We start from the raw sequence: 112,444 nt of genomic DNA, 5'->3' as shown, positions 1-112,444 counted from the left end.
CCACACGACCGGACGGCCCGTTTCCCAGCCATTCTGCTTCAGGTAATTTGCGACGCTGCCGATCGCATCCGCCTGGCTCGTACGCAGATCGATCTGCTTGTTGCCCTCGAAGTCAACGGCGTATTGCACGATGCTGCTCGGCAGAAACTGCGGAATGCCGATCGCGCCTGTGTACGAGCCGAGGACTGAGTTCGGATCGATCTGCGCGCCGCGCGTCCAGACCAGGTAGTCTTCGAGATTCTTGCGGAACGTCGCCTGACGGTCCGCGCGATTCGGCGTGTTCGGATAATCGAAGGTCAGCGTGGTGAGCGCGTCGAGCACACGGAAGTTGCCCATGTAGCGCCCGTAAATCGTCTCGACGCCAATGATGCCGACGATCACTTCCGGCGGCACGCCGAACTGCTCATACGCGCGTTGCAGCGTGGCCTGGTTCGCGCGCCAGAAGCGCACGCCTGCGTTGATGCGCACCGTATCGAGGAAGCGCGACTGATACACGCGCCAGTTTTTCACCGACGGCGTAGGCGACGGCGTCACGAGTTTCACGGCAGTTGCCGAATAGCTCGTATGGGCGAATAGCGTGTGCAGGGTGGCCGGATCGAAATCGTAACGGGCGACCATGTCGTTGATGAACGCATCGACGTTTGGATTGTTCGCGTAGCGTTGCGGAATGATCTCTTCTTCGAAAGTTTGCCCCTGCGGCACCGGCTGTTGCGGTGAATCCTGCGCCACCAGCATCGGTGCTTTTGCCCGCGTGGTCTGCGCGAGCGCCGCGGGCATCGCGATGAACGCGCATGCGACGGACAGCGCGGTGGCAACGGTCGTTACGCGAAGCCGGTTTCGTGCAGACAGGGCAAGCTTGACGGTCATAGGGCAGGGATTGTTTCGGTGCGAAGGGGTTCGGCGCAGTATACCCGACGGCATTCGCAAAACCATGGCCAGAGCGCGTTGCGGCGACCCGTTGTGGTAACTTGATACCTGTACGCGCGCCATCTGTGGCGCGCGCAAACGGAAGGAGACATGCCGTGCACGCGTCGGACGCGGTGCGGCAGAAGAACCCACTCATGGCAACAGGCTTCTATTCTCACAACGACTGTCTGCTGCACGAAATGGGGCAATGGCATCCCGAATGTCCGGCGCGCCTGCAGGCAATCGAAGATCAACTGATCGCAAGCCGTATCGACACGGCGATCGAGCGCGAATCGCCGCCGCTCGCCGACGATGCCGCGTTGTTGCGCGTGCATACGCAGGCGCATATCGACTACATCCGCGGCCGCTCGCCCGCTTCGGGTTACGCGGAGATCGATCCGGACACATCGATGAATCCGCATACGTTGCAGGCCGCGTTACGCGCGGCCGGTGCAGCGGTCGCCGCCACGGATGCCGTTATCGAAGGCCGCTACGACAACGCGTTCTGCAGCGTGCGCCCGCCGGGCCATCATGCGGAGCCCGCGCGTGCGATGGGCTTCTGCTTCTTCAACAACGTCGCGATTGCCGCGCGGCATGCGCTCGAAGTGCATGGCCTTGAGCGCGTCGCGATCATCGACTTCGACGTGCATCACGGCAACGGCACCGAAGCCGCGTTCGCCGGCGACTCGCGCGTGTTGATGTGCAGCTTCTTCCAGCACCCGTTCTATCCGTTCACAGGCGCCGACAATCAGGCGTCGAATATGGTCAACGTGCCGCTTTCTGCGCGCACGAACGGCATGGTCATGCGTGAAGCCGTCGACCTGATGTGGCTGCCGCGCCTGCATGCGTTCAAACCGGAGATGCTGTTCGTGTCGGCCGGGTTCGATGCGCATCGCGAGGACGACCTCGGCAACATGGGCCTCGTCGAGGACGACTACGCGTGGCTGACCCAGCAGATCCGGGATATCGCCGGGCGTTACGCGAAAGGGCGCATCGTGAGCACGCTGGAAGGTGGGTACAACCTGTCGGCGCTGGGTCGCAGCGTGGTGGCGCACGTGCGCGCGCTGGCTGATATCTGAGACGGGCGTCAGGCGCTAACCCGCGCGCGCCAGAATCCACTCGATCAACGCGCCGATCACCCGCTCGCGGTCGAGATCGTTCATCGTCTCGTGATAGCTGTCGTCATAGAAAGTGAGCGTTTTGTCGGGCGAGCCGGCATGTGTGCCGAAATCGCGGCTGCCGTGCGGTTCGGTGAGTTTGTCAGCGGTACCGTGCCAGACGAGTAGCGGCAGACGCAACGACGCGCGGCCGCGTTCGATTCGCGCCATCGCATCCAGAATCTCCGCGCCCGTGCGCGCCGGCACCGCAGCGTGATGCACGAGTGGATCGTTCCGGTTTGCCTCGACGATCGCCGGATCGCGCGACAGCAGCGATGCATCGATCTTCATCGCTGGAAAGCGCGGCCAGACGCGACTGATGACGTGACTCAGCGTGATCATCCAGCGCGGCACGTCGCGGCCGGCGGCAAGCGCCGGGCTCGACAGGATCAAACCGCGCAGTTTCGGGCCGTTACCCGCCGCGCGTTCGATCGTGTGAAGCGCGGCGATTGCACCGCCCATGCTGTGGCCCATCAGAAAGAGCGGCGTGCCATTTCTGGATGCGGCGTGAAGCAGCGCATCGGTGTCATCCAGATAGTCGTCGAAGCGGTTGACCCAGACGCGTGCGCCCGGTGCGATACCGTGTCCGCGCAGATCGATTGCGACCAGTTCGATGTTCGCGGCGTTCAGCGCCCGGGCAAGCGCGGCGTACCGTCCGGCATGTTCGGCGAGCCCGTGGACCAGCGCCACGGTGGCACGCGGCGCGCCGTCGGACGCCCACCATCGATAAACCGGAAGTTCAACGCCACTACCTGTCTTCAGACGCGACAGGGCGGCTGCCGGCGCCGCTTGCGGGATGTCGGCCTGAGCGCCGAAAGAGGGCTTCGCGTGCGTCCTGGTCTCTGTCGCCATTGTCTCCGCCGTCATTATTTTGATCCGACCGATCATAGTCGCACGCGTCTGGTGCACGCGAGCATCGTACGCGGGGTGGCCCTCTAATGCTCTCAGGTTATGAAAAGATCGGAATTGATTATTAAAGGGAATGTCGTCGATGCGGTAAAATTGCGGTCCAAATCCCAATAAAAGCAACGGCGGCCCGGTGTCGGAGCGCAAAACGCTCGTCGGACAGAACCGCCGTTTCGTTTTTCTACATGATCGAACTACGCAATATTTCGCAGCGTTTCGCGGGGCCCAGAGGCTGGGTCGAAGCACTGCACAACGTCAATCTGATGATTCCGCCAGGCGAAGTGTTCGGCATTATCGGCCGCAGCGGTGCCGGTAAGAGCACGCTGGTGCGCACCATCAACCTGCTGACACGCCCGACCGAAGGCAATATCGTCGTCAACGGCCGTGACCTCACGACGCTGCCCGCCGCGCAACTGCGCGAGGCGCGTCGCGAGATCGGCATGATCTTCCAGCATTTCAACCTGCTGTCGTCGCGCACGGTCTACGAGAACGTCGCGCTGCCGCTCGAACTCGCCGGCATGAAGCGCGCGGAGATCGAGCTGACCGTGTTGCCGCTGCTGGAGCTCGTCGGGCTGTCGGCGCAGAAGGACCGTTATCCGGCACAGATCAGCGGCGGACAGAAGCAGCGCGTCGGCATTGCGCGCGCACTCGCGAGCAAGCCGAAGGTGCTGCTCTCCGACGAAGCCACGTCTGCGCTCGATCCCGAAACCACGCGCGCGATTCTCGATCTGCTGAAGCGCATCAACCGCGAACTTGGCCTCACCGTCGTGCTGATCACGCACCAGATGGACGTGATCAAGCAGGTCTGCGATCGCGTCGCCGTGCTGGATGCGGGGCGCGTCGTCGAACAGGGCAAGGTCATCGATGTCTTCCTGCAGCCGCATCACGAGGTCACGCGCGCGTTGATCGGGGATGTGATCGCGCAGGAACTGCCGCCCGCGATGAAGGCGCGCGTCGCCGAGCGTCTGAAGACGGGCAGCGGTCATCTGCTGCGCCTCGCGTTCACGGGCTCGGGCGTCGATCAACCGATCCTGTCGGAGACGATTCGTCGCTACGAACTGGACTTCAACATCCTGCATGGCCAGATCGACGAGATCCAGGGGCAGGCGTTCGGCTCGCTCGCGGTGCTCGCGGGTGGCGAACCGGTGAAGGTGGCAGAGGCAATCGCGTTTCTGCGCGAACAGAGTGTGGTGGTCGAGGAGCTGTCGTATGTTGAGTGAAATGTTCGATATGTTCGTGCAGTCGTTCTGGGAAACGCTCGTGATGGTGGGCATTTCCGGACTCGTCGGCGCACTGGCCGGTTTGCCGCTCGGCGTGCTGCTCTATCTGACGGACCGCAACGGCGTGCTGCAGAATATCGGCTTCAATCGCGTGATGGGCGTCGTCGTCAACGCCGTGCGTTCGACGCCGTTCATCATCCTGCTGGTCGCGGTGATTCCGTTCACGCGGCTGATTGTCGGTTCGTCGATCGGGACGGCCGCGGCTGTGGTGCCGCTGACGATCGCCGCGGCGCCGTTCATCGCGCGACTCGTCGAAACCGCGCTGCGCGAAGTGGACCGCGGCTTGATCGAAGCCGCTCAGGCGATGGGCGCGACGACCAGCCAGATCGTCTTCAAGGTGCTGTTGCCGGAATCGCTGCCGGGCGTCGTCGCCGGGTTGACGATCACGTTCGTGTCGCTGGTCGGCTATTCGGCGATGGCCGGTGCGATCGGCGGCGGCGGCCTCGGCGATCTGGGCATCCGTTATGGGTATCAACGCTTTTTGCCGGAAGTCATGGTGACGGTCGTCGTGATCCTCATCGTCTTCGTGCAACTGGTGCAGTCGTTCGGGGATTGGCTCGTGCGTCGGTTGAGCCATAAATAACAAAGGCTTCCCCATCACGGGAGGCCGCTCATACAGATAAGAGAAAGGTCAGTCATGCAACGTCGTTTTGTTCTCAGGCTCGCGGCCGTCCTCGGCGCCGCATCGCTGTTTGCTTCTTTGGCTTCCGTCGCGCAGGCCGACGAAACCATCAAGGTCGGTGTGACCGGTGGTCCGCACGCACAGATCATGGAAGTCGTGAAAACCGTTGCTGCGAAGAACGGCCTGAACATCAAGATCGTCGAGTTCTCGGATTACGTGCAGCCGAACGCGGCGCTCGCCGGTGGCGACCTCGACGCGAACAGCTACCAGCACGACCCGTATCTGCAGGCGCAGGTGAAGGACCGCGGCTACAAGCTGATCCGCGTCGCCGACACGGTCACGTACCCGATGGGAATTTACTCCACGAAGATCAAGGCGCTGGCTGAACTGCAACCGGGCGCGAAGATCGCGGTGCCGAACGATCCGACCAACGGCGGCCGTGCATTGCTGCTGCTGCAGAAGCAGGGTCTGCTGAAGCTGCGCGCCGACGCGGGCCTGAAGGCGACACCGCTCGACATCGTCGAGAATCCGAAGAAGCTGAAGATCGTCGAACTCGACGCCGCGCAGATCCCGCGTTCGCTTGGCGACGTCGACGCAGCCGCGATCAACACGAACTTCGCGATGGAAGCCGGCCTGAAGCCGAAGCAGGACGCGATCGCGATCGAAGACTCGAAGGGTCCGTACGTGAACATCATCGCGATCCGCGAAGCCGACAAAAACAAGCCGTGGGTCGCGAAGCTGGTCGCCGCGTACCACTCGGCGGAAGTGAAGCAGTTCGTCGACAGCAGGTTCGGCGGCGCGGTCATCACCGCCTGGTAAGGCGTGGTGAGGGGTGGCGCGTTGCTGGCGTGGTGGGCGCTACAAACCCGGCAAGCGGTTAAGGCAAGTGCCGATCCTGTGCAACCTCGGAATTAGAGACATAGGTCATAACCCGGGCTTGTCGCCCGGGTTTTTTCGGGATTAAAATAGAACGATCGTTCGCTATTCCTGTCGTGCCGTGAAGGAGCGATATTCTCGATGCAAGCAGCCCGCGGGCGGGTGCCGCGAAGGCAGTCGCTATAATGACCGTTGGGTTGACGTATTCGTAACTTTGGAGCGTGTGCATGAAAATCCTGGTGCCAGTCAAGAGAGTGGTCGATTACAACGTGAAGGTCCGTGTGAAGTCGGATGGCACGGGCGTCGACATTGCCAACGTCAAGATGTCGATGAATCCGTTCGACGAGATCGCGGTGGAAGAAGCGGTGCGTCTGCGCGAAGCAGGCGTGGCGACGGAAGTGATCGCGGTGTCGTGCGGCGTGACGCAATGTCAGGAAACGCTGCGCACGGCGCTCGCGATCGGCGCGGATCGCGCGATCCTGATCGAGTCGAACGAAGACCTGCAGCCGCTGGCGGTGGCCAAGCTGTTGAAGGCACTGGTCGACAAGGAACAGCCTTCGCTGGTGATCCTCGGCAAGCAGGCGATCGACGACGACTCGAACCAGACCGGCCAGATGCTCGCCGCGCTGGCGGGTCTGCCGCAGGCCACGTTCGCGTCGAAGGTGACGGTGGCCGACGGCAAGGCGACGGTGTCGCGCGAAGTGGATGGCGGTGCGGAAACGCTGTCGCTCACGCTGCCCGCTGTTGTGACCACCGACCTGCGCCTGAACGAGCCGCGTTACGTGACGCTGCCGAACATCATGAAGGCGAAGAAGAAGCCGCTGGAGACGCTCAAGCCCGAGGACCTCGGTGTCGACGTCACACCGCGCCTGAAGACGCTGAAAGTGGTCGAGCCGCCCAAGCGCAGCGCCGGCGTGAAGGTCGCCGACGTGAAGACGCTGGTCGAGAAGCTGAAGACCGAAGCCAAGGTGCTTTGAAGAATACGCGGAGACGGACGAAATGACGAATCTGGTTAATCTGGTAATAGCAGAACACGACAGTGCATCGATCAAGGCGGCGACGCTGAACACGATCGCAGCCGCACAGAAGATTGGCGGTGACATTCACGTGCTGGTCGCGGGCCACAACGCGCAGGCTGCTGCTGAAGCCGCAGCGAAGATCGCCGGCGTGAACAAGGTCTTGCTGGCCGATGCTGCACAACTCGAAGCGGGTCTGGCAGAAAACGTCGAAGCGACGGTGCTGAACATCGCGAAGGACTATACGCACATCCTCGCGCCGGCCACCGCCTACGGCAAGAACATCGCACCGCGTATCGCCGCGAAGCTGGACGTCGCGCAGATCAGCGACATCACCGCAGTGGACAGCGCCGACACGTTCGAACGCCCGATCTACGCAGGCAACGCCATCGCCACCGTCCAGTCACAAGATGCGATCAAGGTGATCACGGTGCGCACGACCGGCTTCGACCCGGTGGCGGCAGAAGGCGGCAGCGCAACGGTCGAGAAGATCGAAGCGGCGGCAGACAGCGGCCTGTCGCAATTCGTGAGCCGTGAAGTGACGAAGCTGGACCGTCCGGAACTGACCTCGGCGAAGATCATCGTCTCGGGTGGCCGCGGTCTCGGCAACGGCGAGAACTACACGAAGGTGCTGGAGCCGCTCGCGGACAAGCTGAACGCCGCACTGGGCGCCTCGCGCGCGGCGGTCGATGCGGGCTTCGTGCCGAACGACTACCAGGTCGGCCAGACCGGCAAGATCGTCGCGCCGCAACTGTACGTCGCGGTGGGCATCTCGGGCGCGATCCAGCATCTGGCCGGGATGAAGGACTCGAAGGTGATCGTGGCGATCAACAAGGATCCGGAAGCGCCGATTTTTAGCGTCGCTGATTACGGTCTGGTGGGTGACCTGTTCACGGTCGTGCCGGAACTCGTGAGCGAGCTTGGCTGACGACGTATGAACAGCGTCTTTTAACAAGGCGTCTGGCAGTACACGAAAGGGGCGAGGACCTGTGGTCCGGCGCCCCTTTTTCACACAGCAGACAGGAGGAGACAGACATGTATAACGCGCCTATCAAAGACATGCTGTTCGTGATGAAGGAACTGGCCGGTCTCGACGACATCACCGCGTTGCCCGGCTTCGAAGACGCCAATCTGGAAACAGCACAGGCCATCCTCGAAGAATCGGCGAAGCTGTGCGGCGAAGTGCTCGCGCCGCTGAACGTCGAAGGCGATCGCAACCCGAGCGCCTGGAAGGACGGCAATGTCACCGCGACGCCTGGCTTCAGGGACGCCTTCCGCCAGTTCAGCGAAGGCGGCTGGCAGGGCGTGCAGCATCCGCTCGACTACGAAGGCCAGGGCTTGCCCAAGCTGATCGCGACGCCGTGCGTCGAGATGCTCAACGCGTCGAACCTGTCGTTTGCGCTGTGTCCGCTGCTGACCGACGGCGCAATCGAGGCATTGCTCACCGCCGGCACCGAAGCGCAGAAACAGACCTACGTGCCGAAGCTGATCTCCGGCGAGTGGACGGGCACGATGAACCTCACCGAGCCGCAGGCGGGCTCCGATCTGGCGCTGGTGCGCACGCGCGCCGAACCGCAGGGCGACGGCTCGTTCAAGCTGTTCGGCACGAAGATCTTCATCACGTGGGGCGAACATGACATGGCGAAGAACATCGCCCATCTCGTGCTGGCGCGCACGCCGGACGCGCCCGAAGGCGTGAAGGGCATTTCACTCTTCATCGTGCCGAAGTTCCTCGTCAATGAAGACGGCTCACTGGGCGAGCGCAACGACGTGCATTGCGTGTCGATCGAGCACAAGCTCGGCATCAAGGCGAGCCCGACGGCGGTGCTGCAGTTCGGCGATCACGGCGGCGCGACCGGTCACCTGATCGGCGAGGAGAATCGCGGCCTCGAGTACATGTTCATCATGATGAACGCGGCGCGCTTTGCGGTCGGCATGCAGGGCGTGGGCGTGTCGGATCGCGCGTACCAGAAGGCGGTCGCGTATGCGAAGGATCGCGTGCAGAGCCGCCCGGTGGACGGCAGCGCGAAGCAGCCGGTGTCGATCATCCATCATCCGGACGTGCGCCGGATGCTCTCGACGATGCGCGCGCTCACCGAAGGCGCGCGCGCACTCGCCTATGTGGCGGCCGCGCATTGCGACATCGCGCATCGTCATCCGGATGCCGCGCAGCGTGCGGAGCATCAGGCGATCTACGAATACCTCGTGCCGGTCGTGAAGGGCTGGAGCACGGAGCTCTCGATCGAGGTGACGAGCCTCGGCGTGCAGGTGCACGGCGGCATGGGCTTCATCGAGGAAACGGGCGCCGCGCAGTATTACCGCGACGCGCGCATCCTGCCGATCTACGAAGGCACGACGGCAATCCAGGCGAATGACCTGATCGGCCGCAAGACGGTGCGCGATGGCGGCGCGGTGGCAAAGGCGCTGCTCGCGGGCGTGGCGCAGACGATCGAAGCGCTGGGTCAGCACGACGCGCCTGCGTTCCGTTCGATGAAGCGGTATCTGGAGCAGGGTCATCGCTCGCTGGCGGCGGTGGTCGGGTTTGTCGTCGCGAACACGAAGACCGATCCGAATGCGGTGTTTGCCGGCAGCGTGCCGTATCTGAAGCTTGCGGGCATTGTGCTGGGCGGCTGGCAGATGGCGCGTGCGCTGCTCGTCGCCGCGGAAAAACGCGGCGAAGATCCGGCGTTCTATGGCGCGAAGATCGCGACCGCGCAGTTCTTTGCCGAGCATGTGCTGCCGCTGGCATCGGCGCTGGAAGCGTCGATCGTGACGGCGAAGGGCGGTGAGGGTGTGCTGGGGCTGTCGGAGGATCAGTTCTGATTGCGCCTGGCGATTCTGCCGCGGTGATAGCGACGCGACTCTGCCCGCGTGACCTGGGTTGAACGTCCGCAAAAGCAAAACGGCGCCTCATCTGAGGCGCCGTTTTGCTGTCGACGCTTCGAACCGCGTCAATCGTTGCCGGCGGGCCGCCGGCAATCACGCGAAACCGTTATGCGTAGGCCGGACGAGGCGTGCCGCCCGTCTCGCCGAGATAGCGATGCACGGACAGATCGCCCGACTGGATCGCCGGCTGCTTGCCGGAGATCAGGTCGGCGAGCAGTTGACCCGAGCCGCATGACATCGTCCAGCCGAGCGTGCCGTGTCCCGTGTTCAGAAACAGGTTCGGCACCGGCGTGCGGCCAACAATCGGCGTGCCGTCCGGTGTCATCGGGCGCAGGCCGGTCCAGAAGGTCGCCTTCGACGTATCGCCGCCGCCGGGGAACAGATCGTTCACACACGTTTCGAGCGTTTCGCGACGCGCCTGACGCAGTGATCTGTCGAAGCCCGCGATTTCGGCCATGCCACCGACACGGATGCGGTCGTCAAAGCGCGTAATCGCGATCTTGTAGGTTTCGTCGAGCACAGTCGACACGGGTGCAGCCGCCGCATCGACGATCGGTGCGGTGATCGAATAACCCTTGAGCGGATAGACCGGAATCTTCACGACCTCGGCGAGGAAGCGCGTTGAGTACGAGCCGAGCGCAACGACGTAGCTGTCAGCGAGCACCAGTTCGTCGCCACATTTCACGCCGGCGATGCGGCCGCTGGCCATCGCGAGCGCATCGATGGGCGTGTTGTAGCGGAATTTGACGCCGAGTTCTTCGGCCATCGCGGCGAGACGCGTGGTGAACAACTGGCAGTCGCCGGTTTCGTCGCCAGGCAGACGCAGACCGCCGGTCAGCTTGTGCGATGTAGCGGCCAGAGCCGGTTCGACGCGTGCCAGTTCGGCCGGCGTCAGCAGTTCGTACGGCACGTTCGCATCCTTCAGCACGGCGATGTCTTTCGCGGCGCCGTCGAGTTGCTGTTGCGTGCGGAATAGTTGCAGCGTGCCGCCGGTACGGCCTTCGTACTGGATGCCGGTGTCGGCGCGAAGCGCCTGCAGACAGTCGCGGCTGTATTCGGCGAGGCGAACCATACGCCCCTTGTTGGCGGCGTAGCGCTCAGTCGTGCAGTTCTGCAGCATTTGCCACATCCACTTCAACTGGAACTGCGTGCCGTCGAGACGGATAGCGAGCGGCGCGTGCTTCTGGAACATCCATTTGACAGCCTTCAGCGGCACGCCAGGCGCCGCCCACGGCGCAGCGTAACCGGGAGAAATCTGCCCCGCATTCGCGAAACTCGTCTCGAGCGCAGGACCGGGCTCACGATCGATCACGGTCACTTCGTGACCCGCGCGCGCAAGGTAATACGCGCTCGTGACGCCAACGACACCACTGCCCAGAACGACGACTCGCATAACTACTCCAGTAAGGTCGAGAGGCTGACGGCATCGAAATGTTCGATTAATGACGGATTACGCAGTCAACCCAGTGTTAACCGCTATACTATTGGGCATCTAGTAGGTTTTGTTATTGTATTTTTCGGATTTTCAGTAGAAAAACCATGCGAACACAACGTCAACCGATCCGCGCCCTCGACAAGCTCGATCACCGCATCCTGAAACTGCTTCAACAGGACGGGCGGATGGCGATGAAAGACCTGGCGGAGCAGGTCGGGCTGTCGGTGACGCCGTGCATCGAACGCGTCAAGCGCATGGAGCGTGATCGCGTCATCATGGGTTACTACGCGCGCGTGAACCCGGCCGAACTGGGCGCGGCGCTGCTGGTGTTCGTCGAGATCACACTCGATCACAAGAGCGGCAACATGTTCGACCAGTTCCGCCGCGAAGTGCAGAAGATTCCGGAGGTGCTCGAATGCCATCTGGTGTCGGGCGACTTCGACTATCTGATCAAGGCGCGGATCGGCGAAATGGCCGACTACCGGAAGCTGCTCGGCGACATCCTGCTGCAACTGCCGGGTGCGGTTCAGTCGAAGAGCTATGTCGTCATGGAAGAAATCAAGGAAACGCTGACGATCCCCGTCGGCGAATAGGTTTTACCTGGCCGTTCGGTCAGCCTCGACAAACGTCGCAGATACTGTATATTTATACAGTATCTGCGACGTTTTGCTTTCTGTGCCGTGACCGATTCCGCCGACGAATATCCGATCGCCCCACCGGCACCCCGCAAGGGGCGCGGCGCGGTGTCGAACCTGCAGGGCCGCTATGAAGTCGACCAGCGCGAAGCGTTCGATGACGGCTGGGTGCTGTCCCCCGCAGATGAGGAAAGCGGCACGCCCGCATTGCGCACGCAGGTCTTCGAGGAGCGGGCGAAATCGATCCTGACGCGCAATGCTTCGCCGGACATTCCATTCAGCGTGTCGCTCAATCCCTATCGGGGCTGTGAACACGGATGCATTTATTGCTTCGCGCGCCCCACGCATAGCTATCTGGGGCTTTCGCCCGGGCTGGATTTCGAGAGCCGCATCTACGCCAAGATCAACGCGCCGGAACTGCTTGAGCGGGAGATATCGAAAAAGTCGTACGTTCCGGAGCCGATCGCATTGGGCGTGAATACCGATGCGTGGCAACCGGTGGAGCGTGACCTGCGCTTGACCCGTGGTGTCATCCAGGTGCTACACGATCGTGGACATCCGTTTGCGGCGATCACGAAGTCGTCGCTGATCGAGCGCGATCTCGACCTGCTCGCGCCAATGGCCGCGCGTGGTCAGGTGATGGCCGCCATTACGATCACGACGCTCGATGCCGACATCGCCCGCACGCTGGAGCCGCGCGCCGCGACGCCCGCGCGACGGTTACGCACAGTCAAAACGTTGAGCGAGGCGGGGGTGCCGGTGGGCGTCAGCATCGCGCCGGTGATTCCGTTCATCACCGAGCCGGATATGGAGCGCGTGCTGGAAGCGTGCGCGGAGGCGGGCGCGTCGTCCGCCAGCTTCATTGTGCTGCGGTTGCCATGGGAAGTCGCGCCGCTATTTAAAGACTGGCTCGCCGCGCATTTTCCGGATCGCGCCGATCGCGTGATGAGTCGTGTGCGCGACATGCGCGGCGGCAAGGATTACGACGCGTCGTTCGCGACGCGGATGAAAGGCGAAGGGCTGTGGGCGGATCTGCTCAAGCAGCGCTTTCACAAGGCTGCCCGGAAGCTGGGTCTGAACGAGCGGCAACGCGGCATTCTGGATATGTCGCTGTTTCGTCCCGCTGGGTCTCGTTCTGCTGAGCCGCTCGCGCGGCCGGCCGCCCCGGAAAATCCCCAGCTCGATCTGTTTTAGGTCGTTTGGAAGGGGCCAGACGCGTCATTGCGAAAGCGTTTTCGCCGCCTGGACCTGCGACTCGAAGTATGTCTGGAACGAAAGCGCGAGTCCCGTCATCAGCAGAAACGCGCCGATCAGCAGCGAGAAGATGACGATGAAGATCACGGTCCAGCCCGAGCGGCTTTGTTTCCCGGTCTGTGCATTGAACTGCGCGTCCCATTTTTCATCGGGGCGCAATCCGTAGACGATCGCCGCGAGGAACGCTGCGAGAAGGGAGATTGCGCCGGGAAACACGAGGATCCAGCCGAGGGTCGACGCGCGTTCGGTGGCGGCGAGCAGCATGTAGCCCGGAATGCCGATCAGCGTGCCGAGCAGATGCGCCCAGCCGTACACGTCGCGCATGCCATACAGATAGAAGCGATGCGCGCCCAGACTGCCGAAAAAGAAGGCGAGCGCTGCGGTAATCGTCTTGGATCTGAAGCGTGGGGAAAGCGAGGCGACAGTGGACATAGGCGAAGGCTGGGTTTCACAAACAACAGGATGGACGCGTCAGGCGCGCATGCCGCGGCGGGTGCGCGGGCCGACGCGCATTCTACGCCCCACGCGCGTCGCAGGTCACGTTGGCCTTATCGCCCCTGGCGCCCCTGGCGCCGGCGGGTGTCTGCGCGTTCGGCTCAAGGCGTCGACCAGGTCACGCGATAGATCGCGCCGGCGTAGTCGTCGCTGATCAGGAGCGAGCCGTCGGGGAGCGGCAGCACGTCGGCGGGGCGGCCCCAGACGCTTTCGTCCGGCATCAGCCAGCCCTGGGCGAACACTTCCTGGCGCGGGTTGCTGCCGTCCGCGTTCACAATCACGCGCACGACGCGGTAGCCGATCTTCCTGCTGCGATTCCACGAGCCGTGTTCGGCGATGAAGATGTTGTTTCGGTAGTCGGCGGGGAACATCGCGCCTGTATAGAAGCGCATACCGAGCGCCGCGACGTGCGCGCCGAGCTTCGCGACCGGCGGCGTGAAGCCGCTGCACGGATGATCCTTGCCGAATTCCGGGTCGGCGATATCGCCTGCGTGACAGAAGGGGTAGCCGAAGTCCATCCCGGCGCGCGGGGCGCGATTGAGCTCGTCGTCGGGGCGATCGTCACCGAGCATGTCGCGGCCGTTATCGGTGAACCACAATTCGTGCGTTGCTGGATGCCAGGCGAATCCGACCGTGTTGCGGACGCCGCGTGCGATCGTTTCATAGTGGCTGCCATCCGCATCCATGCGGCCGAGCATGGCGTAGTGGTCGCGGTCGGGAAGGCAGATGTTGCAGGGCGCGCCCTGCGGCACATACAGTTTGCCGTCCGGGCCGAACGCGATGAATTTCCAGCCGTGGTGGTGCTCGGTGGGCAACTTGTCCGTGACGACGACTGGCTTCGGCGGATCGGCCAGATGGTCGTCGATCGCATCGAAACGCAGGATTTTCGACACCGCTGATACGTAGAGCACGCCGTCGCGCCACGCAACGCCCGCCGGCGTGTCCAGTCCGGACGCGATCACGTGACGGGCGGCGACTCGCCCATCATGCAGTTCGAGGGCATAAACGTAGCCGTCGAAGCTGCCCGCGTACAGAATGCCTTTTGGTGAAAAAGCCATTTCGCGCGCGGAAGGCACGTTGTCGGCCAGAATCTCGATGTGAAATCCCGGTGGCAACCTGATCCGGTCGACTGGCGGAGGCGCGGCGATCGCATCCATAACGGCCATGCTGCCTAGCAGAAATGAAACTGCCAGCAGCAGGCCATATCGCCCGCAGGCGTGCATCGACCGGGTCGCGAACATCGGACGAAAAGCAGTTTTCATGCGCCTCCCGCATGGATAATCGGGCGATTTCCCTGCCACTGCGTTGCAGACGATGTCCGCCCGTCGCAACCGCGCTTTGCAGTTTATCCTCGTAAGTGTTTGTTATGGCGTTGCTTTCCGGCTATAATCTCGCGTTTCAGTGGTTCCGAACCCCGGATTTCAAGGATTCCAGTATGGTCATCATCCGCTTGGCTCGTGGCGGCTCCAAGAAGCGCCCGTTCTACAACATCGTCGCAACCGATTCGCGTAACCGTCGTGACGGCCGCTTCATCGAACGCGTTGGCTTCTACAACCCGGTCGCAACGAAGGGTGAGTCGCTGCGTATCGCTCAAGACCGCCTGACGTACTGGCAAGGTGTTGGCGCGCAACTGTCGCCGACCGTCCAGCGTCTCGTGAAGGAAGCGCAAAAGGCGCAGCCGGCTGCTTAATGGTAGCTAGCATGCGCATCGCGGGCGTGTCGCGCGAACTGTGCGGCGTGCCGGATGCGCACGTATTTTCTGAAGTTGGCTTGAAGCTGGCTGTGAGGTTTGCTGATGTCCGCGCGTGATTCCGACGGCTCAGGCCGTACTAAAGCCGCGAACCGTGGCGAGGCTTCATTTGGCGCCTTCGTTCGCAAGCCGGTAGAGCGGGCTGCGCCGGCAGCGGCGGGTTCGGGTGCGGCAGAAATGCGCGCTGAATCGGCGGAGAGCTGGCCCGACGACGCTGTTGAAGTTGGCGCGATCGTCGACGCATACGGCCTCAAGGGTTGGGTGAAGGTGGCCGCGCATGCGGACGCCGGACGAGGCGGCGACGCCTTGCTGAGCGCAAAACGCTGGTGGCTGATGAAAGGCCGCGAACGTCGCTCGGCACCTGTGCTGCAGTCGAAGATACATAGTGACAGCATCGTTGCCCATCTGGGCGGCACGACTGACCGTGACGTGGCGTTGTCGCTGCGCGGTCACAGCGTGTACGTGCGTCGCAGCGACTTCCCGGCGCTCGAAGCCGACGAATTCTACTGGGTCGACCTGCTCGGCCTGGATGTCGTCAACGAAGCCGGCGTCGCGCTCGGCAAAGTAGCCGACATGATCGACAACGGTGCGCATTCGGTACTGCGCATCGAGTACCCGACTACCGGGAAAGACAGCCAGCCGGTTACCGGCGAGCGTCTGATTCCGTTTGTCGGCGTCTACGTCAAAACGGTGGATCAGGCGGCGAAGAAGATTGTCGTCGACTGGGAAGCTGATTATTAAACGCGGTACCGGCAATCATGGTGCCGGGCACGATTCGCTGAATGGGGGGAGCGGTGCAGTTCGATGTCGTCACGCTCTTTCCTGACATGTTTCGCGCATTGACCGAATGGGGTATCACCAGTCGGGCAGCGAAGCAGCAGCGATACGGTTTGCGTACGTGGAATCCGCGCGATTTCACGACCGACAACTACCGTACCATCGACGATCGGCCCTATGGTGGCGGTCCCGGGATGGTCATGCTCGCAAAGCCGCTCGAAGATGCGATTGGCGCAGCGAAAGCCGCGCAGGCGGAGCAGGGTGTGACCCGTGCGCGCGTCGTGATGATGTCGCCGCAGGGTGCAACGCTCAATCACGATCGCGTGATGCAGTTCGCGCAGCAACCAGGTTTGATCCTGCTGTGCGGTCGCTATGAAGCGATCGACCAGCGTTTGATTGATCGGGTTGTCGATGAAGAAGTGAGTCTTGGCGATTTCGTACTGTCCGGCGGTGAATTGCCGGCGATGGCGTTGATGGATGCCGTCGTGCGTCAGTTGCCGGGCGTGCTGAACGACTCGCAATCGGCTGTGCAGGACAGTTTCGTCGATGTACTGCTGGATTGCCCGCACTACACGCGTCCCGAAGAATACGACGGCGTGCGTGTTCCCGATGTGCTGCTCGGCGGCCATCATGCGGAAATCGAACTGTGGCGTCGGCGTGAAGCGTTGCGCAATACGATGCACAAGCGTCCCGATCTGATCGATCGCGCCAGAAAGAACAAGATGTTGAGCCGTGCCGATGAGGCATGGCTTGCAAGTCTCGCGAAAGAAGCCTCGAAGGCGTAAGCCTTCGTGATTCCGAGTGAGCACCAGGCGGTGTCGCGCATGCGTGTGCGGCACCAGATGTGAACCCATCCTCTATCGGGGCCGTAGCCGCGCGCACAAGGCAACCCCTACGCAAGGCAGGTACGAACGCCGACAAGATGGACTTAGGAGTCAGTGATGAATCTGATTGCAAAACTCGAGCAGGAAGAAATCGAGCGCGCGCTCGCAGGCAAGACCATCCCCGAATTCGCCCCTGGCGATACGGTGATCGTGAGCGTGAACGTGGTTGAAGGCACGCGTAAGCGTGTGCAGGCTTACGAAGGCGTCGTGATTGCCAAGCGCAATCGTGGCCTCAATTCGGCGTTCATCGTCCGCAAGATTTCGTCGGGCGAAGGCGTTGAGCGTACGTTCCAGACGTACTCGCCGCTTTTGGCAAGCATCGTCGTGAAGCGGCGTGGCGATGTCCGTCGCGCGAAGCTGTACTACCTGCGCGATCGTTCGGGCAAGTCGGCCCGGATCAAGGAAAAGCTGGTCTCGAAAGACCGTGCTGCTTCCCAGGCCTAAAACCTGTAAGAGCTGTAAGAAAAAGCACCCTTCGCGGGTGCTTTTTTCTTTGGTACGTCAGAATAGCGATATGTCCAATCCATTCGCCCGTTTTCGGGAATCCCGTTGACCCGCCCCGTATTTGAACCCGAAGCCCTGCCTGTCGAATCGACCGGTGTCCATCTGCCTGCGGTTGCGCCTGAACGTCTGACGCCCGATGGTCTGCGCATGCGTTTTGAGGAAAGCCTGGAGTGGGCGCCGGAGCCGGTAGTGGAAACGCGTCTGCGAGAAGGCGATCCGCGGCTCGCTGCGGTACTGGTGCCGCTCGTCGTGCGCGACCAGGGGCTCACTGTGCTGTTGACGCAGCGCGCTGACCATCTCAACGATCACGCTGGCCAGGTCAGTTTTCCGGGCGGCCGACAGGAAACATACGACGCGAACGCGACGGCCACTGCATTGCGCGAAGCTCAGGAAGAGGTCGCGCTCGACCCGAAGCGCGTCGAGGTGCTCGGTTCGCTGCCGGACTACCTGACGGGCACGGGTTTTCGCGTGACACCGGTGGTCGGTCTCGTGCATCCGCCATTCACGGTCGAAGCAGATACGCTCGAAGTTGCAGAAATCTTCGAAGTGCCGCTCGCCTTTCTGATGGACCCGGCGCGTCACGAGGTCCGCGTGTTTCGTTGGGAGGGCGGTGAGCGTCGTTTTTTTGCGATGCCTTATCCGCGCAGCGAATCGGACGGTCATCACTTCATCTGGGGTGCAACGGCGGGCATGTTGCGCAATTTCTATCGCTTCCTCGCGGCCTGACCCAATAGACCGGCTCACGCGGCAAGCGTTTGCGCCCTTTGCACGCTCAGGCTCATCCGACCCTGTGCTATCGTTACAAAACAACCGCATAAACCCGAATAGCACGGCGCACCGCATGACATTTTTCTCCGTATTGCTGGCTCTCATCATCGAACAGTTACGCGCGCTGTCGCCCAACAATCCGGTGTCGGCGCTGCTTCAGTACCATGCGGAGTCTGCCGCGCATGGTTTCGATGCCGGCAAGCAGAAGCACGGAATCCTCGCCTGGCTTGTCGTCGTGCTGCCCTGGACGCTCTTCGTTGGCGTTGTCTACTACGTGCTGTACGAGATCAACTTCGTGCTCGCGTTCCTGTGGAACGTCGTGATCGTGTACTTCACGCTCGGTTTCCGGCAGTTCAGCCACTATTTCACCGACATTCATCTCGCGCTCAATAACGACGACGTGCCGCGCGCCCGCGAAATTCTCAATGAATGGACGGGCCTGGAGACGGTCGATATGCCGGTCAGCGAAATTGTGCGTCACACGCTGATTTACGCGGTGATCGCATCGCACCGGCATGTGTTCGGCGTGTTCTTCTGGTTCCTCGTGCCGGTCGGGCCTGCAGGCGCGGTGCTGTACCGCATCGCCGAGTATCTGGCGCGGACGTGGTCGAAGCCGGCCGACGACCGCACACCGGCGTTTTCCACCTTCGCGCAGCGCGCGTTCTTCGTGATCGACTGGGTACCGGCGCGGCTGACGTCACTGGGCTTTGCGATCGTCGGCAACTTCGAGGATGCGATTTATGCGTGGCGCAATCATGCGCGTCAGTGGCCCGATGCCAACGATGGCGTGCTGCTCGCAGCCGGTAGCGGGGCGCTCGGTGCACGTCTGAGCGGACCGCTTGCCGAACCGTCGAGCCTCGACGCACTTTCCACCGGCGACGGCGGCCCGATGCAGGTCGGTGACGACTGCACGCCCCGCACGCTGCAATCGGCGGTTGGGCTTGTGTGGCGGGCGGTCATCCTGTGGATGATCATTCTGCTCATGCTGACAATCGCGGTCTGGCTTGCCTGAGTTTCGCGGCGTACCCACCATTTTGCAAAGCAAAAGAGGCCGGAATCTGAACTGATCCCGCGGCGCAGCGCAGCGAGGATCAGCCGTTCAGCGGATCCCGAGCCGTCCCGCATTGCCAGCACACCGTGAACTGCGCCTCGAGTGTCTCGCCGCACTGGCCGCAACGCCATGTCGGTGCGCCGTCAGCGGGTCCGCGGGACGCCGCTTCGATCAATCTACGTGCAAGCGCTTCGTCGCGTTCATCGACAAGCCACAACTCCGGCGCGCACTGGTCCGCCGGAATTTCGCCGAGCGCGCCATTCAGATAGCGGTTATGCAGCTGGCATGTAATGCCCGCCGCCGACAGCACGTTGATCCAGTGCTGTCCGATCAACACGTTCGGTGCGCGCATCAGTTTCATCATGGCGGGTCGGGCGTCGGCTGTCAGCGAACGATCTGACTGGCTTCGTGGACGAGTTGCGCGTAAAGCGCATGACGTTCACGCGCGATGCGGTCATCGGCGACGGCTTCGAGGATCGCGCAGCCGGGTTCGTGCAGATGGTGACAGTTGTAGAAGCGGCAATCCGCGAGCAGCGGACGGAATTCCGGAAACGCGCGCTCGAGACGCCCCTCGGTCAGATGATGCAGACCAAATTCCTGGAAGCCCGGCGAGTCGGTGAGCGACCCGCCGTCGGGCAGCGGATAGAGGCGAGTGTACGTCGTCGTATGGCGGCCGCTGTTGAGTGCCGTCGAAATTTCACGCGTCGCGACTTCGGCGTTCGGTACGAGCAGATTCACGAGCGTCGATTTGCCCATGCCGGACTGGCCGAGCAGCAGCGTCGAATGGCCGTTCAGATGCTTACCGAGCGCCGCACGGGCTTGATCGGGTTGCGTCCTGATCGACACTTCCACCACCGGATAGCCAAGTTCGCGATAGCGCGCGAGCCGCGCACGGGCGCCGGGCAACGCCGCCTCGACATCGGTCTTGTTCAGCATGATCAGGGGCTTCAGTTCGTTCGCCTCGGCGGCAACCAGCGCGCGGCCAAGCAGGTCCTCGCTGAAATGCGGCTCGGTCGCCAGCACGATCAGCAGCTGATCGAGGTTTGCGGCGAAGAGCTTCGACTTGTACTGATCCGACCGGTAGAGCAGGTTGCGCCGCTCGTCGATGGCGACGATCACGCCCTGGTCTGCTGATGCGGCTTCGTAAGTCACGCGATCGCCAACGGCGACCTCGCTTTTCTTGCCGCGCGGGAAGCATTGCAGCGGCGCGCCGCCGTCGTCCGGCACGACGAGGTAGTGGCGGCCATGCGCCGCGACGACGAGTCCGTGTACTTGCTTCTGCGCGCTGGCCGCGGCGCGGGCCGCTTTCGGCGAACGGTCGCTCATGCGTGTCGCAGCAGGCGGTCGATCCGCTGCGACGCCGGCGGATGCGAGTAGTAGAAAGCGGTGTAGAGCGGGTCGGGCGTGAGCGTGGACGCGTTATCCTCGTACAGCTTGACGAGCGCGTTGACGAGGTCTTTGGCATCCGTCTGCGTGGCGGCAAATGCGTCGGCCTCGAACTCATGCTTGCGCGAACTGAGGCTGCCAAGCGGCGTCACGAAGAACAGGAACACGGGCACGGCGAGGAAGAACAGCACGAGCGCAAGGCCGCTATTGCCGCCCGTCAGCGAAGGCCGCACGCCGAGCCCTTCGTAGAACCACACACGTTGCGACAGCCAGCCGAGGAGCGCGAGCATCACGAGGCTGATCGCGAACGTGACCACCATCCGCTTGATCACGTGGCGACGCTTGAAGTGGCCCAGTTCATGCGCGAGCACGGCTTCGATCTCGTTACCCGAGAGGCGCGCAAGCAGCGTGTCGAAGAATACGATGCGCTTGGCTGCGCCGAAGCCCGTGAAATACGCGTTCCCGTGTGCCGAACGACGGCTGCCGTCCATGACGAAGAGACCCTTGGCGGCGAAGCCACAACGCTTCATCAGGGCCTCGATGCGGCTTTTCAGCGCTTCGTCCTTCAGCGGTTCGAACTTGTTGAAGAGCGGCGCGATGAACGTCGGATACAGGATCAGCACGAGCATCTGGAACGCGACCCACACGATCCACGTCCACAGCCACCACAGGCTGCCCGCCTGGTTCATCAGCCACAGCACGACGAACAGCAATGGCAGACCGAACGCGACGCCCAGCAGTGCGCTCTTGATACGATCGGCGAAGAAGATGCGCCGGCTCATCCGGTTGAAGCCGAAACGGTCTTCGATGACGAACTGACGGTAATAGTCGAACGGTAGATCGATCACGCCCGTGATCGCGACCACCGCCGCGACCAGCGCAATCTGCCCGCCGTAGCCACGACCGAGCCAGTCGGTCATACCAAGATCCAGCGCCTGGACGCCGCCAAGCAGCGTCAGCCCGATCAGCACCGCGGCGCTAACGACGACTTCGACCATCGTCAGGCGCGTGCGCTCGACGGTGTAATCGGCGGCACGCTGGTGCGCCGGCAGTGGAATGGTCGTGGAAAACTGCGGCGGCACCTGATTGCGGTGCGCCGCCACGAAGCGGGTTTGCCGCGACGCGAGCCAGAGTTTGGTTCCGACCATCGCCACAACGGCGATCACGAACAGAACGGTGAAGTACAGGGTAGGCATCCGGGGATCCGTGGTATCTATGCGAGAATTATATGTTTCTTCCCGCCGGCTGGCGGGTTGTGCTTATACGAACTGTTTCAACGGCGTTCGGGCGTGCCGGGCGAAGTGCACGCAGCAACGTCAACTCACCTCCACCCGCGTCCAACGCCTGACAACCAAGGTTGCCTTCATGACTGACACCCTCGACGCCGCTGGCCAGACTCCGCTCGTTCGCAGCGACATGAATCTCATCTGGCTCGACATGGAAATGACAGGCCTCGAGCCGGACACCGACCGCATCATCGAGATCGCCGTCGTGGTGACCAATTCCACGCTCGACAAGTTGATCGAAGGCCCGGTGATCGCCATCCATCAGAGCGACGAAACGCTCGCAAAAATGGACCAGTGGAACCAGAACACGCACGGCCGCTCGGGCCTGATCGACCGTGTGCGCGCGTCGACGGTCAGCGAAGCCGAAGCGACCGAACAGATCCGCGCGTTCCTCGGCGAGTTCGCACCGCCGGGCAAATCGCCGATGTGCGGCAACTCGATCTGCCAGGACCGCCGTTTCATGGCGCGCTGGATGCCCGACCTCGAGCGCTTTTTCCACTACCGCAACCTTGACGTCAGCACGCTGAAGGAACTGTGCCGCCGCTGGCAGCCTACGATCTACAAAGGCTTCCAGAAGCGCGCGATGCACACGGCGCTCGCCGACATCCATGAATCGATCGACGAGCTGAAGTATTACCGCGAGCACTTCCTGATTCCAGAGGCCAGCGCGCCCGGCGCTGCCGCCGTCGCGATCTGACTTTCCGTCCCGCGGTCTAAAAGCCTACCGGGGAGCGCGCTGTGCGCTCTTCGGGCGGAACGCCTTCACCACGTCCGGGTTCGTCTCCACATACGGGCCGCCGATCAGATCGATGCAGTAGGGCACCGCAGCAAAAATGCCCGGCACGGTCACGGCACCCGCCTCGTCGCGCAGACCTTCCAGCGTTTCCCTGATCGATTTCGGCTGACCGGGCAGATTGACGATCAGCGCGGCGTGCTCCGCTGTTTCGCGGACCACCGCGACCTGCCGCGACAGGATCGCGGTCGGCACGAAATTCAGGCTGATCTGCCGCATCTGCTCGCCGAATCCCGGCATTTCCTTCGTTCCCACCGCCAGCGTCGCTTCCGGCGTGACGTCGCGCCGCGACGGGCCGGTGCCGCCCGTTGTCAGCACCAGATCGCAGCCCGTTTCATCGACCAGCGCAACGAGCGTTGCCGAAATGGTGGCGGCGTCGTCCTGAATCAGCCGGGTTTCGACGCGCCACGGTGAGGCGAGCGCAGTGCCCAGCCACGCCTGTAACGCCGGAATGCCCTTGTCTTCGTAGACGCCCGTGCTCGCGCGGTCGCTGATCGACACGAGGCCGATCAGGATTTCGTCAGGGTGGTTACGCTTCGGTGTCGTCATCGTCGTCGTCCTCGCGGGCGCCGTCGGCTTCATCGTCGTCGTCGCCGGTTTTGCTCGCATCCTTGATCCACTGGAACAGTTCGCGGAAATAGCGCGGCGGCCTCGCCTGCTGCTGCTCTTTACGTGCGTTGCGGATCAGCGTGCGGCCTTCCTGCGGGTCGGCGGCCGGGTGCTGGCGGATGAATTCGGTCAGCGCCGCGTCGTCGGCAAGCAGCTTTTCGCGCGTGCGTTCGATCCAGTGCAGGCGGGCCGTTTCAGCCTTGTTGACACCACGGTAGCTATCCAGTGCGGTGCGCAGCGCGGCGGTTTCGGTATCCAGCAGCCCGCGCATCACGCGGCCGACGTACTGCACCTGCCGGCGCTTGCCTTCGTGATCGGTAATGCGGCGAGCTTCGCGGACTGCGTCGTTCAGCGCTTCTGGCATCGGCATGCGCTTGAGCGCGTCTTTCGGCAGCGCGATCAGTGCTTCGCCCAGTTCCTGCAGCGCGTGCATGTCACGCTTGAGCTGCGATTTGCTGGGACGGTCATACCCGTTCTCGTCGACTTCCGGAGCGGGTTGCATGGGTTGAGTGCGGGTTTTGCGTGTCATGCCCATATTGTAACGTGCCGTGCCGCGCAAACCCCTATGCCGGATGGCTGACGCCTGGGCGCAAAGGCATCTGAAGGTCAGGTGCAGCGGCGCGGACCTTGCTATGATCGCGGGATGCAGAATTTCACCGATGCGATCAACCTGTGGGCCGGTTTCCGGCCCCGAACCGGACGGTAACGACGATGGCAGCAGACACCGACATGGACGTCAAACAGCGCTTTTTCCCGCACACGCAAGATGAACTGAAGCAGATCGCCGAAGACATCCTGCGCCACGCCAGGGCAATCGGCGGCAGCGACGCGGCCACCGAAATCTCCGAGGGCGACGGCCTGTCGGTCTCTGTGCGGCGCGGCGAAGTCGAAACGATCGAGCACAACCGCGACAAGATGGTCGGCGTGACGGTTTTTATCGGCAACAAGCGCGGCAACGCGAGCACGTCGGATTTTTCATCCCAGGCACTGAAGGATACCGTCGCGGCGGCGTACAACATCGCGCGCTTCACTGCGGAAGACGACTGCGCCGGCCTCGCCGAGCAGGAACTGCTGGAATCGAATCCGCGCGATCTCGATCTCTACCATCCGTGGAATCTCTCCGCCGACGAAGCGGTCGAAATCGCCCGTCGCGCTGAAGACGCCGCGTTCGCCGTCAGCCCGCAGATCCGCAACTCGGAAGGCGCGAGCGTCTCGGCGCAGCATTCGCAGTTCGTGCTGGCAACCTCACGCGGCTTCCTTGGCGGCTATCCGTATTCGCGGCATTACGTTGCGTGCGCACCGATCGCGGGCAGCGGCCGCAACATGCAGCGCGACGACTGGTACACGTCGAAGCGCAGCGCCGGCGAACTGGCCGATCCGGAAGCCGTCGGCCGCTATGCCGCCCAGCGCGCGCTGGCGCGCACCGGTGCGCGCGGTCTCGACACGCGCAAGGTGCCGGTGCTGTTCGAAGCCCCGCTCGCCGCCGGTCTCCTTGGCGCGTTCGTGCAGGCAACGAGCGGCGGCGCGCTGTACCGCAAGACAACGTTCCTCGTCGACAGTCTGGGCAAGCCGGTGTTTGCGCCGCACGTTCAGGTGGTTGAAGATCCGCACACGCCGCGCGCCATGGGCAGCGCGCCGTTCGACGAAGAAGGCGTGCGCACGCAGCGTCGTTCGGTGGTGAAAGATGGCGTCGTCGAGGGCTATTTCCTGTCGACGTATTCGGCGCGCAAGCTCGGCATGAAGACGACGGGCAACGCGGGCGGCTCGCACAATCTGTCGCTGCTGAGTTCGAAGACACGTCCGGAAGACGACTTCGAGGCCATGTTGAAGAAGCTCGGCACAGGTCTGTTGCTGACCGAACTGATGGGGCAGGGCGTCAATTACGTGACGGGCGACTATTCGCGCGGCGCGTCGGGCTTCTGGGTCGAGAACGGCAAGATCCAGTATCCGGTCGAGGAAATCACCGTGGCGGGCACGCTGCAGGAGATGTTCCACCACATCGTCGCGATCGGCGCGGATACGATCGTGCGCGGCACCAAGCAGACCGGCTCGGTGCTGATCGAACGGATGACGATCGCGGGGCAGTAAGCGTTCGTCAGCGCGGCCTTGTGCGCGCAAAGCGCACGGGGCGCAAGGCGCACAAGGTAAAACGCCACGGGCGGCCAGGCAGCCCGTGGCGTTTTTTCATGCATTCATTCACACGTGGCGTTCAGCCACGGCGTTCATCAAACCCTGCGCCGATACGTCACAAACGCATAGTCGAACTCATTCGGCGCGTGCGCGCGATGCGTCTCGCGCGTGAGTTCTTCCCAGTGTTCCGGATCAGGCGCGGGAAACGTCGCGTCGCCTTCGAAATCGGCGGAAATCTCGGTCATCACCAGTTTGTCGGCGTGACGGAAGCCTTCGTCGTAAAGTTGCGCGCCGCCGATCAGAAACGCCTCGGGCGCCTGATCCTGTTGAGCCAGTGTGAGCGCCTCGTCCAGATTCGTCACGGTGTCGCAGCCGTTGAAGCGGCGTGTGGCATCGCGGGTGACGACGATATTGCGCCGTCCGGGCAGCGCGCGGCCGATCGACTCGTGGGTCTTGCGGCCCATGATGATGGGCGCGCCCATCGTCGTGCGCTTGAAGAAGGCGAGGTCTTCGGGTAGCCGCCAGGGCAGTTGGTTGTCTCGGCCGATCACGCCGTTGCGGGCGCGAGCGACGATCAGGGTGAGCGTCGTCATCGAGGGGTCAGTGAACGTAATCGTGCTGATTCTACCTGACGCCCGCGCAGCCTCCCTTCGCGGAATCCACAGAAAGGAGGCGCGCTACTCGTGATGCTCGCTGTCGCCGTGCAGGGCGGCCTTGTCCTCGGGCGCGATGCCTTCGCGCAGGCCGTGCGCGCCCATCAGCCGGTATAGCGTGACGCGCGAAATGCCGAGATCGGCCGCCGCTTCGTTCAAACGATGGCGATGGCGCAGCAGCGCCGACTCGATCGCGCGCTTTTCCGCGGCTTCGCGCGCCTGCGAGAGGCTCATCGTCTGCTGCTCGGTGAAGTGCGAGAGGTCGAGATCGTCGGCGGAAATCAGCTTGTTTTCGGCCATCACGATCGCGCGGCGGATCCGGTTGATCAGTTCGCGCACGTTGCCCGGCCAGTTGTAGTTGTACATCGCCTCGATCGCCGAAGGCGTGAAGCCGCGGATCTTCCGCCCGCTGTCCGCCTTGAACTTGTGCAGGATGTGATGGGCGAGGATTTCGATGTCCTTGCCGCGCGAGCGCAGCGGCGGTTCGTCGACGCGCAGCACGCACAGACGGTGGAACAGGTCGGCGCGGAAGCGTCCGTCGCGCATCGCGGCTTCGAGGTCGATGTGGGTCGCCGAAATGATACGCACGTCGACCGCGATCGATTCGCGGCCGCCGAGCCGTTCGATCCTGCCTTCCTGCAGGAAGCGCAGCAGGCTCGCCTGGCTTTCCATCGGCAGATCGCCGATCTCATCGAGCAGCAGCGTGCCGCCATCAGCCGCTTCGACGCGGCCGATCTTGCGCTGGTTCGCGCCAGTGAACGCGCCGCGCTCGTAGCCGAACAGCTCGGATTGCAGCAGATGATGCGGGATCGAGCCGCAGTTGATTGCGACAAACGGCGCCTTGCGGCGCGGCGAGCGTTCGTGAATCGCGAGTGCGGTCAGCTCCTTGCCGGTGCCGGATTCGCCGGAGATGAACACGCTTGCGTCGGTGTTGGCGACCTTGCGGATCGTGCGAAAGAGCTGTTGCATTGCTTCGCACGTGCCGACCATTTCGTCGTCGCCGGAAACGGTGACGCTCGCGGTCAGATCCGGATCGTACAGCGTGACCATGCCGAACGCGTGGCCGACCAGATAGTCGATCGTCGCGCTGGCAACCGGCGTTTTCACGTAGTCGAAGCAGTAGTGCCGGATGAGGCGACGCGCTTCCGGATCATTGAGCCGTTCAGCCGTGGCAAGCGCGATCCAGCCGACCTGCTGCTGGCGCAGGCTCGATTCCAGACCCGGCAGGTCGCGCAGCGCGAAGCTCGTCAGATCGACGATGCCGGCGCACGCGATGTCCGGCTTCAGGAGCCGGCCGAGTTCGTGCGCCGAATGCGCCACCGCGACTGTCCAGCCGCGGCTCTTCAGATGGGCGATCAGCGTTTCGTCGGGGACGCGGGCCACGTACAGCAACGTGCGCGCGGCATGCGCATCGAGATTCATCGTGTCCGGCGCGCGCCCGGCGGCGCCTTCCTGCGCGCGGGCGTCGGGCAGCTCCTCCTTGTGGGGCAGCGCAAGGCGCCCCGTCTCCGGCTCGCCTTGCGCGGCGGCTTCCTTGCTGTCGGCAAGCGAAAGCCGCGTGCCGGCGCCAGCGAGCGGAGTGACGGTAGTCAGGTGGGGGGATTCGCGCACGATCGACCTCGTATCGGTGGCACGTCAGAAAGTGTAGGGAAATCGCACGCCGACCACAAAGTTCGGCGCGTCGGGCGTGAGGCCCACCGACACCGCGCCGTTGATCGTCAAATGCCTGTTCACTACGTGATTCAAGCCAAAATTCAGTACCGACGCGGTGGTTTCGCTGCCCGGCACCTTGACGTAGTCCGAACCCGGCGACTTCGTCTTCGATGACGGCTCGATGGCCATCGTGTAGGAAATGCTTGCGGAATCCTTGTCCGAGAACGCGAGCGCGACACCGCCACCGAACTGGACGATGTCGCCGAGCTTGACGGTCGCGGGCTGGGTCTGGCCGGACACCGACGAGATATCCGCAAACGAGCGGGCGATGTTGTACGTGTAGGACACACTGCCGAACAGCACGACCGGGTCGTAGGTTTTCAATACTGACATGCCCGCCGTGATATTCCAGAAGCCCGTGCCCGTGGGCAGCTTGCTCGGCGCGACGAGATTCGTGTTGTCGGGTGTCAGCTGGACGACCTTGATGCCGAACGGCGACGTGCCCGTGGGCGCTTTCACGCGCAGACTGCCGACCACGTCGGGGAAGTTGTTGGTTTCCTTCAGGAACTGGTAGTAGATCCCGAAATTGACGTCGCCGATCGCGTTCGAGTTGACCGACGCGTCCGACAGCGTATTGGCCGCGCCACCCGCGCCCCCGACGATGAAGTCGCTGTGACGGTAGATGTACGGCACGTCGACGTCGACACTGATGCGGTCGGTGAGACCGTAGCGCGTGTCGAGGTCGGCGATCACCTGATGCGATTTCGTCTGGCCGAGGTTGATGTTGCCGAGGAAAATCGCGTCGAGCGCGAGGAACCCGGACAGCTGCAGCTGGCGACGGTCGTAATAGGTATCGCTAATGCCCCAGTCGAGGGTCAGCTTGTGGTCGAACAGCGGCGCGTGTTCGCGCTGCATGACGGCTTCTTCGGCCGGGGTGCGCACCGGCTCGGCCGCTTTCTGCGTCTGGCCGATCGTGCCATCCGTGCCGGCGGTGCCCGCGGGTCCCGAGGTCCCTGCCGTGGCCGGTGTCGTGCCCGTACCCGCGGGCGCGCCGGATGAGCCGCTGTCGGGTGCCGGCGGATTGACGGGCACGCCGGTCGCCGTGCCCGTGGAGCCGCCCGGCGCCGGTGCGCCCGGTGTCACCTGCGCGAGCGGCGGCAGCGGCACGGGCAGGCCATCCGCGCCCGGCTGTTCGGCCACCGCTTCAGAACCGGCCGGGCCGCCGTAACCCGGCGCACCGCGTCCGCGCTGCGCCATTTCGAGGTTCGTGACCTGCCGTTCCAGCGAGTGAATCTGTCTTTGCTGTTCGTCGACGACACGCATCAGTGTATTGAGCCGCTCTTCTACCGACTGCCCCGCGAGCGCCTGCGCGCCCGCCCCCTGCGAGAGCGCGAGCAGCAGCACGGCGGCCGGAATGGCCGCCAGTGCGCTGCGGGGCGCCCTGGCCCCTGAATCGTTCTTCATTCTTCTTTCCCCCGGGAAAACAGCCGCGCGCTGCAGGTCTCCTTGTTGCAACGCGTAGCCGCTGATACTGCCTGAGTCTCTTTTTCCTACGGTCCCTTGTGGCGGGTGGCAGCCCGCATCATCTCCTTGAGTTCTGCAGTGCCTGCAGGACGCCGAGTTGCCGCTGCATCGCCGGTGTCATCTGCTGGGTCTGAAGGTGCAACTGCAACTGGTTCGCGACCTGCTGGTTATTGCCGGCAATCTGCAGCAACTGCGCGATCGAACTGGCCTGCTGCGCGGGACCCGGCGCGATGGTCTGCGTCGCGAGTCCGGCGGGGGTCTGCAGCGCGACGGTGACGCCGCCCGTACCGAACGAGATTCCGGCCTTGACGGTGCCGGTTGCGTTCGATGCGCTCGAAGTCGCCGAATTCGTGCCGCCCGGCAGATTCGCCACTTGTGCCACGTTATTGTTGAAATCGATCGTTGCTGCGTTCACGCCGATGTTACGGTCGCCTGCTACCTGCGTTACCTGCGACACGCCGTTTACCGAGACGCCCTGTCCGCCGCTGGTCGTTGCGTTCGGATTGGCATCGCTGCTGGCGGCGGTGGTCGCGTTGTGTTCGATGACTTTCGTCATCGTGCTCACCCTGGCGTTGATGTCGTTGGTCAGATTCCTCGAGACGGTAAGAGCGCCCTGGGCGATCGCTGCTGCGCCATTAGGCAACTGCCATTGTGAAAGGATACTCAGCACGAACCCGGAAATCATCGGTGCGCCAGCGTACCTGCCGGTCTGATGTTCCAGGACGTCGTCGTCCACCATTTGCCACTTGAGTTGTTGAGGGGCAACATCGTGCGCCGACAGAAAGTCGGGAACGGGCGAAGCGCCCATCCCGTCGGCGGCAAAAGCCCCGCTCGCGAAGACGCAACCCGATGCGCACAACGCAAAGCCGAACCGGGTGAATGTATGCTTCATGGTCGGGTCAGAACAGGTCTGCCTTGGTCAAGCCAAATTCGACAAAAGGAGTCGCCGCCGTCCCGTTTGCCAGCGCATGGGTGCGCAGCTTCAGCGCCAGCGACTCGTTGTCCTGCAACAGCGGTGAATCCTCCAGAAATGGTTTTCCGAGGACGGCGAACACGAGACCGTTCCAGGTCTGCGCGAAGTCCTCTTCGAGCACGATGCGATTGCCGAGGGCAGGATCCGCAATGAAGATGCGGCTGTCCTGCGCGTGCTTGACGATCACGAAATGCTCGTACCCTCCGATATTCATCAGAACCATGACGGGGATCTGCAGGTGATACAACGCGTCGACATTGACCCGATACCCTCTGCCGCGCAGCCCGATCGTCTCGACGAACTTCTTCATGTCGAGCATCGAAAAACCGTTCTTCACGACGACTTCGGGCGTTGAAAACACCATCATGCGACGGATGAGTTCCGTCTCCGGGATGTCGATGCCGTAGCCATACTTGAGAAGGGTGGCGAGCGCAGCTGCTCCGCAGCTGTAATCGAACTGCTGGCTGACGATGTGGCCGTAACGAATGTCTTTCATCGAACGAACCGTTTTGGTGAGCGGAACGCCCGTCAGGGTAGACGTATCGATGACTGCCTGTGCGTGGCCTGCCGCACACATCGTGCAACTTGCCAGCGCAGCGGCGTACCTGACAGCGCGCCGCAACACGAGAGGTGGGACAAGCCCGGACATGCTGGTCTCCTGCTGATTCACGCCGGCCGCTTCGGTGGCGGCCGGCGCGTTCCCCACTGTGGTTCGATCAGTGACCGCTGTTGAGAGCAGCGATCGCCAGACCGTTGTGCTGCAGGTTGCCCGCGCCACCGGCGATGTTCACGCCGATGTTGCCGCTTGCGCCGGCAAGCGCACCTGCGCCCAGCATTGCCGTACCCTGGAACTGACCCTTTACCGACATCGACGCGTTTTGCGAGCTTTCTTCCGTGGCGACCATCGCCGTGGTCTTCGCAGCGCCCGGCGACGTCGTCGTGACCGCGCCGGCAAGGCTGTTGTTCTGCGCATTGCCGATACCGGACGCGACGTTCACACCCACGTTGCCCGAGACGCCTTGCAACGAGTTATCGCCGATCGAGGCATTCAGGTTGAAGTTGTTGATTTTCGCGTGGCCGGAAGACGACTGTTTGTTGAAGATCTGCGCATTGCCGAACACGTTGCCGACGTCGACCGAAGCGAGCGACGTATCGTTGCTCTGGGCGTTGTCGATGCCTTCTGCGATGTTGATACCGAGGTTGCCCGACACACCCGATCCCGCGCCCGTGCCCGTCGTGGCGGTCAGCGTGCCGGCGACGCGCGTGTCATAGACCTGCGTGACATGGCCGGTCGTCTTCACGTCCGTGCTGGTCAGCGTGTCGTTCACGCTATAGCCCCATGCGTGCGAAGCTTCCGACGACTTGCTGAACGACTCCGAGCTCGCGCTTGTGTGCGTATGCGTGTCCGAGTCGTTGTGCGCCCAGGTCGACGTCGAGTTCTTCTGCTTGAAGCCCGAGCCGCTGTCCGTTGCGGTTGCGGCATAGCTTTCGGTTGCGTCGGCGTAGGCTCCGTGATTGGCATCGGCAGATTTCGACGAGGTCGACGTGTCGTGCGAGTTGTAGCCGTGCGAGGCGGTCGTCGCGCTGCCTTCGTTGTGGTCCTTGCTGTAGCCGGCCGACGTGCCTTCCGAGCCCGAGAGCGTCACGCTCGCGTAGCCGTTGTCGACGTTGCCGCCGCTGGAGGTGGAGATGCCGACCGTTACCGAGCCGGATGCGCCTTGCGACTTGTTGCCGTTGGCGTAGCTGGAGTGCGCGCTGTTCGCCGAATAGCCGTCGTTGTGCGTCTTCGTCTTGTCGCTTGCCGAGGCGCTGTTGCTGGCCCAGCCGGAGTCGCTCGTGCTATGCGCCTGGCTGGCTTCCGCGACGCTTGCCGTGTTGCCGTAGGCGTAGTTGCTCGATGAACTCTTCGTCGTGGTCGAGTTGGCTGCGTTCGTCGTGGTCGTCGTGTACATGTGCGACGAGTCTTCGTTCGACTGATACGACTTGTTGTTGTACGTGCTGTTCGTGCCGGTGCCGACGAGGCTGGTCGAACGGTTGTTATAGGTCGTCGTCACAGCGCCCTTGATATAGCTCTGTGCCTGCGGATCGAGCGAAGCGTAGACGCTGGTGCTCTGGTTGTTGTTCACGACGGCGCCGGCGGTGCTGGACACGTGCACGCAACCGAACAGGGTGACCCAGCCCTCGATGCCGACCTGTTCGCCGATCAGCGTGGCATTGAACAGGTAGGGGTTCGAGGGCGATGCGAAGGCGGAACCCGTAGCTGCCGCAAACACCGCCGCTGCAATAATTGTGCGTTTCATTTTTTCGCTCCGATACGAGTGTGGCTATTTAGAAAAGAGTGCCCGCCGGGGGACGGAGCACAAAACTGTTTGCCGTTGCATTACCCGCTCCGGCAGTCTGGTTGATCTGGACGATCCCGCTGACGTTCTTGAAGGCCTCTCCTGAAATGTTGGCCTCCCTGACGCTTTGAACCCCGATGGATTGACCCGAACCACCGTTTTTCGCGGCCGCCGCGGATAGCACCCCATCCGCGACGGTCTCGACTCCGAGCGCCGCAGTGCCGAGCTGCACACTGTTTTGCTGGAGATTCCCTGCGCCCGCAGACTGGTTCAACATCACCGCTCCGGAGGTACTGGAAAACGCGTTGCCTTCGATCGAGGCGCGCGCGGCCTTGACCTTCGCGGCTACCGTCGAACTCTGGGCGCTGGCGTTGTCGTTCGCCACTGCGCCGCCCGTCGTGATCGTCAACTGGTTGGCCTGTACGTTGTCGAGGCCGGCCGTTTCGTTCATCGCGATCGCGCCGTGTACGCCGGTCGCTGCGCCGTTCGCGATCGTCGCGTCGGCGGTGACGCGCGGAACGGACTGCGCGTGTGCGGTCTCCGGGAGGAAGCCGCCGAACGCCGCGGCGCCAGACAGGGCGCACACGACGAGCGATGCGCGCAGGCTCAGGTGGCTGATGCGGCGCGGGCTCATTTCAGGCCTCCCAGCGCCCCGCCGAGGGCGGTCGACAGCGGTGCCAGTGCGCCCGATACCGATGAGGAAATCGTGCCGCCGATGCCCGGTGCCGGCGTACCGATGTTGCCGTTGTTCAGCGCGACGTTACTGCCGGTCGTGTTGCCGCTCAGGATGCGCGTGACCGCCTGCAGGCCGGCTGCGCCGACGCCGCCTTCAGCGAGTCCGGTCGAGCCGTGCGCGGACGTCAGGTCTGCGTCGGACACCATCGTCGCCATCATCGGATTGAAGCTGTTGGCCGGGAACGTCGTGGCCCGCACCAGCACCGGGTCCTGGCTCTTCGGCACGTGGTCGTAGGCGATGCGCGGGGTGATCTGGCGTTCGACGATGATGTCGCCCGGATTCGTGACCTGCTGGGCGTTCGCGAGCGTCGCGGCGCCGGCGGCCAGCGCGCCGAGCAGCAGGGCTGCAAGGCGCGGCGCATGCAGGCTGCGGGCATGCGTCGTCTGGGTTGGAGCGGTCATGTCTGTGTCCCCGATATCGAACCGAAATGCCGGCGCAGTGCAGCGGCGATCGCGTCCGTTGTTACATTCGCGTTACTTTCTCGTGTAGCTCGCCACGTTGCTTTGCGCTGCCCGGGCCGCATCCACTGGAACCGGCAGTGGAGTGGGCGGTGCGATCTCATCCCACAGCGTCACCGAACCGCCGCGCATCTGCGGCGTTGCCGCGACCATCACCATGCCGACGGCGCCGCCGCGCTGCCGCGACAACATCTGATCGTCGAGCATCAGATCGTTCGAGGCGGCAACGTCGGGCGTGTCGGCAGGAATGGTCGGCGACTGCGCGGTCACGGCGCCGCCGTCAGCCGGGGTGTCCGCTGCGGCGGACGACGGGTTCACTGCGATTTCGGTCGGACTGAGGGGTGCCACGGATGCAACGGGTGTCGTGCTGCTGTCGGATGTGGGAGCAACCACCTGGGCGATGACGTCGAGCGGCAGCGTCATCGACGCCAGCGAGACGCAGACTGCGGCGCCTAGCGTGGTCAACTTCATGTCGATGCGGAAAACAGGTCGCATGGTGTGTCTCCTTGATGCAAGACATTTAGCGAAACGTGTGCCATCCGCCGCAATCCGTTGACAGGGCTGGACAGCTTCTAATTGGTGTGACGGCTGAATTAAGAAAACGCGCGAAAACGTTTCAGACCTGAAACGGGCGGAAGAAAATGCCGGGGATTTCCGAAAGTCGGGATGAGAAGTGAAACGGGGTGGAAACGTTTAATCGTGTGAGGGAAACGGTTTATTAGCAGGTTGCAGACAAGCTGAATCGGCCGCCCAGCCTTGCCTGTGGCGGAAAAGAGATTTAATTTGCATAAATGTTTTCTGGGCGGCGCGCGTATAGTAAGCTCTCGAAAACAGATACACACTTTAAAAAAAGTCCGGACCACGGACGTCTCATAACACACGCGCCGCTTTTCGGGGATCCGCTGTCCGCACGGAATGGAATGGCCGTTCGGTTTTTGCCAACGCGAAATCCCGACGTGAACCAGCGTGTCTGAAAACAACTGTTCAGGTACGTGCCGTCATCCTTAACGTTCGTTGACGAGAGGATCTGAATAATGGAATCCGCACCGCGGCAATTGATTTACGTGACTCGCGATCCAAGCGCGGACCTGAACACGCGCTTTCATCAGCGCGGCTGGCATGTGGAAGTAGTCAATTCGGCTCGGGACGTTCGTCGCGCAGTGCGCGCTGGTACGGCAGCCGGTGGCCTGCTCGATCTGTCGAGCCGCTTTCAGCCGCATGAAATTGTCGGCTTCGAGTCGTGCCTCACGATGCCCAATGTCGGCTGGGTTGCCGCCACCACACCCGGCCAGTTGCAGGACGCGGCACTGCGCCGCCTCGTGCGCGACTACTGTTTCGATTACGTAACGGTCCCGTATGCGGGCGACCGCATTGTCGATTCGGTCGGTCACGCTTATGGAATGATCTCGCTGGGCGAGCCCGCCTCGAACGATTCTTCGACCGCCGGCACTGAAGGCGAAATGGTCGGCTCGTGCGACGCGATGCTGGCGCTCTTCCGCTCGATCCGCAAGGTTTCGATGACCGATGCGCCGGTGTTCATCTCCGGCGAATCGGGCACGGGCAAGGAACTGACGGCGATTGCGATTCACGAACGCTCGGGCCGCCGCGCGGCGCCATTTGTACCGATCAACTGCGGCGCGATTCCACCGCATCTGCTGCAATCCGAACTGTTTGGCTACGAGCGCGGTGCCTTTACCGGTGCGAACCAGCGCAAGATCGGCCGCGTTGAAGCGGCCAACGGCGGCACGCTGTTCCTCGATGAAATCGGCGATCTGCCGATGGAAAGCCAGGCGAGCCTGCTGCGCTTCCTGCAGGAAGGGAAGGTCGAACGGCTGGGTGGCCATGCGTCGACGTCCGTCGATGTACGGATCATTTCGGCGACGCACGTCGACATGCATACCGCGATGATCGAAGGACGCTTCCGCGCCGACCTCTACCACCGTCTGTGCGTGCTGCAGATCGACGAACCGCCGCTGCGTGCGCGCGGCAAGGACATCGAACTGCTCGCGCGCCACATGCTCGAGCGTTTCAGGAAGGATGCGAGCCGGCGTCTGCGCGGTTTTTCGCCGGATGCGATCGCGGCGCTGCATAACTACAGCTGGCCGGGCAATGTGCGCGAACTGATCAATCGGGTGCGCCGCGCGATCGTGATGTCCGAAGGGCGCGCGATCACGGCGCGCGATCTCGAACTCGCGGACTACGTGGAAATTGTGCCGGTGTCGCTCGCGCAGGCACGCGAAGCGGCCGAACGGCAGGCCATCGAACTCGCGCTGTTGCGACACCGCGGGCGTCTCGGCGATGCGGCGCAGGAACTCGGCATCTCGCGTGTGACGCTGTACCGTTTGCTGTGCTCGCACGGCATGCGGCATATCGACGGCGAACCCCTCACGCAGAATCCCGATCTGCCCGTGACTATTCCGCATCTTTGAAGCGCGTTCGACGTTTCTTTCAACTTCATCCAGGGACTCGCCGGCTGGCTCCGGTGGTCGCTGGATCGACGGCAAAACGGCGCGGCCGGACGGGAGTCCGCCGCGCTTGCTAAAATCAGGGATTCTCCGCCAAAAACGGGTGCGTCCGCGCCCGGCCGAAGGAACCCGAATGAAACAATACCTCGACCTCGTCCGCCAGATCCTCGACACCGGTACGTGGCAGGAAAACCGCACGGGCATCCGCACGATCAGCATGCCCGGCGCGATGATGCGCTTCGATCTGCAGCAGGGTTTCCCGGCTGTCACCACGAAGAAACTGGCGTTCAAGTCGGCCGTGGGCGAACTGGTCGGATTCCTGCGCGCCTCTCGTAGCGCGGCGGAGTTTCGCGCGCTCGGCTGCAAGGTCTGGGACGCGAACGCCAACGATAATCCGCAATGGCTCGCGAACCCGTATCGCGAAGGCCCGGACGACCTCGGCGACGTGTACGGCGTGCAGTGGCGCAAATGGCCGGCCTACAAGGTGCTGGACGCGGGCGCCACCGCGCAGATCGCCGACGCGACCTCGCGCGGCTTTAGCGTCGTTACCCGGTTCGACGAAGCGGGCACGCCGAAAGTGCTGCTTTACAAGGCGGTCGACCAATTGCGGCAGTGTCTCGACACGATCATGCGCAATCCGTCGGACCGCCGCATTCTGTTTCACGCCTGGAACCCGGCGGTGCTCGACGAAATCGCGCTGCCCGCGTGTCACCTGCTGTACCAGTTTCTGCCGAACGCGGCGAAGCGCGAGATTTCGCTGTGTCTATACATTCGCAGCAACGATGTCGGTCTCGGCACGCCGTTCAATCTGACCGAGGGTGCGGCGTTGCTACATCTGGTCGGACGGCTGACGGGTTACACGCCGCGCTGGTTCACGTATTTCATCGGCGACGCACACATCTACGAGAACCAGCTCGACATGCTGCAGCAGCAACTGACGCGCGAGCCGTTCGAAAGCCCGTCGTTCGCGATTGCCGACCGCGTGCCGGCTTATGCGCAGACCGGGGTCTACGAGCCGGAATGGCTCGAGAAAATCGAGCCGTCGGATTTCTCGCTGGTCGGTTACCGGCATCACGAGCCGCTGACTGCGCCGATGGCCGTGTAGGCTTCGTTTCGTTTTTTTATGTCGCTTCGTTTGGCGTCGCGTCAAAAAAAGCCCGCAGCGATGCGGGCTTTTTTGCGTCTGATTGCGATCGGAAAAGACTTTAAGCTTTGTGACGCTCCTCATGTCCGCCGCTCGTGGCGTGCTGGTCCGGGTGCGGCTGAGGCTGCGGATGCGGCTGCGGTTGCTGGACCTGCTGCGGCGGACGCGGCTGCGGCTGGGGTTGTGGCGCCGGCTGGGGATGCGGCTGCTGCGCCTGCTGCGGGTGAAATTCCTGGCGCGGCTGAGGCTGGGGTTGTGGCTGCGGACGCGGTTCCGGACGCGGCTGTTGGGCCTGCGGCTGTGGCTGCGGGCGCGGCTGCTGGACCTGTGGCTGAGGTTGCGGGCGCGGCAGCTGGGCCTGCGGCTGGGGTTGCGGCTGGGGTTGCGGCTGCGGACGCGGTAGCTGGACCTGTGGCTGTGGCTGAGGTTGCGGGCGCGGCTGCTGGACCTGCGGCTGGGGTTGTGGCTGCGCGTGCATTTCCGGCGCCCGCGGTGCCTGTTGCGCCGGCTGAGGCTGCGGACGTGGCATCTGTTGCGCCTGCTGTTGCGGTTGCGGCTGCTGCGGATGGATTTCCGGACGCGGCTGCTGGGCGACAGCCGCGTTCTCCGGACGGTTCGGTGCAGGCGGCGCGCCATGTTCCGCCTGTACCGGACGACCCTGCATCGCGCCGCCGGGCTGTTGCGGCTGAGGCTGCGGCTGTCCATGGGACTGCTGCGCCATCGGCACGTGCGGCTGCGTCCACGCTGGCTCGTGGCGCGGCTGACCGGCTGCGGCGCCTTGTTCCGGATGCGGCTGCCCGCCATTCGGAGCATTGCCCCAGACCTGTGGCGGACGAGGCACGCCATTACCCGGCTGCGGATGTTCGTTAGCCATCTGCGTGGGCGCGCCCGGCCGTGGTTGCGCTCCCTGAACGGGCTGTCCGGGCTGACTGGGCCGTCCCGCCTGTTCTAACTGTCCAGGCTGACTGGGCCGTCCCGCCTGTTCTAACTGACCAGGCTGCCCTGGCCCCCGCGGCCCGCCTTGCATCCCAGGCGCGCCCTCAACGGCCGGACGTCCCACGTTTGCAGCAGGCTCACCCGGACGCTGCGCAACCTGACCTTCACGACCCGGCATCGCGCCCGGCCCGTGTGACTGCACAACACGCACGTTCTGCTGCGGCACACCCGGTTCACCGCGTCCCGGCCCGTTACCCAGATGCGCCGGCACGGAAGTGCGCACGACCGGACTACCCGCGTTCGGCACCCGGCCGCCGCTTTGCGCAAAATGTTGCGCAAGGTTGTCGCGATACGCCGCCGGCATCGCCGGACTACGCGTTGCGATTACCGGCCGTTCCGACACGTTCGACGGCGGGCGGTAGTTCGCGTTGCGCATTCCCGGGTTGAAGCTCTCGCGCACCGGCGCGATGCCGGGACCGCCCGGATTGATCTGCACGTTTTTCCACTGACGCGGATCAACCTTCTGCGCAAAGCGTCCCACTGGCTGACCGTGGACGAATGCCGTCGCCGGGACGGCCGTCACGCCACCTGGCGCGCGATAGTTGATGTAGGTGTTGTGGACGTTGATGTTCGTCACGTTCACTTCCCGGTTGTAGTTGTTCACCACCACCGAGTTGTTGACGCGATCGTAATAGTGCGGACTCCAGCCCCCCCAACGCGGATGCCAGGGCTCGCCCGGTCCTAGCGGGAACCACGCGCAACCCGCCGCCACCGCGCCGCCGATCGCCAGATTCACGCCCCAGTTGAAGTGGCTGTCGCCGCCGCCCACAAACGCGACGAGCGCCGGCGCATACACCGGCGGCTCGCTGACGACAACCGGTCCCGGCGCCCACGCCCATGAATTGTCGACGTAAGCCCAGCGGCCGTAGTGATACGGCGCGAAGCCCCACGGTGCGTCGTCGATCCATGTCCAGCCCCACGGCGCCTGCCAGACCCAGTGGCCGTCGTGATACGGCGCCCAGTCCGTCGGCACCGAATTCGGCACCCACATTTCGCCGTATTGCGGGTCGTTGCGCCACGTGCCGTTCGCATCGAGATCCTGGTAGCCAGGGATGTCGCGCGACACATAGCGCGCCGAGACCGAGCGGTCCTCAGCGGCGTCGCGGCTCAATGCCCATCGATCGAAAGCGTCAGGGCCCGGTGCGCCGTTATCGGCAACCTGCTGCAGGTTCGTGCCGGAGAACGTCACCTGCTGGCCAGCCTGAACGGGCACCTGTCCGCCGTCGCCATAGACCGTCGCGGCGCCATTGCGCACCGTCACGGTCGTGCTGCTGCCATCGGGTGCGACGTCGACGCGATAGTCGCCCGCCGCTGTCACGCCGAGTGCGAGATTCGGTGTGTCGATTTCGTACGTCGAGCCGGGCGGCAACGAACGCACGCGCGTCGAGAGCGTGCCCTGCGCGACCTTGAGTTGCGCATTGTTGTCGTCGAGATTGAGGACGTCGAGGCTCGTCGATTCACCGAGGCGAACCGCCGTCGAACCAAGGTGCATTTCCGAGCGCGCGCCCTTGTCGTTCCAGAGCTGGTCGCCGGTCGTCAGCGGACGGTTGATCTGCGCGTACGACCAGTCGGTCGCGCCGGCGGGTTCCGTCGTGACCGCGCCTGAGGTGTAGTTCAGACGCGCGACGCGTCCCGGCGGATCGACATTCTGTCCTGTTGCCGCCTGCGGTGCGTACGGCGGGGCAGTCTGCGCGAACGCAGTCTGGGCGGCAAGCGAAAACGGAGCAGCAGCGATCAGGGCATAGCCCGTGAGACGACGGAACGTAAGCAGGTGTGTGGTGAGTGTTTTCATGTTTTCTCTCCGTCAGACGCGGCCCTCTGGCTGCATCCTGTGAAATCACTCTACCTGCCGTGCCTGTATCAAGGCGCGCTCATTTGTAAGCCCTCCGGGGATGCGTGTAACAAAAATTGTCGTTTGTGACGTGCTGCGGGAAAAAGCTGGAGCCCGCGGGTCATTCCGTCAGAAAACTGTCGAAATGACGGCGTCCAGCGGGCGTGATTCGCAGGATGCGCGGCCGGTCCGTGCGTTCAACCCAGCCGTGGGTCTTCCACGCATCAAGCAGCGCCGCGCCGAGCGCACCGCCCAGATGCGGCCTGCGCTCGCTCCAGTCGAGGCAGGTACAGGCGAAGCGTCGGCGCCGCGCCTGCTGGCCGCCGACGTCGATGCCCCAGCCGGCGAAGCGGGCCGCGCCGGCGGGCGTCGCGTCGAGCGTGTCGCCATGCTGCGTGAGCATGCCGTCGCCGACCATCCTTTCGAACACGCGCACCGCCAGTTCACCGGCCATATGGTCGTAGCAGGTGCGTGCGTAACGCATGTCGACCGGTACCGTGCGCGCGGGCCGCAGCACCGGACGTTGCGGCGCGGCGGCCTGCGCGACATTGGCGAGCGCTTCGATCGTGGCGGCGATCTCCGGCGTGGCGATCCGGAAGTACCGATGCCGGCCGCGGACTTCGAGCGCGAGCAGACCGCCGTCAGTCAGCCGCGCCAGATGTGCACTGGCGGCGGACGGCGAGAGCCCCGCGATCAGCGTGAGTTCGCCGGCCGGCCGCGCACTGCCATCCATCAACGCCCACAGCATCGCGGCGCGGCCGGGATCGGCGAGCAGCGCGCCGAGGCGGCTGAGGCCAGGAAAATGGCTCTGGTCACGATCGTCGAGGAGCGGATTGGACATGAGTGTCTCCATATGGGCGGCAGCCGGAAAGGCACGCGATGACATGACTTTAGCGCGGCATCGGCATTCATGTTTCAGCGCGACCTGGAATATGGAGTGCGGTCATGCTCCCGGATGCGTGATCCTCGCCAGGCTAGAATTGGAATCTCCTTCTGGCGTACAGCAAGGCAGTCATGAAACTCTTCTTCGCCATTGCGGCGCTCGTGGCCATGGCGCTATGCGCCGGCTGCGCGCAGGGCGGCGCGGGCCCGTCGCAGTCAGGTTCGAGCGGCATCACGATGTACGGCACCATCGACGAAGGCGTCACCTTCCATAAATAACCTCTGACGCATCGGCAGCATTGGCGGGAATTGATGCATCATTGGCATTCCTGCCATGAGCGGACGTGTGACGATCCAGAACATCGCCACTTCTACCGCGTGAGGCCTGTCGATGTCGTCCTTTGGTGCTCCTTCTTCCGCTGTTCCCGATCCGCTTCTGCCTGACGCCGGCGGCCGGCGCGCCGCACGCGTGCTGGCCGTGTGTCAGGCGCTTTACACGTCGTCCGTTTCCATCGATCTGACATTGACCGGGCTCGTCGGATACACGCTCGCCGATGACAAGGCGCTCGCCACGCTGCCGTTTTCGCTGATCACCGTCGCTGCCGCGCTGACGACGATCTTCGCGTCGTTCCTGATGGCCCGCATCGGGCGACGCGCGGGCTTTGTGATTGGCGCGGGTGTCGGTGCGGCGGGCGGCGCGATCTCCGTGTATGCGATCTTTCATCACAGCTTCTGGGCGTTCTGCGCGGGCACGGCGACGGTCGGCGTATTCCAGGCGTTCGCGCAGTACTACCGGCTCGCCGCCGCCGACGCGGTCGGCGTCGAAGCGAAAGGCCGCGCGATCTCGACGGTGCTGGCGGGCGGCGTCGTGGCCGCCGTCGCCGGCCCGGCGCTTGCCGCCTGGAGCCGCGACTGGCTCGCGCCGGTGGCGTTCGCCGGGTCCTACGTGATGGTGACGGCATTCGGGCTGCTGTCGATCGTGCTGCTCGCGCTGCTCTATCGCGATCACGTGCCGTCGGCCGCGAGCGCTGCTGTGGCGGCCGAGCCCGCGCGACCGCTCGGACGCATCGTCCGGCAACCGATCTTCCTCGCCGCGCTCGCGAACAACGCGCTCGGCTATGCGGTGATGACGTTCGTGATGACCGCGACGCCCATCGCCGCCGTCGCCTGTGGACACACGATCGGCGAAGGCGCGCAGATCATCCAGTGGCATCTGGTCGGCATGTTCGCGCCGTCGTTCATTTCCGCGCGATTGATCCAGCGCTTCGGCGTCCTGCGCGTGATCGGCACGGGAATCGTGCTGTCGGCGCTGTGCGGCGTGCTCGCACTTCGCTCGACCGACCTGCCGCACTTCTATGCGGCGCTGGCGTGCCTCGGCGTCGGCTGGAATTTCATGTTCGTTGGCGGCTCGACACTCCTGTCGCAATCGTACCGGCCGTCCGAACGCGCGAAGACGCAGGCCACCAGCGAATTCACGACGTTTGCGTTTTCCGCGCTCGGTTCGCTGTTCGCCGGGCAACTGCTCGCGCACTTCGGCTGGACGCTGGTCAACGCGGCTATTTTTCCGGTGCTCGGCATGGCCGCGCTCGCGACGCTCGCTTTCGCGTGGTCGCGCGCCCGTGTTGCCGTTGCCGTGGCTTCCTGAGTCTTTCTGTTTCGACTGGACGATTGCCTGCTCACATGACCGGTTCTGTTTCTAATCCTGTTGTCCGTCACGTTGTGATCGCGGTCGCGCCGGATCTCGTGCTGCTCGATGCGTGCGGTCCGCTGGAGGCATTCTGGCGCGCCGAGTTGACGTTGGCTGAAGCGGGGCACAAGGCTGCAGGTTCATCCGCTGGCCATCGTCCGGGTGAGAAGCCGGTGGCGTATCGGGTGACCGTGGCTTCGATCGAAGGCGGTGTTTTGCAGACGTTTCCGGGCTTGCCGGTTGTCACGCAACGGCTCGATACGCTCGACGATGAACGCATCGATACGCTCATCGTTCCCGGTGTGCCGATCGACGAGCGGATCGCGCTGCAGCCCGAACTCGTAGCGTGGATCGCGCGCCGCGCGCCGGATGTGCGGCGCGTGTGCTCGGTGTGCACCGGCGCGTTCTATCTGGCGGCGGCGGGTCTCCTCGACGGACGCCGTGCAACGACGCACTGGCGCGACGCTGATCTGCTCGCTCGGCATTTTCCGAATGTGCGCGTCGATGCTGATCCGATTTTTATTCGCGATGCGCGAGACTGGCGTGAAGCCGACGATTTACGTCAGGCGCCTGATGGGCGTGATGCACACGACGCAGGTAACGGGCGTGGTTTGGGCCGTTCCCGCGCGGGTGACGCGCGCGACCAGAAGGAAGAGCGCGCGGTGTGGACTTCGGCGGGCGTAACAGCGGGCATCGATCTCGCCCTGGCGCTGATCGAAGAGGACGTCGGACACGCGGTCGCGATGCAGGCTGCGCGCCGGCTGGTTGTCTTCATGAAGAGGCCGGGCGGACAGTCGCAGTTCAGCGCGGCGCTGGCGGCGCAGGCTTCGGCAGGCGGCCCGTTCGACGCGCTGCACAGCTGGATGGCCGTCAATCTGCGCGACGACCTGTCAGTTGAGCGGCTCGCCGGACAGGCGCGGATGAGCCCGCGCACTTTCGCACGACGTTATGTCGACGAAGTCGGGCGCACGCCGGCCAAAACCGTTTCGTCGATGCGGCTCGAGGCGGCTGCGCGCTCGCTTGCCGCTTCGCGCTCGCCGCTCAAGCGGATCGCGCTCGACTGCGGTTTCGGCAGCGAGCAGAACCTGCGACGTGCATTCCTCAGGAGATTCGGCGTGTTGCCGCTCGACTATCGCGAGCGGTTTGCGTCGGCTTCGTGAGGGGTTTAACGCGTGCAGGTTTCCCGCGCCGGCAAGCCGGCGCCAGCGGGCTGCACACCCCGCTGTTTCTGGCGCTCGTATAATCGGCTCCTTTCGATAATCTCAATCCGAACGGAGTCCAGGATGAGTAGAGTGAAGACCCACACCCCTGCGGCCTCGATGGACCGTTCCGAAACCACCTTCCGCTTTCTCGCCGAGCCGACCTCAGTCAACTTCGGCGGCAAGGTTCACGGCGGTGCGCTGATGAAGTGGATCGACGAAACCGCTTACGCCTGTGCGGCCGTCTGGTCGGGTCGCTACTGTGTGACGGTAAGCGTCGGCAATATCCGGTTTCGCCGTCCGATCCTGGTCGGTAACCTGGTTGAACTGCGCGCACGCGTCGTCGCGACAGGACGTACCAGCATGCACATTCATGTGTCCGTGCAGGCGGGGGACCCGAAGGGCGGCGAACTGTTGCAGACGACTGACTGCCTCGTCGTGATGGTCGCTGTCAACGAGAACGGGCACCCGGTCGCGGTGCCGTCGTTCGTACCGGAAACCGACGAGCAGAAGCGCCTCGCCAAATACGCGATGGACGTCAAGGAAGCACTCGATGCCATCGTCGAGCTGAAGCCGGAAGAAGTGGTGAAAGGCGAGGTTTGAGATTGCGGGCGGCGTGAGGAAACGCTGCGCCGGCTGACGCCGACGCAGCGTTTTTCACATCCAGCCGCGATCCGGCATCAGACCTTGACCGTACCGACCATCTCGGCCGGCTTGACCCATTCGTCGAACTGCTGCTCCGTCACGTGGCCGAGCGCGAGCGCCGCGGCCTTCAGTGTCGTGCCTTCCTTATGCGCCTTCTTCGCGATCTGCGCGGCCTTGTCGTAGCCGATGTGCGGATTAAGCGCGGTGACCAGCATCAGCGATTCGTTCAGCAGGGTGTCAATGCGATCCCGGTTCGGCTCGATGCCGACGGCGCAATTGTCGTTGAAACTGTGCGCGCCGTCGGCCAGCAGCCGAATGGATTGCAGCACGTTGTGCGCAATCATCGGACGGAACACGTTGAGTTCGAAATTGCCGCTCGCGCCGCCGAAATTCACCGCGACGTCGTTGCCGAACACCTGACAGGCCAGCATCGTGAGCGCTTCGGACTGCGTCGGGTTGACCTTGCCTGGCATGATCGAGCTACCCGGTTCGTTCTCTGGAATCGACAGTTCGCCCAGACCGCAACGCGGGCCGCTCGCGAGCCAGCGGACGTCATTGGCGATCTTCATCAGGCTTGCTGCAACCGTTTTCAGCGTGCCGTGCGCGAAGACGAGGGCGTCGGCGGCTGCCATCACCTCGAACTTGTTCGGTGCGGACACGAACGGCAAGCCGGTGAGCTTGCCGATGGCGGCCGCGACCTTGTCCGCGAACTGCGGATGCGCATTCAGCCCGGTGCCGACCGCCGTGCCGCCCTGCGCGAGTTCGTACAGATGCGGCAGCGCCGATTCGACATGCTTTGCGCACTGATCGAGCTGCGCGACGTAACCCGAAAACTCCTGACCGAGCGTGAGCGGCGTGGCGTCCTGCAAATGTGTGCGGCCAATCTTGACGATGCCGGTGAATGCCTTCGCCTTCGTATCGAGCGTATCGCGCAACGTCTTCAAAGCCGGCAGCAGATGCCTGACGATGCCGAGGGCCGCTGCGATATGCATTGCCGTCGGGAATACGTCGTTCGACGACTGCCCGCGGTTCACGTCGTCATTCGGATGCACCTTGCGCGCTTCGCCGCGCTCGCCGCCGAGCAGTTCGCTGGCGCGGTTCGCGATCACCTCGTTGAGGTTCATGTTGCTTTGCGTGCCGGAACCGGTCTGCCATACGGCTAGCGGGAATTCGTCGGGGTGCTTGCCATCGATGATCTCGTCGGCGGCCTGGATGATTGCGCTGGCCTTCGTTTCGTCGAGGACGCCGAGACCCTGATTCACCTCAGCCGCGGCGCGCTTGATGAGCGCCAGCGCCGTGATCAGTTCCGGCGACTGTTTTTCGGTCGAGATCCTGAAGTTCTGCAACGAGCGCTGCGTCTGCGCGCCCCAGAGCTTTGCATTCGGCACGGCAATTTCGCCGAACGTGTCACGCTCCATTCGTACATCTTCGGTCATGGTTCAACTCCACTTGAGAAAGTGCTATCGCGCCGCGTTCTGCGGCCGGCGAACATCAAAGCTGGCTGTCGACTGGCAGCAGCATGAAAACTCCTGTCATCAGATTCCTGTAAAAACCCGCGTCCGGATCCAGGTTCCACGTTCGCAACTGTCCATTTTCTTCACCGGTCCAGATGAGTTCGCTGGGCGGCGCGCTTGTTGCCTTGAGCCGCGCAAGCTGCTCGGGCGTGACCAGCGTCACGCGATAGCTGACCGCCGGCGCCGTTGCATGATCGAAAATCCTCGCCAGCTTATCCGCGATCGGCGGGCTATGAATCACGAGCACCAGTTCCGTGTTGAGATTCGCGGACCGCGGATCGAGATTCATCGAGCCGATCACGGCCGTCTGGCGGTCGATCACAAAGGTCTTCGCGTGCAGGCTCGTCCGCGATGTCGAACCGGTGAAGTCGACCCGCGTACGGCCTTGCTCCTGTTGGGGCATGAATTCGTAGAGTTCGACGCCACGTTCCAGCAGCGGCACACGATAGGGACTGTACCCGGCCGCCACGACGACTGCATCGGTGGCGGCAAGCGAGTTGGTCAGCACGGCGACGCGCACCCCGCGCCGCGTCATTGCACCGAGCGTCGTGACACCCACGTCGTGAGGCACGAAGTAGGGTGATGTGATCAGCACTTCCTTTTGCGCCGCGTTCGCGAGCGCAATCACGCGTTCCAGCGGCGGACTTTTGTAGTTCGGCGAAGGATGCGTGATCTTGTCCGGCGTGTCGGCCTTGAATTCGGCGTGCGCCCACGTGAGTCCGAGATCGCCATGTGTAATCTGCGATGCAAGCGGCGTCGCATTCAGCGGCTTCGCGTTGTACGGGTCGGCGTTGGTGCGCCAATGCGCGCGCAGTTCGTCGCGCATTGTGTCGAGTTCACCAGCGTCGAACCGCTGCTTGTTGAGCACGCGTAGCGGGTACGACGCGCTGCTGTTCCAGTATTCGTCAAAGCTTGCCGAAATGTCGGCTGTGACCGGGCCTGCAGCCAGCACGTCGATGTCGCGAAACTGCAGCGTTTCGCTCGCACTGAAGTATTCGTCGCCAAGATTGCGGCCGCCGACAATTGCCAGCTGGTTGTCCGCGATCATCGCCTTGTTATGCATGCGCCGCGTGAAGTGGCCGAGCTGTGTGAATACGTTGCTCGTGCGCTGGAACAGGCTTTCCTGAGCGGAACCGAACGGGTTGAAGACACGGACTTCGATGTTGTCGTGCGAGTTGAGCGCCGCCATCACGCGATCGATGTCCTTGAAGTTCAGGTCGTCGACCAGCATGCGCACCCGTACGCCCTTGTCGGCCGCATACAGCGCGGCCGCGAGAAGCAGCTTGCCGGTGGTGTCCTCATTGGCGGTGTAGTACTGCATGTCGAGCGTTTTCGTCGCGGCGCGGGTGAGCGCGATACGCATCTGCAACGCGTCGGTGCCGTTCGCCAGCACGCGGAAGCCGGACTCATCAGGGTGGGCGCGCTCGAGCGGCGCCAACGCCGCGCCGAGCGCGGTGGGTTCCGACGCCGGCAGGGCATGCGTAATGTCGCGGTGAACATCGGTAGCCGGTGGGCGCGTTGCGCAACCGCTGACAAGCGCCACGACCGCGCACGCGAAAGCGAAGCGGATGCCCGCAGTCCTGGTGCCATGCAGATGGAGCCAAACCAGATTGTTTTTGCTGTTGGATGCCGGCACCTTCGCTTTCTCCCGTTGAATCGACTGCCACCGATAGCAAGCGGCATACCGCGAACAATTCACGCGGCCTGGAAAGCATTCTAAGTGGAATCCGGCACGCAGGCCGACTCGGCCATTCGGCATATTGATTGCACGAGCGGGCCACTTCAGAATGCGTGGAAGCGTTCGGCTGGCTGGCGCGGCGGCACGGTGACGGATGCGCCATAGCGAGTGGCGGAGGGCAGGGCGAGGGTTGGGCAAACACGCGGCGGGCGCTCGGGAGAGGGTGAGCCGCCGCGTGTGCGCGGTCATCGGGACGATGGCCGCGCGAAGCGAATAACGAAGCGGGTATCGACCCGGGTGACGAGGTGGCTCAACTGCGTTCGGGCGTCAGCGCGGGAGCGCCGTCGGGATGCGTCGAGCCTTTTGCCGGGCGGCCGGCCCAGTAGCCCGCGAGCAGCGAACCCGACAGGTTGTGCCACACCGAGAACAGCGCGCCCGGGAGCGCGGCGATCGGCGTGAAGTACAGCTTGCCGAGCGTCGCGGCGAGGCCCGAGTTCTGCATGCCGACTTCGATTGCAAGTGTGCGGCAGACGGCTTCGTCGAAACCGAGCAGACGGCCGCCCCAGTAGCCGCCGAGCAGGCCGATGCCGTTATGCAGCACAACGCCGAGCATCACCACGAGGCCGACCGATGCAATGCTCTTCTGCGTGCCGCCCACCACCGCCGCGATGATCAGCAGGATTGCGACCATCGAAACCAGCGGCAGCACCGGCTCGATCCTGCGCACGACGCGACCGAACAGATGATTGACGATCAGGCCAACGACGATCGGCAGCGCGACGATCTGCAGGATGCTCATCAGCATGCCGTGTACGTCGACGGCAATCGAAGCGTCGACGTAAAGACGCGTGAGCAACGGCGTCGCGAACACGCCGACGAGCGTCGACAGTGCGCTGATCGTGACGGACAGCGCGACGTCGCCACGCGCCAGATAGATCATGACGTTTGACGCTGTGCCGCTTGCCACACTGCCGACGAGCACCATTCCGGCGGTGAGATCGGGCGGCATGCGCAGCGCCTTCGCGATCACCCACGCGGCAAGCGGCATCACGAGGTAGTGCAGCACGATGCCGGCAACAACCGGAGCCGGCCGCGTAAAGACGCGCTGGAAATCGGCAGCAGAAAGCGTGACACCCATGGCCAGCATGATGATCGTGAGCAGGGTCGTGACGTGCGGGGCGATGCCCGTGACGGACGTCGGCGAAAAGTACGCCGCAAGTGAAACGAGCACGGCCCACAGAGGGAAAAGACGGGTAACGCGGGCGAGCATGAAAGGTCCTGTTTGCCTGGATTGACGGTAAAAGCAGCGCCGCTATGTAGCGGACGCTTATTTTACTGGTCAGCTTCCAGTCAGACAGCCGTTCCCGGCTACGTATTCAGCGTTTACCGGGTAAGTCCTGGGTCGGTCGCCGGATCAGCGGCCGGGATGGCAGCGGGCACGCGCCGGAGGCTCATCCGGTGAAAACGGAGCGTCATCAGCAGCGCCACGCTGGCGAGGCCGGCGGCGAGGCCCCACCACAGGCCGCGCGCGCCCAGACCGAAGTGAAACGCCAGCGTGTAGCCGGTCGGAAAGCCGATGCCCCAGTAGCCGAAGGCAGCGACGATCATTGGCACACGGGTGTCTTTCAGACCGCGCAGGCAGCCGGAGCCGACCGTCTGCATGCCGTCGACGATCTGGAAGATGGCCGCTACGCGGAGCAGGGAAGCGGCAAGCGAAACGGTCGATGCATTCGCCGGGTCGTCGAGGTGCAGATACAGGCCCACGATCGCATGTGGCGCAATGATCAACACAAGGCCCGACAGCACCATGAAGCCGACGCCGAGCGCGAGCGCAACGAACCCGGCATGTCGCGCGGCAAGCGGTTGCCCGGCGCCGGACCAGTACCCGACGCGCACATTCGCCGCCTGGCCGATCGCGAGCGGCACCATGAAAGCCACCGAGGCCACGTTGAGTGCGATCTGGTGCGCGGCGAGCTGCGATTCGCCGAGCAGGCCGACCATCAGGCCGGTCGCGAGGAAAAGCGTCGACTCGACGCCGTATGTGATCGCCACCGGCCAGCCGATGCCGAACAGCTCGCCCATCAGCGGCATTTCGGGTCGCGTCGCCGTGACGAAATGCCTGTAGCGCGGGCGCAGATGCAGCAGCGCCAACAGGGTGAGTGCGGTCAGCCAGACAGTGATGGTCGTCGCAGCGGCCGAGCCGAGGAATCCGAGTCGCGGTAGACCGTACGCGCCATGAATCAGGCCGTAGTTCAGGAAAGCGTTCACGAAGACGCCACCGATCGACACCCAGAGGAGCCGCTTCGCCGCCCCGATAGCCGGCAGAAACGAGCGCATCAAGCCGATCCCGATCAGGCTGGCAGGCGCGCCCCAGCGCAGCATCGCCGCGTATTCGCCGACGTTGTGCGCGAGCACGGCCGGTTCGCCGAACGCGAGCAGGATCGGCGTCGCAAGTGACAGCAGTGCGAACGCCGGGGCCGCGAGCAGGATCGAGAGCAGAAGGCCTGTCCAGTAGATATGCGGTACGCGGTCTTCCGCCTGCGCGCCGCGCGCATGCGCAACGCTCACGCTGACGGACGTCAACACGCCCTGCAGCAGCGTCACGACGACGAAGAACAGGTTGGCGCCAAGGCCACCGGCCGCGAGTGCGTCCGGGCCGAGCGAGCCGAGCAGGACGGTATCGGTGACGGCCATCGCCATCTGCGAAAGCTGTGCAATGGCAAGCGGGGCAGCGAGACGGGCGGTGTCGGCGGCATGGCGCGACAGCGAGGGCGCCGCCGTGGCGACGCGGGAAAAACCAGGTTGGGTCATGAGCGAGGAACGGCGCGCGGAACCGGGGTCCGCGCCGTTTTCTTCTAAAAGAGACAGCTTATTGTGTCGCGGTGCCGCTGTCGATCAAGAAGCACATTTCTGGTGCGGTTTCTTTCGCTAGCCTTCATGGACGGCGATTCGCGTATCGCCCAGCAGGACGACCTGGCCCGCACGGATCTTGCAGGTCTTGCGCGTTTCGACCTGGCCATCGACCGTTACCGCACCCGACGCGACGATCAGCTTCGCCGAACCGCCGCTGTCTGCGAGGCCGGTGATCTTCAGCAGGTTGTGGAGTTCGACGTAATCGCCGGTCAGCGTGAAATCGAGGTTGGGCATGGCGCGCGCCGGTCAGAAACGACAGAAGGGAGGGGCTCGAATCATAAGCCAGAAGTGCGATGCGCGCACCCCGCGTGCCTGCACGACGACGCATGAACGTTCCGGACCGTTTTATTTGTCCCTCGATCGCCATCGGTCGGCTCGCTGGAAGCAGCAAAGTGCAACGTCCGGCGCACCGAAAAAAGGGCGCTTGTCGGCGCAGGTTGTATGGATATACAGTATGCGTCGCCCTGTCACTTCGCGTTGCTGACCCCTGTGCTTTCTGTCGCCGATTTCCCGCCATCCGATGCCGCCGCTTATCTCGCGCAGCTCAACGAAGCGCAGCGCGAGGCCGTCGAATTCGGGGCGGACAATCCCGGGCACACGCCTGGCGCGCTTCTGGTGATCGCCGGGGCAGGATCCGGCAAGACGAACACACTGGCGCATCGCGTCGCACATCTGGTCGTGAAGGGCGCCGATCCGCGTCGCATCCTGCTGCTGACGTTTTCGCGTCGTGCTGCGCAGGACATGACCCGGCGCGTCACACGCATCGCGGGCGCGGCGCTCGGCGCGCGGGCAGCGCTCGCGCAGGGTCTGACGTGGTCGGGTACGTTTCACAGCGTCGGCGCGCGCCTGCTGCGCGAATATGCCGATCTCATCGGTCTGTCGCCCACGTTCACGATCAATGATCGCGAAGACTCGGCCGATCTGATGAACCTCGTACGCCACGAACTCGGCTTGTCGGCGAAGGAGAAACGGTTTCCGTCGAAGAACACCTGTTTCTCGATCTATTCACGTGTCGTGAACACCGGCGCCTCACTGGCCGACGTGCTGAACACCGCGTTCCCCTGGTGCCGCGAATGGGAAGCCGACCTGCGCATGCTGTTCGCCGCGTATGTGGCCGCCAAGCAGGCGCAAAGCGTGCTCGACTACGACGACCTGCTGCTCTACTGGTCGCATATGGCCGCAGAACCGTCGATCGCCGCCGACATGTCGGGCCGCTTCGATCACGTGCTGGTCGACGAGTATCAGGACACCAACCGCCTGCAGGCGTCCATCCTGCTCGGGATCAAGCCGGACGGTCGCGGACTCACAGTGGTCGGTGACGACGCGCAGTCGATCTATTCGTTTCGCGGCGCGACGGTGCGCAACATCCTGGATTTCCCGGCGCACTTCGATCCGCCCGCAAAGCAGGTCACGCTCGAACGCAACTATCGTTCAACGCAGCCGATTCTCGCTGCGTCGAACGCGGTGATCGACCTCGCGGCGGAGCGCTTCACGAAGAACCTGTGGACCGATCGCGCTTCGGCACAGCGGCCGCGTCTTGTCACCGTTGCCGATGAAGCCGATCAGGCGCGTTATGTGGTCGAGAAGGTGCTGGAAGCGCGTGAAGACGGCATGAAGCTGAAGTCGCAGGCCGTGCTGTTTCGGGCGTCGCACCATAGCGCGGCGCTCGAGATCGAACTGACCCGGCGCAACATCCCGTTCGTCAAATTCGGCGGCCTCAAGTTTCTCGATTCGGTTCATGTGAAGGACGTGCTCGCGGTGCTGCGATGGGCGGAGAATCCGCGCGATCGGGTCGCGGGTTTTCGCGTGGTGCAGTTGATGCCCGGCGTCGGCCCGGCGACGGCCGCGCGGGTGCTCGATCAGGTCGCCGAACGCACCAGTGCGGGCGCTATCCCGGACACTCACACAGATGCATGCGGCAGCGCGCATCACACAGTCGGCGCGCTGGCGTCGTTCGCGCCGCCGGCCCGCGCAGTGGAGGACTGGCATCCGTTCGTCGAACTGATGTCGAAGATATGCGGCCGGCAGTCGTCGTGGCCGGCGGAGTTCGAACAGGTCCGCCGCTGGTACGAGCCACATCTCGAGCGTAACCACGAAGACGCCGCGATTCGCCAGGGCGACCTGCTGCAGATGGAAAGCATCGCGGGCACCTATCCGTCACGCGAGCGTTTCCTGACCGAACTGACGCTCGATCCGCCCGACGCGACCAGCGACGAATCCGGCGTGCCGCTGATCGACGAGGATTATCTGATCCTGTCGACGATCCATTCGGCGAAAGGACAGGAGTGGCGCAACGTGTTCGTGCTGAATGGCGTCGATGGCTGCATTCCGTCCGATCTCGCTGCCGGCAACGACGCGGAACTCGACGAGGAGCGGCGTCTGCTCTATGTCGCGATGACGCGTGCGAAGGAAGACCTGCATATCGCCGTGCCGCAGCGCTTCTACGTACACAACCAGACGCAGCTGGGCGACCGCCATGTTTGGGCGCAACGCACGCGCTTCATTCCGGCGCATCTGCTGCCGTTGTTCGACGCACACGCCTGGCCGTATGTGCCTGTGCCCACGGCGCCGACGGCCGCGGGGCTCGCGGCGGCCGCGCACGCGAAGATCGAGATCGCCGCGAAGCTGAGAAAGATGTGGGATTGAGCGAGGGATTGACTGCTGCAGGCGCGCCTTAAAGGTGAGCAGCAAAGGTGCACCGCAAAGGCGCACCTGCAGCCAGCCGCCGTGCGTTACCGCGATTCCCGCTGTTGCGGGCGCGGCGGCGGCGTGAAGAAATTGCGCAGCCACGCGGCGAGCCGCGTGAACACGTCGTACGGTTCTTCGATGAAAATCTCAGGCTTCAAGAGCCGCAGGTATTCCATGATCTGCTGCGCTTCCTGCTTCTGGAACGAACCGTGCGAAATGCCAAGCCGCAGCAGTCCGCGCAGCTCGCCCAGCTTTTCTCGCGCCATGCTGCCGACGCTCGTCTCACAGCCGATCTTCGCTTCGTACACGCGCTGGCGCAGCGACTCCGCGAGCCGCCATGCCGGTGTCTGCATCACTTCTTCGAGCGCCTGAATATCCTGCGCCGCCGACTTGATCTGCGCCGCGAGCGGATCGATCAGCGACGGGTCGCCCTGCGCCTCATTGACAATCGCCGTGGCCCAGTCGCGGCACTGTTTCACGAGCTCTTCGGGCGTCCACTCGGAACGCGCCGCGAAGCCGAAGCCGAATTCGTTCGCCTGACGCATCAGGATCGCGACCACGTCCGGGAATTCCTTGTCGAGCGTGCGCTTCGCCCACGCGTACTGGCCGCCCTGCAACATGCGCTGCACGGCGTGCTCCGTCAGCGGGACCATGTTGTCCAGCAGCTTCGCGCGCAGAAAATCTTCGAACGAAGGCGTTGCGAACTGCGGATCGAGCTTCAGCGATACCCGCAGAAACGCCTCGAAATCCTTGCGCAATGACGCAACGGTCTCGTCTTTCAGTGAGAGGGTGATGTGACCCATATCTTCCTGTCCCGATTGGTCGTCCCGCGTTGCGTCTGTCTGGCGTCGCCGGCGGCCCGCGGTGAGCGGCCCGCCAGACGCATTGCGCGGCTAGTCCCTGTTTTCTGGCGAGACCGGCAATTGCGCCAGCCCGACAAGGGGACGTCGACTGTTTATCGGCGGGTGACGCCGAAACTTGAGCGGGATTTCTGGAGGGGACCCTGGCTGGACCGTCACCGGCTACCGGTTGGGAACGCCGGCAGCCAGGTGGCCGGAAGGGCAGGAACAGGCTATTTGAGCACCACGCCTTGCCACAGGAAGAACACCGCAAGACCAACGGCGATTGTCAGTAGCGGCCGGCGCGTCAGCGCGCTCACCAGCACGGCGGCGAGCGCGCCGACCAGCTGCGGATTGCGCCACGTAAGCTCGGCGTCGCCGCCGTGCGGCGACACGGCCATCGGCACGATGATGGCCGTCAGCACGGTGACCGGCACAAAGCCGAGCGCGGTGCGCACGAGCGGCGGAAACACCAGCCGGTCGCCGACGATGAAAACCGTAGTGCGGATCAGCCAGGTGATCAGCGCCATCCCCAGAATGATCAGGACGTAATTCATTGCGACACCTCCGCGGTGCGCTGACGCTGCACGTCCGTCCGCGACAGCGCCACACCGATTGCAACGCCCGCGATCACCGCGCCGAGCAGGCCGAGCTTGTACGGCCAGCCCTGCCAGAAAAAGGCGAGCGCGCCGGCGGTCGCAGCCGCGGCGATGTAGCGGAACGCGACGAGCTGCGGCACGACGATCGCGATGAACGTCGCGACCATCGCGAAATCGAGTCCGAGGGACTGCAGGCCGGGAAAGGCCGCGCCGAACAGCAGGCCGGCGAGCGTCCAGATCTGCCAGTTGACGTACATTGAAACGCCCGAGCCGAGAAAATGCCACGGGCCGACCTCGCCGGGCGCGTGACGCCGATAGTGCGTCCACGCGACGGCAAACACTTCGTCGGTGAGAAGGCCACCGAGGACGACGCGCCAGCGCATCGGCAGATGGGCGACGTAGGGCGCGAGTGTCGCGCTGTACAGCACGTGCCGCAGGTTCACGACGAACGTCGTCGCCCACAGCACGATGAAACTGGCATTGCCCGCCATCAGGCCGACGGCGATGAACTGCGCGGACCCGGCGAACACGGCAAGCGACATCAGCTGGCCATGCCACAGGTGCAGCGGCCCCGATGTCACGAGTGTGCCGAAAATGACGCCGAATGGCGCGGCGCCGACCATCATCGGGATCGTGTCGCGGGCCCCTGCGACGAATTCACTGAAACGGCTGGACTGGCTCAATCTCGCTCCTCCTTTGAAGAAGGAGCGTAGCTGTCCCGCGTGGAAGCGGCTTGTACGTTCTTGCTATGGGCGTCGGGGTGACGTTTGTCTGCCCAGTGTTTGCGCTGCATTTGCGTCGCGTCGGCTTCGGTTCGCGTAACCCGCAACGAGGCATTGCACGTCAGGTCACGTCCGAAGATTACGCCGACTGCCAGCGCCCCGGCGGCACACCGAACATGCGGCGAAAGTGGCGCGTGAAATGGCTCTGGTCGGCGAAACCGCTGGCGGCGGCGACATCGGCCACCAAAGCGCCCGCGCGCAGTGGCCCCAACGCGCGCTGCAGCCGGATCTGGTTGCGCCACGCGTGCGGCGGCATGCCGGTCGCCTGTGCGAAAAGCCGTGCGGCGTGAAACGGCGACAACCCGACGGCGCCGGCCAGATCGGATAACTGCACCGGCACCGCGAGATCCCCGCTCAGCTGGGCCTGCATGATCGCGACACGCGGATCACCCGCTGCGATCCTTTGTATTTCAGGCTGCGTGCGACCGTAGCGAACGAGCAGGGTCGAAAGCGCGTCGATCATCGCGGTTTCGGCGGCGAGCAGATCGGCGCCGGCTTCCATCAGCTGGTGAGCGAGCCGCAGCCTGTGCGCAAGGTCCGGGTCGCGAATGACGGCCGGATCGAACCACGGCAGGGGCTGTGGCCTTCCGGCGAGCTCGTCGGCGATCTGCTGGAGGAAGTCGACCGGCGCGTACATCACGCGATAGCGCCAGCCCGCATCGACCGCCCGGGAACCGGTGTGCAGCTCGCCGGGGTTGATGACCGGCACGCTGCCGGCTTCGGCGACGTAGTTCGACCCGCGATAGCGATAGGCTTCCGCGCCCGCTTCGATGACGGGAATCGCGTACGCATCGTGCCAGTGGGGCGTGAACGCCTGGTCGTAATACTCGGCCGTGAGCATCTCCGCGCCGGGGATGAGCGGCGTGCGCCAGTAGCGGGGGCAATCGCGGAAACGGGTGGAAGTCATGGGCAAAGTCCGGCTGGACCCGTCAGTCTAGCGCGAGCGCGGCTTCGATGGGCCGCCTCGTTACTTCACCGGAATCGCCGTGCCCACTGGCATCGGCACGGCGGTTACGCTGTTTTTCGGGCTGCCGGTTGCCACGCGGTCGCTATACGTCAGATAAACCAGCGTATTGCGCTTCGGATCGACCACCCGCACCACGTGCAGCGTCTTGAAGATCAGCGACATGCGTTCGGAAAACACGTCCGACTGCTGTTTGACCGGTCCGTTGAAGTGGATCGCACCGACCTGCCGGCAGGCGATCGACGCCTCGGTCGGATCTTCCGCGATACCGAGCGTGCCCTTGATTCCGCCGGTGCGTGCCCGCGACACATAGCAGGTGACGCCGGCGACATCGGGATCGTCATAGGCCTCGACGACCACGCGATCGGAGCCCGTCAGATGGAAGTTGGTATTGACGCTGCCAATTTCCTCGCCGTGGGCGAGCGGTATGACGCAGGCCACCGATGCTGCCGATGCGGCCACGAGCGACGCCCGCAACAAAGTATGTTTCATTACAATCCCGCGGAAAAAACCGTCATCGTATACCGTCGACCGGGCGCGCGGACGAGGTTTGACAGTTGTTTGCGTCCCTTTTATATTTCGTGGTCAGACCAACTTTACCAATTTCGACAGGTGGCCGGATTCTGCGTTGTCGCCGCATGGCAGCGTCTTGTTCAACTCCTCTGGTTTCCCCATGAAAGTCGCGCTTTTCATTCCCTGTTTCATCGATGCGTTCTATCCGGAAGTCGGCATCGCGACGCTCGAACTGCTCGAGCGTTTTGGCATCGAGGTCGATTATCCGCAGGAGCAGACCTGCTGCGGCCAGCCGATGGCCAACAGCGGCGCGCAGATCGAGGCGGCCGGCGCCGAGCGCGTGTTCGCGCGCAACTTCGCGGGCTATGACTACATCGTCGGGCCGTCGGCGAGCTGTATTCATCACGTGCGGGAACACCTCACGGCGATCGGGCAGACCGATGAAGTCACCAAAGTCCGCGCAAACGCTTACGAACTCGTCGAATTCCTGCATGACGTGGTCGGCGCGCGGGAGTTTCCGTGGGCCGAGTTTCCGCACCGCGTCGGGCTGCACAATAGTTGCAGCGCGTTGCGGCATCTGCGGGAAGGATCTGTCTCCGAGATCGCCGGCGTGCCGTCTTCGAAGCCGCGCACGCTGTTGCAGGGCGTGAAAGGCGTCGAGTTCGTCAGCCTCACGCGGCCCGACGAATGCTGCGGCTTCGGCGGCACGTTCTCGGTGACCGAAGAGCCTGTCTCGGTTCGCATGGGCCAGGACAAGGTCCGCGATCACCTGAACGCGGGCGCGCAATACATCGTCTCGGGCGACATGTCGTGTCTGATGCATCAACAGGGCTGCGCCGAACGGATGAAGGCGGACGCCCGCTTCATCCATATCGCGCAGGTGCTGAACGGAGCGCGCGAATGAAGCGGATCGATCATGCGAAGGCGGCCGGCGACTTCATCGCGAAGTCAGAGCACGTCGCGTTTCACGACAGGCGCCTGTGGGATTTGCGCCAGAAGCGCGACGTGCAGGCGCACGGCATCGCCGAATGGGAAACGATGCGCGAACTGGCGTCGGGCATCAAGGAGCACACGCTTTCGCATCTTTCGGCGTATCTCGAACAGTTCGCCAGCGCGGCTGAAGCCAACGGTGTCGTGGTCCACTGGGCGGCGACGGCGGAAGAGCACAACGAGATCGTCTACCGGATCATGTCCGAACGCGGCATGACGGCGCTCGTCAAAAGCAAGTCGATGCTCACCGACGAGTGCGCGATGCGTGACTATCTGGAGCCGCGCGGCATCACGGTGATGGAGACCGACCTCGGCGAGCGCATCCAGCAGCTCGATCATCAGGATCCGAGCCACATGGTGGTGCCGGCGGTGCACAAGCTGCGCGGCGACGTGGCCGAACTGTTCGGCCGCACGATCGGCACCGATCCGGAGAACAGCGACATTCACTATCTCGCCGAAAGCCAGCGCATGAACACGCGGCCGTACTTCGTGCGCGAAAAGACGGCCGGCATGACCGGCTGCAACTTCGCGGTGGCGGAGACGGGCACGGTGGTCGTCTGTACGAACGAGGGCAATGCCGATCTGTCGGCGAACGTGCCGCCGCTGCATATCGCGTCGATCGGAATCGAGAAGCTGATCCCTCGAATATCCGATCTTGGCGTGTTCGTGCGGATGCTGTCGCGCAGCGCGCTCGGCTCGCCGGTCACGCAGTACACGTCGCACTTTCGCGCGCCGCGGCCGGGCGCGGAGATGCACTTTATCCTCGTCGATCACGGCCGGGCCGAACGGCTCGCGATGGAGGATTTCTGGTATTCGCTCAAGTGCATCCGCTGCGGCGCCTGCATGAATACGTGCCCCGTGTATCGGCGCAGCGGCGGTCTGTCGTATGGCGGCACGTATTCGGGGCCGATCGGCGCGATCATCAATCCGACGTTCGATCTGAAGCGATATAGCGCGTTGCCGTTTGCGTCGACGTTGAACGGCAGCTGCACGAACGTGTGCCCGGTGAAGATCAACATCCACGAGCAGATCTACAAGTGGCGCGAAGTGATCGCGGTGCGCCACGAGGTGCCGTTCGTGAAGAAGGAAGTACTGAAAATTGCGGGGCGTCTGCTCGCGAGCCCCACGCTGTATCGCGCGACGATCGCGTCGCTGGGCGGCGCGCTGCGGCGGTTGCCGAATTTCGTGCTGTATAACCCGCTCAATATCTGGGGCCGGCAGCGTGAACTGCCGGACGCGCCGAAAATGACTTTCCACGAGTGGTACAAAAAAAATCGCGGAGGCCGGGATGGCGACGCGTGATGCTTTCCTCGCCAGAGTGCGCGCGGCGCAGCCTGCGGCGCGCGCGCTGCCCGACGTGCCGCTGTTCGCTTCGCCCGGTGGCGACCTGTGCGAGCGTTTCACCGCGGCGCTTGGGGCGATGGGTGGAACGTGCGTCGAGGCGGCGTCGGCCACGGACGTGCACGCGCTGCTCGATGCGCGATTCGGCGCGAATGTGGTGATCTGCAGCGCGACGCCCGAAGTGCAGGGCACGCGCGCGATGGATGCAAACACGCCGCCGGCTTCGCTGGAGGACGTCGACGTGGGCGTCGTCCGCGCGCGCTTCGGCGTCGCGGAGACCGGCTCGGTGTGGTTCAGCGAGAAAGAGTATGTCGTGAATGCGCTCGGCTATCTGGCGCAGCATCTCGTCGTCCTGCTCGACCCGGCCCAGCTCGTCGACGGCTTGCAGGACGTGTACCGTCAGCCGGATTTTCGTGATGCGCGTTACGCGGTGCTTGTGACCGGCCCGTCGGCAACGGCGGACATCGAAGGCGTGCTGATTCGCGGCGCGCAGGGCGTGCGATCGTTGACGGTCGTGTGGATGGCGGCCAGCGGCGCGTCGAGCTGATGATCGAGGCTGCCGCGAAAAACCAGTGGGCGCAAAAACAAAAAGGCCCGCAACGATGCGGGCCTTCGCAATTCTTGGCTCCCCGACCTGGGCTCGAACCAGGGACCTACGGATTAACAGTCCGGCGCTCTACCAACTGAGCTATCGGGGAACAGCAGTGCAACGATGCGGTACTACTCTGCGGTACTACTTTCACGTAAAAAAGCCCGTTATGGCTAACGGGCCTTTGCAATTCTTGGCTCCCCGACCTGGGCTCGAACCAGGGACCTACGGATTAACAGTCCGGCGCTCTACCGACTGAGCTATCGGGGAACAACAACAGCAGAGAAGCGAAATTGTATGGGGTGCTTCAGGGCCTGTCAATAGCTTTTGCTCATCCTGGCCGCACTTCCATTACGCCTGGCGTACGCCAGGGCGGGCTGCAAACCCGCGCCGCTCAACGCTCGAGCAGTGCCAGCTTTTCCTTCACATCCTTGAATTCGTCGGCTTCCGGCAGCGGTGCTTTCGTCTTTGTGATGCTCGGCCAGCCCTTCGCGAGATCGGCGTTCAGCGGAATGAAGTCCTGCTGGTCGCCCGGCACGTCCTCTTCGGCATAGATTGCATTCACCGGGCACTCGGCGACACACACAGCACAGTCGATGCACTCGTCGGGGTCGATCGCGAGGAAGTTGGGACCTTCGCGAAAGCAGTCCACCGGGCACACATCAACGCAGTCGGTATAGCGGCACTTGATGCAGCTTTCGGTCACAACGTGAGTCATTCAGGCAGCTCCTGCATGCGGTATCTGGGAAGGCGAAACGCCAAAAGCGCTATTGTAGCGTAACGTCAAGAGGCGCATAGGGTAGCGGTCAACAGGGTTTATATCGTTTCGTGATTAGTTTATGGCGTGCGCGGGTTGTCGTCGCCGTCGTGACTGTGGCTGTGGTTGTGGGGGCGGTTGTGGCTGCGATTGCCGCTGCGGTCAGACTGCTCCGGACGCCACTGCGCTGGCCATCCGGCAGAGCGCACTTCGGGCCGTGGGGCGACGCGCATTCGGGTAACATGAGACAGGTCGGCCCGTCCGAGGCATGGAGCGCCCGCTGTGGCCTTCTCCGATTATTAGCAGTCCGGCTTGCTCAATATGATTATTAATTCGCTGCTCGATACTGATCTGTACAAGTTCACGATGATGCAGGTTGTTCTGCATCATTTCCCCGCAGCGAATGTGGAATACAAGTTCCGCTGCCGGACACCTGATGTCGACCTTGTACCGTATATCGACGAAATTCGCGATGAGGTTCGCCAGCTCTGCCATTTGCGTTTCTCGGACGACGAGCTCGATTACCTGCGCCGCATGCGCTTTATCAAGGGCGATTTCATCGAATTTCTCGCGCTTTTCCACCTGAGCGAAAAATACATTTCGATCAAGCCATCGGAGAAGGGCAATGGCGAGATCGACATTGAGATCAAGGGGCCGTGGCTGCATACGATTCTCTTCGAGATTCCGATGCTCGCCATCGTCAACGAGGTGTATTTCCGCAATACGCAGCAGAAGCCGGATTACACCGAAGGTCGCGAACGCCTGCGCGAGAAGATCAAGCTGCTGGGCGCCCGTCCGGAATTCGCGGAATGCAAGATTGCCGACTACGGCACGCGCCGCCGTTTCTCGAAGCAGTGGCACGAAGAGGTGATCCTCACGTTGAAGGATGGCCTCGGGGAGCAGTTCGCGGGCACGAGCAATGTGTTCTATGCGCTGAAACACGGCCTGACGCCGCTCGGCACGATGGCGCATGAGTACCTGCAGGCGTGCCAGGCGCTGGGCCCGCGCCTGCGCGATTCGCAGATCTTCGGCTTCGAAATGTGGGCCAAGGAATATCGCGGCGACCTCGGCATTGCACTGTCGGATGTCTATGGCATGCGGGCGTTTCTGCGCGACTTCGACATGTACTTCTGCAAGCTGTTCGACGGAGCGCGCCACGATTCGGGCGACCCGTTCGACTGGGGCGAGCGGCTGCTCAAGCATTACGAGGCGAACCGTTGCGACCCGCGCACGAAGATTCTCGTGTTCTCGGATGCACTCGATATTCCGAAGGTGCTGCAGCTGTACGAACGGTTCCGCGGACGCTGCAAGCTGGCGTTCGGCGTCGGCACCAATCTCACTAACGATCTCGGCTATAACCCGCTGCAGATCGTGATCAAGATGGTCCGCTGCAACGGTCAGCCTGTCGCGAAACTGTCCGATTCGCCGGGCAAGAACATGTGCGACGACAAGGCCTATCTCGCCTATCTGCGTCAGGTGTTCGGCATCGAGACGCCCGAAGAAGAAGCCGCGAAGTAAAGCGGTATCGAAGTGCGCGAACATGGCCATCCGGGCGGGTGTTCGCGAGAAGGGCGGCCGGTATAATTCTGTCGATACCGCAAGGTCATGGTCATCGACACGAGGATTGCACATGGACACATCGGTTGCCCGCCGCAACATTCTGGCTCGCATACGTGCAGCGCAGGGCCGCCCGGCCGAGCCTGCCGCATCCGAACGCGAGGCCGCCGCGGATTACCTTGCGCGCCATCCTGAAGGTCCGCGTCCACCGATGCCCGATGACCTCGTCGCACGGTTCGTCGATGAAGCGCGCAGGATGTCGACCACAGTTGAAGAAATCAATACGTTGAACGACGTTCCCGCTGCCGTGCATCGTTATCTGTCGGAGCATGGCCTGCGGGTGCAGGCCATCGCGTGGCAGACGCTGCGCGACCTCGCGTGGGCCGATGCTGGCATGACGGTGGAATTCCGCAAGCCTGAGGATCCCGATCTCGTTGGCATTACCGGCTGTTTTTGCGCAACGGCGGAGACCGGCACGCTGGTACTGCTTTCCGGACCGGAAACGTACGCATCCGCTGGCCTCCTGCCGGAAACGCATGTTGCAATCGTCCCCGCATCCTGCATCGTCGCGGGTCATGAGGACGCGTTTCGCCTGATCCGTGCCGAACGCGGCGAGTTGCCGCGCGCGGTCAATTTTGTGTCCGGACCGTCGCGTACCGGCGATATCGAACAGACCATTGTGCTCGGCGCACATGGCCCTTACCGGGTTCATGCCATTGTCGTACGTGGCGCGTGAAGCGCCGCGCGGCTCGCCCGCAGATCTCAAACCGGATTCTGATATGAAAAGACGTACCGCGTCTCACGCGGGCATGGCGCTTGTCGCCATGCTTGTGACGTTCCCGCAATTTGCTTCTGCTGCCACGCCAGACGGCGCAACGCTTTCCGCGCTCTGGGGCGTGCCGTTTGCTGGCGTACTGCTTTCGATCGCGATCTTCCCGCTCGTCGCGCCAGCGTTCTGGCATCACCACTTTGGCAAGATCGCGGCGGCGTGGGCAGCCGCATTTCTCGTGCCGTTCGCCGTGGCCTTCGGCGCGGACGCCGCGTTCGGCACGCTCGTACATGCGCTGCTCGAAGAATACATACCGTTCATCGTATTGCTTGCCACGCTCTATACCGTAGCGGGCGGCATCTGCGTGCGCGGTAATCTGCATGGCTCGCCACGGCTCAATACGGGCATTCTCGCGCTCGGCACCGTGCTCGCCAGCATCATGGGCACGACGGGCGCGGCGATGCTGCTGATTCGCCCGCTATTGCGCGCGAACGACAACCGCAAGCACGTCGTGCATGTTGTTGTGTTCTTTATCTTTCTGGTCGCCAACGCCGGTGGCTCGCTGTCGCCGCTCGGCGACCCGCCGCTTTTCCTCGGCTTCCTGAACGGCGTGAGCTTTTTCTGGACTACGACGCATCTCGCTCTGCCGATGCTGTTTATCTGCGTCGTCCTGCTTACCGTGTTTTATGCGCTCGATTCCTACTATTTTCGTCGTCGCGAAGAAGCGCGCAAACCGTTCCTCGATCCAACGCCGGATTCGGCGCCGTTCGGTCTCGACGGCAAGATCAATTTCGTGCTGCTTGGCGCGGTGATCGCGCTGGTGCTGATGAGCGGCCTGTGGAAACCGGGCACCGAGTTCAACGTGTTCGGCACGCACGTCGCGCTGCAAAACGCCGTTCGCGACGCCGCGCTGATCGTGGTGACGCTCGTGTCGCTCGCCATCACGCCGCGCGCCGCGCGCGCGGGCAACGATTTCAACTGGGCACCCATCGAGGAAGTGGCGAAACTGTTCGCCGGTATCTTCGTGACGATCGCGCCGGTCATCGTCATCCTGCGTGCGGGCGAGGCCGGTGCGTTCGCGGGCATCGTTCATCTGGTCAACGACGCGTCGGGCCAGCCGCACGACGCGATGTATTTCTGGGCGACGGGTGTGCTGTCGTCGTTTCTGGATAACGCTCCAACCTATCTGGTGTTTTTCAACCTGGCCGGCGGCGACGCGCAGACGCTGATGACCACCGGCGCCACGACGCTCGCGGCGATATCGGCGGGTGCGGTGTTCATGGGCGCGAACAGCTATATCGGCAACGCGCCGAACTTCATGGTGAAAGCGATCGCGGAGTCGCGCGGCGTGCGTATGCCAGGTTTTTTCGCGTATCTCGGCTGGGCTGTGGTCGTGTTGATGCCGGTGTTCCTGGTGACGACCTGGCTGTTTTTCTGATTCCGTGTCGATTCTGTACCTATAGCAACGTAATGAGGCCAGCGCCCGGTACAGGCGGCGCCGGCGGGAAACCCGGAGAATGGCAATGCAGAAGATTCTTGTGGCGCGTCCGATCTTTCCGGACGTGATCGATCGGCTCAAGCAGTATTTTGATGTCGACTGGAATAACGGCGATGTACTCAGCGTCGACGAACTCGCGCGTCGGCTCGCCGACAAGGACGGCGCGCTGACTGCCGGTGACCCGGTGGGCGCGGCCGCACTCGCCGCCGCGCCGCGGCTGCGCGTGGTGGCCAACATGGCCGTCGGCTATAACAATTTCGACATGGCAGCGTTCAACCGCGCGAACGTGCTCGGCACGAATACGCCCGACGTGCTGAACGAATCGACGGCCGATTTCGGCTGGGCGCTGATGATGGCGGCGGCGCGCCGCGTTGCCGAGTCGGAACACTGGTTGCGCGCGGGTCACTGGCAGAAATGGAACTACGACAGTTTCCTCGGCGGCGATGTGTACGGGTCGACTCTCGGCGTCATCGGTATGGGACGCATCGGCCAGGCGCTCGCGCGCCGCGCGCGCGGGTTCAACATGCAGGTGATCTATCACAACCGTTCGCGCGTCGCGCCGGAGATTGAAGCAGATTTGAATGCGCAGTACGTATCGAAGGAAGAACTGCTGCGTCGCGCCGATCACGTCGTGCTCGTGCTGCCATACACGAAGGAAAGCCATCACACGATTGGCGCATCCGAACTTGTCCTGATGAAGCCGACCGCGACGCTGACCAATATCGCCCGGGGCGGTATCGTCGATGACGCGGCGCTCGTGGAAGCATTGCGCGCAAAGCGCATCGCGGCGGCTGGCCTCGACGTTTTCGAAGGCGAACCGAAGCTGAATCCCGACCTGCTCACCGTGCCGAACGTGGTGCTCACGCCGCATATCGCGAGCGCGACGGAAGCCACGCGCCGCGCGATGGCGAATCTCGCGGCGGATAACCTCATCGCGGCGCTCGGCGCGGGTCCGCGCGCCGGCCAGCCGCCCAATCCAATCAATCCTGAAGTGCTGGGGAAAGTGCGTACATGACCACTATTCTGCTCGCGGCCGTCGTCATTCTGGCGGTTGCGCTTGTCATTGCCCTGCTGGTGTTGATGCGCGGCCGTAACGCTGCAAACGGGGAAGATCGCTTCGCCGAACTCGGCGAACGCATGACCGATACCGCTGGCGCGCAGACACGCGCCTATGAACGGCTCGAACGTGAATTGCGCAACGAGATCACAGAAACGGCACGCACATCGCGTCTGGAACTGGCCGGCGGCTTTTCGCAATTCCAGCAGACGCTTGCTTCGCAGCTCACGAGTATCGCGACTGTGCAGAACAGCCAGATCGACGGCTTTGCGCAGCAACTCGTGAAACTCACCGAGTCGAACGCGCAGCAGCTCGAAGCCGTACGGCAAAGTTTGCAGCAGCAGTCGCTGCAGGCGCGGGAAGAGCAGGGTGTGACGCTAAAGCGTTTCGGCGATACGCTGACCATGCAGCTTGGGCAACTGACCGAAGCGAACGACCGGCGCTTTGCCGAAGTGCGCGCAACGATCGAGCAGCGCCTGAAGGACATCGAAGCGAACAACTCGACGAAGCTCGAAGAGATGCGTCGCACGGTCGACGAAAAGCTGCATGCGACCCTCGAACAACGCCTCGGCGAATCGTTCAAGCAGGTGTCGGACCGGCTGGAACAGGTGCATCGCGGGCTGGGCGAGATGCAGACGCTGGCAGCGGGCGTCGGTGACCTCAAGAAGGTGCTGACGAACGTGAAGACGCGCGGCACATGGGGCGAAGTGCAACTCGAAGCACTGCTCGAGCAGTTGCTGACGGCCGATCAGTATGCGAAGAACGTCGCGACGATTCCGAAAAGTGGCGACCGCGTCGAATTCGCGATCAAGCTCCCGGGCCGGCACGATTCGGGCGACGGCGTCGCCATCCCCGTATGGCTGCCGATCGACGCAAAATTCCCGCGCGAGGATTACGAGCGTCTGATCGAAGCGCAGGAGCGGGCTGATCCGGTGGCCGTCGAAGAAGCGTCGCGCGCGCTCGAAGCACGCATTCGAGCCGAGGCGCGCACGATCGCGGAGAAATACGTATCGCCGCCGCACACGACCGATTTCGCGTTGCTGTTCCTGCCGACCGAAGGGCTCTACGCCGAGATCCTGCGTCGCCCCGGTCTCACCGATCTTTTGCAGCGTGACTATCGCGTGACGATCGCTGGCCCGACGACGCTGACCGCGTTGCTGAACAGTCTGCAGATGGGCTTCCGCACACTTGCCATCGAGAAGCGTTCGAGCGAGGTCTGGCAGGTGCTGGGCGCGGTGAAGACGGAGTTCGGCAAGTTCGGCGACGTGCTGGCGAAGACGAAGTCGCAACTGGAAACCGTCACGCGTTCGATCGAACAGGCGGAAACGCGCACGCGTGTCATGAACCGCAAATTGCGCGACGTCGAAGCGTTGCCAGGAGAAGAGGCGAGCGGTCTGCTCGGCGACGCGCTTTCAGGCGCGGATGCGGACGAACCGTGACGCAGGTCCAAGCGCGCTGCGTCTGGTGAGCCGCGCGCATGAAACGTTTTGACGCCGGCGATCAGGCGGGGCGATCAAAAGCGACCTCGCCATACGAGCGTGGGTGACGGAAATCAGCTTGTCCCGGCATTACCCGACGTCGCGAAAATCAGTCCGCCTTGACGCCGCCCGACGCCGCCAGCCGTTCGAGCGCATCGCCCGTCATGCGCACGATGCGCCAGTCGGGCATCACGCTTGCGCCCATCTTCTCGTAGAAGTCGATGGCCGGCTGGTTCCAGTCCAGCACGGACCATTCGAAGCGTCCGCACTGGCGCTCGACGGCCAGTGCCGCGAGATGCTGCAGCATCGCGGTGCCAAGGCCCGTACCGCGTTGCGACGGTTGCACGTACAGATCTTCGAGATACAACCCGCGGCGGCCGAGAAACGTCGAGAAGTTGTGGAAGAACAGCGCGAAGCCGACGATGCGTCCGTCCGCTTCCGCGACTAGCGCTTCCGAAGACGGCCTGTCGCCGAACAGCGCATCGTGCAGACCTTGCTCGGTGGCGACGAACAGATGCGTGAGCTTTTCAAACTCGGCCAGCTCGTAGATCAGCGCGAAGATCGCGCTGATATCGGCGGGCGTCGCTGCGCGGATGTTCGCGGCCATTACGCTTCTTCCGGCGCGTCGGACAGATGGATCTCGATGCCGCCGAAGCGCGACGCAACCCAGTTGTACGCGTGGCAGGCAATCCACAGCAGGATGAAGCCGAGAATTGCGTTCAGAAGCAGTGCGCTGAACACGGTACTCAGTTCGACCGAGCCATAGCGGATGAACGCGACCAGTACGCCCAGCAGCACGATCGGCACGCTGAACGTCAGATAGACCAGGATCAGCGCCTTGGCGGTCTGTCCCGGCGCGATGAAGGAGATCTGCTTTTTCATTTGAATCAAACCCGCTGGTCGTAGTGGTTTCGTGGAAATGAGGTGTTCAGACGAGGCCGTCGAACAACATGATGTCGACGGCGTCGCCTGCATCGATGTCGGATTGCTCGTGAGCGAGCATGAGGAAACAGTTCGCTTCGCTCATCGAGCTGAGCACGCCGGAGCCTTGCGAGCCGGTTGGCGTGACGCGCCACTGGCCGTACTCATCGCGCGTCGCGACGCCGCGCTGGAACTCGGTGCGCCCCGCACGTTTGCGAATGGCCTGCGTGCTGGTTGCCGTGATCACCGGCTGCGGCGGCACCGTGGCGCCCGACATGACGATGAGCGCTTCGCGCACGATCTGGTAGAAGGTCACCATGACCGCGACGGGGTTGCCCGGCAGGCCGAAGAACAGCGCCGGCTGACCGGCGCCCGGCCGGCCGCCCGACCAGACGCGCCCGAACGCGAGCGGCCGCCCTGGGCGCATCGCGAGACTCCAGAACGCGACGTCGCCGAAGGTGCGCACCAGCTGCTTCGTGAAATCCGCTTCGCCGACCGACACGCCGCCGGACGTCAGCACGACGTCCGCGCTTTCGGCGGCGTTGCGCAAGGCCGCTTCGAGCGCGGCCGGTTCATCGCGGACGACGCCGAGATCGAGCGCGACGATGTTCATCCGGCGGAGCATCGCGAAAAGCGTGTGACGGTTGCTGTCGTACACGCAACCGGGATCGAGCGGCTCACCGAGCGAGCGCAGTTCGTCGCCGGTCGAAAAGAACGCGACACGCAGACGTCGGCGGACTGACACTTCACCGATGCCGAGCGACGCCAGCAGGCCGAGGTCGGACGCACGCACGACACGGCCTGCGCGCAGCGCGGGCTGGCCCTGCGCGAGGTCTTCGCCGGCGAGGCGGCGGTTTGCGCCGCACGTCAACGCGTTCGCAGGGAAATGGATCGTCTCGCCTTCGCGAGTCACGACTTCCTGCGGCACGACGGTGTCGCAGCCGGACGGGATCAGCGCGCCGGTCATCACGCGCACGCATTCGCCTGTCTTGATCGTGCGCTCGAACGCGTGGCCTGCGAGCGCCTTCCCGGCGACCCGCAATCCGATCGTGCCCGGTTGTCCCGTAAGCGATGCGCCGGCGAGCACCGCGCCGTCGAAGGCGTAGCCGTCCATCGCCGAGTTGTCGTGCGCGGGTACGCTGATCGGCGAAACGATGTCTTCAGCCAGCACGCGATCGAGCGCGTCGTGCAGCGGCACGCGTTCGACGGCCGTCACGGGGCTCGCCCACTCGCGCACGATTGCCTGCGCCGAGGAAACAGGCAGCGCGTGAGGGTCGTACTGGACGATACAACGTGAAAAGTCGTTAGGCGTGGTCATGGGTGGAGAAGCGTCGCGGCCGGATGCGGGTCCGGCGATCGTCTCGTGACGCGTGCGGCCGGAGGCGGCTTTTGCAGCTGCGCAAGGTCTTATGCCCGTTCGAGATCGGCGAGTTCCTGCAAGGAGTTGGCATTGTAAAACGCGCGCCCGTCCGCAAAGGCGACTTCGACGGTCGTGTGGCGCGCGTACCACGCGCGGACCTTGCGCTCGCCAGCCGCCAGAAAGGCCGCGAGATCGTCGGCGAGCGATGTGCGTAACAGCGCGATCACCGGGTGCATCGAGACTTCGCCATTCACATTGCGGGTCGTGGCTGTGGCAATGTCGGCCGTGTTGGCTTCGAGTGCCTCCGCCAGGTGCCGGGCGAGATCGGCGGGCAGATTCGGCGTGTCGCAGGGCGCACTCAGCACGAACTCCGTTTTCGCCGCGCGCAGCCCAGCCAGCAGTCCGGCCAGCGGGCCCGGGAAATCCGGCAACGTGTCGCCGATGACCGTCGCGCCGAATGGCTCGCCCAGTTCGGCGTAGCGGTCGGCATGGCGATTGGCGCTGATCAACAGCGGCCCGGTCTGCAGCGCGAGGCGTCTCAGCACATGAAGCGCAAGCGGCTCGCCGTGCAGCCGTTGCAGGCCCTTGTCGAGGCCGCCCATGCGCGTACCGCGTCCGCCTGCGAGAACGAGTCCGGTGATCTGTCCGGTGGGGATCGACATGAACGCGACGGCCTCAGCCGCCGATGTACGACATTTCGACGCGCCGCTCGTCCGTCGCGTTCGGGGTCGCGCTGGCGCTGCCGCGCAGCTGCGAATAGCGGTCGGCGCGCGTGTGCCAGATACGGGCCACCGCGGTGGCGATGTCGGCGTCGCTGGCGCCGTTGCGCACCAGCGCGCGCAGATCGTGTCCGGACGAGGCGAACAGGCACAGGTAAAGCTTGCCTTCGGTCGACAGCCGCGCGCGCGTGCAGCTTCCGCAGAACGCACGCGTGACGCTGGAGATGACACCGATCTCACCGCTGCCGTCAGCGTAACCCCAGCGCTGGGCGGTCTCAGCGGCGCTATGCGCTTCGAGCGGCACAAGGGGAAGGTCCGCATCGATGCGCGCAACGACGTCGGCGGAAGGCAGGACTTCGGTCATATTCCAGCCGTTCGACGTGCCGACGTCCATGTATTCAATGAAACGCAGTACCGCGCCCGTGCCCCTGAAGTGGCGCGCCATCGGGACGATTTCGGTGTCGTTCGTGCCGCGCTTCACGACCATGTTCACCTTGAGGGGCGCGAGGCCGACCCCGTGCGCGGCTTCAATGCCTTTCAGCACGTCGTCGACCGAGAAGTCGGCGTCGTTCATCCGGCGGAATAACGCATCGTCGAGCGCGTCGAGACTGACGGTGACGCGCGTCAGGCCCGCGTCCTTCAGACTTTGCGCCTTGCGGGCGAGCAGCGATCCATTGGTGGTGAGCGTGAGATCGAGCGGACGGCCATCGGCTGTTTTCAGCGCGGCGAGGCGTTCGATGAGGAATTCGAGGTTCTTGCGCAGCAGCGGTTCGCCGCCCGTCAGACGGATTTTTTCCACGCCATGTTCGACGAATACGCGCGCGAGGCGCTCGATTTCCTCAAACGTGAGCAGGGCGCCGTGCGGCAGGAACGGATAGTCCTTGTCGAAAACCGCGCGCGGCATGCAGTAGACACACCGGAAGTTGCAGCGATCGGTGACCGAGATGCGCAGGTCGCGTAGCGGCCGGGCAAGCGTATCCGTCAGTTCGCCACGCGGCGCGTGCGCGGGACCGGAGAAATCCGGAATCGCGCTGACATCGGCAACAGGGATGATGCGTCGGGACATGGTCGCTTTCGTGTCGGCTAGATATTCATTCTAGCGGAAACGGGGTGCTCGCTGCCCCCGGCCTGCGCGACATGGGGACATACCTGGTATCGGAGCTGGCGCACGCCAGGCGCGCGTGTCCTGCCCAAAAAACAAAAAGCCCGCCGGTGAGGGCGAGCTTTCTGCATCCAGCGGTGAAGCTTACTGCGAGTGTTTTGCGGTTTCGACCTGCTGCATCGGCGCGCTGTCGACCGGCGGAAGCGGCTTGCGCTCGCGTGCGACGCGTGCCGGCTTGACGGTCTGGGCCGCCGCTTCCTGCGCGGCGCGCAGCTTGTCGGCGTCCGTGTTCACCCACACGAGACCGGCCTTTTCGAGCACCGGCTGGAGGGCTTCGGCCGACAGGCCGTTCGAGCGCGATGCTTCGCGTGCCACGACCGGGGCTGCGGCTACCGGCGCCTGAACTGCAGCGACGGGCGCTTCCACTGCGGCAACCGGGACTTCAACAGCGACCGGTTGCGGTTCGGCGCGGACCTCGGCTTGCGGCGCCTGAACGACAGCGACGGCTTCGATACCTGCGTCGTGAACCGGCGCAGGCATTGGTTCAGCTTGCGTTTCGACGACCAGCGCTGCCGTGTGCGCAACCTGCCCGGCTTGCGCGACCGCTTCGCTGACAGCCGGTGCAACGGGCGCCGCGGGCGCAACCGGAGCAACCGGAGCAACCGGAGCAACCGGAGCAACCGGAGCAATTTCCACCGGAGCCGGTTCGACGTAAGCCGCTGCCGGCGCTTCAACTGCTGGCGCAGCATGAGCAACCGGTGCTTCATCGGCTGGCACGACCGTCTCCGACTTCGCAGCCTTTTCGACGGCGAGCGCCGGCGTTTCGGCCGACGCGTGCAGTTCAGAGACGACGGCGGTTTGCGTCGCGACTGCTGCGACGGCGGCTTCCACCGGCGTCACATCGTTTGCTTCGCTACGTTCGACGCGCTGTTCCGGCATACGCACCGGGGCATCGGCTGCGGCGCTGACAGTATCGCCTTCTGCTTCGGCGACATCGGCGGCCAGATTGACGTTCGAGCCGTCTTCCTCGCGCTCGCGACGACCACCGCGACGACCGCGACGGCGACGGCGACGCTCTTCGCCATCGCGCGCAACCGCTTCCTGATCGACCGGAGCACCGCCCTCAGTGACATCTGCCTGTGCCGGCAGGGCCGTTTCCAGTGCTGCGTCCTGATTCAGCGCTTCCACGCCTTCCTGCGGCTGGCGGGTGCGACGCTCGCCCCGTTCGCGGCGCTCGCCGCGTTCCTGGCGTTCGCCACGCTCGGCGCGCTGTGCACCTTCGTTTGCTTCTACGCGTTCGCCGCGTTCCTGACCACGCTCGCCACGGCCATCGCGACCTTCGCGCGGCTCACGGCCTTCACGTGCCTCACGCGGCTCGCGACCGTTGCGCGGCTCACGTGCTTCACGCGGTTCACGTTGCTCGCGCGGTTCGCGTGCCTCACGGCCTTCGCGACCTTCACGCGGCTCGCGGCCTTCGCGTTCCTGACGCTGCGCCGGTTGACCCTGACGGCCACCGGTCGCGCCTTCACCACGGCCGGCCGCATCGCGACCCCCTGCGCCACCGCGACGATTGCGGTTGCGATCGCCACCACGCTCACCTGTACGCTCGCCACGCTCCGCACGTTCACCACGTGCCGGACGCGTCGGCTTTTCGGCCTGAGCCGGTGCCGGAGCAGGCGCTGCCGGCGCCACGCCGAACAGGTTCTTCAGCCAGCCGATGAACCCACCCCCTGCCGGTGTCACGGCGACAGGCGCCGGAGTTGCCGCTACCGGCCTGACAGGCGCGCTCGGTGCCGGCTTTTCGGGCGTGATGCCCTTGACCGCTGCTTCCTGCTTCGGCTTCACTTCTTCGGTACGCTTGCTGTAACCGGTTTCCGATTCCAGCTCGCGAGCCGCTTCTTCGGCCATCTTCCACGAAGCGCGCGGATCGTCGAGGCGCGCATCGTCGTGACGCAGGCGCTCGAGCTTGTAGTGCGGCGTGTCGAGGTGCTTGTTCGGGATCAACACGACGTTGACCTTGAAGCGCGATTCGATCTTGTTGATTTCCGCGCGCTTTTCGTTCAGCAGGAAGGCGGTCACTTCGACCGGCACCTGGCAATGAATGGCCGCGGTGTTTTCCTTCATCGCTTCTTCCTGAATGATCCGCAGCACCTGCAGCGCGGACGATTCGGTATCGCGGATGTGGCCCGTGCCGTTACAGCGCGGGCACGTCACGTGGCTGCCTTCCGACAGGGCCGGACGCAGACGTTGACGCGACAGTTCCATCAGGCCAAAGCGCGAGATCTTGCCCATCTGGACACGCGCACGGTCGTGCTTCAGCGCATCTTTCAGGCGCTGCTCGACTTCGCGCTGGCTCTTGGCCGATTCCATATCGATGAAGTCGATCACGATCAGGCCGCCCAGGTCGCGCAGACGCAACTGGCGGGCCACTTCGTCGGCGGCTTCGAGGTTGGTGCGCGCGGCGGTTTCCTCGATGTCGGCGCCCTTGGTGGCGCGGGCCGAGTTCACGTCGATCGCGACGAGCGCTTCGGTGTGGTCGATCACGATCGCGCCGCCCGACGGCAGCGGCACCGTACGCGAGTACGCCGTTTCGATCTGGTGTTCGATCTGGAAGCGCGAGAAAAGCGGCACATCGTCGTGATACCGCTTCACCTTGCTGACATTGTCCGGCATCACGATGTCCATGAAGGCGCGTGCCTGGTCATGGATTTCGGTGGTGTCGATCAGGATTTCGCCGATATCCGGCTGGAAGTAATCGCGAATCGCGCGGATAACCAGGCTCGATTCGAGATAAATCAGCATCGGTTGACCCGACGAGCCGCTTTGCGACGCAGCTTCGATCGCGCGCCACAGCTGCATCAGGTAGTTCAGGTCCCACTGCAGCTCTTCGGCGGAACGGCCGATCCCGGCCGTGCGCGCGATGATGCTCATGCCTTCCGGCAGTTGCAGCTGCGCCATGGTTTCGCGCAGCTCCTGACGGTCGTCGCCTTCGATCCGGCGCGACACGCCGCCGCCGCGCGGGTTGTTCGGCATCAGCACGAGGTAACGGCCGGCCAGCGAGATGAACGTGGTGAGGGCTGCGCCCTTGTTGCCGCGTTCTTCCTTTTCGACCTGAACGATCAGTTCCTGGCCTTCGCGCAGCGCATCCTGGATGCGTGCGGAGCGCATGTCGACGCCGTCACGGAAATACTGGCGGGCGACTTCCTTGAACGGCAGAAAACCGTGGCGATCTTCGCCATAGTTGACGAAACAGGCTTCGAGCGACGGCTCGATGCGGGTAATGACGCCCTTGTAGATATTGCCTTTGCGCTGTTCGCGGCCGGCGGTTTCTATATCGATATCGATGAGTTTTTGCCCATCGACGATGGCGACGCGCAGTTCTTCCTGCTGCGTCGCATTAAACAGCATGCGTTTCATTGAACGGCTCCAGAGCGGCTCTGCCTGCCCGCGTTCCGGTTGTCAGCCAGAACGTCGAGGACAGCGGCATGCCGCGCCTTATTGTGTTTTCACAAGCACGCTGGAGCGGGAACGATGGTGGGAGAATTGCCAGATACGGCCGGTCCGGCATACGGACACGGAGCCGCTGGGCACACGCGAATACGGCTTCAAATAACGGCACGACACGCCGCGGGTTCTGGCAGTCCGACCTGCATCGCCTTCATGTGTCCTTCCGGCGCGCCAGCTATGCGCAGGACCATCCGGACGAAGGCTGCGGCCATGCCGCAGCGGGAAGCTTGCTCAAAACGCCCGACTTCCCACTCGGGGTGTCTCACCTCATTTTGACGTCGCCATGTCCCGCACTCTCTGCAGGACGCGCTCGGGCGCACGCCGTATATTCGCAACCAGGAGCATCACGCGGGGCCATCAAACCGCCCGCGACCTACGCTCACCGGATAAATTCTTTTTTACCAACATTCCGTTACCGTCGGAACCGACCGTGACCGAACGCGCCTGTGGGCGCCGTCCCTGCCGGGTGCTGATTCCGCGCGTGCAACTCGCTGCATCTCATTTTCAGGGTGAGCAGCCAGACCCCGGCGCAAGTAAAATAACGGTTTATCGCTTGCACCTGCGCAATCCGCCCGCATTCCGGCGCGATACGCCGGTTAAATGCACCGGTCCAATGCGCCGGCCTTGCAGACTGCTGGGCAAATTATATTCATAATGAAAGAGTTAGGCAAAATATCCCAGAAATCGCTCAACAGCGGGGTCGCAAGCGACCAGGTCTCGATGGTCGAGATCGACGACGGCGCGGCCGGACAGCGCATCGACAACTTCCTTTTGCGCGTCTGTAAAGGCGTGCCCAAAAGCCATATCTACCGGATCCTGCGCAGCGGCGAAGTGCGGGTGAATAAGGGTCGGGTCGACGCCCAATATCGCCTGCAACTGGGTGATCTGGTCCGTGTGCCGCCGATCCGGATCGCGCAGGGCACCGAAGCTACCGCGCACGCGCCGGTGCCGTCTGCGGACTTCAAGATCCTTTTCGAAGACGATCACATGCTCGTGATCGACAAACCGGCCGGCGTCGCCGTCCACGGTGGCAGTGGTGTTGCCTTTGGCGTCATCGAGCAGATGCGCGAGGCGCGTCCGCAGGCGAAATTCCTCGAACTGGTGCATCGGCTCGACCGGGAGACGTCCGGCGTGCTGATGCTCGCGAAAAAAAGGGCGGCACTCGTCGGCCTGCACGAACAGATTCGCGAGAACCAGATGGACAAGCGGTACTATGCGTGCGTCCACGGCGACTGGGCGAGCGACTGGGGGCGCCGGCGCGCGGTGAAGGAACCGCTGCACAAATATCTGACCCCGGAAGGCGAGCGGCGCGTGCGCGTGCAGCTGGACGGCCTGCCGTCGCATACGGTGTTCAATCTGATCGATCGCTGGCCTGAATACGCGCTGCTCGAGGCGGAACTGAAGACGGGCCGCACGCATCAGATTCGCGTGCATCTGCAGCATCTGGGGCTGCCGATCGTCGGCGACGCCAAATATGGCGACTTCGCGCTGAACAAGGCGCTGGCGCGCTCGAACGCGAATCCGGGGCTCAAGCGTATGTTTTTGCACGCTTACCGGCTGAAGCTCAAGCATCCCGCCACCGGCGACACGCTGCAGTTCGATGCGCCGCTGCCGGCGGAATGCCGGCGCTTCGTCGACCAGCTGACTGCATTACGTGATCAACCACATAACGAGACGAACACGCATGGCTCGAGAGCAATTTGACCTGATCATTTTTGACTGGGACGGCACCTTGATGGATTCGACCGCCCACATCACGCGCAGCATCCAGGCAGCGTGTCGCGATCTTGGTCTGCCCGTGCCTGGCGACGAGGCCGCGAGCTATGTGATCGGTCTGGGCCTGCGCGACGCGCTCCAGATCGCTGCGCCGACGCTCGATCCGGCTGACTATCCGCGCCTTGCCGAGCGCTATCGCTTTCACTATCTGGTCAAGGATCAGATCACCGAGCTGTTCGACGGCGTGCGCGAAATGCTGCAGGAATTGCGGGAGACAGGTTACCTGCTGGCCGTCGCGACGGGCAAAAGCCGCGTCGGGCTGAACCGTGCGCTCGACCAGAGCCGCCTGACGAGCCTGTTCGACGGCACGCGCTGCGCCGACGAAACGTTCTCCAAACCGCATCCCGCGATGCTGCATGAACTCACGCGCGAACTGGGGCAGGATCTGGCGCGAACCGTCATGGTGGGCGATACGACGCACGATCTGCAGATGGCGATCAACGCGGGTGTCGCAGGGATCGGCGTGGGATATGGCGCACATCCGGCCGCGTCGCTGACGGCGCTCACGCCGAAATTTGTCGCCGACAGCGTCGGCTCCCTGTCTTCCTGGCTGCGCGAAAACGCATGAGCTGCGCGACGAACGATCCGGTCAGGATCTGTGCCTCCGATGAGCTGGTCGACGGCGGCGCGGGCGTGCGTCACGCCGCGACCTACGGCGGTGGGGAGGCAATTGTATTCTTCGTACGTTACGATGGCCGCGCGTACGGCTACCTGAATCGCTGCGCGCACGTACCGATGGAGCTCGACTGGTCCGAAGGGCAGTTCTTCGAATCGTCCGGTTTATACTTGATGTGCGCTACGCACGGTGCGATTTATGCGCCGGACACCGGTCGGTGTGTCGGCGGTCCGTGTCGTGGCGGCAGGCTGCGTCCCGTCGAGGTCGACGAACGCGACACGCCTGAAGGCCGCGCCGTGTTCTGGCTTCCGGACGACCATTTGCGTCCGGTCACCCCTTGACCCTTCTTCCTGCGACGCATGGCCGACAATCAAAATCCTGACCCCATCGAACCCGCTGGTTCGGAGCGACGCCCGCCCGGGTCGGAGCCCGGCTGGGAGCGCGCCGCGCTCGAGCGCATTGCGCTCGCCGCCATCACTGAACAGCGCGCGGCACGGCGCTGGAAAATCTTTTTCCGCTTCGTGTTTCTCGCGGTGCTGGCGCTGCTGGTGTGGGGCGTGTTCGACTTCAGCGGCGAACATGTGTCGACGACCGGGCGGCACACGGCGCTCGTGTCGCTGGACGGCGAGATTTCGTCCGATACGAACGCGAACGCGGAAGACATCGACACCGCGCTCGCTAACGCATTCGACGACGACGGCACGGCCGGCGTGATCCTGCGCATCAACAGCCCGGGCGGCAGCCCGGTGCAGGCGGGCATCATCAACCGCGAGATTCGCCGTCTGCGTGGCAAATATCCGTCCATTCCGCTGTATGTCGTGGTCGATGATATGTGCGCGTCGGGTGGCTATTACGTGGCGGCCGCGGCGGACAAGATCTATGTCGACAAGGCGAGCATCGTCGGTTCGATCGGCGTGCTGATGGACGGATTTGGCTTTACCGGGCTGATGGACAAGCTTGGTGTGCAGCGCCGGCTGCACACGTCGGGAGAGAACAAGGGATTTTTCGATCCGTTCTCGCCGGAGACGCCGAAGATGGACGTCCATGCCCAGCAGATGCTCGACCAGATCCATGCGCAGTTCATCGACGCGGTGCGTCAGGGCCGCGGCAAGCGTCTTCATGAGACGCCGGATGTGTTCTCGGGCCTTTTCTGGACGGGCCAGGAGAGCATCGAACTGGGTCTTGCGGACGCCCTTGGCGATACGGACTACGTCGCGCGCGAGGTGATCAAGGCGCCGGATATCGTTGACTATACGGTCAAGGAAAGCATCACCGATCGCGTCGCGAAAAAGTTCGGCGCGGCCGTGGGTGCGGCGGGCGTGCACGCGATGATCGCGGGCGGGAAGTTGAGCCTGCGCTGATCGACAGGCGTGTGGACGGCGCGGTCTGGTTGACTGGCGTGCGCCCCGACCGCCGTCGCGCTCGTCGCTTAAACCGCCAGCAGCAGGAAAATTGCCGGACGCTTGTGCAGATCGATGGCCGGCGCCTTCTTCCAGTCGGCTACCGGGCGGCTCGCGATGGTTTCCTCGGGCAACGTCAGATCGACCGCAACACACACGAGCGTCGAGGGCGCGCAGGTCGCGATCAACGTATCCAGCAGCGCGCGGTTCCGGTAGGGCGTCTCGATGAAGATCTGCGTCTGCTTCGCCTTGCGCGACTGCTGTTCGAGTTCACGCAGACGCTTCGCCCGTTCCGCCGCATCGACCGGCAGGTAGCCGTGAAACGCAAAGCTCTGGCCGTTCAGGCCGGACGCCATCAGCGCCAGCAGAATCGAACTCGGCCCGACCAACGGCACGACCTTGACGCCGCGCTCGTGCGCGCGCCGCACGAGCAGCGCACCGGGATCGGCGACCGCCGGGCATCCCGCTTCGGAAACAAGACCGGCATCCGTGCCGGCGAGGATCGGCGCCAGCAGCTTTTCGATCTCGCCAGCCGGCGTGTTGACGTTCAGTTCGCGAATCTCGATTTCCTGAATCGGCCGTTCGGTGCCGACTTTCTTCAGGAATGCCCGGGTCGTCTTCGCGTTTTCGCCGATGTAGTAGTGCAGTGCGGCTGCCTGCGCGCGAACCGGCGCGGGAAGGACCGCTGCGAGTGCGTCCGCGTCGCCTTCGCCGAGGGTGTTGGGGATCAGGTAGAGAACGCCGCTCATCGTGCACCAAAAAGTGGGTAACCGGCCGCGAGGAGCATGCGGGTGAGCGCGATCAGCGGAAGGCCGATCAGCGCAGTCGGATCGTCCGACTCGATCGCTTCGAGAAGCGCGATGCCGAGCCCTTCCGATTTTGCGCTGCCCGCGACGTCGTAGGGCGTTTCTGCTCGCAGATAGGCTTCCAGATCGGTGTCCGGCATGTTCCGGAACCGCACATGCGTGACGACGTCGAGCGTTTGGGCTGCGCCGGAACCGCTGTCGAACAGGCACAGCGCACTATGAAACAGCACTTCGCGGCCGCGCATCGCCTGTAGTTGGGCGAGCGCTTTCTCGTGCGTGCCTGGTTTGCCGATCTGGAGGCCATCGTAAGTGGCGACCTGATCGGAACCGATGACGAGCGTGCGCGCCTCGCCCGCAGCATGAAGCGCCACGACGGCGCGCGCCTTGGCTTCGGCGAGCCGCAACGCGGTCGTCGTCGGACTTTCGTCGGCAAGCGGCGTCTCGTCGATATCCGGCACGATGACATCGAACGGGATCCGCAGGCGTTCAAGCAGTTCGCGGCGATAGCGTGAACTCGACGCGAGAACGAGGCGGGGCGGGCGATTCAGGGAATCTGACATGTTCAACCAAAGGCTGGAATGGCGGGTCGCAAACGGGATTCCGGATGCGGACTTAAGTGTTTGACTCGAAAAGACAAAACGGATAAGATCTTGGGCTTTTCATCGGTATGTTATTTGCGCGTCGGTTGAACGGTTGCGTAGCATGACATGCCGGATCTTCCCGGCCGAAAGCCTCGCCGACGCAGGAGCGCACATGACTGAACATCCTGGCAAACCTGCAGGTCCCGCTGCCATTCTCGATCCGCGCGAACTCGATCTGTTCGAATTCGCGCGCAGTGGTCGGCAGGCTGCGGGTGTGGTGCGCGTCTCGCAACTGCCGCGCATGTTAAACGAAGTCCCGTCCGAGGCGCCAGATCGCGATACCGCGTTCACCTGGCAGGCGGAAGGGTCGACGCAGCCGGAATTGCAGGACGACGGCACCGAAGGGCCGCAGCCTTACCTGCGGCTCGCGCTTCACGGTGCGGCCTGGCTGGTTTGTCAGCGTTGTCTGGCCCCGTATGAGCAGGCGTTCAACGTCGATGCGATATACCGGGTCGTCAACACTGAGGAAGAAGCGGAGGAATTTCCGCTTGATGAGGATGAAGTCGAGGTGATCGTGGGCTCGCGCCAGTTCGATCTCGTCGAGTTGATCGAAGAGGAATTGCTGCTTTCGCTGCCGCTGGTGCCGAAGCACGATGTTTGCCCTGAGGTTCACGAAAGTCTGGTCTCGGGTGTAAGCGGTGCGGATGCTGAGGGCGACGAAGCGGCGCGGGACGAAGCTGAAGAGGGTGGCGAACCCGAGCGGCCGAATCCATTTGCGGCGCTCAAAGGGCTCAAGCGGGGCGGCCCGGGCGGCGAAAAGCACTGAACAGTTGCATGGGAGCGCGACGGTATATCGGCGTTCTGGCCATTCGGCCAGTGGCGATTGCCGTATCGGGCTGTGTTAGAATTCGGAAAATTTTTAGGAGTTATCATGGCAGTTCAACAAAACAAGAAGTCGCCGTCGAAGCGCGGCATGCACCGCTCGCACGATTTCCTCGGCGCAGCACCGCTGGCTGTCGAACCGAGCACGGGTGAAGTGCATCTGCGTCACCACGTTAGCCCGAACGGCTACTATCGCGGCAAGAAAGTCGTCAAGACGAAGAACGACTAATCGTTCTCGACTCGTCGCTTCATCGCGTTGCGTTCAATGACGTGTCGCATGGCGATCAGCTCGCTTGACATTTTCCCGGCTCGACAAAAAGGCGGCATTCAACTGCCGCTTTTTTGTGCCTGAAATTCGTCGCATTCCATGACTGTAAAGCTCACGATCGATTGCATGGGAGGCGACCACGGCCCGTCCGTGACCGTTCCCGCGGCTGTCAATTTCGTTCGTTCGCATCCCGACGCGCACCTGATGCTCGTCGGCATCGAAACCGCGATCCGGGCCCAGCTGAAGAAGTTGAAGGCGCTGGACGAGCCCGCGCTGACGGTCGTCCCGGCCAGCGAGATCGTCGCCATGGATGATCCGGTTGAAGTTGCGCTGCGCAAGAAAAAAGACTCGTCGATGCGCGTTGCGCTGAACCGGGTCAAGGACGGCGAAGCGCAAGCCTTCATCTCCGCGGGCAATACCGGCGCGCTGATGGCGGTTTCCCGTTACGTGCTGAAGACGCTTCCGGGCATCGAGCGCCCGGCGATCGCGTTCGCCCTGCCGAACCGGACAGGCTACACGATGATGCTGGACCTTGGCGCCAACGTCGATTGCGAACCGCAGCATCTGTTGCAGTTTGCCGAGATGGGTCACGCACTCGTGTCCGCGCTTGAAGGCAAGGAGCATCCGACCATCGGTCTGCTCAACATCGGCGAAGAAGTCATCAAGGGCAATGAGACGATCAAGCGCGCCGGCGAACTGCTGCGCGCAAGCACGCTCAACTTCCGCGGCAATGTCGAAGGTGACGATATCTATAAAGGTACCGTCGACGTGATCGTCTGTGATGGCTTCGTCGGCAATGTCGCGCTGAAGACGTCGGAAGGGCTCGCGCAGATGCTTTCCGATATCATCAAGGAAGAGTTCGGCCGTTCGTGGCTGACGAAGTTGATGGCTGTTCTCGCATTGCCTGTATTGATGCGTTTCAAGAAACGTGTCGACCACCGGCAATACAACGGCGCGGCGCTTCTCGGGCTGCGCAGTCTCGTGATCAAAAGCCACGGTTCGGCGGACGCCTACGCGTTTGAGTGGGCGATCAAACGCGGGTATGATGCCGTCAAAAACGGCGTGCTGGAACGCCTTGCGTCCGCGATGGAAGAGAATGCGGGTCCTCTCGAACAGGCGGTGCGCGGGGTTATCCCCGGGGTTACCCCGGAAGCAGGCGGCGCAGGTCACACAAGCCCGGTCGCCGGCCAGCCAGCCGAGCCCTACGCTCCGCAATCCTCGAAGGCATAATGGCTCAATCGACTATTTATTCCCGCGTGCTGGGCACCGGCAGCTATCTGCCGCCTGGCCGTGTCACGAATCAGGATCTGGCTGAACGTCTCGCAAAGCAGGGTGTCGAGACGAGCGACGAGTGGATCGTCGCGCGCACGGGTATCCATGCCCGCCATTTCGCTGAACCCAACGTCACCACCAGCGATCTCGCCCTGATCGCCTCGCAACGTGCGATCGAGGCCGCTGATGTCGACCCGCAGTCCATCGATCTCATCATCGTCGCCACGTCCACGCCGGATTTCGTGTTTCCGAGCACGGCGTGTCTGTTGCAGAACAAACTCGGCATCAAGAACAACGGCGCGGCGTTCGACGTGCAGGCCGTGTGTTCCGGCTTCGCCTACGCAGTGGCCACCGCCGACAGTTTCATTCGCAGCGGCCAGCATCGCACGGCACTGGTGATCGGCGCGGAGACGTTCTCGCGCATTCTCGATTTCAATGACCGTACCACCTGCGTGCTGTTCGGCGACGGCGCCGGCGCCGTCATCCTGCAGGCGTCCGAAGAGCCAGGCGTGCTTGCAAGCGCGCTTCACGCTGACGGTAGCCATTCGAACATCCTGTGCACACCGGGCAACGTGAATGGTGGCGTGGTCGCGGGCAGCGCGTTCCTGTATATGGATGGCCAGGCGGTGTTCAAGCTTGCCGTCAATGTGCTGGAAAAGGTCGCCGTCGAAGCGCTGGCCAAAGCCAACCTCACGCCGGACCAGATCGACTGGCTGATTCCGCATCAGGCCAACATCCGCATCATGCAGAGCACGTGCCGCAAGCTCGGCCTCCCGCAGGAGCGCATGGTCGTCACCGTCGGTGAGCATGGCAACACATCGGCGGCATCGATTCCGCTCGCGTTCGACGTCGCGGTTCGCGACGGGCGCATCAAGCGCGGCCAGAACGTGCTGATCGAAGGCGTCGGCGGCGGCTTCACGTGGGGCGCATCGGTTATCCGCTACTGAGCGACGGTTTCGCGTCTGCGGCGGCGTATCGCTGCCGCGCGCAACGTCCGGTAGCGCGGTCCCGATCGCGTCAGCCCACCTCTCATCGAATTTTGAGGACGATATGAAATTTGCGTTCGTTTTCCCTGGCCAGGGCTCGCAGTCGGTCGGGATGCTCAATGCGTTCGCCGATCACGCCATCGTGCGCGAGACGGTCCAGGAAGCGTCCGACGCGCTCGGTCAGGATCTCGGCAAGCTGATCGCCGAAGGTCCGGTCGAGGATCTGAATCTCACTACCAATACCCAACCGGTCATGCTGACCGCCGCGTACGCGATCTACCGCGCGTGGCAGGCGGCGGGTGGCCCGGCGCCGGCGATCGTCGCGGGCCATAGCCTCGGCGAATACACGGCGCTCGTCGCCGCGGGCGCGCTGTCTTTCCGCGACGCCGTGCCGCTCGTACGTTTCCGCGCACAGGCTATGCAAACGGCAGTGCCGGTCGGACAGGGCGGCATGGCCGCGATTCTCGGCCTCGACGACGACACGGTGCGCGCAGTGTGCGCGGAAGCGTCGTCGGCAGGCGTCGTGGAGGCGGTGAATTTCAACGCGCCTTCGCAGGTGGTCATTGCCGGTCACAAGGCGGCCGTTGAAAAGGCGTGTGAAGTTGCGAAGGCGAAGGGCGCGAAACGTGCGTTGCCGCTGCCGGTGTCGGCGCCGTTCCACTCGTCGCTGCTGAAACCTGCTTCCGACCAGTTGCGCGCGTATCTGGCGAACGTCGAAGTTCAGGTGCCGAAGATTCCGGTCATCAACAACGTCGACGTTGCTGTGGTCATGGAACCGGCCGGCATCAAGGATGCGCTCGTGCGTCAGGCCGCAGGCGCTGTGCGCTGGGTGGAATGCGTGCAGGCGATGGCCGGTCAGGGCGTCACGCACGTGATCGAATGTGGCCCGAGCAAGGTGCTGGCAGGTCTGACGAAGCGCATCGACGGCAACCTCATCGGCGCTTCGATTGTCGACCCGGCATCGCTCGACGAAGCGCTCAAGCTCGCAACGGCGTAGTCGCTCTCTACACGCCACGCCAGGTCACTCAGATTCAACGATTTCAGCCCGCAACCCGCGGGCCATCCGGACACCAAGATGGAAAAGACTCTCGACAGGCAGATCGCGATTGTGACGGGCGCCTCGCGCGGTATCGGCCGTGCAATTGCGCTTGAACTGGGGCGCCAGGGCGCGACCGTGATCGGCACGGCCACCAGCGAATCGGGCGCGAACGCGATTACCGAAGCGTTCAAGGCTGAAGGCGTGAATGGCCGAGGCGCTGTGCTGGACGTGAACGACGCATCGGCAGCGGAAGCGCTGATTGAGGGCACGGTCAAGGAATTCGGCGCGCTCAACGTGCTCGTGAACAACGCCGGCATCACGCAGGACCAGCTGGCGATGCGCATGAAGGACGACGAGTGGGATGCGGTGGTCGACACCAACCTCAAGTCGGTTTTCCGTCTGTCGCGCGCGGTGCTGCGCCCGATGATGAAAGCGCGTGGCGGCCGGATCATCAACATTACGTCGGTCGTGGGCTCGGCGGGCAATCCGGGGCAGGTGAATTACGCTGCCGCGAAGGCTGGCGTCGCCGGCATGACCCGGGCGCTGGCGCGCGAAATCGGTAGCCGCAACATCACGGTGAATTGCGTCGCGCCGGGTTTTATCGATACCGATATGACGAAAACCCTGCCGGAAGAGCAGCAGACTGCCCTCAAGACGCAGATTCCGCTTGGCCGTCTGGGTAGCCCGGAAGACATCGCTCACGCCGTCGCATTTCTCGCTTCACCGCATGCTGGCTACATCACGGGCACGACGCTGCACGTGAATGGTGGCATGTATATGTCGTAAAAGTTTTCGTTTTTCATCCAGGGCTCATACCTTTCGGGTAAACGTGCTTTGGATGGCTGATCAGCAACCGTGCGCGCCGCTTTTTTAGAGTGTCAAACCTGATAAAATGCGCGCACCTGCATTTTTGAACTTCTTTCCCTTGGAGGGGTAATGGACAATATCGAACAGCGCGTCAAGAAGATCGTCGCAGAACAACTGGGCGTTGCGGAAGCAGAAATCAAGACCGAAGCATCGTTCGTGAACGACCTCGGCGCTGACTCGCTCGACACCGTCGAACTCGTGATGGCCCTCGAAGACGAATTCGGTATGGAAATTCCGGATGAAGAAGCCGAGAAGATCACGACCGTCCAGCAAGCGATCGACTACGCCCGCGCAAACGTCAAGGCCTAAGGTCATTCGGACTTTTGGCGGGATTTTGCCAGGTTAACAGCCACAGGGTTCACAGGGCATGTTCCTGTGGCCGCTGTGGCTTTTGCTTTTGTCATCTATGAAAACGAGGTTACCGTGAGCCGTCGTCGTGTTGTTGTTACAGGCCTGGGGCTGATTTCGCCTGTTGGCAATAATGTTGCCGACGGCTGGGCCAATCTGGTCGCCGGCAAGTCCGGCATTGCCGACATCACGAAGTTCGACGCATCGAACTTCTCGACTCGCTTCGCCGGCGAGGTCAAGGGCTTCAATATCGAGGACTACATCCCCGGTAAGGAAGCGCGCCACATGGATACGTTTATCCATTACGGCATCGCCGCCGGCATCCAGGCGATGAACGACAGCGGCCTCGAAATCACCGAAGAGAACGCGGAACGTGTCGGCGTTGTAGTCGGCTCGGGCATCGGCGGTCTGCCGATGATCGAAGTCACGCAGACCGAACTGCTGAATCGCGGCCCGCGCCGGATCTCGCCGTTCTTCGTGCCGGCGTCGATCATCAACATGATCTCCGGCCATCTGTCGATCAAGTTCGGTCTTAAAGGCCCGAACCTTGCAATCGTCACCGCCTGTACCACCGGCCTGCACTGCATCGGCGAGGCATCGCGTCTGATCGAATACGGCGACTGCGACGTCATGATCGCCGGCGGCGCGGAATCGACCGTGTCGCCGCTCGGTATCGGCGGCTTTGCGGCGGCGCGCGCGCTGTCGCAACGCAACGACGATCCCGCCACGGCAAGCCGTCCGTGGGACAAGGATCGCGATGGTTTCGTGCTGGGCGAAGGCGCAGGCGTGATGGTGCTCGAAGAGTACGAGCACGCGAAGGCACGTGGCGCGAAGATCTACGCGGAAGTGTCCGGTTACGGCATGAGCGGCGACGCGTACCACATGACCGCTCCGCTGGAAGATGGCGACGGCGCACGCCGCTGCATGCTGGCCGCGATGAAGAACGCGGGCATCAACGCAGATCAGGTCAGCTACCTGAACGCGCACGGTACCTCGACGCCGCTCGGCGATCTGGCCGAGACGACCGGCATCAAGCGCGCTTTCGGCGATCACGCGAAGAACATGGTCGTCAATTCGACCAAGTCGATGACCGGGCATCTGCTCGGTGGCGCGGGCGGGCTCGAATCGGTGTTCACGGTGCTGGCCGTGCATCATCAGATTTCGCCGCCGACCATCAACATCTTCAACCAGGACCCGGCCTGCGATCTCGACTACTGCGCGAACACTGCGCGGGAGATGAAGATCGACGTCGCGCTGAAGAACTCGTTCGGGTTCGGTGGCACGAACGGTACGCTGGTCTTCAAGCGCGCCTGATCGCTTGACGTCTCACCTCGGCACGGCTGATCCGGCGCATTTCGCCGGATCGGCATCGCCAGACGGCTCGCCGCCGCGTATTGCGCTGCGGTGCTCCCTGACGCTGCGCTGGGTGACTGCGGCTTTCATCCTGATCGCCGCGGCGACCGTCGTTGCCTGCGCCGCACCGCGTCTCGGCGTCTGGCTGGCGTTTCCGCCAGCTTTAGCCGTGTTCGCGTTGCTGGCGATCAGCGCGCTCGCCTGGGAGCGTCGTCAGCCGCGAGAACTGAAAATCGGGGCAAATGGTCTGTCGCTGTGGAAAGAAGCAGGCGGTGCGCCGGTTCAGGCCCGCATAACCGGCTGTTCACAGTGGAGTGACCGGCTCCTCATTCTTGCGCTTGCCGGTGAGAGCGGGCGCCTCAACCCCCTGTTTATTGCTGCCGACGCGTTGCCGGCCGACATCTTTCGCGAACTGTCGGTCCTCGGCCGGCGTGGCTCTCCCACATCACTGTAAAGACTGTAACCACTGTTACCAGCGTAACGTGACGCGATGATGGGGACGCTACAATGGTGCCCCGCCATGCACCCTATAGTTAACGGATTTATCAGGTGAGCGAAAAAGAAATAGATCAGGTGCTGGTCGAGCGCGTCCAGAAGGGCGACAAGGCCGCGTTCGAGCTACTGGTCACCAAATACCACCGCAAGATCATCCGGCTGATCTCGCGCCTTGTGCGGGACCCCGCCGAGGTCGAGGACGTGGCTCAGGACGCCTTTATCAAGGCCTACCGGGCGCTTCCCCAGTTTCGGGGCGAATCCGCTTTTTATACGTGGTTGTACCGGATTGCGGTGAATACCGCAAAGAACTACCTTGCGACCCAAGGCCGGCGCGCGCCAACTTCGACCGAAGCCGATGCTGAAGAAGCTGAAACTTTCTCGGATGCTGACCAACTAAGGGATATCAACACGCCTGAGTCGATGTTGATGAGCAAGCAGATCGCTGAGACGGTCAATGCTGCAATGGCGGTTTTACCGGAAGAGTTGCGCACCGCCATTACTCTTCGTGAAATTGAAGGTTTGAGCTACGAAGAGATCGCTGAGATGATGGGGTGCCCGATCGGCACCGTCAGATCACGGATTTTTCGCGCTCGCGAAGCCATTGCGGCAAAATTGCGTCCGTTGCTTGACACACCTGAAGGCAAGCGCTGGTAATTGGCCAGCCGGCCTGACGGGCATGGATGCAGTATCTGGGTTAGGTGGTGTCACTACGGGATGTCTGTAAGATGGGGAGCATCATGGGGTCGGTCTCGATGCAATCGCAAGCAAGCTCGCGAGGCGAGCGTCTGTCCGCTTTTGTCGACGGTGAGCTGTCCGGCGAAGAGCATCTGAACAAGTTTATTGCTGATCTGAATCGCGACGATCGCGCAACGTGGTCGGACTACCACCTGATCGGGGACGCCCTGCGTTCCGACGATCTGGCCGTGAGTCCGGTGGCCAGCAAAGCATTTATGGCTGGCTTTGCCGCGCGTTTCGAGTCGGAGGTGCACGTGCTCGCGCCTGCCGCGATTCCGGTCGCGCGGCGTTTGCTGGCGCTGCGCCGGCGGGTTGTGCCGGCATTTGCCGTCGCGGCCGCCGCGGCAACGTTGACGTGGGTCGTCGTGCCGCAACTGCAGGGCGTCGGCAGTGCGCCTGGTGGCGCGCAGATGGCAGCCGTATCGTCGGATTCGATGCAGCGTGTGGCGATGGCGTCTGTGCCGGCTGCTACCGCGCGGCCTGTCATGCAGGAGGCGAACATCATCCGCGACGCCAATCTCGACCAGTATCTGGAAGCGCATCAGCAGTTCGCGCAGCAACCGGTCGTCCCGGGTTCGATGCCGCTGATCCGTGCCGCCGCTGCCGTGACCTCGCAGGACCAATAGTTGATGCAGACTCCGTGGTTGAATAAAACGACAAACTGGGGGCGGCTGCCGGCATTTCTGTTCTGTGCAGCCGTACTGCTTTCCGCGATATCCCGCGCGTTCGCGCAATCCGAGGATCCCGCCGCCGTCCGCCGCACAGCGGCAGACTGGCTCAATCGCATCCATCAGGCCGCCCAGCAGCAGAACTACGAGGGCGCGTTCGTCTACCAGCGCGGCTCGTTCGTGCAGTCGTCGCGGATCTCGCATTACGCGACCCGCAACGACGGTGAATACGAGCAGCTGGAAAGCCTGGACGGCAAGCCGCGCAGGATGCTGCGCCATAACGACGACCTGTATACGTTCGTGCCGGAACGACATTTGTGCGTCGTCGAGAAGCGTCAGAACAAGGATTCGTTCCCTGCATTGCTGTCCGCGCCCGGTGACCAGGTGCTCGCGGTCTATGAGCCGAAACTGCTCGGGACCGATCGCGTCGCGGGTATCGATAGCCAGGTGATCGAACTCGATCCGAAAGACGCGTATCGCTACGCTTACAAGCTATGGGCCGATACCAAAACGGGGCTTCTGCTGCGCGCGCAGACGCTCGACCCGAGCGGCCAGGTGCTCGAACAGCTGTCGTTTTCGCAAATCCGCATCGGTGTTCCGGTCGACAAAACGGCGATCGTCAGCGGCATTCACAACACGGCTGGATGGACAGTGGTGCGTCCGCCGATCGAGTCTGTCGATATGGAAGCGCAGGGCTGGCAGATGTCACCGACCGTTCCGGGCTTCCACAAGATCCGTGAACTGCGTCGCCCGATGGCAGCCCGCGATCCAGGCGATCCGACCATTCCGGTCGATCAGGCAGTATTCTCGGACGGACTCGCGGCCATCTCGATCTTCGTTGAGCCTGTTGAAAAGAACACGCGCAAGGAAGGATCGGGGAGTAGTGGCGCTACGCATGTCCTCGTCAAGCGCCACGGCGATTTCTGGATTACCTTGCTCGGGGAAGTGCCCCAGGCCACGTTGCAGCAATTTGCGTCTGCCATAGAATACAAGGCTACAAAGTAATCCTCCGGCTCAAGACCCTATGACGAACTTCTCGGTGCGCAATTTTCTTGCAGCCGCGGTGGTGGCGGTATGCCTGCCACTCGTGCCGCACACTGCGCTGGCGGCGCCTGCAGCCAGTCTTCCCGACTTCACCGATCTGGTCGATAAGGTCGGGCCCTCCGTCGTGAACATTCGCACGACAGCGCGTGTGTCGAGTTCGACGCGGGGCCTGCCACCGGGCATGGACGACGGCGACATGTCCGAGTTCTTCCGCCGGTTTTTTGGAATTCCGATGCCGCAGACGCCGCAATCGCCCGGTACGCCGCCCCGCGGTGGTGGCGGTGGTGGTGGCGGTGGTGGCGGCAGTCAGGGCCAGCAGGACGCGCCCGACAGCGGCGGCGACACCGAGCAGAACAGTGGCGTCGGCTCGGGCTTCATCCTGTCGGCTGATGGCTACGTGATGACGAACGCACACGTCATTGATGATGCCGACACCATCTACGTCACGCTCACCGATAAGCGCGAGTTCAAGGCAAAGCTCGTCGGTGTCGACGATCGCACTGACGTTGCGGTCGTGAAGATCAGCGCCGCGAACCTGCCAGCCGTCACGGTCGGCGATTCGAACAAGGTCCGCGTCGGTGAATGGGTCGTCGCGATCGGTTCGCCGTTCGGGCTCGAAAACACGGTTACGGCGGGCATCGTCAGCGCCAAGGGGCGCGACACGGGTGATTATCTGCCGTTCATCCAGACCGATGTTGCCGTGAATCCGGGCAACTCGGGCGGTCCGCTGATCAATATGCAGGGCGAAGTGATCGGCATCAACTCCCAGATCTACAGCCGCACAGGCGGTTTCATGGGCATTTCGTTCGCGATTCCGATCGACGAAGCGATGCGCGTGGCCGATCAGCTGAAAACAACTGGCAAGGTTACGCGTGGCCGCATTGCCGTCGCGATCGGCGAGGTGACGAAGGACGTAGCCGACTCGCTCGGTTTGCCGAAGGCGCAGGGCGCGCTCGTCAGCAGCGTCGAGCCGGGCGGTCCGGCCGAGAAGGCGGGCGTGCAGCCAGGCGACATCATCCTGAAGTTCAACGGCCATCCGGTCGATACCGCGACGGACCTTCCGCGTATGGTCGGTGATACCAAGCCGGGCACGAAGGCGACGATCACCGTGTGGCGCAAGGGCCAGACGCGTGATCTGCCGGTCACGATCGCCGAGATGCAGCAGGATAAGACGGCGAAGGCCGACACGAAGAAAACGCCGCCGCCGAAGCAGCGCGCGACCAACGCGCTTGGCCTCGCGGTCAGCGATATCCCGTCTGACCAGCTGAAAGCGCTGAAGCTGCGCGGCGGAGTGCAGATCGACGCGGTAGAAGGGCCTGCCGCGCGCGTCGGACTGCAGAAGGGCGACATCATCCTGCGCGTGGGCGACACGGATGTCTCGAACGCAAAGGAATTCGAAGACGTCACGTCGCATCTCGACCCGCAGAAGATGACGGCGCTGCTCGTGCGTCGCGGCGACAACACGCAGTTCGTGCCGATCCGTCCGCGTTCGGCACCGGCGCCGAAGTGACGATGGCGGCACGGCTGACACTCTACGGGCGCACGTGGTGTCATCTGTGCGACGACATGCATGCTGCGCTCGAGCCTTTGCTGGCCGAGTTCGGCGTGCAGCTCGATGTAATCGATATCGATGCCGACGCAGCGCTGGAAGCGCGTTACAACGAACGCGTGCCGGTTTTGCTCTGCGATGGCATCGAACTGTGCCACTATCACCTCGACGCAAAACGTGTCCGTGCCGCGCTCATCGCGCGCGCCGCTCTTGCCCGCGCGGTGCGGTGAAAGGGGCGCAACAGTCCGCACGAGCCTTGGCCGACTGGCAGCCCGTCCCGCAAAAACCGCCGGGCGAGGGCCTTTTCGGCTAAAATAGTCCGGTTTTTCACCTACTTACAAGGCGTGCTCCGCAATCGTCCGAGCGCGCCTTTTTCGCTTGATCGGTACTGAATGGATCATATTCGTAACTTCTCGATCATTGCGCACATCGACCATGGCAAGTCGACGCTCGCCGATCGCATCATCCAGCTGTGTGGCGGTCTGTCCGACCGCGAAATGGAATCGCAGGTGCTCGACTCGATGGATCTCGAGCGTGAGCGCGGCATCACCATCAAGGCGCAGACGGCGGCGCTCTCCTACCGCGCGCGCGATGGCAAGGTGTACAACCTCAACATGATCGACACGCCGGGGCACGTCGACTTCTCGTACGAAGTCAGTCGCTCGCTGTCGGCGTGTGAAGGCGCGCTGCTCGTCGTCGATGCCAGCCAGGGCGTCGAGGCGCAGACGGTCGCGAACTGCTACACGGCTATCGAGCTAGGCGTCGAAGTCGTGCCAGTGCTGAACAAGATTGACCTGCCCGCAGCGAACCCGGAAGGCGCGATCGAAGAAATCGAAGACGTGATCGGCATCGACGCTTCCGACGCCACGCATTGCAGCGCGAAGACGGGCCTCGGCGTTGAGGACGTGCTCGAAGCGCTGATCGCGAAAGTGCCGCCGCCGAAGGGCAATACGGAAGCGCCGCTGCAGGCGCTGATCATCGATTCCTGGTTCGACAACTACGTCGGCGTCGTGATGCTGGTGCGTATCGTCAACGGCACGCTGCGTCCGAAGGACCGCATTCGCATGATGGCGACCGGCGCGCAGTATCCGGTCGAGCACATCGGCGTCTTCACGCCGAAGTCGAAGAATCTCGAGGTGCTGTCGGCAGGGCAGGTGGGTTTCATCATCGCGGGCATCAAGGAACTGCCGGCCGCGAAGGTGGGCGATACCGTCACGCTCGTGAACCGTCCCGCAGCTGAACCGCTGCCGGGCTTCAAGGAAGTGAAGCCGCAGGTGTTTGCCGGCCTTTATCCGGTCGAAGCCAACCAGTACGACGCGCTGCGCGAATCGCTCGAAAAGCTGAAGCTGAACGACGCGTCGCTGCAATACGAGCCGGAAGTGTCACAGGCGCTCGGCTTCGGTTTCCGCTGCGGCTTCCTCGGCCTGTTGCACATGGAGATCGTCCAGGAGCGGCTCGAACGCGAGTTCGACATGGACCTCATCACCACCGCGCCGACGGTCGTGTATGAAGTCCTGCAGCGCGACGGCACGACCATCATGGTCGAGAATCCGGCGAAGATGCCGGACCCGTCGAAGATCGAGGAAGTGCGCGAGCCGATCGTCACGGTGAACCTGTACATGCCGCAGGAATACGTTGGCTCGGTCATCACGCTCTGTACGCAGAAGCGTGGCAACCAGATCAACATGCAGTATCACGGCCGCCAGGTTCAGCTGACGTACGAAATCCCGATGGGCGAAATCGTGCTCGACTTCTTCGACCGGTTGAAGTCTACGTCGCGCGGTTACGCGTCGATGGATTACGAGTTCAAGGAATATCGCGCGGCCGACGTCGTGAAGGTCGACATGCTGATCAACGGCGACAAGGTCGATGCGCTGTCCGTGATCGTCCACCGTTCGCAGAGCCAGTACCGCGGCCGCGAAGTCGCGGCGAAGATGCGCGAACTGATCCCGCGCCAGATGTATGACGTGGCCATTCAGGCAACGATTGGCGCGAATATCATCGCGCGTGAGAACATCAAGGCGCTGCGCAAGAACGTGCTGGCAAAGTGCTACGGCGGCGACATCACGCGTAAAAAGAAACTGCTCGAAAAGCAGAAGGCCGGCAAGAAGCGGATGAAGCAGGTCGGGTCGGTGGAAATCCCGCAAGAGGCTTTCCTCGCAATCCTGCGTGTCGAAGACAAATAAGAGAGAAGAAACGGAACCCCATGAATTTTGCGCTGATTCTTTTTGTGCTCGTCATCGTAACGGGCATCGCCTGGGTCGCAGACAAACTGGTTTTCATCCCGCAACGACGCCGCGCCGCAGAGGCCGCGGTCGCCGAGTTCGACCGCCAGCAGGCGCGGGTCGGCGAGCGTTTCGCCGACGAAAACGCGGCGCAGACGCGCGCCCGTCTGCGTGACGACAAGCTGCGCCAGCCCTGGTGGCTCGAATATTCGGCGAGCTTTTTCCCGGTGATCCTCGTCGTGTTTGTCGTACGTTCGTTCGTCGTCGAGCCGTTCAAGATTCCGTCGGGTTCGATGGTGCCTACGCTGCTGGTCGGCGACTTCATTCTCGTGAACAAGTACGACTACGGCATCCGTCTGCCAATTACGAACACCAAGATCACGCAGGGCCGTCCGCTCGAGCGTGGCGACGTCGTCGTGTTCCGTTATCCGAAAGACGAATCGGTCGACTACATCAAGCGCGTGATCGGCGTGCCGGGCGACGTCGTCGCGTATCAGGACAAGAAGCTGACGATCAACGGCAAACCCGTGCCGGAAACGGCGCTGCCGGATTACTTCGACGAAGAGCGTATCGGCTACGCGAAACAGTTCGACGAAAATCTGAACGGGCGCAAGAACGCGATTCTGAACAACCCGGCAGTGCCGCCGTTTATCATTGGCGCAGAAGATTATCCGTATCGCGACAACTGCACGTACAACGCGCAAGGCGTGATCTGCAAGGTGCCAGCAGGCAACTATTTCATGATGGGTGACAACCGCGATAACAGCGCGGACAGTCGCTACTGGGGCTTCGCGCCGGACAAGAATATCGTCGGTCGCGCGTTCTTCATCTGGATGAACTTCAGCAGCCTCAAGCGCATCGGTTCCTTTAACTGATCGCGTAGCAACGGAGCCGCATAACACGCCGCGCACAACGCGCGGCGTGTTAGCACGCTACTTTAAGAACGTGCGGTAACGTCGCTTCACCACGCTTTTTCGTCGGCCGCCCCGCGTTTTCGCCCGGGCAGGCGCCCGCGTTATACTCTGCACATGCCCCTATCTCCGTTGGAAAGCCGTTTGCGCTACGAATTTCGCAATGCGGAATTGTTGCGTCAGGCTTTAACTCATCGCAGTCACAGTGCTACGCATAATGAACGGCTCGAGTTTCTTGGCGACTCCGTTCTGAATTGCGCGGTGGCCGCGCTATTGTTCCAACGTTTCAGCAAGCTGGACGAAGGCGATCTGTCACGCGTCCGGGCCAATCTGGTCAAGCAGCAGTCGCTTTACGAGATCGCTCAGGCCCTGAATATCTCCGAAGGCCTGCGCCTCGGCGAAGGCGAACTGCGTAGCGGCGGCTTCCGTCGTCCGTCGATCCTCGCGGATACGCTGGAAGCCGTGCTGGGCGCGGTGTTCCTCGATGGCGGCTTCGACGCCGCCCAGACGGTCATCAAGCGGCTGTACGTGCCGATTCTCGATCACATCGATCCGCGTACCCTCGGCAAAGACTCGAAAACGCTGCTGCAGGAATACCTGCAGGGTCACAAGATCGCTTTGCCGACCTATACGGTCGTCGCAACGCATGGTGCGGCGCACAACCAGCAATTCGAAGTCGAATGCACGGTGCCCAAGCTGGACGTGAAGGTGTCCGGCTCGGGCGCCAGCCGTCGCGCGGCTGAGCAGGCGGCGGCCAAGAAGGCGCTCGAAGAAGTCATGGCGGCTGCGCCCGCACTGGTTGCGAAACCGAAGCGCTCGAAAGGCGCGCGGGCCGCGAAGCATGCGGAGCCGGAGATCGTTCCCGGTGTCGCGGGCGTGCAGACGGCGTTGGACCTGCGCGCGCCGGACCATCGCAAGTCGTCTGAACGCGTCGGGCGCGGTGAAGCGAAGCCGCCACTGACCGTGGCGACGGGCGACTCCGATAGCGCAGCTGCTGCCGGGGAATCGCCGGCCAGCGCGCCGACGCCGCTGCCACTCGCGGTGATCCGTGCCGCTCATGTCGAATACAGCGAACACGCTCAGTCGCAGGACAAAACCGACCGCGCCGACAAAGCCACGGAAAAGTCCGCCGACAGGCTGAATGACAAGCCCAGCGAAAAGTCCAGCGAAAAGCCGTCCGACAAGCCGGACACGAGCCGCACCGTCACCGACAAGCCCACGCTTCGCAACCGCGAATCAGTACCTGGCGTACCCGCATCGGACGAAGCCGAACTCGAACCTGGCGTTGCAGGCGCGGTGCAAACGCGCGCCGCCGACGCCGGCCATTGATGCAAAAAACGCGCTGCATGGGTCGCATCCTGCAGCGCGTCCACCCGAACCAGCCGTAGCCTGAATATGAACGCTCCCACTCCCACTGGTTTTCGCTGCGGCATGGTCGCGATCGTCGGCCGTCCCAATGTCGGCAAATCGACGCTGATGAACGCGCTCGTCGGCCAGAAAGTCAGCATTACGTCGCGCAAGGCGCAGACGACGCGCCATCGCATCACCGGCATCCACACGCTCGAAGACGCGCAGTACATCTTCGTCGACACGCCCGGCTTCCAGACGAAGCACAGCGGCGCGCTGAACCGCTCGCTGAATCGCGCGGTGACGTCGACGCTGACATCCGTCGACGCCATCCTGTTCGTGATCGAAGCCGGCCGTTTCGGCCCGGACGACCAGAAGGTGCTCGACCTGATTCCGCCGTCAGTGCCCACGCTCCTGATCGCGAACAAGCTCGATCGCGTTTCCGACAAGGACAGCCTGTTTCCGTTCATGCAACAGGTCAGCGCGCTGCGTCAGTTCAACGAAATCGTGCCGCTGTCGGCCAAGAACCCTGACGACATCAAACGCCTGATGGTGACGGTCAAGCCGTTCCTGCCGGAAGGCTCGCCGATCTACGGCGAAGACGATCTGACCGACCGCAGTGAGCGTTTTCTCGCCGCAGAAATCCTGCGCGAAAAAGTGTTCCGCTGGACGGGCGACGAACTGCCGTACACGAGCACTGTGCTGATCGACAAGTTCGAGACGGAAGGGCGCCTGCGCCGCGTCTTCGCGACGATCATGGTCGAGCGCGACACGCACAAGGCGATGATCATCGGCCAGAAGGGCGCGAAGCTGAAGCAGATCAGCACCGAAGCGCGTCTCGATATGGAGAAGCTGTTTGACGGCCCGGTGTACCTCGAAACCTTCATCAAGGTGAAGAGCGGCTGGGCCGACAACGAAGCCGGACTTCGCGCCTATGGGTACGAATGACGCCTGGGTGACGTTGCAACCCGGCGCCGACCCCGACGACGACGCCGGCGACGGCGAACCGGCTGCGCCGGCACCGTCCCGGGCAAAAAGATCTTCATCTGCAAAGAGCGGTGGCGAAGGCGAGGCGCGCAAAGCGCCCGCGCGCCGTCCTTCGCGCGCGGCCGCGTCCGACTATCGGGTCGCCGAACAGCCCGCGTTTGTTCTCCATAGCTATCCGTATCGCGAAACGAGTCTGATCATCGACGTGCTGTCGCGCGATCACGGCCGGCTCGCGCTCGTCGCGAAAGGCGCGAAACGTCCGCATTCGGCGCTGCGCGGCGTGTTGCAGACGTTCCAGCCGCTCGCGCTGTCGTGGTCTGGCAAATCGGAGATGCGCACGCTGACGGGCGCGGAGTGGGTCGGTGGCATGCTGCCGCTCGCTGGCGACGCGTTGCTGTGCGGCTTCTACGTGAACGAGCTGCTCGTCAAATTCTGCGCCCGCGAAGATCCGCATCCGCAACTGTTCCATCACTATGTCGTCACGCTGACGCGTCTCGCGCACGACGAGCCGCCCGTGCAGGTGCTGCGTTCGTTCGAACGCGTGCTGCTGCGCGAAACCGGTTACGCGATGGCGCTCGATCGCACCGTGACGCGCCGCGCGGTCGTGGCCGAGGGGCGTTATGTGTTCGATCCGGAGCGCGGCGTGCGTGAAGCGTCCGATGATCTTCCCGCGCAATGGCCGGTGATCGCAGGACAGACGTTGCTCGACATGGAGCAGGACGATTACCATCGTCCTCAAACGATTTCGCAGAGCAGGACGCTGATGCGTTTTCTGCTAAACACTTACCTTGCCGGCACGCCGCTCGCGACGCGCCAGATCCTGATCGACCTGCAGAACCTATGAGCTTCTTTCTAACGTCGCCGGGCGTGATCGACCTGGGTGTGAATATCGATCACGTCGCCACGCTGCGCAACGCGCGTGGCACGTCCTATCCCGATCCGATCCGCGCGGCGCTGGCCGCCGAAGAAGCGGGCGCTGACGCAATCACGCTGCATCTGCGTGAGGACCGCCGGCATATCGTCGACGCCGACGTGCGCACGTTGCGACCGCTCCTGAAAACGCGCATGAATCTGGAGTGCGCGGTCACGCAGGAGATGCTCGACATCGCGTGCGAAGTGAAACCACACGACGTCTGCCTCGTGCCCGAAAAGCGCGCAGAACTGACCACCGAAGGCGGTCTCGACGTCGCCGGCCAGTTCGACGCAGTGCGCGCGGCGTGCCGCCAGCTGGCCGACGTGGGCTCGCGCGTATCGCTCTTCATCGATCCGGACGAAACGCAGATTCGCGCCGCGCATGAAGCCGGCGCGCCTGTCATCGAACTGCATACGGGACGCTACGCCGAAGCGCACGACGCCGGCGAACAGCAGCGCGAATACGAGCGCGTGGTCCGCGGCGTGGAATTCGGCCGGTCGCTCGGCATCAAGGTCAATGCGGGCCACGGCCTGCATTACACGAACGTCCAGCAGATCGCCGCCATCGACGGCATCGTCGAACTGAACATCGGTCACGCGATCGTCGCACAGGCGATCTTCGCCGGCTGGGACAACGCGGTACGCGAGATGAAGGCGATCATGGTTGCCGCGCGTCTCGCCGCGCGCGCCTGACGCGCGTCACGCTCTCGTCACGCTTTCGTTACGAAAAGGCACGGCAATCACGTCATGGCGATCTATGGCATCGGCACCGATATCGTTCAGGTCAGCCGCGTCGCGGCGGTGATGGAGCGCACCAAAGGCCGCTTCGCCGAGAAGGTGCTCGGCGCGGACGAACTGCGCGTCTATCACGCTCGTCACGCGCGTTCGGCGGCACGCGGTCTCGCGTTTCTCGCGACGCGCTTCTCGGCGAAAGAGGCCTTTTCGAAGGCGATTGGTCTCGGCATGCGCTGGCCGATGACCTGGCGCGCGCTGCAGACGCTCAACGAAGCGAGCGGCAAGCCGATGGTGGTCGCATCGGGCGAGCTGGCCGAATGGCTCGACGCGCGTGGCATCACGGCGCGCGTAACGATCAGCGACGAGCGCGACTATGCCGTCTCGTTCGTGATCGCTGAAGTCGCCGATCCTGTCGCTTCCTGAGCGTCACCTGAATTATTCCGACGCGGCGTCACGCTGCGCTTCCTTCCTGTTGCCACAAATCAGATGAAATACGCTCCTGGACCCGTGATGCTCGATGTGGTCGGCAAAATGCTGACCGCTGACGATGTGCGCCGCCTCAGTCACCCGATGACCGGCGGCGTGATCCTGTTCGCGCGGCACTTCGAGAGCCGCGCACAACTGGTCGCGCTCACCGACGCGATCCGCGCGGTGCGCGACGATCTGCTGATCGCTGTCGATCACGAAGGTGGCCGCGTGCAGCGCTTTCGCACGGACGGCTTTACCGTGCTGCCTGCGATGGGCAAGCTCGGCGCGCTGTGGGACAAGGACGTGCTGTACGCGACGAAGGTGACGACGGCGGTCGGCTACATCCTCGCTTCGGAGTTGCGGGCGTGCGGCATCGACATGAGCTTCACGCCGGTGCTCGACCTGAACTACGGCCAGTCGCAGGTGATCGGCGACCGGGCGTTTCACAGCGATCCGCGCGTCGTCACGTTGCTGGCGAAGAGTCTGAATCACGGTCTTGCGCTGGCCGGCATGGCCAACTGCGGCAAGCATTTTCCGGGGCACGGCTACGCGGAAGCGGACTCGCACGTCGCGATGCCGACCGACGACCGTCCGCTCGAAACGATCCTCGCCGATGATGTCGCGCCGTATGACTGGCTCGGGATGTCGCTGGCGTCGGTGCTTCCGGCGCACGTGATCTATACGAAGGTCGACGCCAAACCGGCGGGCTTTTCGCGTGTGTGGCTGCAGGACATCCTGCGCGGCCGGCTGCGTTTTCAGGGCGCGATTTTCAGCGACGATCTGTCGATGGAAGCCGCGCGTCAGGGCGGTACATTGACCGAAGCGGCCACGGCCGCGCTACAGGCGGGCTGCGACATGGTGCTGATCTGCAACCAGCCCGAGGAAGCAGAGAAGGTGCTCGATGCGCTGCGTTTCACGCCGTCGAAGGAATCGCGTCAGCGGCTGAAGGCCATGCGCGCAGGCGGCAAGGCGCTCAAGTGGAGCAGGCTGATGGCCGACCCGGCATATCAGCAGGCAAAGACGTTGTTGCGCAACACGTTTCCCTGAGCCGATAGCCGAACACAGGTGTTCAAAAATAAAGCCGCATTGTGAGTTCAATGCGGCTTTATTTTGTTGAGGGCGCGACGAATGCGCTCCGGCTCGGGTTTCAGGTGAGCCGCATGCGCTGCAGCTTGTTGTACAGCGTCTTCGGGCTGATACCGAGCAGTGACGCCGCGCGGTGCCGCGTGCCGCCGACGGCATCGAGCGTCGCGCGAATCAGCATTTCCTCGACGTCGGCGAGCGGTGTCCCGACGGTCACCTGCACGCGGCTGCCGTTCAGCTCGCGGGTACCCGGCGCGCCGGTCTCGTCGGCATGCAGCGACTCCAATACATCACCCGACGCAACATACGCGCGCTTCACACGATCCTGCAATTCGCGGACGTTGCCTGGCCAGTCGTACGCGAGGCATTCGCGGATGAAGTTCGGCGCGATCAGCTTCATCGTTCCCGTCAGGCCGCGAGCGTGCGCTTCCCGATTGAGTTCGTCGACGAGCGCCTCGGCGAAGAGCGCCGCATCGTCGCCCCGTTCGCGCAACGGCGGCAAGCTCAGCGCCGCCGCGTCCAGACGCAGCCACAGATCCTGGTTCAGCGAGCCATCCGCGACGGCCGCGCGCGGCACCTTGCGCGTCGACGCAATCAGGCGGAAATCCGTCACCAGTTCGTTGGTGCCGCCCACGCGCATGAACGTCTGCGAATCGAGCGCGCGCAGCAGCGCTTCCTGCTGCGACTGAGGCAGTTCGGCGATTTCATCGATGAAAAGCGTGCCGCCGCTTGCCTGTTCGAAGAGGCCCGGCTCGCGCTGATCCGCGCCGCTGAACGCACCGCGTTCGTGGCCGAACAGCAGGCTGTCGAGCGGACGATCGCCCGCCGTCGCGGCCGCAGTCCGGCAGTCGAACACGACGAACGGGCCTTTGCGACGCCGGCTCATCTCATGCAGCGTGCGAGCGGCCACTTCCTTGCCCGTGCCGGATTCGCCGGAGATCAACACAGCGGCCTCGGTTGGCGCGGTGTGCTCGATCGTGTCGTAGACATGCTGGATCACGCTGCTGCGGCCGATCATCGGGCCAAATCGCCCTAAAAGGCGCAGCGTCGCGCGCAGCGTCTGCACTTCTTCGGTCAGTTCATAAGGGCGCGGAATGCGCGCCAGCAGGCTGCGCAGACGCGGAATATTGACCGGCTTCAGCAGGTAGTCCCAGATGCCGTGCCGCAAACCTTCGATCGCGCTTTCGACGGTCGCGTTCCCGGTCATCACGATGACGGGCAACGCGCCACCTGGCGGCTGCGCGGGCAGATGCTGGAGCAGATCGAGCCCGCTGCCGTCCGGCAGATTCAGGTCGACAAGGACGACATCGGGGATAAAACGCGCGAGCGCGGCCCGGGCTTCGGCGAGCGTAGTCGCGGTGTCGACGGAAAAACCGTCGGCGGCCAGAATCGCGGACAGGCCGGAGAGGCTATTGGGATCGTCTTCGACAATCAGGGCGTGTGGCATGGCGGACGCACTTTTTCAATTGATCGGAAAGCCTTGCCGATACGCGGTCGCTCGGGGCGCGTGTCGACAGGTGTGATGACATGCCTGGCCTCCATCTGGAAAAGGAAAGCCTCAAGGCCTTACTTCCTCTTAGCAGAGAGCGTGCCAAAGAAAAACATCAAGATTTATCAACGATCTGGCTGCGGCAGGCAGGTATCGGTTGCATGGACACCGGAAAATTTTCGCATCGAGCCGGTAAAGTTTGCTTAAACCATACACGGTCGTGCAAAAAAGAAAAAGCGCCCCGTGGGGCGCTTTTCGATCGCCGCTTCAGGAAAAAGCGGCGGGCAGGTCCGGCGCCAGATTAAGCGCGGCTGCGGTACTCGTGCGTACGCGTATCGATTTCGATCTTGTCGCCGATACTGCAGAAAAGCGGCACCTGCAGTTCAAAGCCGGTGTTGAGCTTTGCCGTCTTCAGAACCTTGCCGGACGACGTGTCGCCCTTGACAGCCGGTTCCGTGTAGAGGATTTCGCGGACCAGCGTGGTCGGCAGTTCGACCGAGATGGCCTTCTCGTTGTAGAACACGACTTCGCAAGCCATGCCGTCTTCGAGGTAATTCAGCGCGTCGCCCATCATTTCGGCTTCGACTTCGAACTGGTTGTAGTCGGCGTCCATGAACACGTACATCGGGTCGGCGAAGTACGAGTACGTCACTTCCTTGCGCTCGAGCAGGACGACGTCGAACTTGTCGTCGGCCTTGTAGACCGATTCCATGCCTGCGCCCGTCAGCAGGTTCTTGAACTTCATCTTCACGACGGCGGAGTTACGGCCCGATTTGTTGTATTCGGCCTTCTGCACGACCATCGCGTCTGCGCCGATCATCACGACGTTACCGGTGCGGAGTTCCTGTGCGATCTTCATAAAACTGTCCTGTACGAAATAAGTAGCTTCAACTTTTGTGCTCAACGGCACACGACGCAAGCGCGCTCGGTGCCTGCGCTCTAACCCTGCGCTTACCCATTCAGGCGCGTACGAATGGCGCCGATCCGGAAAATGCCCTTTCAAGCTGGAAGCATCGCCATGATCGGGCCGCGCTTGAGTCGTGCTTCGAGTCGTGCCTGACTCGTAGGCCGTTGGATAACCGCTTATTTTAACTGACTTTTTGCGAATCCGGCCAGATTTCCGGCGAGGTCGCCGACGTCCGCGAGTTCATGCGCCCAATCGACGGCGCGGGCGTCGAAGGCGGCCCGGTGACGCTGGAAATCGGCCCAGTCCGGTCTACCGGCGCCGTTCCAGGCGTGCCAGAAGCGGGCGAGCGCGTCGCGGGGAGCTTCCGGCAGCGGGCCCGCGTAGTGGGCGAGGGCGGCGTCGAGTTTCGGCAGATGGGCGTCGTCAGCCTGCGGATAAATGTGCCAGACGAACGGTTTCGCGGCCCATTGCGCGCGCACGAACGAATCTTCACCGCGCACGAAGTTGACGTCGCAGGCCCAGAGCAGCGCGTCGTAGCCGCGCTGGTCGGTGAAGGGGAGCGAGTGAGCGGTAAGGTTGCCGCGCGCTGCGTGCGTGCCCGCCATGAACGACGGGAGGCCAAAAAAGCGTGCGACTGCGCCCGAAATACGCCCTTCTGGCGCGAGCAGGACGATTTCCCCTGCGTTATCGCGCCATTGTTCGAGGAGGCTGTCGGCGGCCGGGTTTTCGTAGGCGAACAGAGAGATGACCGTCGCGTTTTCGCCGGGAGGCGGCGCGCCTGTCGCCTGACGCCACCATGCGGCGCGCTTTTCGTCTGATGCTTCGAAGGCGGCGCGGGCCGCGTCCAGTCCGCGTTCTTTTAGTACGCCGCCGGTTCCCGGTCCGAGTCCCGGGAAAAAGAACGTCTTTTTGAGCGCGTAACGCGGATGCGGCGACGGCCGCAGATGAAAATCGGCGACCCAGTCTTCCGCGCTCAGATATTCGAGGTTCAGCCAGACCGGCGTGCGCTCGCGCTGCGCCATCGCCGCGACGTACACAGGCGGCAGTTCGCAGCCAAACGCTTCGATGACGACATCCGCGACTTCGAGCGTATCGCCCGCGTGCGACGGTTCGTGCCAGTGCTCGATCACGATGCCGGCGATGGACTGACGCGCCCGGTCGAGCGCAAGCGTGGGACACAGCGTGTGGAACGCGTGCAGATCGTCGACGAATACGCGCACCTGCCAGCCATGCTCGTCAGCGAGCTGGCGCGCGAGGCGCCAGCAGACGCCAATGTCGCCGAAGTTATCGATCACCGCGCAGAAAATATCGCATGCGATACCGGCAGCCGGACGTTCACTGGAAACAGGCGGAGAGGACATGGCGGCCGGCGGGCGTTGTTCGGACGCGCGCGGAATGTTCTAAACTGGCGATTCTAAAGCACTTGCCCCCGATTCCGCGTGTCCCGCGCGGCGCCCAGCCTGATTCTGCATGACCGATTCCGAAGCTTTCGAGCCCAAAAAAATACTGACCCAACTGCCGCATCTGCCGGGCGTCTACCGCTACTACGATGCGCACGGCGCGGTGCTGTATGTCGGCAAGGCGCGCGACCTCAAGAAGCGTGTGTCGAGCTACTTCACGAAGACGCTGCTATCGCCGCGTATCGCGATGATGGTGACGCGCATCGCGCGCATCGAGACAACGGTTACGCGTTCGGAAGCCGAAGCGCTGCTGCTTGAAAACAATCTGATCAAGGCGCTCGCGCCGCGTTACAACATCCTGTTTCGCGACGACAAGTCGTATCCGTTTCTGAAGCTGACGGGCCACAAATTTCCGCGCATGGCGTACTACCGCGGCGCCGTCGACAAAAAGAACCAGTATTTCGGACCGTTCCCGAGCGCGTGGGCGGTGCGCGAAAGCATCCAGATCCTGCAACGCGTGTTCCAGTTGCGTACGTGCGAAGACTCGGTGTTCAACAATCGTACGCGGCCTTGCCTGTTGCATCAGATCCAGCGGTGCACCGCGCCGTGCGTCAACGCGATCAGCGAAGAGGATTACGCGCGCGATGTCGCCAATGCATCGCGCTTTCTGCTTGGACGGCAGAAGGAAGTGATGCAGGAACTCGAACAGAAGATGCACGCGTTCGCCGTCGATCTGAAGTTCGAGCAGGCAGCGGCGGTGCGCAACCAGATGAGTTCGCTTTCGACGGTGCTGCATCAGCAGGCGATCGAAACCGGGAGCGAGAGCGACGTCGATATTCTTGCGGTCGTCGCGCTGGGCGGACGCGTGTGCGTGAATCTGGCGATGGTGCGCGGCGGCCGGCATCTCGGCGACAAGGCGTATTTCCCGACGCACGTCGAGGCCGCGCTGACGCCGGATGAAGGCGGCCTTGAAATCGAGGCAGCGGACGCGCGGGTCGATGCGTCTGCTGCGTCTGCTGCATCGATCGTCGATGATGCGACGGACGTGTCCGATGCGCTGGCGATCGCGCAGGCGCTTCCTGCTGAGACCAGCGCTGAGAGCAACGATGAAGCCGAAGCCGAAGCCGAAGCCAGCGACGAAGCGGCCGCCCCCGGCGCGCCGCGTGGCACAAGCATCGAAGCTGAAGTGCTCGAAGCGTTTATCGCACAGCACTACCTCGGCGATCGCGTGCCGCCCGTGCTCGTCGTGAGCCATGCGCCGGCGAATCGCGAGCTGGTCGATCTGCTGACCGAACAGGCCGGGCACAAGATCGCGCTGCTACGACAGCCACAGGGTCAGAAGCGCGTGTGGCTCGCGATGGCCGAACAGAATGCGCGGCTCGCGCTCGCGCGTCTGCTGTCGGAGCAGGGTTCGCAACAGGCGCGCACGCGCGCGCTCGCGGACACGCTCGGTCTCGAATGCGAGGACCTCGCGCATCTGCGCATTGAATGCTTCGACATCAGTCACACGATGGGCGAGGCGACGCAGGCGTCGTGTGTGGTGTATCACCATCACAAGATGCAGTCGGGCGAGTACCGGCGCTACAACATCACCGGCATTACACCCGGTGACGATTACGCAGCGATGCGCCAGGTCCTGACGCGCCGCTACGAAAAAATGGTCGCACAGGCCGCGCAGAATGCCACCGACGAAGCGACCACGCTGCAACCCGAAGACGCCGCTGACCCGGCCGTCACGCCCGATGCCGCCGAGCCTGTCGCCGCAGGCGGCACGTTGCCGACCATCGTGCTGATCGACGGAGGCAAGGGTCAGGTCGAAATCGCGCGCCAGGTCTTCACCGAACTCGGGCTCGACACCGACATGCTGGTTGGCGTCGCGAAGGGCGAGGGGCGCAAGGTGGGCCTCGAAACGCTGATCTTCGTGGGCGGCCGCGCGCCGCTCGAACTCGGCAAGGAAAGCGCCGCGCTGATGCTCGTCGCACAGATCCGCGACGAAGCGCACCGTTTCGCGATCACCGGCATGCGTGCGAAGCGTGGCAAGACGCGGCAGACGTCGCGGCTCGAGGAACTCGAAGGCGTCGGCGCAAAACGTCGTCAGCGGCTGCTGGCGCGTTTCGGCGGGCTGCGCGGCGTGGTGGCGGCGAGCATCGACGATCTGGCGGGCGTCGAGGGCATTTCGCGTGCGCTCGCCGAGCAGATCTACCGTCAACTGCACTGATACCGGCGCCGCGTAGCCGCCTCAGCGCAGCCAGGCGCGAGCGCGCGGCGCAAGCCCCGCGCGCCCCTTTGCTTGTGGCATATCCGGCGACACGGCACAATTGCATCTCCCTTGTCTGACGTGGCCCCCGCCCATGCCGTTTAATTTTCCGATTTTCCTGACGTGGCTGAGGATCGTTCTGATTCCGCTCGTCGTGGGCGTCTTTTATCTGAGCGACTCGATGATGAGCCTCGCGCACCGCAATCTCGCAGCTGCGGTGATCTTCATCCTGGCGGCGCTGACCGACTGGTTCGACGGCTATCTCGCGCGCAAATGGAACCAGACGTCGGCCTTCGGCGCGTTCCTCGACCCCGTCGCCGACAAGCTGATGGTGACCGCCGCGCTCCTCGTGCTGGTGCAGCTCGCACGACTCGACGCGGCGATCGCGCTCGTGATCGTCGGTCGCGAGATCGCGATTTCCGCGCTGCGCGAATGGATGGCGCAGATCGGTGCGTCGAAAAGCGTCGCGGTGAATTCGCTCGGCAAGCTCAAGACGGTTTGCCAGATGGTCGCCATTCCGATGCTGCTGTTGTGGGAGCCCGTGCCGCTCATCGCAGGGCTCGCGATCGACACACGTGTGTGGGGCACATGGCTCATCTATCTCGCGGCCGTACTGACGATCTGGTCGATGCTGTACTACATGAAGCTCGCGTGGCCGCAGATTCGTGAGCGGGGCGGGATCGTCTAGACAGTGTTCAATCTCCCGACTAAAAGGGGTTGACACGTTTCAGAGCCTTGTACATAATCTCGTCTCTCCGGTGCATGCGGTTCTGCAGCGGGGCAGTAAAGAAGCAGCAAAACGGAAGCAGCAAAACGCGGGAGTAGCTCAGTTGGTAGAGCGCAACCTTGCCAAGGTTGAGGTCGCGAGTTCGAGCCTCGTCTCCCGCTCCAGATTTTTGAAGCAGCGTTTTGCCGGGGTTGTGCAGTAGTGAAATGGCAGGGCGTTGTCAGGCAGCACAAAGAAGTACAACGCGGGAGTAGCTCAGTTGGTAGAGCGCAACCTTGCCAAGGTTGAGGTCGCGAGTTCGAGCCTCGTCTCCCGCTCCATACACAAGGGGAAGCAACGCTTCCCTTTTTGTTTGGAAGGCCGGTTGGCCACCGCACAAATCTGCGAATCGTTGAAATGCAGTTCGTTATCACGGTTCGGCAGTCCGCTTACGGCGCGATAGCAAAGCGGTTATGCAGCGGCCTGCAAAGCCGTTTAGGCCGGTTCGACTCCGGCTCGCGCCTCCAGCAGTGAAAGAAAAGCCCCGACTTGTCGGGGCTTTTCTTTTTTCTACGCGCCTTAAGCGCAACGCGTCACATTCGCTTCGCCCGCGCATCAGGCAGTTCACACATCTAACCCTTCGCCGTTGCCCCAAAAGCACCACGGTCATACGCCTCGGAATAGACACGCCAGTCCGCTTCGACTTGCGTCTCGCATTGCACGGCGAGCTGGATGAGCGGTATCTGCCAGTCCGTGCGACTGCCGAACGCAATAAGCTCGTCGGCGATGGCCGAACCCTGGCGACCACCGCTGCGCAACTGCGACCACGCACTCAACTCCGCCATGTTGTTCACGACGGACTCGAGCCGCGACAGTTTGCCGTTCCAGTTAGCGAGCGCCACGCGATCTTCCGACGGCTGGAGGCTTCGCAACACATACGGTTTGCCAGCGAATTCGACGGCGTGCAGAAACGCCTGCGAGACGGCCTGCGCGCGCTGCTGGACCGCGACCACGCGTTGCGCTTCGGTGCCCCACACGGGCTGCGTCGTCTTCACGTGCGGTGCGACCGAAGACGGCAACGCTTCCTTCAGATCGAGCAGATAGTTGCCGTCCGGCGATCCTTTTCCTTCCGCGAGGATCACATATCGGTCGACGCCCAGACTGCCCGTGCCCGCGATGCGTCGCGCGACGTCGATCATCTTGTAGAACGCCGGATCCGGCTCGCTGGCCGCGAATGCGCTCATGAATGTGGTCACGGCTGCACGCGTTTCATTGTCGACGGGGAGGGCCTTTTTCCCGTCGACCTTCAACGTGCGTTTCTTGCCCTTCAGATCCGTTCGCCGGTTCAGGTGATCGACGCGCGTGCGGCCGTGTAGCGCGTCGAACAGTTCACGCACCATGCCGACCGCCAGTTCCTCTTCGATCCAGCGCGCCTTGCCGAAACGAAGTGCCGCGCTGTATGCATCGATGGCCGTATGGCACAGCGCGAGCGCTTCGGCGCGGCTGACGTGCAGGCCATCCGCGGCGACCAGCACGCTCGCGAGCAGGCGCGCGAGTTCCACGAGGCACGGTGCGAGGCAGGCTTCGTCGAAGTCGTTGATGTCGAAATAGATGAGGCGATTGTCGGCTTTGTAGCTGCCGAAATTTTCCAGATGCATGTCGCCGCAGATCCACGTCTGCGGTATGCCGTCGAGCACACCGCCCTCGGGCAGCTGCGTGTAAAACAGGTGACACGTGCCGCGCAAAAAGACGAATGCCGACGTGCGCATACTCGCGTACTTCATCGCGAGCCGTTCGGGATCCCGCCCAGCGTTGAAGTGTGCGATCTCGGTGATGATGTCGGTCATGGCGGCTCCCGCTTCAACCCGATGGGCGGGGGCGCGCCTGCCGGCCCGGTTAGCCGCTCGAAGCGCGGCCGCCTGAATCAGGTTGCGTGGGTGCGCATCAGCTTGAGCGCACCCACTTTATTCGCAGCAAATCCGATGATCCGCCGCGATGCTTCAGTGATGTTCCTTGTACTCGGTCCGCGGTTCCGGCGTGGCGCGCACCTTCGCGTACTGGAACTCCGGCAATGCCTTGATCGCGGCCTTCGTCGCGCCTGGCAGCGTCAGCTTGCCGTCGACGAAATCGAGCTGTTCAATCGGAATGGCCACGTCGTGATGCGACACGCCGAGGAACTGCTCGGCGGCAATGATCGCAAACGAAACAGAAGCGTCCGGCGCGACGATGATGTCGTGGATCACACCGACGCGTTTTCCTTCTTCGTTATAGACCGGTTTGTTCAGAATCGATTTCCGGACGCTCCAGCCCTGCAGAATCGCTTGCGAGACTTCCACGCTGACTCCGATCGGCTGCGTGCCGGCGACTTGCGCCTGCGATTGCGTTGCAGCCAGCCCAAGCGAGGACACGATGAGTGCAGCGACGAGTTTCGATTTCATGATTTTCCTTGTTGGTGGAGTCGGACAAACGGGGACCGTTCAGGCCTTCAAGGATTCTGACGTGTTTTTTTGTTTTCTGCAGTTGGGCGGCCATCGTCGCGTCAAGTGTGTAGCCTCGCGTATCGCTCAACCGGTTCGACACCTGGTACGCGCGCAGCCGCATAACGCATGATCATTCGCCAGAAGCGTTCCCCGCCGTCCGCGCTGCCGCCAGCAGTTCACGTCTGGTTTCGAGAATGTGCTGTGCGAGCAGCGCCACCACTTCATCGACTGCTCGCCGCCTGCACGCGTCGACGATCGCATGGTGATCGCGCTGCACCTCGTCCTTTCGCGCGTCGAGCGACATCCGCAGATGCGGGTAGCGATTCGTCGTGCTGAGGCAATACTCCTCGATCAGTTTGCGCAGCCGCTCGTTGTTCGACGGCGCGCACAGCGCCAGATGGAACTGACGGTTGCATTCGGCCCATTCGGCGGGCGTCGTCGCGACGTCGTACGAAGCGAGTATGCGCTTCATCAGGTCGATGTCGGCCGCCACCATGTTCGGGACGGCGAGCTTCGCCGCGTAGCTTTCGAGCGCGGCGCGAATGTCGAGCAGTTCCAGTATTTCGGTCGTCGACATCGCGATCACGACGGCGCCGCGGTTGAGCTGATAGCTCACCAGCCCTTCCGCTTCCAGCTGGCGTAACGCCTCGCGCACGGGAATCCGGCTCGCGCCGAAGCGCTCCGCAAGGTTTTCCTGGCGAAGCTGCGTGCCGGGCGGAAGCGTCCCGCGCAGGATTTCGTCGCGAAGTTGATCCCGGATGATTTGCGGCAGCGAACGCCGATCCGTCTTGACCTGCACTTTCGTCATGAGGGAAAGCCGGTCGTGCGCCGACCGACGAAAAGGTCGTCTTCAAAATTCGAGGCTGTCAGGATTGGATCCAATCGACGTGACAATGGATAAATTGCCGTCTATCTTGAATCCGCTGAGCCGGTTTGATCAGTTCAAAAGCCAGTCCAGTCCGCGGGTTGCATGGCGATGGCCGCAGGTCCGCAAGACGAATCAATCTTAGCTTATTCGCCCGGCTCGCGGCGGCGATCCGCCCGGCGAGCGACGCGCAACGCGACGGGTCCCGGTGGTCGTTCGAGGACCGTGCAGCGGTGTTTCTGAAGGCGGCGGATCTGCTGGCCGGGCCGTGGCGACAGAAACCCAACGCGGCCACGATGCTGGGGCAGAGCAACATTGCCGACCAGGTGGAGTTGCGACGCAGCCGCACCGGCCGATAAGGCACGGAATTGGCCTTCAGGAGCGCGGCGCGGCATAATTCGGCTTTGATGTGCGCGCAAGCGCCTCCTTGAAGCAGATTGATATGGATCAGCCTTTGTCCTCCCTGTCGCAACCGATGATCGAATGGCGCTGGAAAGCCTTCGACGACCTCACCACGGCCGAGGTCTATGACATGCTGGCCGCGCGCAGCGAAGTCTTCGTGGTCGAGCAGAACTGTGTGTACGGCGACGTCGACGGCCTCGATGCCGAGGCATGGCATCTGTTTGCGTACGGCCCGGGCGAGCCGCGCGCGAAGCTCGCCGGCTACCTGCGTGTGCTGTTGCCGGACGACACGGAAAGTGACATTCGCATCGGCCGCGTGCTGACGACGGCCGATTTCCGCGGTCAGGGGCTGGGCACGCGGATGCTCGAACGCGCGCTCGAACATATCTCGTCGCAATGGCCGACCACGCCGATCCGTCTGCATGCGCAGGCGCATCTGCAGCCGTTCTACGGCGCGTTCGGATTCGAAGCGATTTCAGATGTCCACGAAGAGGACGGCATTCCGCATATCTGGATGCGCTCCGCCTGAGGGCGTCTTCGGATGTGTGCAGTCCCGCTGAGTGCCGGCAGGTCAGCGCTGACTGGCTGCTATCGGGTGCGAATTCAAGGCCGTCTCCGCCACCGGCGAAGGTGCGACGCGCTCGCTGCGCAGCGAGCGGGCTGACAGCCGCATCCAGTGACGCAGCGCGAGCAGCGCGCCGATCACGCTCATCATCGAGCCCGGAATCCACAGCAACAGCCCGCCGATCTGCTGATCGCGCATCGGGCTGAGCCAGGTGAACGCGCGTCCACAGATCGAATACACCGGATAAAGCTCGCGCGGCGAGAAGAAGATAAACGCCCCGAGGACGATCTGCGGCGGAATCGCGGCAATCACGACGAGCACGCGTCGGCCGGGCGAAAGTCGCGCTGGGGGCGCGGGTCGCGAATCGAGTACGAGCCACCAGAACAGCAGGCCATCGATGACCATGCTCCAGTTCATCACGCGATACAGCCGCCAGTCGAGCATCGCGACGAAATGGATCGGCGAGAGCAGCCAGAAATAGATCAACCCGACGAACAGCACCACGGCGACGACGGGATGCATCACCACGTCGAGCGTGGCACGCACCGCGCGCGTCTGCAGCGCAGGTCGCACGAAGCGTTGTCGCCAGCGGAACGGTATGCCCGCGCGCAACGCCGCGCCGGGATACGACAGCGCGATAAAGAAGGGCCCGAGGTGATGCAGCACGAGATGCTGCGCACGATGCATGAAGAACTCATGCTCGAAGAAATAATCGAGCCGCGTATGCAGCGCGACGTACAGCGCGATCAGCCCGAACCAGAACGACAGTTGCCGTGCGATGGAGACCTTCGCCTTGCGCACGCCGCGCGCAAACAGCACCGCCGCCACCAGCACCGCGATAACGACAGTCGGCGAAAATTCCCACGGTTCGAGCCAGTCAAGCAGGTTCATCGTGCGGCGTTACTTCGTCTGCGAGGGCGGCTTGACGGCGAACGGCGTGTCCAGCGTTTCGCCATCGGAGAACTGCAGTTTCAGGTGCACCGTGTCGCCGGGCGCGACCTTGTGCTTCGGATCTTCGAGCATCACGTGATAGCCGCCCGGCGCAATCGTCACCTGGCCATGCGCGGGCACGGTCAGCTTGTCGACCATCACCATCTTCTGTGTCGAGCCATTCGAGACCGTCTGGTGCAGCATTGCGCCGCCGTAGTCGTCGCTCGAAATGTCGACGAGATCGACGGGTTTGTCGCTGGCGTTGACGAGCGTCACGTAGCCGGCGGCAGGCAGGTTGTTCGGCAGCCAGCGCACCCACGCGTTCTGCGTCGTGATGGCGTGCGCGCCGGCCGCGTGGGCGGTG

At 63.3% G+C, this 112,444-nt stretch carries 111 protein-coding genes and 5 tRNA genes (2 of these 116 only partly in view); 66 read left to right on the top strand and 50 right to left on the bottom strand.

Annotated elements, in window-relative coordinates; genetic code table 11:
- Positions 1-867 carry the 5' portion of a lytic murein transglycosylase B gene (gene mltB, locus P3T21_RS15975; protein ID WP_429256884.1) on the bottom strand. Its footprint begins 378 nt before the window's first position, so the window shows 867 of its 1,245 coding nt (coding positions 1-867); its start codon is at positions 865-867; its stop codon lies off the left edge, out of view.
- 194 nt (positions 868-1,061) lie between these two features.
- Here mltB and P3T21_RS15970 point away from each other — a divergent pair, with 194 nt between their 5' ends.
- Positions 1,062-1,985, top strand: coding sequence for a histone deacetylase family protein (locus P3T21_RS15970; RefSeq protein ID WP_429256948.1), 924 nt, complete (start codon positions 1,062-1,064; stop codon positions 1,983-1,985).
- 15 nt (positions 1,986-2,000) lie between these two features.
- Here the strand turns inward: P3T21_RS15970 and P3T21_RS15965 are convergent, their stop codons facing one another.
- Positions 2,001-2,930: a lysophospholipase gene (locus P3T21_RS15965; protein ID WP_429256883.1), complete on the bottom strand. Its 930-nt coding sequence runs from the start codon at positions 2,928-2,930 to the stop codon at positions 2,001-2,003.
- A 224-nt stretch (positions 2,931-3,154) separates the two neighbouring features.
- Between P3T21_RS15965 and P3T21_RS15960 the strand changes: the two genes are divergently transcribed.
- From P3T21_RS15960 to P3T21_RS15935, 6 genes are all read left to right on the top strand, one after another.
- Positions 3,155-4,189, top strand: coding sequence for a methionine ABC transporter ATP-binding protein (locus P3T21_RS15960; protein ID WP_429256882.1), 1,035 nt, complete (start codon positions 3,155-3,157; stop codon positions 4,187-4,189).
- The gene (locus P3T21_RS15955) at positions 4,179-4,832 is read left to right on the top strand and encodes a methionine ABC transporter permease (protein WP_429256881.1); all 654 of its coding nucleotides are present in this window, start codon (positions 4,179-4,181) and stop codon (positions 4,830-4,832) included. The genes P3T21_RS15960 and P3T21_RS15955 overlap by 11 nt, the downstream gene beginning before the upstream one ends.
- Before the next feature lie 54 nt (positions 4,833-4,886).
- Positions 4,887-5,690 carry a MetQ/NlpA family ABC transporter substrate-binding protein gene (locus P3T21_RS15950; protein ID WP_429256880.1) on the top strand — a complete coding sequence of 268 codons (804 nt, stop codon included), beginning with the start codon at positions 4,887-4,889 and terminating at the stop codon, positions 5,688-5,690.
- Positions 5,691-5,974: 284 nt separating this feature from the next.
- Positions 5,975-6,724: an electron transfer flavoprotein subunit beta/FixA family protein gene (locus P3T21_RS15945; protein WP_429256879.1), complete on the top strand. Its 750-nt coding sequence runs from the start codon at positions 5,975-5,977 to the stop codon at positions 6,722-6,724.
- 31 nt (positions 6,725-6,755) lie between these two features.
- On the top strand, positions 6,756-7,691 hold the full coding sequence (locus P3T21_RS15940) for an electron transfer flavoprotein subunit alpha/FixB family protein (RefSeq protein WP_429256947.1): 936 nt from the start codon (positions 6,756-6,758) through the stop codon (positions 7,689-7,691).
- A gap of 107 nt (positions 7,692-7,798) precedes the next feature.
- Positions 7,799-9,586 carry an acyl-CoA dehydrogenase gene (locus tag P3T21_RS15935; protein ID WP_429256878.1) on the top strand — a complete coding sequence of 596 codons (1,788 nt, stop codon included), beginning with the start codon at positions 7,799-7,801 and terminating at the stop codon, positions 9,584-9,586.
- A gap of 169 nt (positions 9,587-9,755) precedes the next feature.
- Here P3T21_RS15935 and P3T21_RS15930 read toward each other — a convergent pair whose 3' ends face one another.
- Positions 9,756-11,042 carry a D-amino acid dehydrogenase gene (locus P3T21_RS15930; RefSeq protein WP_429256877.1) on the bottom strand — a complete coding sequence of 429 codons (1,287 nt, stop codon included), beginning with the start codon at positions 11,040-11,042 and terminating at the stop codon, positions 9,756-9,758.
- A gap of 146 nt (positions 11,043-11,188) precedes the next feature.
- Between P3T21_RS15930 and P3T21_RS15925 the strand changes: the two genes are divergently transcribed.
- Positions 11,189-11,677 (top strand): Lrp/AsnC ligand binding domain-containing protein, encoded by a 489-nt coding sequence (locus P3T21_RS15925; protein WP_429256876.1) that lies wholly within the window; start codon positions 11,189-11,191, stop codon positions 11,675-11,677.
- An 87-nt stretch (positions 11,678-11,764) separates the two neighbouring features.
- Complete coding sequence (locus tag P3T21_RS15920) at positions 11,765-12,913, top strand: PA0069 family radical SAM protein (RefSeq protein WP_429256875.1); 1,149 nt, start codon at positions 11,765-11,767, stop codon at positions 12,911-12,913.
- Positions 12,914-12,937: 24 nt separating this feature from the next.
- Here P3T21_RS15920 and P3T21_RS15915 read toward each other — a convergent pair whose 3' ends face one another.
- Both P3T21_RS15915 and P3T21_RS15910 read right to left on the bottom strand, forming a co-directional pair.
- Positions 12,938-13,405, bottom strand: coding sequence for an NINE protein (locus P3T21_RS15915; protein WP_429256874.1), 468 nt, complete (start codon positions 13,403-13,405; stop codon positions 12,938-12,940).
- 164 nt (positions 13,406-13,569) lie between these two features.
- Positions 13,570-14,634 (bottom strand): PQQ-dependent sugar dehydrogenase, encoded by a 1,065-nt coding sequence (locus P3T21_RS15910; protein ID WP_429256946.1) that lies wholly within the window; start codon positions 14,632-14,634, stop codon positions 13,570-13,572.
- Positions 14,635-14,903: 269 nt separating this feature from the next.
- Between P3T21_RS15910 and rpsP the strand changes: the two genes are divergently transcribed.
- The 6 genes from rpsP to P3T21_RS15880 all read left to right on the top strand — a co-directional run bounded on the left by rpsP (position 14,904) and on the right by P3T21_RS15880 (position 19,163).
- The gene (rpsP, locus tag P3T21_RS15905) at positions 14,904-15,158 is read left to right on the top strand and encodes a 30S ribosomal protein S16 (RefSeq protein WP_006476550.1); all 255 of its coding nucleotides are present in this window, start codon (positions 14,904-14,906) and stop codon (positions 15,156-15,158) included.
- A 105-nt stretch (positions 15,159-15,263) separates the two neighbouring features.
- The gene (rimM, locus tag P3T21_RS15900; protein ID WP_429256873.1) at positions 15,264-15,959 is read left to right on the top strand and encodes a ribosome maturation factor RimM; all 696 of its coding nucleotides are present in this window, start codon (positions 15,264-15,266) and stop codon (positions 15,957-15,959) included.
- 41 nt (positions 15,960-16,000) lie between these two features.
- Positions 16,001-16,780, top strand: coding sequence for a tRNA (guanosine(37)-N1)-methyltransferase TrmD (trmD, locus tag P3T21_RS15895; RefSeq protein WP_429256872.1), 780 nt, complete (start codon positions 16,001-16,003; stop codon positions 16,778-16,780).
- A 156-nt stretch (positions 16,781-16,936) separates the two neighbouring features.
- A complete protein-coding gene (rplS, locus tag P3T21_RS15890) occupies positions 16,937-17,323 on the top strand; it encodes a 50S ribosomal protein L19 (protein WP_429256871.1) in 387 nt (128 codons plus the stop codon).
- Between the two features lie 105 nt (positions 17,324-17,428).
- Positions 17,429-18,109 carry a CoA pyrophosphatase gene (locus P3T21_RS15885; protein ID WP_429256870.1) on the top strand — a complete coding sequence of 227 codons (681 nt, stop codon included), beginning with the start codon at positions 17,429-17,431 and terminating at the stop codon, positions 18,107-18,109.
- Between the two features lie 115 nt (positions 18,110-18,224).
- Entirely contained in the window at positions 18,225-19,163 is a 939-nt protein-coding gene (locus P3T21_RS15880) for a CobD/CbiB family protein (protein ID WP_429256869.1), read from the top strand.
- A gap of 79 nt (positions 19,164-19,242) precedes the next feature.
- Here the strand turns inward: P3T21_RS15880 and P3T21_RS15875 are convergent, their stop codons facing one another.
- The 3 genes from P3T21_RS15875 to P3T21_RS15865 are packed head-to-tail and all read right to left on the bottom strand — an operon-like array spanning position 19,243 to position 21,784.
- Entirely contained in the window at positions 19,243-19,563 is a 321-nt protein-coding gene (locus P3T21_RS15875; protein WP_429256945.1) for a DUF2007 domain-containing protein, read from the bottom strand.
- A gap of 23 nt (positions 19,564-19,586) precedes the next feature.
- A complete protein-coding gene (gene rsgA / locus P3T21_RS15870) occupies positions 19,587-20,528 on the bottom strand; it encodes a ribosome small subunit-dependent GTPase A (RefSeq protein ID WP_429256868.1) in 942 nt (313 codons plus the stop codon).
- A complete protein-coding gene (locus P3T21_RS15865) occupies positions 20,525-21,784 on the bottom strand; it encodes a M48 family metallopeptidase (protein WP_429256867.1) in 1,260 nt (419 codons plus the stop codon). Before P3T21_RS15865 ends, rsgA begins: the two co-directional genes overlap by 4 nt.
- A 169-nt stretch (positions 21,785-21,953) precedes the next feature.
- On the opposite strand from P3T21_RS15865, the gene orn reads away from it, so the two are divergent.
- Positions 21,954-22,571 (top strand): oligoribonuclease, encoded by a 618-nt coding sequence (gene orn / locus P3T21_RS15860; RefSeq protein WP_429256866.1) that lies wholly within the window; start codon positions 21,954-21,956, stop codon positions 22,569-22,571.
- 24 nt (positions 22,572-22,595) lie between these two features.
- Here orn and mog read toward each other — a convergent pair whose 3' ends face one another.
- Positions 22,596-23,216 carry a molybdopterin adenylyltransferase gene (mog, locus tag P3T21_RS15855; RefSeq protein WP_429256865.1) on the bottom strand — a complete coding sequence of 207 codons (621 nt, stop codon included), beginning with the start codon at positions 23,214-23,216 and terminating at the stop codon, positions 22,596-22,598.
- Positions 23,197-23,805 (bottom strand): ribosome biogenesis factor YjgA, encoded by a 609-nt coding sequence (yjgA, locus tag P3T21_RS15850; RefSeq protein WP_429256864.1) that lies wholly within the window; start codon positions 23,803-23,805, stop codon positions 23,197-23,199. Before yjgA ends, mog begins: the two co-directional genes overlap by 20 nt.
- Positions 23,806-23,987: 182 nt before the next feature.
- On the opposite strand from yjgA, the gene pmbA reads away from it, so the two are divergent.
- Positions 23,988-25,364 (top strand): metalloprotease PmbA, encoded by a 1,377-nt coding sequence (gene pmbA, locus P3T21_RS15845; RefSeq protein ID WP_429256863.1) that lies wholly within the window; start codon positions 23,988-23,990, stop codon positions 25,362-25,364.
- Between the two features lie 137 nt (positions 25,365-25,501).
- On the opposite strand, the gene P3T21_RS15840 is transcribed toward pmbA, so the two are convergent.
- The 9 genes from P3T21_RS15840 to P3T21_RS15800 all read right to left on the bottom strand — a co-directional run bounded on the left by P3T21_RS15840 (position 25,502) and on the right by P3T21_RS15800 (position 34,237).
- Complete coding sequence (locus P3T21_RS15840; RefSeq protein ID WP_429256862.1) at positions 25,502-25,999, bottom strand: dihydrofolate reductase; 498 nt, start codon at positions 25,997-25,999, stop codon at positions 25,502-25,504.
- An 84-nt stretch (positions 26,000-26,083) separates the two neighbouring features.
- Complete coding sequence (locus P3T21_RS15835) at positions 26,084-27,670, bottom strand: sigma 54-interacting transcriptional regulator (protein WP_429256861.1); 1,587 nt, start codon at positions 27,668-27,670, stop codon at positions 26,084-26,086.
- 24 nt (positions 27,671-27,694) lie between these two features.
- A complete protein-coding gene (locus P3T21_RS15830) occupies positions 27,695-29,176 on the bottom strand; it encodes a hypothetical protein (protein WP_429256860.1) in 1,482 nt (493 codons plus the stop codon).
- Between the two features lie 118 nt (positions 29,177-29,294).
- On the bottom strand, positions 29,295-30,128 hold the full coding sequence (locus P3T21_RS15825; RefSeq protein ID WP_429256859.1) for a peptidase C39: 834 nt from the start codon (positions 30,126-30,128) through the stop codon (positions 29,295-29,297).
- 7 nt (positions 30,129-30,135) lie between these two features.
- Complete coding sequence (locus P3T21_RS15820; protein ID WP_429256858.1) at positions 30,136-30,858, bottom strand: C39 family peptidase; 723 nt, start codon at positions 30,856-30,858, stop codon at positions 30,136-30,138.
- A gap of 67 nt (positions 30,859-30,925) precedes the next feature.
- Positions 30,926-32,509: a cell wall anchor protein gene (locus P3T21_RS15815; protein WP_429256857.1), complete on the bottom strand. Its 1,584-nt coding sequence runs from the start codon at positions 32,507-32,509 to the stop codon at positions 30,926-30,928.
- A 28-nt stretch (positions 32,510-32,537) separates the two neighbouring features.
- Positions 32,538-33,182, bottom strand: a complete 645-nt coding sequence (locus P3T21_RS15810) for a hypothetical protein (RefSeq protein WP_429256856.1) — start codon at positions 33,180-33,182, stop codon at positions 32,538-32,540.
- Positions 33,179-33,685 (bottom strand): hypothetical protein, encoded by a 507-nt coding sequence (locus P3T21_RS15805; RefSeq protein ID WP_429256855.1) that lies wholly within the window; start codon positions 33,683-33,685, stop codon positions 33,179-33,181. Before P3T21_RS15805 ends, P3T21_RS15810 begins: the two co-directional genes overlap by 4 nt.
- Positions 33,686-33,757: 72 nt before the next feature.
- Entirely contained in the window at positions 33,758-34,237 is a 480-nt protein-coding gene (locus P3T21_RS15800) for a hypothetical protein (RefSeq protein ID WP_429256854.1), read from the bottom strand.
- Positions 34,238-34,776: 539 nt separating this feature from the next.
- On the opposite strand from P3T21_RS15800, the gene P3T21_RS15795 reads away from it, so the two are divergent.
- Positions 34,777-36,171 carry a sigma 54-interacting transcriptional regulator gene (locus tag P3T21_RS15795; protein WP_429256853.1) on the top strand — a complete coding sequence of 465 codons (1,395 nt, stop codon included), beginning with the start codon at positions 34,777-34,779 and terminating at the stop codon, positions 36,169-36,171.
- A gap of 169 nt (positions 36,172-36,340) precedes the next feature.
- Positions 36,341-37,312: a thymidylate synthase gene (locus tag P3T21_RS15790; RefSeq protein WP_429256852.1), complete on the top strand. Its 972-nt coding sequence runs from the start codon at positions 36,341-36,343 to the stop codon at positions 37,310-37,312.
- 100 nt (positions 37,313-37,412) lie between these two features.
- Here the strand turns inward: P3T21_RS15790 and P3T21_RS15785 are convergent, their stop codons facing one another.
- Together P3T21_RS15785 and P3T21_RS15780 are read right to left on the bottom strand one after the other, a co-directional pair.
- Positions 37,413-40,139, bottom strand: coding sequence for a DUF6600 domain-containing protein (locus P3T21_RS15785; protein WP_429256851.1), 2,727 nt, complete (start codon positions 40,137-40,139; stop codon positions 37,413-37,415).
- Between the two features lie 160 nt (positions 40,140-40,299).
- Positions 40,300-41,019 carry an ArsR/SmtB family transcription factor gene (locus P3T21_RS15780; protein WP_429256850.1) on the bottom strand — a complete coding sequence of 240 codons (720 nt, stop codon included), beginning with the start codon at positions 41,017-41,019 and terminating at the stop codon, positions 40,300-40,302.
- A 173-nt stretch (positions 41,020-41,192) separates the two neighbouring features.
- Between P3T21_RS15780 and P3T21_RS15775 the strand changes: the two genes are divergently transcribed.
- From P3T21_RS15775 to P3T21_RS15760, 4 genes are all read left to right on the top strand, one after another.
- A complete protein-coding gene (locus P3T21_RS15775; RefSeq protein WP_429256849.1) occupies positions 41,193-41,339 on the top strand; it encodes a hypothetical protein in 147 nt (48 codons plus the stop codon).
- A 112-nt stretch (positions 41,340-41,451) separates the two neighbouring features.
- Positions 41,452-42,705 carry an MFS transporter gene (locus tag P3T21_RS15770; RefSeq protein WP_429256848.1) on the top strand — a complete coding sequence of 418 codons (1,254 nt, stop codon included), beginning with the start codon at positions 41,452-41,454 and terminating at the stop codon, positions 42,703-42,705.
- A 35-nt stretch (positions 42,706-42,740) separates the two neighbouring features.
- Positions 42,741-43,907, top strand: a complete 1,167-nt coding sequence (locus P3T21_RS15765; RefSeq protein ID WP_429256847.1) for a GlxA family transcriptional regulator — start codon at positions 42,741-42,743, stop codon at positions 43,905-43,907.
- 123 nt (positions 43,908-44,030) lie between these two features.
- Positions 44,031-44,549, top strand: coding sequence for an acyl-CoA thioesterase (locus tag P3T21_RS15760; RefSeq protein WP_429256846.1), 519 nt, complete (start codon positions 44,031-44,033; stop codon positions 44,547-44,549).
- A 77-nt stretch (positions 44,550-44,626) separates the two neighbouring features.
- On the opposite strand, the gene fumC is transcribed toward P3T21_RS15760, so the two are convergent.
- The 5 genes from fumC to P3T21_RS15735 all read right to left on the bottom strand — a co-directional run bounded on the left by fumC (position 44,627) and on the right by P3T21_RS15735 (position 50,930).
- Positions 44,627-46,027 carry a class II fumarate hydratase gene (fumC, locus tag P3T21_RS15755; RefSeq protein ID WP_429256845.1) on the bottom strand — a complete coding sequence of 467 codons (1,401 nt, stop codon included), beginning with the start codon at positions 46,025-46,027 and terminating at the stop codon, positions 44,627-44,629.
- A gap of 55 nt (positions 46,028-46,082) precedes the next feature.
- On the bottom strand, positions 46,083-47,714 hold the full coding sequence (locus P3T21_RS15750) for a phospholipase D family protein (RefSeq protein ID WP_429256944.1): 1,632 nt from the start codon (positions 47,712-47,714) through the stop codon (positions 46,083-46,085).
- A gap of 379 nt (positions 47,715-48,093) precedes the next feature.
- Positions 48,094-49,053 (bottom strand): ketopantoate/pantoate/pantothenate transporter PanS, encoded by a 960-nt coding sequence (gene panS / locus P3T21_RS15745; RefSeq protein WP_429256844.1) that lies wholly within the window; start codon positions 49,051-49,053, stop codon positions 48,094-48,096.
- Positions 49,054-49,166: 113 nt separating this feature from the next.
- Positions 49,167-50,594 carry an MATE family efflux transporter gene (locus P3T21_RS15740; protein ID WP_429256843.1) on the bottom strand — a complete coding sequence of 476 codons (1,428 nt, stop codon included), beginning with the start codon at positions 50,592-50,594 and terminating at the stop codon, positions 49,167-49,169.
- Between the two features lie 117 nt (positions 50,595-50,711).
- Positions 50,712-50,930 (bottom strand): RNA-binding S4 domain-containing protein, encoded by a 219-nt coding sequence (locus P3T21_RS15735; protein WP_429256842.1) that lies wholly within the window; start codon positions 50,928-50,930, stop codon positions 50,712-50,714.
- A 207-nt stretch (positions 50,931-51,137) separates the two neighbouring features.
- Between P3T21_RS15735 and P3T21_RS15730 the strand changes: the two genes are divergently transcribed.
- Positions 51,138-53,342: an ATP-dependent helicase gene (locus P3T21_RS15730; RefSeq protein WP_429256841.1), complete on the top strand. Its 2,205-nt coding sequence runs from the start codon at positions 51,138-51,140 to the stop codon at positions 53,340-53,342.
- A gap of 86 nt (positions 53,343-53,428) precedes the next feature.
- Here the strand turns inward: P3T21_RS15730 and P3T21_RS15725 are convergent, their stop codons facing one another.
- The 5 genes from P3T21_RS15725 to P3T21_RS15705 all read right to left on the bottom strand — a co-directional run bounded on the left by P3T21_RS15725 (position 53,429) and on the right by P3T21_RS15705 (position 57,060).
- Positions 53,429-54,187 (bottom strand): DUF4088 family protein, encoded by a 759-nt coding sequence (locus P3T21_RS15725; RefSeq protein ID WP_429256840.1) that lies wholly within the window; start codon positions 54,185-54,187, stop codon positions 53,429-53,431.
- Between the two features lie 269 nt (positions 54,188-54,456).
- Positions 54,457-54,780, bottom strand: a complete 324-nt coding sequence (locus P3T21_RS15720) for an AzlD domain-containing protein (protein WP_429256839.1) — start codon at positions 54,778-54,780, stop codon at positions 54,457-54,459.
- Positions 54,777-55,448, bottom strand: coding sequence for an AzlC family ABC transporter permease (locus tag P3T21_RS15715; RefSeq protein WP_429256943.1), 672 nt, complete (start codon positions 55,446-55,448; stop codon positions 54,777-54,779). Before P3T21_RS15715 ends, P3T21_RS15720 begins: the two co-directional genes overlap by 4 nt.
- 235 nt (positions 55,449-55,683) lie before the next feature.
- The gene (locus P3T21_RS15710) at positions 55,684-56,511 is read right to left on the bottom strand and encodes an AraC family transcriptional regulator (protein WP_429256838.1); all 828 of its coding nucleotides are present in this window, start codon (positions 56,509-56,511) and stop codon (positions 55,684-55,686) included.
- A 60-nt stretch (positions 56,512-56,571) separates the two neighbouring features.
- A complete protein-coding gene (locus P3T21_RS15705; protein ID WP_429256837.1) occupies positions 56,572-57,060 on the bottom strand; it encodes a CreA family protein in 489 nt (162 codons plus the stop codon).
- A 181-nt stretch (positions 57,061-57,241) separates the two neighbouring features.
- Here P3T21_RS15705 and P3T21_RS15700 point away from each other — a divergent pair, with 181 nt between their 5' ends.
- Genes P3T21_RS15700 through P3T21_RS15690 form a run of 3 tightly spaced genes read left to right on the top strand, consistent with a single transcriptional unit; the run spans position 57,242 to position 59,959 of the window.
- A complete protein-coding gene (locus tag P3T21_RS15700; RefSeq protein ID WP_429256836.1) occupies positions 57,242-57,985 on the top strand; it encodes a (Fe-S)-binding protein in 744 nt (247 codons plus the stop codon).
- On the top strand, positions 57,982-59,373 hold the full coding sequence (locus P3T21_RS15695) for a lactate utilization protein B (protein WP_429256835.1): 1,392 nt from the start codon (positions 57,982-57,984) through the stop codon (positions 59,371-59,373). The genes P3T21_RS15700 and P3T21_RS15695 overlap by 4 nt, the downstream gene beginning before the upstream one ends.
- Complete coding sequence (locus tag P3T21_RS15690; protein ID WP_429256834.1) at positions 59,360-59,959, top strand: LutC/YkgG family protein; 600 nt, start codon at positions 59,360-59,362, stop codon at positions 59,957-59,959. Before P3T21_RS15695 ends, P3T21_RS15690 begins: the two co-directional genes overlap by 14 nt.
- Positions 59,960-60,034: 75 nt before the next feature.
- Here P3T21_RS15690 and P3T21_RS15685 read toward each other — a convergent pair.
- The 3 genes from P3T21_RS15685 to fdxA all read right to left on the bottom strand — a co-directional run bounded on the left by P3T21_RS15685 (position 60,035) and on the right by fdxA (position 60,719).
- Positions 60,035-60,110 (bottom strand) — tRNA-Asn (locus P3T21_RS15685).
- An 85-nt stretch (positions 60,111-60,195) separates the two neighbouring features.
- Positions 60,196-60,271 (bottom strand) — tRNA-Asn (locus P3T21_RS15680).
- Between the two features lie 124 nt (positions 60,272-60,395).
- The gene (gene fdxA / locus P3T21_RS15675) at positions 60,396-60,719 is read right to left on the bottom strand and encodes a ferredoxin FdxA (protein ID WP_429256833.1); all 324 of its coding nucleotides are present in this window, start codon (positions 60,717-60,719) and stop codon (positions 60,396-60,398) included.
- Between the two features lie 360 nt (positions 60,720-61,079).
- Between fdxA and pncB the strand changes: the two genes are divergently transcribed.
- The 5 genes from pncB to P3T21_RS15650 all read left to right on the top strand — a co-directional run bounded on the left by pncB (position 61,080) and on the right by P3T21_RS15650 (position 67,078).
- The gene (gene pncB, locus P3T21_RS15670; protein WP_429256942.1) at positions 61,080-62,276 is read left to right on the top strand and encodes a nicotinate phosphoribosyltransferase; all 1,197 of its coding nucleotides are present in this window, start codon (positions 61,080-61,082) and stop codon (positions 62,274-62,276) included.
- A gap of 112 nt (positions 62,277-62,388) precedes the next feature.
- Positions 62,389-63,051: a LutC/YkgG family protein gene (locus P3T21_RS15665; protein ID WP_429256832.1), complete on the top strand. Its 663-nt coding sequence runs from the start codon at positions 62,389-62,391 to the stop codon at positions 63,049-63,051.
- A gap of 43 nt (positions 63,052-63,094) precedes the next feature.
- On the top strand, positions 63,095-64,522 hold the full coding sequence (locus tag P3T21_RS15660) for a sodium:proton antiporter (RefSeq protein ID WP_429256831.1): 1,428 nt from the start codon (positions 63,095-63,097) through the stop codon (positions 64,520-64,522).
- 85 nt (positions 64,523-64,607) lie between these two features.
- Positions 64,608-65,597: a 2-hydroxyacid dehydrogenase gene (locus P3T21_RS15655; protein WP_429256830.1), complete on the top strand. Its 990-nt coding sequence runs from the start codon at positions 64,608-64,610 to the stop codon at positions 65,595-65,597.
- A complete protein-coding gene (locus P3T21_RS15650; RefSeq protein WP_429256829.1) occupies positions 65,594-67,078 on the top strand; it encodes a DNA recombination protein RmuC in 1,485 nt (494 codons plus the stop codon). The genes P3T21_RS15655 and P3T21_RS15650 overlap by 4 nt, the downstream gene beginning before the upstream one ends.
- A 148-nt stretch (positions 67,079-67,226) precedes the next feature.
- On the opposite strand, the gene P3T21_RS15645 is transcribed toward P3T21_RS15650, so the two are convergent.
- From P3T21_RS15645 to P3T21_RS15620, 6 genes are all read right to left on the bottom strand, one after another.
- Positions 67,227-67,724: an N-acetyltransferase family protein gene (locus P3T21_RS15645; protein ID WP_429256828.1), complete on the bottom strand. Its 498-nt coding sequence runs from the start codon at positions 67,722-67,724 to the stop codon at positions 67,227-67,229.
- Complete coding sequence (locus tag P3T21_RS15640) at positions 67,724-67,999, bottom strand: hypothetical protein (protein WP_331595941.1); 276 nt, start codon at positions 67,997-67,999, stop codon at positions 67,724-67,726. The genes P3T21_RS15645 and P3T21_RS15640 overlap by 1 nt, the downstream gene beginning before the upstream one ends.
- Before the next feature lie 46 nt (positions 68,000-68,045).
- On the bottom strand, positions 68,046-69,356 hold the full coding sequence (gene moeA, locus P3T21_RS15635) for a molybdopterin molybdotransferase MoeA (protein ID WP_429256827.1): 1,311 nt from the start codon (positions 69,354-69,356) through the stop codon (positions 68,046-68,048).
- A gap of 89 nt (positions 69,357-69,445) precedes the next feature.
- Positions 69,446-70,060 carry a molybdenum cofactor guanylyltransferase MobA gene (gene mobA / locus P3T21_RS15630; RefSeq protein WP_429256826.1) on the bottom strand — a complete coding sequence of 205 codons (615 nt, stop codon included), beginning with the start codon at positions 70,058-70,060 and terminating at the stop codon, positions 69,446-69,448.
- Positions 70,061-70,073: 13 nt separating this feature from the next.
- Positions 70,074-71,183 (bottom strand): GTP 3',8-cyclase MoaA, encoded by a 1,110-nt coding sequence (moaA, locus tag P3T21_RS15625; protein ID WP_429256825.1) that lies wholly within the window; start codon positions 71,181-71,183, stop codon positions 70,074-70,076.
- 180 nt (positions 71,184-71,363) lie between these two features.
- Entirely contained in the window at positions 71,364-74,636 is a 3,273-nt protein-coding gene (locus tag P3T21_RS15620) for an Rne/Rng family ribonuclease (protein ID WP_429256824.1), read from the bottom strand.
- A gap of 744 nt (positions 74,637-75,380) precedes the next feature.
- On the opposite strand from P3T21_RS15620, the gene P3T21_RS15615 reads away from it, so the two are divergent.
- The 4 genes from P3T21_RS15615 to P3T21_RS15600 are packed head-to-tail and all read left to right on the top strand — an operon-like array spanning position 75,381 to position 78,479.
- Positions 75,381-76,430: an RluA family pseudouridine synthase gene (locus P3T21_RS15615; RefSeq protein WP_429256823.1), complete on the top strand. Its 1,050-nt coding sequence runs from the start codon at positions 75,381-75,383 to the stop codon at positions 76,428-76,430.
- Positions 76,411-77,070 (top strand): HAD-IIIA family hydrolase, encoded by a 660-nt coding sequence (locus tag P3T21_RS15610; RefSeq protein WP_429256822.1) that lies wholly within the window; start codon positions 76,411-76,413, stop codon positions 77,068-77,070. Before P3T21_RS15615 ends, P3T21_RS15610 begins: the two co-directional genes overlap by 20 nt.
- Positions 77,067-77,459: a Rieske (2Fe-2S) protein gene (locus P3T21_RS15605; RefSeq protein ID WP_429256821.1), complete on the top strand. Its 393-nt coding sequence runs from the start codon at positions 77,067-77,069 to the stop codon at positions 77,457-77,459. Before P3T21_RS15610 ends, P3T21_RS15605 begins: the two co-directional genes overlap by 4 nt.
- A gap of 18 nt (positions 77,460-77,477) precedes the next feature.
- Positions 77,478-78,479: a S49 family peptidase gene (locus P3T21_RS15600; protein WP_429256820.1), complete on the top strand. Its 1,002-nt coding sequence runs from the start codon at positions 77,478-77,480 to the stop codon at positions 78,477-78,479.
- Between the two features lie 68 nt (positions 78,480-78,547).
- Here the strand turns inward: P3T21_RS15600 and P3T21_RS15595 are convergent, their stop codons facing one another.
- Both P3T21_RS15595 and P3T21_RS15590 read right to left on the bottom strand, forming a co-directional pair.
- On the bottom strand, positions 78,548-79,267 hold the full coding sequence (locus P3T21_RS15595) for an SAM-dependent methyltransferase (protein ID WP_429256819.1): 720 nt from the start codon (positions 79,265-79,267) through the stop codon (positions 78,548-78,550).
- Positions 79,264-79,884 (bottom strand): Maf-like protein, encoded by a 621-nt coding sequence (locus P3T21_RS15590; RefSeq protein ID WP_429256818.1) that lies wholly within the window; start codon positions 79,882-79,884, stop codon positions 79,264-79,266. Before P3T21_RS15590 ends, P3T21_RS15595 begins: the two co-directional genes overlap by 4 nt.
- 193 nt (positions 79,885-80,077) lie before the next feature.
- Between P3T21_RS15590 and P3T21_RS15585 the strand changes: the two genes are divergently transcribed.
- The 22 genes from P3T21_RS15585 to nagZ all read left to right on the top strand — a co-directional run bounded on the left by P3T21_RS15585 (position 80,078) and on the right by nagZ (position 100,043).
- Positions 80,078-80,731 carry a DUF177 domain-containing protein gene (locus P3T21_RS15585; protein ID WP_429256817.1) on the top strand — a complete coding sequence of 218 codons (654 nt, stop codon included), beginning with the start codon at positions 80,078-80,080 and terminating at the stop codon, positions 80,729-80,731.
- Between the two features lie 105 nt (positions 80,732-80,836).
- Positions 80,837-81,016, top strand: coding sequence for a 50S ribosomal protein L32 (rpmF, locus tag P3T21_RS15580; RefSeq protein WP_061149014.1), 180 nt, complete (start codon positions 80,837-80,839; stop codon positions 81,014-81,016).
- A 138-nt stretch (positions 81,017-81,154) separates the two neighbouring features.
- Positions 81,155-82,285 (top strand): phosphate acyltransferase PlsX, encoded by a 1,131-nt coding sequence (gene plsX / locus P3T21_RS15575; protein WP_429256816.1) that lies wholly within the window; start codon positions 81,155-81,157, stop codon positions 82,283-82,285.
- Positions 82,285-83,274 carry a beta-ketoacyl-ACP synthase III gene (locus P3T21_RS15570; RefSeq protein ID WP_429256815.1) on the top strand — a complete coding sequence of 330 codons (990 nt, stop codon included), beginning with the start codon at positions 82,285-82,287 and terminating at the stop codon, positions 83,272-83,274. Before plsX ends, P3T21_RS15570 begins: the two co-directional genes overlap by 1 nt.
- Positions 83,275-83,377: 103 nt before the next feature.
- The gene (gene fabD / locus P3T21_RS15565; RefSeq protein WP_429256814.1) at positions 83,378-84,310 is read left to right on the top strand and encodes an ACP S-malonyltransferase; all 933 of its coding nucleotides are present in this window, start codon (positions 83,378-83,380) and stop codon (positions 84,308-84,310) included.
- Positions 84,311-84,388: 78 nt separating this feature from the next.
- Complete coding sequence (fabG, locus tag P3T21_RS15560; RefSeq protein ID WP_429256813.1) at positions 84,389-85,138, top strand: 3-oxoacyl-ACP reductase FabG; 750 nt, start codon at positions 84,389-84,391, stop codon at positions 85,136-85,138.
- 150 nt (positions 85,139-85,288) lie between these two features.
- Positions 85,289-85,528, top strand: a complete 240-nt coding sequence (gene acpP, locus P3T21_RS15555; RefSeq protein WP_014897657.1) for an acyl carrier protein — start codon at positions 85,289-85,291, stop codon at positions 85,526-85,528.
- Between the two features lie 114 nt (positions 85,529-85,642).
- Complete coding sequence (fabF, locus tag P3T21_RS15550; protein WP_429256812.1) at positions 85,643-86,881, top strand: beta-ketoacyl-ACP synthase II; 1,239 nt, start codon at positions 85,643-85,645, stop codon at positions 86,879-86,881.
- A 4-nt stretch (positions 86,882-86,885) separates the two neighbouring features.
- Positions 86,886-87,374, top strand: a complete 489-nt coding sequence (locus P3T21_RS15545) for a protein YgfX (protein ID WP_429256811.1) — start codon at positions 86,886-86,888, stop codon at positions 87,372-87,374.
- Between the two features lie 95 nt (positions 87,375-87,469).
- Entirely contained in the window at positions 87,470-88,069 is a 600-nt protein-coding gene (gene rpoE, locus P3T21_RS15540) for an RNA polymerase sigma factor RpoE (RefSeq protein WP_096717241.1), read from the top strand.
- A gap of 83 nt (positions 88,070-88,152) precedes the next feature.
- Positions 88,153-88,776, top strand: coding sequence for a sigma-E factor negative regulatory protein (locus tag P3T21_RS15535; protein WP_429256810.1), 624 nt, complete (start codon positions 88,153-88,155; stop codon positions 88,774-88,776).
- Positions 88,777-88,779: 3 nt separating this feature from the next.
- Positions 88,780-89,823 carry a MucB/RseB C-terminal domain-containing protein gene (locus tag P3T21_RS15530; protein WP_429256809.1) on the top strand — a complete coding sequence of 348 codons (1,044 nt, stop codon included), beginning with the start codon at positions 88,780-88,782 and terminating at the stop codon, positions 89,821-89,823.
- A 19-nt stretch (positions 89,824-89,842) separates the two neighbouring features.
- Positions 89,843-91,372, top strand: a complete 1,530-nt coding sequence (locus P3T21_RS15525) for a DegQ family serine endoprotease (RefSeq protein ID WP_429256808.1) — start codon at positions 89,843-89,845, stop codon at positions 91,370-91,372.
- Positions 91,369-91,641, top strand: a complete 273-nt coding sequence (locus tag P3T21_RS15520) for a glutaredoxin family protein (RefSeq protein WP_429256807.1) — start codon at positions 91,369-91,371, stop codon at positions 91,639-91,641. Before P3T21_RS15525 ends, P3T21_RS15520 begins: the two co-directional genes overlap by 4 nt.
- 162 nt (positions 91,642-91,803) lie before the next feature.
- On the top strand, positions 91,804-93,597 hold the full coding sequence (gene lepA, locus P3T21_RS15515) for a translation elongation factor 4 (protein ID WP_429256806.1): 1,794 nt from the start codon (positions 91,804-91,806) through the stop codon (positions 93,595-93,597).
- Positions 93,598-93,617: 20 nt separating this feature from the next.
- Positions 93,618-94,511 carry a signal peptidase I gene (gene lepB / locus P3T21_RS15510; protein ID WP_429256805.1) on the top strand — a complete coding sequence of 298 codons (894 nt, stop codon included), beginning with the start codon at positions 93,618-93,620 and terminating at the stop codon, positions 94,509-94,511.
- A 153-nt stretch (positions 94,512-94,664) separates the two neighbouring features.
- Entirely contained in the window at positions 94,665-95,876 is a 1,212-nt protein-coding gene (gene rnc / locus P3T21_RS15505) for a ribonuclease III (RefSeq protein ID WP_429256804.1), read from the top strand.
- Between the two features lie 66 nt (positions 95,877-95,942).
- Positions 95,943-96,842 carry a GTPase Era gene (gene era, locus P3T21_RS15500; protein WP_429256803.1) on the top strand — a complete coding sequence of 300 codons (900 nt, stop codon included), beginning with the start codon at positions 95,943-95,945 and terminating at the stop codon, positions 96,840-96,842.
- The gene (gene recO, locus P3T21_RS15495; protein WP_429256802.1) at positions 96,829-97,725 is read left to right on the top strand and encodes a DNA repair protein RecO; all 897 of its coding nucleotides are present in this window, start codon (positions 96,829-96,831) and stop codon (positions 97,723-97,725) included. The genes era and recO overlap by 14 nt, the downstream gene beginning before the upstream one ends.
- The gene (gene pdxJ / locus P3T21_RS15490; RefSeq protein ID WP_429256801.1) at positions 97,722-98,486 is read left to right on the top strand and encodes a pyridoxine 5'-phosphate synthase; all 765 of its coding nucleotides are present in this window, start codon (positions 97,722-97,724) and stop codon (positions 98,484-98,486) included. The genes recO and pdxJ overlap by 4 nt, the downstream gene beginning before the upstream one ends.
- A gap of 54 nt (positions 98,487-98,540) precedes the next feature.
- Positions 98,541-98,951, top strand: a complete 411-nt coding sequence (gene acpS / locus P3T21_RS15485; protein ID WP_429256800.1) for a holo-ACP synthase — start codon at positions 98,541-98,543, stop codon at positions 98,949-98,951.
- 63 nt (positions 98,952-99,014) lie between these two features.
- Positions 99,015-100,043, top strand: a complete 1,029-nt coding sequence (gene nagZ / locus P3T21_RS15480; protein WP_429256799.1) for a beta-N-acetylhexosaminidase — start codon at positions 99,015-99,017, stop codon at positions 100,041-100,043.
- Between the two features lie 100 nt (positions 100,044-100,143).
- Here nagZ and P3T21_RS15475 read toward each other — a convergent pair whose 3' ends face one another.
- Positions 100,144-101,526 carry a sigma-54-dependent transcriptional regulator gene (locus P3T21_RS15475; protein ID WP_429256798.1) on the bottom strand — a complete coding sequence of 461 codons (1,383 nt, stop codon included), beginning with the start codon at positions 101,524-101,526 and terminating at the stop codon, positions 100,144-100,146.
- A gap of 80 nt (positions 101,527-101,606) precedes the next feature.
- On the opposite strand from P3T21_RS15475, the gene P3T21_RS15470 reads away from it, so the two are divergent.
- Positions 101,607-101,873 (top strand): hypothetical protein, encoded by a 267-nt coding sequence (locus tag P3T21_RS15470; RefSeq protein WP_429256797.1) that lies wholly within the window; start codon positions 101,607-101,609, stop codon positions 101,871-101,873.
- Here P3T21_RS15470 and efp read toward each other — a convergent pair.
- Both efp and earP read right to left on the bottom strand, forming a co-directional pair.
- Positions 101,870-102,427, bottom strand: a complete 558-nt coding sequence (gene efp, locus P3T21_RS15465; protein ID WP_429256796.1) for an elongation factor P — start codon at positions 102,425-102,427, stop codon at positions 101,870-101,872. The two genes, P3T21_RS15470 and efp, sit on opposite strands and share 4 nt — an antisense overlap.
- Before the next feature lie 224 nt (positions 102,428-102,651).
- Positions 102,652-103,836: an elongation factor P maturation arginine rhamnosyltransferase EarP gene (gene earP, locus P3T21_RS15460; RefSeq protein ID WP_429256795.1), complete on the bottom strand. Its 1,185-nt coding sequence runs from the start codon at positions 103,834-103,836 to the stop codon at positions 102,652-102,654.
- 109 nt (positions 103,837-103,945) lie between these two features.
- On the opposite strand from earP, the gene uvrC reads away from it, so the two are divergent.
- The 5 genes from uvrC to P3T21_RS15435 all read left to right on the top strand — a co-directional run bounded on the left by uvrC (position 103,946) and on the right by P3T21_RS15435 (position 107,365).
- Positions 103,946-106,093, top strand: coding sequence for an excinuclease ABC subunit UvrC (uvrC, locus tag P3T21_RS15455; protein ID WP_429256794.1), 2,148 nt, complete (start codon positions 103,946-103,948; stop codon positions 106,091-106,093).
- A gap of 133 nt (positions 106,094-106,226) precedes the next feature.
- Positions 106,227-106,820, top strand: coding sequence for a CDP-diacylglycerol--glycerol-3-phosphate 3-phosphatidyltransferase (gene pgsA / locus P3T21_RS15450; RefSeq protein WP_429256793.1), 594 nt, complete (start codon positions 106,227-106,229; stop codon positions 106,818-106,820).
- A gap of 127 nt (positions 106,821-106,947) precedes the next feature.
- Positions 106,948-107,023, top strand: a tRNA-Gly gene (locus P3T21_RS15445).
- Positions 107,024-107,103: 80 nt separating this feature from the next.
- Positions 107,104-107,179 (top strand) — tRNA-Gly (locus P3T21_RS15440).
- Between the two features lie 112 nt (positions 107,180-107,291).
- Positions 107,292-107,365: transfer RNA gene (locus P3T21_RS15435), tRNA-Cys, on the top strand.
- Between the two features lie 105 nt (positions 107,366-107,470).
- Here the strand turns inward: P3T21_RS15435 and P3T21_RS15430 are convergent.
- The 3 genes from P3T21_RS15430 to P3T21_RS15420 form a co-directional block, all read right to left on the bottom strand.
- Positions 107,471-108,685 carry a DUF2252 domain-containing protein gene (locus tag P3T21_RS15430; RefSeq protein WP_429256792.1) on the bottom strand — a complete coding sequence of 405 codons (1,215 nt, stop codon included), beginning with the start codon at positions 108,683-108,685 and terminating at the stop codon, positions 107,471-107,473.
- A 153-nt stretch (positions 108,686-108,838) separates the two neighbouring features.
- Positions 108,839-109,276, bottom strand: coding sequence for a PRC-barrel domain-containing protein (locus P3T21_RS15425; protein ID WP_429256791.1), 438 nt, complete (start codon positions 109,274-109,276; stop codon positions 108,839-108,841).
- A gap of 172 nt (positions 109,277-109,448) precedes the next feature.
- On the bottom strand, positions 109,449-110,126 hold the full coding sequence (locus tag P3T21_RS15420) for a GntR family transcriptional regulator (RefSeq protein WP_429256790.1): 678 nt from the start codon (positions 110,124-110,126) through the stop codon (positions 109,449-109,451).
- 125 nt (positions 110,127-110,251) lie between these two features.
- Between P3T21_RS15420 and P3T21_RS15415 the strand changes: the two genes are divergently transcribed.
- Together P3T21_RS15415 and P3T21_RS15410 are read left to right on the top strand one after the other, a co-directional pair.
- Entirely contained in the window at positions 110,252-110,542 is a 291-nt protein-coding gene (locus P3T21_RS15415) for a hypothetical protein (RefSeq protein ID WP_429256789.1), read from the top strand.
- 83 nt (positions 110,543-110,625) lie between these two features.
- Positions 110,626-111,114 carry a GNAT family N-acetyltransferase gene (locus P3T21_RS15410; protein WP_429256788.1) on the top strand — a complete coding sequence of 163 codons (489 nt, stop codon included), beginning with the start codon at positions 110,626-110,628 and terminating at the stop codon, positions 111,112-111,114.
- Positions 111,115-111,156: 42 nt separating this feature from the next.
- Here P3T21_RS15410 and P3T21_RS15405 read toward each other — a convergent pair whose 3' ends face one another.
- The gene (locus P3T21_RS15405; RefSeq protein ID WP_429256787.1) at positions 111,157-112,041 is read right to left on the bottom strand and encodes a cytochrome c oxidase assembly protein; all 885 of its coding nucleotides are present in this window, start codon (positions 112,039-112,041) and stop codon (positions 111,157-111,159) included.
- 9 nt (positions 112,042-112,050) lie between these two features.
- Positions 112,051-112,444, bottom strand: the 3' portion of a protein-coding gene (locus P3T21_RS15400) for a copper chaperone PCu(A)C (RefSeq protein WP_429256786.1). Its footprint extends 68 nt past the window's final position; the window shows 394 of its 462 coding nt (coding positions 69-462); the start codon falls outside the window, past its right edge — the gene reads right to left on this strand; it ends in the stop codon at positions 112,051-112,053.

The sequence above is a fragment of the Paraburkholderia sp. GAS334 genome, assembly GCF_050436625.1.
Lineage (GTDB): Bacteria > Pseudomonadota > Gammaproteobacteria > Burkholderiales > Burkholderiaceae > Paraburkholderia.
This window is presented reverse-complemented; position numbering and strand designations above follow the sequence as displayed.

Coding starts and splice junctions, on each gene's coding strand:
- fdxA (WP_429256833.1), bottom strand. CDS start 60,719: ATGACTCACGTTGTGACCGAAAGCTGCATCAAGTGCCGCTATACCGAC.
- rimM (WP_429256873.1), top strand. CDS start 15,264: ATGTCCGCGCGTGATTCCGACGGCTCAGGCCGTACTAAAGCCGCGAAC.
- P3T21_RS15645 (WP_429256828.1), bottom strand. CDS start 67,724: ATGGCCGCGAACATCCGCGCAGCGACGCCCGCCGATATCAGCGCGATC.
- P3T21_RS15760 (WP_429256846.1), top strand. CDS start 44,031: ATGAGTAGAGTGAAGACCCACACCCCTGCGGCCTCGATGGACCGTTCC.
- P3T21_RS15660 (WP_429256831.1), top strand. CDS start 63,095: ATGAAAAGACGTACCGCGTCTCACGCGGGCATGGCGCTTGTCGCCATG.
- P3T21_RS15820 (WP_429256858.1), bottom strand. CDS start 30,858: ATGTCCGGGCTTGTCCCACCTCTCGTGTTGCGGCGCGCTGTCAGGTAC.
- P3T21_RS15815 (WP_429256857.1), bottom strand. CDS start 32,509: ATGAAACGCACAATTATTGCAGCGGCGGTGTTTGCGGCAGCTACGGGT.
- yjgA (WP_429256864.1), bottom strand. CDS start 23,805: ATGACACGCAAAACCCGCACTCAACCCATGCAACCCGCTCCGGAAGTC.
- rplS (WP_429256871.1), top strand. CDS start 16,937: ATGAATCTGATTGCAAAACTCGAGCAGGAAGAAATCGAGCGCGCGCTC.
- P3T21_RS15840 (WP_429256862.1), bottom strand. CDS start 25,999: ATGACGACGCTCACCCTGATCGTCGCTCGCGCCCGCAACGGCGTGATC.
- P3T21_RS15880 (WP_429256869.1), top strand. CDS start 18,225: ATGACATTTTTCTCCGTATTGCTGGCTCTCATCATCGAACAGTTACGC.
- moaA (WP_429256825.1), bottom strand. CDS start 71,183: ATGTCCCGACGCATCATCCCTGTTGCCGATGTCAGCGCGATTCCGGAT.
- P3T21_RS15780 (WP_429256850.1), bottom strand. CDS start 41,019: ATGTCCAATCCGCTCCTCGACGATCGTGACCAGAGCCATTTTCCTGGC.
- fumC (WP_429256845.1), bottom strand. CDS start 46,027: ATGACCGAAGATGTACGAATGGAGCGTGACACGTTCGGCGAAATTGCC.
- P3T21_RS15475 (WP_429256798.1), bottom strand. CDS start 101,526: ATGCCACACGCCCTGATTGTCGAAGACGATCCCAATAGCCTCTCCGGC.
- mobA (WP_429256826.1), bottom strand. CDS start 70,060: ATGTCGATCCCCACCGGACAGATCACCGGACTCGTTCTCGCAGGCGGA.
- P3T21_RS15945 (WP_429256879.1), top strand. CDS start 5,975: ATGAAAATCCTGGTGCCAGTCAAGAGAGTGGTCGATTACAACGTGAAG.
- P3T21_RS15735 (WP_429256842.1), bottom strand. CDS start 50,930: ATGCCCAACCTCGATTTCACGCTGACCGGCGATTACGTCGAACTCCAC.
- nagZ (WP_429256799.1), top strand. CDS start 99,015: ATGAAATACGCTCCTGGACCCGTGATGCTCGATGTGGTCGGCAAAATG.
- recO (WP_429256802.1), top strand. CDS start 96,829: ATGGGTACGAATGACGCCTGGGTGACGTTGCAACCCGGCGCCGACCCC.
- P3T21_RS15955 (WP_429256881.1), top strand. CDS start 4,179: ATGTTGAGTGAAATGTTCGATATGTTCGTGCAGTCGTTCTGGGAAACG.
- uvrC (WP_429256794.1), top strand. CDS start 103,946: ATGACCGATTCCGAAGCTTTCGAGCCCAAAAAAATACTGACCCAACTG.
- P3T21_RS15730 (WP_429256841.1), top strand. CDS start 51,138: ATGGATATACAGTATGCGTCGCCCTGTCACTTCGCGTTGCTGACCCCT.
- P3T21_RS15695 (WP_429256835.1), top strand. CDS start 57,982: ATGAAGCGGATCGATCATGCGAAGGCGGCCGGCGACTTCATCGCGAAG.
- orn (WP_429256866.1), top strand. CDS start 21,954: ATGACTGACACCCTCGACGCCGCTGGCCAGACTCCGCTCGTTCGCAGC.
- pdxJ (WP_429256801.1), top strand. CDS start 97,722: ATGAGCTTCTTTCTAACGTCGCCGGGCGTGATCGACCTGGGTGTGAAT.
- pgsA (WP_429256793.1), top strand. CDS start 106,227: ATGCCGTTTAATTTTCCGATTTTCCTGACGTGGCTGAGGATCGTTCTG.
- P3T21_RS15740 (WP_429256843.1), bottom strand. CDS start 50,594: ATGACCCAACCTGGTTTTTCCCGCGTCGCCACGGCGGCGCCCTCGCTG.
- P3T21_RS15700 (WP_429256836.1), top strand. CDS start 57,242: ATGAAAGTCGCGCTTTTCATTCCCTGTTTCATCGATGCGTTCTATCCG.
- P3T21_RS15535 (WP_429256810.1), top strand. CDS start 88,153: ATGGGGTCGGTCTCGATGCAATCGCAAGCAAGCTCGCGAGGCGAGCGT.
- acpS (WP_429256800.1), top strand. CDS start 98,541: ATGGCGATCTATGGCATCGGCACCGATATCGTTCAGGTCAGCCGCGTC.
- plsX (WP_429256816.1), top strand. CDS start 81,155: ATGACTGTAAAGCTCACGATCGATTGCATGGGAGGCGACCACGGCCCG.
- P3T21_RS15795 (WP_429256853.1), top strand. CDS start 34,777: ATGGAATCCGCACCGCGGCAATTGATTTACGTGACTCGCGATCCAAGC.
- P3T21_RS15765 (WP_429256847.1), top strand. CDS start 42,741: ATGACCGGTTCTGTTTCTAATCCTGTTGTCCGTCACGTTGTGATCGCG.
- P3T21_RS15830 (WP_429256860.1), bottom strand. CDS start 29,176: ATGAAGAACGATTCAGGGGCCAGGGCGCCCCGCAGCGCACTGGCGGCC.
- P3T21_RS15960 (WP_429256882.1), top strand. CDS start 3,155: ATGATCGAACTACGCAATATTTCGCAGCGTTTCGCGGGGCCCAGAGGC.
- P3T21_RS15615 (WP_429256823.1), top strand. CDS start 75,381: ATGAAAGAGTTAGGCAAAATATCCCAGAAATCGCTCAACAGCGGGGTC.
- P3T21_RS15585 (WP_429256817.1), top strand. CDS start 80,078: ATGACTGAACATCCTGGCAAACCTGCAGGTCCCGCTGCCATTCTCGAT.
- trmD (WP_429256872.1), top strand. CDS start 16,001: ATGGGGGGAGCGGTGCAGTTCGATGTCGTCACGCTCTTTCCTGACATG.
- P3T21_RS15600 (WP_429256820.1), top strand. CDS start 77,478: ATGGCCGACAATCAAAATCCTGACCCCATCGAACCCGCTGGTTCGGAG.
- pmbA (WP_429256863.1), top strand. CDS start 23,988: ATGGCAGCAGACACCGACATGGACGTCAAACAGCGCTTTTTCCCGCAC.
- fabD (WP_429256814.1), top strand. CDS start 83,378: ATGAAATTTGCGTTCGTTTTCCCTGGCCAGGGCTCGCAGTCGGTCGGG.
- P3T21_RS15805 (WP_429256855.1), bottom strand. CDS start 33,685: ATGACCGCTCCAACCCAGACGACGCATGCCCGCAGCCTGCATGCGCCG.
- P3T21_RS15620 (WP_429256824.1), bottom strand. CDS start 74,636: ATGAAACGCATGCTGTTTAATGCGACGCAGCAGGAAGAACTGCGCGTC.
- P3T21_RS15915 (WP_429256874.1), bottom strand. CDS start 13,405: ATGTCCACTGTCGCCTCGCTTTCCCCACGCTTCAGATCCAAGACGATT.
- P3T21_RS15530 (WP_429256809.1), top strand. CDS start 88,780: ATGCAGACTCCGTGGTTGAATAAAACGACAAACTGGGGGCGGCTGCCG.
- P3T21_RS15910 (WP_429256946.1), bottom strand. CDS start 14,634: ATGGCCGTTATGGATGCGATCGCCGCGCCTCCGCCAGTCGACCGGATC.
- P3T21_RS15930 (WP_429256877.1), bottom strand. CDS start 11,042: ATGCGAGTCGTCGTTCTGGGCAGTGGTGTCGTTGGCGTCACGAGCGCG.
- moeA (WP_429256827.1), bottom strand. CDS start 69,356: ATGACCACGCCTAACGACTTTTCACGTTGTATCGTCCAGTACGACCCT.
- efp (WP_429256796.1), bottom strand. CDS start 102,427: ATGAAGATCGCACAGGAACTCCGCACCGGTAACGTCGTGATGATCGGC.
- P3T21_RS15470 (WP_429256797.1), top strand. CDS start 101,607: ATGCCTGGCCTCCATCTGGAAAAGGAAAGCCTCAAGGCCTTACTTCCT.
- P3T21_RS15775 (WP_429256849.1), top strand. CDS start 41,193: ATGAAACTCTTCTTCGCCATTGCGGCGCTCGTGGCCATGGCGCTATGC.
- rsgA (WP_429256868.1), bottom strand. CDS start 20,528: ATGAGCGACCGTTCGCCGAAAGCGGCCCGCGCCGCGGCCAGCGCGCAG.
- earP (WP_429256795.1), bottom strand. CDS start 103,836: ATGTCCTCTCCGCCTGTTTCCAGTGAACGTCCGGCTGCCGGTATCGCA.
- P3T21_RS15690 (WP_429256834.1), top strand. CDS start 59,360: ATGGCGACGCGTGATGCTTTCCTCGCCAGAGTGCGCGCGGCGCAGCCT.
- P3T21_RS15865 (WP_429256867.1), bottom strand. CDS start 21,784: ATGCCTACCCTGTACTTCACCGTTCTGTTCGTGATCGCCGTTGTGGCG.
- P3T21_RS15800 (WP_429256854.1), bottom strand. CDS start 34,237: ATGCGACCTGTTTTCCGCATCGACATGAAGTTGACCACGCTAGGCGCC.
- P3T21_RS15640 (WP_331595941.1), bottom strand. CDS start 67,999: ATGAAAAAGCAGATCTCCTTCATCGCGCCGGGACAGACCGCCAAGGCG.
- P3T21_RS15655 (WP_429256830.1), top strand. CDS start 64,608: ATGCAGAAGATTCTTGTGGCGCGTCCGATCTTTCCGGACGTGATCGAT.
- P3T21_RS15810 (WP_429256856.1), bottom strand. CDS start 33,182: ATGAGCCCGCGCCGCATCAGCCACCTGAGCCTGCGCGCATCGCTCGTC.
- P3T21_RS15770 (WP_429256848.1), top strand. CDS start 41,452: ATGTCGTCCTTTGGTGCTCCTTCTTCCGCTGTTCCCGATCCGCTTCTG.
- P3T21_RS15665 (WP_429256832.1), top strand. CDS start 62,389: ATGGACACATCGGTTGCCCGCCGCAACATTCTGGCTCGCATACGTGCA.
- rpsP (WP_006476550.1), top strand. CDS start 14,904: ATGGTCATCATCCGCTTGGCTCGTGGCGGCTCCAAGAAGCGCCCGTTC.
- rpmF (WP_061149014.1), top strand. CDS start 80,837: ATGGCAGTTCAACAAAACAAGAAGTCGCCGTCGAAGCGCGGCATGCAC.
- fabG (WP_429256813.1), top strand. CDS start 84,389: ATGGAAAAGACTCTCGACAGGCAGATCGCGATTGTGACGGGCGCCTCG.
- P3T21_RS15420 (WP_429256790.1), bottom strand. CDS start 110,126: ATGACGAAAGTGCAGGTCAAGACGGATCGGCGTTCGCTGCCGCAAATC.
- P3T21_RS15595 (WP_429256819.1), bottom strand. CDS start 79,267: ATGAGCGGCGTTCTCTACCTGATCCCCAACACCCTCGGCGAAGGCGAC.
- lepA (WP_429256806.1), top strand. CDS start 91,804: ATGGATCATATTCGTAACTTCTCGATCATTGCGCACATCGACCATGGC.
- rnc (WP_429256804.1), top strand. CDS start 94,665: ATGCCCCTATCTCCGTTGGAAAGCCGTTTGCGCTACGAATTTCGCAAT.
- P3T21_RS15825 (WP_429256859.1), bottom strand. CDS start 30,128: ATGAAGCATACATTCACCCGGTTCGGCTTTGCGTTGTGCGCATCGGGT.
- P3T21_RS15610 (WP_429256822.1), top strand. CDS start 76,411: ATGGCTCGAGAGCAATTTGACCTGATCATTTTTGACTGGGACGGCACC.
- panS (WP_429256844.1), bottom strand. CDS start 49,053: ATGCTCGCCCGCGTTACCCGTCTTTTCCCTCTGTGGGCCGTGCTCGTT.
- acpP (WP_014897657.1), top strand. CDS start 85,289: ATGGACAATATCGAACAGCGCGTCAAGAAGATCGTCGCAGAACAACTG.
- P3T21_RS15525 (WP_429256808.1), top strand. CDS start 89,843: ATGACGAACTTCTCGGTGCGCAATTTTCTTGCAGCCGCGGTGGTGGCG.
- P3T21_RS15405 (WP_429256787.1), bottom strand. CDS start 112,041: ATGAACCTGCTTGACTGGCTCGAACCGTGGGAATTTTCGCCGACTGTC.
- P3T21_RS15785 (WP_429256851.1), bottom strand. CDS start 40,139: ATGAAAACACTCACCACACACCTGCTTACGTTCCGTCGTCTCACGGGC.
- P3T21_RS15875 (WP_429256945.1), bottom strand. CDS start 19,563: ATGAAACTGATGCGCGCACCGAACGTGTTGATCGGACAGCACTGGATC.
- mog (WP_429256865.1), bottom strand. CDS start 23,216: ATGACGACACCGAAGCGTAACCACCCTGACGAAATCCTGATCGGCCTC.
- P3T21_RS15715 (WP_429256943.1), bottom strand. CDS start 55,448: ATGATGGTCGGCGCCGCGCCATTCGGCGTCATTTTCGGCACACTCGTG.
- P3T21_RS15430 (WP_429256792.1), bottom strand. CDS start 108,685: ATGACCGACATCATCACCGAGATCGCACACTTCAACGCTGGGCGGGAT.
- P3T21_RS15410 (WP_429256788.1), top strand. CDS start 110,626: ATGGATCAGCCTTTGTCCTCCCTGTCGCAACCGATGATCGAATGGCGC.
- P3T21_RS15970 (WP_429256948.1), top strand. CDS start 1,062: ATGGCAACAGGCTTCTATTCTCACAACGACTGTCTGCTGCACGAAATG.
- P3T21_RS15950 (WP_429256880.1), top strand. CDS start 4,887: ATGCAACGTCGTTTTGTTCTCAGGCTCGCGGCCGTCCTCGGCGCCGCA.
- P3T21_RS15590 (WP_429256818.1), bottom strand. CDS start 79,884: ATGTCAGATTCCCTGAATCGCCCGCCCCGCCTCGTTCTCGCGTCGAGT.
- P3T21_RS15605 (WP_429256821.1), top strand. CDS start 77,067: ATGAGCTGCGCGACGAACGATCCGGTCAGGATCTGTGCCTCCGATGAG.
- lepB (WP_429256805.1), top strand. CDS start 93,618: ATGAATTTTGCGCTGATTCTTTTTGTGCTCGTCATCGTAACGGGCATC.
- P3T21_RS15425 (WP_429256791.1), bottom strand. CDS start 109,276: ATGAAATCGAAACTCGTCGCTGCACTCATCGTGTCCTCGCTTGGGCTG.
- pncB (WP_429256942.1), top strand. CDS start 61,080: ATGATTATTAATTCGCTGCTCGATACTGATCTGTACAAGTTCACGATG.
- P3T21_RS15710 (WP_429256838.1), bottom strand. CDS start 56,511: ATGACTTCCACCCGTTTCCGCGATTGCCCCCGCTACTGGCGCACGCCG.
- P3T21_RS15965 (WP_429256883.1), bottom strand. CDS start 2,930: ATGACGGCGGAGACAATGGCGACAGAGACCAGGACGCACGCGAAGCCC.
- P3T21_RS15720 (WP_429256839.1), bottom strand. CDS start 54,780: ATGAATTACGTCCTGATCATTCTGGGGATGGCGCTGATCACCTGGCTG.
- P3T21_RS15570 (WP_429256815.1), top strand. CDS start 82,285: ATGGCTCAATCGACTATTTATTCCCGCGTGCTGGGCACCGGCAGCTAT.
- P3T21_RS15790 (WP_429256852.1), top strand. CDS start 36,341: ATGAAACAATACCTCGACCTCGTCCGCCAGATCCTCGACACCGGTACG.
- P3T21_RS15650 (WP_429256829.1), top strand. CDS start 65,594: ATGACCACTATTCTGCTCGCGGCCGTCGTCATTCTGGCGGTTGCGCTT.
- era (WP_429256803.1), top strand. CDS start 95,943: ATGAACGCTCCCACTCCCACTGGTTTTCGCTGCGGCATGGTCGCGATC.
- P3T21_RS15925 (WP_429256876.1), top strand. CDS start 11,189: ATGCGAACACAACGTCAACCGATCCGCGCCCTCGACAAGCTCGATCAC.
- P3T21_RS15725 (WP_429256840.1), bottom strand. CDS start 54,187: ATGGGTCACATCACCCTCTCACTGAAAGACGAGACCGTTGCGTCATTG.
- P3T21_RS15935 (WP_429256878.1), top strand. CDS start 7,799: ATGTATAACGCGCCTATCAAAGACATGCTGTTCGTGATGAAGGAACTG.
- P3T21_RS15705 (WP_429256837.1), bottom strand. CDS start 57,060: ATGAAACATACTTTGTTGCGGGCGTCGCTCGTGGCCGCATCGGCAGCA.